Genomic DNA, 115,343 nt, shown 5'->3' with positions numbered 1-115,343 from the left:
GGGGCCGGCGCGCGCCGGGTCGACCTGCCAACGTACGCGTTCGCGCACGAGCGGTACTGGCTGGAGCCGGTCGGCCGGATCGCCGACGTCACCGGCGCCGGCCTCGGCGCGGCCGGGCACCCGCTGCTCGGCGCGGCGGTCTCCGTGGCCGGCGAGGACATGGTGCTGCTCACCGGCCGGCTGTCCCTGGCCACCCACGGCTGGCTCGCCGACCACGCCGTCTCCGGCGTCGTCGTGGTGCCCGGCGCGGCCCTGGTCGAGCTGGTCGTGCGGGCCGGCGACGAGGTCGGCGCGTCCCGGGTGCGGGAGTTGACCGTCGCCACCCCGCTGACCCTGCCCGAGGCCGGCGGCGTCCGCGTGCAGGTGCGCGTCGGCGCGGCCGACGACACCGGCGCCCGTGCGGTGACCGTGCACGCCCAGGCCGAGGAGGACCCGGAGGGCGGCTGGGTCCGGCACGCCGAGGGCGTCCTCGAACCCGCCGCAGACGACGAGCCCGCCCTCGGCGTGTGGCCGCCCGTCGCGGCCACCGAGGTCGACCTCGCCCAGTGGTACGACGCCCTCGCCGGGCGCGGCCTGGCGTACGGGCCCGCGTTCCGGGGGCTGCGTCGGCTGTGGACCGGCGACGGCGAGGTGTACGCCGAGGTCGCCCTGCCCGAGGAGGCCGCCGGGCCCGCCGCCGCGTTCGGCGTGCACCCGGCGTTGCTGGACGCCGCCCTGCACCCCGTGGGGGCGCTGCTCGCCGACACCGACGGCGGCCCCCGGGTGCCGTTCGCGTTCTCCGGCGTGCAGGTGCACGCGTCCGGGGCGACGGCGCTGCGGGTGCGGCTGACCCGCGACGGCTCGGCGGTGCGGCTCGTCGCCACCGACGGCGCGGGCGCCCCCGTGGTGTCGGTGGACGCCCTCGCGTTGCGGGAGATGACGGGCCTGACCGCCCCCGGCGTCGCCGCCCGCTCGCTGTTCGAGGTCGCCTGGCAGGCCGAGGAGGTGCCGCCCGCCGAGGAGCCCACCGGCTGGGCGCTGCTGACCCCCTCCCGCCCGGTGTGGGCCCTCGACCTGCCCGTCTTCGCGGACGTGGCGGCGGTGCTGGCCGCCGCCGGCGAGGCGGGGGAGGGGCTGCCCCGCGCACTCGTGCTCCCGGTCCTCCCCGCGCCCGCCGCCTCTTCCGAAGGCGGCCTGCCCGCCGCCGAACGCTCCGGGTTGCCCGACGTCTCGCCCGCCGGCCTGCCCGACGTCGTGCGGGCCGTCGCGGCCGACATGCTCGGCGTGGTCCAGGCGTGGCTGGCCGCCGACGCGCTGGCCGACACCCGGCTGGTCGTGCTGACCCGGGGCGCGGTGGCCACCCGCGACGACGACCCCGTCACCGACCTCGCCGGGGCCGCCGTGTGGGGCCTGCTGCGCTCGGCGCAGTCCGAGCACCCCGACCGGATCGTCCTCGCCGACCTGGCCGCCGACCTGACCGCCGCCGACCCCGACGCCGCTGGTGTCGACGCCGCCGCCCTGGCGGTGCTCGCCCGGGTGGCCGACGACCCCGCCGCCACCGGCGGGCAGGTGGCGCTGCGCGGCGACACCGTGCTCACCCCGCGCCTCGTGCGCGCCGCCGCCCCGGCCGATGCCCCGGCCGCGCCCGTCCTCGGCGACGGCACCGTCCTGGTCACCGGCGGCACTGGCGCGCTCGGCGCGCTCGTCGCCGAGCACCTCGTCACCGCGTACGGGGCCCGGTCGCTGCTGCTGGTGTCCCGGCAGGGCCCGGCGGCCCCCGGCGCGGACGCGCTGGCGCAGCGGCTCACCGGCCTGGGCGCCCGCGTCGAGGTGGTCGCCGCCGACGTCACCGACCCCGACCGGGTGGCCGCCCTCGTCGCCGGGGTCGGCGGCCGGCTGGCCGGCGTCGTGCACACCGCCGGCGTGCTCGACGACGGCGTGGTCACCGCGATCAGCCCCGAGCGGCTGGCCGGGGTGCTCGCCCCGAAGGCCGCCGCCGCGTGGCACCTGCACGAGGCGACCGCCGGGCGGGACCTCGACCTGTTCGTCGTGTACTCCTCCGTCGCCGGGGTGCTCGGCTCACCCGGCCAGGCCGCGTACGCGGCGGCGAACACGTTCCTGGACGCCCTCGCCGCGTACCGCCGGCAGGCCGGCCTGCCCGCCGCGAGCCTCGCCTGGGGCATGTGGGACACCGCCGGGATGGCCGCGACGGTCGGCGACGCCGACCGGGCGCGCTCGGCCCGCGCCGGCATCTCGCCGATGAGCGCCGACACCGGCCTCGAACTGTTCGACGCGGCCCTCGCCGCCGGCCGGCCCGCCCTCGTGCCGGCCGTGCTCGACGTGCCGGCCATGCGGTCCCGGGTGGTCGCCGGCCGGGTGCCGTCGCTGCTGCGGGTGCTGCTCGGCGCGGTGCCCACCCGCCGGCAGGCCGGCCACGGCAACTGGGCCGACCGGATCGCCGGCCTGGACCCGCAGGATGCCCGCGACCAGGTCGACGCCCTCGTGCGGGGCCTCGTCGCGCAGGTCCTCGGGCACGGTGGCGCGGACGCCGTGCCGGCGGACCGGGCGTTCCGGGAGCTGGGCTTCGACTCGCTGACGGCGGTGGACCTGCGCAACCGGGTCAACGCGGCCACCGGGCTGCGGCTGGCGTCCACGCTGGTGTTCGACTACCCGACCCCGCGCATCCTCGCCGGCCAGGTGTACGCGGAACTCGCCGGCAACCGGGCCGCCACCGTCACCCCGGCCGAGGCGGCCACCGCCACCGGCCTCGACGACCCGATCGCGATCGTCGGCCTGGCCTGCCGCTTCCCCGGCGGCGCGGACAACCCGGACCAGCTGTGGGAGCTGCTGGCCACCGGCGGCGACGGGATCAGCGAGTTCCCCGCCGACCGGGGCTGGGACCTCGACACCCTGTTCGACCCCGACCCGGCCAACAGCGGCACCTCGTACACCCGGCACGGCGGCTTCCTCTACGGGGCGGCGGAGTTCGACCCCGGGTTCTTCGGCATCAGCCCCCGCGAGGCCCTGGCCATGGACCCGCAGCAGCGGCTGTTGCTGGAGACCGCGTGGGAGACGTTCGAGTCCGCCGGGCTCGACCCGCACCGGCTGCGCGGCAGCCGCACCGGCGTGTTCGCCGGCGTCATGTACCACGACTACGCCTCCCGGCTGATGGACCTGCCCGCCGAGGTGGAGGGCTACATCGGCACCGGCACCTCCGGCAGCGTGCTGTCGGGGCGGGTGGCCTACACGTTCGGCCTGGAGGGGCCCGCCGTCACCGTCGACACCGCGTGCTCGTCGTCGCTGGTCGCCCTGCACCTCGCCGCGCAGGCGCTGCGCAGTGGCGAGTGCGACCTGGCCCTCGCGGGCGGCGTCACCGTGATGGCCACCCCGGGGACGTTCGTCGAGTTCTCCCGGCAGCGCGGCCTGTCGGCCGACGGGCGGTGCAAGTCGTTCGCCGCCGCCGCCGACGGCACCGGCTGGGGCGAGGGCGTCGGCATGCTGCTCGTGCAGCGGCTCTCCGATGCGCAGCGCGACGGCCGGCGGGTCTACGCGATCGTGCGCGGCACGGCCGTCAACCAGGACGGCGCGTCCAACGGTCTCACCGCGCCGAACGGGCCGTCGCAGCAGCGCGTCATCCGGCAGGCCCTCGCCAACGCCCGGCTGACCCCGGCCGACGTGGACGCCGTCGAGGCCCACGGCACCGGCACCACCCTCGGCGACCCGATCGAGGCCCAGGCGCTCCTGGCCACCTACGGGCAGGACCGGCCCGCCGACCGGCCGCTGCTGCTCGGGTCGATCAAGTCGAACATCGGGCACACCCAGGCCGCCGCCGGCGTCGCCGGGGTGATCAAGATGGTGCTCGCGCTGCGGCACGGGCTCGTCCCGCCCACCCTGCACGTGGACGAGCCGTCCCCGCACATCGACTGGACCGCTGGGGCCGTCGCCCTGGCCACGCAGGCGACGCCGTGGCCGGCCGTCGACCGGCCCCGCCGCGCCGCCGTCTCCTCCTTCGGCATCAGCGGCACCAACGCCCACGTCGTGCTCGAACAGGCCCCCGAGCCGGCCGTCGCCGCCGAGTCCCGGCCCGGCGCCGCCGCCGACGCCGGCCTCGTGCCGTTCGTGCTCTCCGCCACCGACCGGGCCGCGCTGCGGGAACAGGCCGCCCGGCTGCGCGCCCACCTCGCCGCCCACCCCGAGGTCGAACCGGCCGAGGTCGGCTACGCCCTCGCCACCACCCGGGCGGCGTTCGGCCACCGGGCCGTCGTGCTCGGCCAGGACCAGGCCGAACTGGCCCAGGGCCTCACCGCCCTGGTCGACGGCGAGACCGTCGCGGGCGTCGTCACCGGCACGGCGCTGCGCAACACCGCCCCCGTCTTCGTCTTCTCCGGCCACGGCTCCCAGTGGCCCGGGATGGCCGTCGACCTGCTCGACAGCTCCCCGGTGTTCGCCGCGTCCATCGCCGAGTGCGAGGCCGTCCTCACCCCCTGGGTGGACTGGTCCCTCACCGGCGTGCTGCGCGGGGCCGAGGGCGCCCCGCCGCTGGTCGCCTCCGGCGTCGTGCAGCCCGCACTGTGGGCCGTGATGGTCTCCCTGGCCCGGCTGTGGCGCTCGCTGGGCGTCCGCCCCGGTGGCGTCGTCGGCCACTCCCAGGGCGAGATCGCCGCGGCCTGCGTCGCCGGGGCCCTCACCCTGGAGGACGCCGCCAAGATCGTCGCCCTGCGCAGCCAGGTGCTCGTCGACATCGCCGGCCGAGGCGGCATGGTCTCCGTGGCCCTGCCCGCCGACCGGGCCCGCGACCTGCTCAAGCGGTGGGCCGGGCGGCTCTCCGTCGCCGTGGTCAACGGCCCCGGGTCGGTCGTGGTGGCCGGCGACGTCGACGACCTCGCCGACCTCGTCGCCGCCTGCGCCGCCGACGGCGTGCGCACGCGAGGCATCGACGTCGAGTACGCCTCCCACTCCCCGCAGGTCGAGGCGGTCGCCGGCCGGCTCCTGGCCAGCCTCGACGGGATCACCCCCCGCCCCGCCGAGCTGCCGTTCTATTCCGCGCTCACCGGCGAGCAGACCGACACCACCACGCTCGACGCCGGCTACTGGTACCGCAACCTGCGCGAGACCGTGAACTTCGAGCAGGCCGTACGCAACCTGCTCGCCGACGGCCACCAGGTCTTCCTGGAGGTCGGCCCGCACCCCGTGCTCAGCTTCGGCATGCAGGAGACCATCGACACCGCCGAACACGAGGCGGCCGTGGTCAACACCCTGCGCCGGGGCGACGGCGGCTGGGCCCGGATCCTCACCGCGCTGGCCGAGCTGCACGTGCGCGGCGTCGAGGCCGACTGGAACGCCGTCTGCGGCGTGCGCACCGGTCCGGCCGTGCCGCTGCCCACGTACGCCTTCCACCGGCAGCGCTACTGGCCGGAGGCCCCCGTACGCACCGGACCGGCCGCCGCCGCCGACGACCCCGCCGACCGGCAGTTCTGGGACGCCGTCGAACGTGCCGACGCCGACGCCCTCGCCGCCGCCATGCGCATCGACACCGCCGACGCCCGCGTCCTCGGCGAGGCCCTGCCGCTGCTGTCCTCGTGGCGGCAGCGCCGCCGCGACGAGTCCACCGTGGACGCCTGGCGCTACCGGGTGCAGTGGACGCCGCTCACCGCTGCCGCCGGCGCCACCCTCGGCGGGACCTGGCTGCTCGTCGCGCCCGCCGCGTACGCCGGCCAGCCGATCGTCGGTCAGGTCGTGCAGGCCCTCGGCGAGGCCGGGGCGGACGTGACCCCGCTGGCCGTCGCCGACGCCGACCGGGCGGCCCTGGCCGCGCGCCTCGCCGATGTCGACGCCGCCGCCGTCACCGGCGTGCTGTCCCTGCTCGCCCTCGACGAGACCCCCCACCCGCAGCGGCCCGTCGTCCCCGCCGGCCTCGCCGGCACCCTCGCCCTCGTGCAGGCCCTCGGCGACGCCGGCATCACCGCCCCGCTGTGGTGCGCCACCGGCGGCGCGGTCTCCACCGGCCGCGCCGACCCCCTCGACCACCCCCGGCAGGCCCTCGTCTGGGGCCTCGGCCGGGTCGCCGCCCTGGAACACGCCGACCGGTGGGGCGGCCTCGTCGACCTGCCCGCGAAGCTGGACCGACGCGCCCGGGGCCGGCTCGCCGCCGTCCTGGCCGGCGTCGGCCACGAGGACCAGGTCGCCGTGCGCACCTCCGGCCTGTTCGCCCGCCGGCTCGCCCGCGCCGCCGCCGAACCCGCCCCGCAGCGGCCCGGCTGGCGGCCCGCCGGCACCGCCCTGGTCACCGGCGGCCTCGGCTCCCTCGGCGCGCACGTGGCCCGCTGGCTGGCCCGCGAGGGCGCGGCGCACCTGGTGCTGACCAGCCGGCAGGGCCCGGCGGCGGCCGGCGCGGCCGAGCTGGAGGCCGAGCTGACCGGCCTCGGCGCGCGCGTCACCGTCGCGGCCTGCGACGTGGCCGACGCCGACTCGCTGCGCGCCCTCGTCGACGGGCTCGCCGCCGACGGCGTCACCGTCGACGCCGTGTTCCACGCCGCCGGGGTGGCCCACGCCGGCCCGCTCGCCGGCACCGACGTCGGCGAGCTGGCCGACGGCCTGCACGCCAAGGTCGCCGGGGCGGTCAACCTCGACGAGGTCCTCGGCGGCGACGTGTCCGCGTTCGTGCTCTTCTCCTCCGGCGCGGGCGTGTGGGGCGGCGGCCTCCAGGGCGGCTACGCCGCCGGCAACGCCTTCCTCGACGCCCTCGCCGAGGACCGCCGCCGCCGGGGCCTCGCCGCCACCGCCGTCGCCTGGGGCGCGTGGGACGGCGGCGGCATGTTGGAGACCGACGGCGCCGCCGACCAGATGTTCCGCTCCGGGGTGCGGCCGATGCGCCCCGACCTGGCCGTGGCCGTGCTCGCCCGCGCCCTCGCCGACGACGACACCACCCTCACCGTCGCCGACATCGCCTGGGACCGGTTCCACCAGACGTTCGCGATGACCCGCCCCCGGCCGCTGATCGAGGACATCCCCGAGGTGGCCCGGATCCTCGCCGCCCGCACCCGCGACGACGACGAGCCGGCCGAGGCGTCCCCGCTGCGCGGCCGGCTCGCCGGTCTCGCCGAGCCGGAGCGCCGCCGCACCCTGCTGGAGCTGGTGCGGGTGCACGCCGCCGCCGTGCTCGGGCACGCCTCCGCCGAGGCGATCGGGGCGGACCGGCCGTTCAGGGAGATCGGCTTCGACTCGCTCAGCGCCGTGGAGATGCGCAACCGGCTCGGCGAGGCCGTCGGCCTGCGGCTGCCCGCCACCCTCGTCTTCGACCGGCCCACCCCGACGCTGCTCGCCGGCTGGCTGGCCGACCGCATCCTCGGCGTCACCGAGCAGGCCGCCGCGCCCACCCGGGCCGCCGCCGCCCTCGACGAGCCCATCGCCATCGTCGCGATGAGCTGCCGCTACCCCGGCGGCGTCGCCAGCCCCGAGGACCTGTGGCGGCTCGTCGCCGACGGCCGCGACGCCATCGCCGGGTTCCCCGCCGACCGGGGCTGGGACCTCGACGCCATCTACGACCCCGACCCCGACACCCCCGGCACCTCGTACGTGCGCGAGGGCGGCTTCGTCGCCGACGTCGCCGGGTTCGACGCGGCGCTGTTCGGCATCTCCCCGCGCGAGGCGCTGGTGATGGACCCACAGCAGCGGCTGCTGCTGGAGACCGGCTGGGAGCTGTTCGAACGCGCCGGCATCGCCCCCGCCGACCTGCGGGAGAGCAACACCGGCGTCTTCGTCGGCACCAACGGCCAGGACTACGCCACGCTGCTGATGGCCGCCCGCGCCGAGACCGAGGGCTACCAGGCCACCGGCAACGTGGCGGCCGTCGTCTCCGGGCGGCTCTCCTACACCTTCGGCCTGCAGGGCCCGTCCGTCTCCGTCGACACCGCCTGCTCGTCGTCGCTGGTGGCCCTGCACCTGGCCGTGCAGTCGCTGCGCTCCGGCGAGTGCGACACGGCCGTCGCCGGTGGCGTCACCGTGATGGCCACCCCCGGCCCGTTCCTGGAGTTCGCCCGGCAACGCGGCCTCGCCGCCGACGGCCGGTGCAAGTCGTTCGCGGGGGCCGCCGACGGCACCGGCTGGGGCGAGGGCGCCGGCCTGCTGCTGCTCCAGCGGCTCTCCGACGCCCGCCGTGACGGCCGCCGGGTCCTCGCCGTGGTACGCGGCTCCGCCACCAACTCCGACGGCGCGTCCAACGGGCTCACCGCCCCCAACGGCCCCGCCCAGCAGCGGGTCATCCAGCAGGCCCTGGCCAACGCGCGGCTCACCGCCGCCGACGTGGACGCCGTCGACGGCCACGGCACCGGCACCCGCCTCGGCGACCCGATCGAGGCGCAGGCGCTCCTCGCGACGTACGGGCAGGACCGGCCCGCCGACCGGCCGCTGCTGCTCGGCTCGATCAAGTCGAACATCGGCCACACCCAGGCCGCGGCCGGCGTGTCCGGCGTCATCAAGATGGTCATGGCGCTCCAGCACGACCTGCTGCCGCCCACCCTGCACGTCGACGAGCCCACCCCGCACGTCGACTGGGCGGCTGGCGCGGTCGCGCTGCTCGCCGAGCCCACCCCGTGGCCCGCCGTGGACCGGCCCCGCCGGGCCGCCGTGTCGGCGTTCGGGGTCAGCGGCACCAACGCCCACGTCATCCTCGAACAGGCCCCGCCCGCCGACGACCGGCCGCAGCCGCAGGCCGGCGACGCGGAGCCGCCCGCGCCGCCGCTGCTGCCCTGGGTGGTCTCCGGCGACGACGCCGACGGGCTGGCCGCCCAGGCCGCCCGCCTCGCCGACTGGGCCGAGGCCGAGGCCGACGCCGACGCCGCCAGCGACGCCGCCGTCGCCCGGGTGCTCGCCACCGGCCGCTCCCACCTGCGGCACCGGGCCGTGCTGCTCGCCGCCGACCGCGACGCGTACGTGGCCGGGCTGCGGGCCCTCGCCGCCGGGCAGCACCACCCCACCCTCACCCGGGACGTCGCCGAGCCCGGCGGCACCCTCGCCGTCCTCTTCTCCGGCCAGGGCGCCCAGCACGCCGGCATGGGCCGCGAGCTGTACCGGACGTTCCCCGCCTTCGCCGAGGCCCTCGACGAGGTGTGCCAGCATCTCGACGCGCACCTGCCCCGGCCGCTCAAGGCGGTGCTGTTCGCCGCCGACGGCAGCGCCGAGGCCGACCTGATCCACCAGACCGTGTTCACCCAGGCCGGCCTGTTCGCCGTCGAGGTGGCCCTGCACCGGCTCCTCGCCGGCTGGGGGATCGTGCCGGACCTCGTCGCCGGGCACTCCGTCGGCGAGATCACCGCCGCCCACGTCGCCGGGGTGCTCAGCCTGCCCGACGCCTGCGCGCTCGTCGGCAACCGGGGCCGGCTCATGCAGGCACTCCCGGCCGGCGGCGGGATGCTCGCCGTCGCCGCGCCTGAGGCCGACGTCGCCGCGACCCTGGCCCCGTACGCCGGCCGGGTCGCCGTCGCCGCCGTCAACGGCCCGGCCGCCGTGGTCGTCTCCGGCGCCGCCGACGCCCTCACCGACCTGGCCGACCACTTCGCCGCCCTCGGCGTACGCACCAAGCGGCTCACCGTCAGCCACGCGTTCCACAGCCCGCTGATGGAGCCGATGCTCGCCGAGTTCGCCGCCGTCGCCGCCGGCCTCGACTACGCCCCGCCGACCGTCCCGCTCGTGTCCAACCTGACCGGCCGGGTCGCCGACCCCGAGCAGATCTGCACCCCCGACTACTGGGTACGGCACGTGCGCGACGCCGTCCGGTTCGCCGACACCGTCGAGCACCTGCACACCCTCGGCGTCGCCGCGCTGCTCGAGGTCGGCCCCGACACGGTGCTCACCGCCCTGGCCGCCGACGCGCTGCCCGACGCCGGCCGCACCCTCGTCACCGGCGTCCAGCGGCCCGGCCGGAGCGAGGCCGAGGCGCTGCTCGGCGCGCTGGCCCGGCTGCACTGCCACGGCGTACGGGTCGACTGGGCGGCCCTGCTGCCCGCCGCCGACCCGGTCACCCCGCCCACGTACGCCTTCCGGCACCAGCGGTTCTGGCCCGTCGGCGACGGCGACGTGCTGCGCACCGCCGAGCCGGCCGCCCCCGCCGCCGGCACCGCCGACGAGGCGTTCTGGCAGGCCGTGACCGACGCCGACGGCGACGCCCTCGCCACCCACTTCGGCGTCGACCCGGACCGGCCGCTGCGCGACCAGCTGCCCACCCTCGCCCACTGGCACCGGCAGCGGCAGACCGACGCGCTCGTCGACGGCTGGCGCTACCGCATCACCTGGCCGCAGCGCCGCCTCACCGCCGGCCCCGCCACCGGGGAGTGGCTGCTGGTCGTCCCCGCCGGGGCGCAGACCGGCCCGGCCGCCGGCCAGCACGGCGGCGACACGCCGCCGGCCACCGGCACCGACGCCAGCGCCGACGGGATCGCCGACACCGCCGACCGGATCGGCACGCTGGTCGCCGCGCACGGCGGCACCGTGCGGACCCTCGCCGTCGACCCCGCCACGGCCACCCGCGCCGAACTCGCCGCGCTGCTCGCGGCCGGCACGGCCACCCGTACCGTGTCGCTGCTGGCCCTCGACGAGCGCCCCCACCCCGACCACCCGGCCGTGCCCGCCGGGCTCACCGGCAACCTCGCCCTCGTCCAGGCCGTCACCGACGCCGCCCCCGCCGGGCCGCTGTGGCTGCTCACCCGGCAGGCCGTCAGCACCGGCCCCGGCGACCTGATCGCCCACCCCGCCCAGGCCACCACCTGGGGCCTCGGCCTGGTCACCGCCCTGGAACACCCCGCCCACTGGGGTGGCCTGCTCGACCTGCCCGCCGAGCTGGACCCGGCCGCCGGGGACCACCTGCTGCGGGCGCTGACCAACACCGACGCCGAGGACCAGCTCGCCGTGCGTCCCCTCGGCACCCACCTGCGCCGCCTCGCCCGCGCCGCCCGCGCCGAGCGGCCCGACGCCCCCGCCTGGCAGCCGTCGGACACCGTGCTGATCACCGGCGGCACCGGCGCGATCGGCTCGTACGCCGCCGCCTGGCTGGCCCGGCACGGCGCGCGCCGGCTCATCCTGGTCAGCCGGCGCGGCCCCGACGCGCCCGGCGTCGCCGCCACCCTCGCCGAGCTGGCCGACCTCGGCGCGCACGCCCGCGCCGTGGCCTGCGACCTGGCCGACCGCGACGCCGTCGCCGCCCTCGTCGCCGGCCTGCGCCGCGACGGCGAGACCGTACGCGCCGTCGTGCACGCCGCCGGCGTCGGCCGGCTCAACCCGGTCAGCGTCGTCGGCACCGACGAACTCGCCGACGTCGTCGCCGGCAAGACCGCCGGTGCCCGCCACCTCGACGAGTTCCTCGACCCCGACGACCTGGAGCTGGTCGTCTACTTCTCGTCCATCGCCGCCGCGTGGGGCGTCGGCGACCACGGCGCGTACGCCGCAGGCAACGCCTTCCTCGACGCGTGGGCGCAGTCCCGACCCGCCGGCCGGGCCCGGGTCGTCTCCGTCAACTGGGGACCGTGGGCCGGCGGCGGCATGGTCAGCGACGACCACGCCGTCGCGATGAGCCGGCGCGGCGTGTCCCTGCTCGACCGGGAACCCGCGATGGCCGCCCTGCGCGCCGCGATCACCGGCGACGGCACCGTGCTCACCGTCGCCGACGTCGACTGGGCCCGCTTCGCCCCCGTCTTCGCCTCCGCCCGGCCCCGGCCCCTGATCGCCGACCTGCCCGAGGTGGCGGCCCAGCGCGTCGGCACCGACCCGGCCGCCGACGGCGGCGACGAGGTCCGCACCGGGCTGCGCAAGCGGCTCGCCGACCTCACCACCGCCGAGCAGAACCGGCTGCTGGTCGACCTGATCCGCACCGCCGCCGCCGAGGTCATCGGCCACGACAGCCCGTACGCCCTGGAGGCCGACCGGCCGTTCCGGGACCTCGGCTTCGACTCGCTGACCGCCGTGGAGCTGCGCGGCCGGCTCGCGAAGGAGACCGGCCTCAGCCCGGCCAGCTCGGTGGTGTTCGACTACCCGACCCCGCAGGCGCTCGCCGAGCACCTGCGCGGCGAGCTGGTCAGCGAGGCGTCCGTGCAGGCGCTGCCGACCGTCGAGGAACTCGACGAGCTGGAGGCCGCCCTCGTCCGGCGCGACACCGACGACCTCGGCCGGGTGCGGGTCACCATGCGGCTGCACCGGCTGCTGGAACGCCTCGGCGCCGCCGACCGGGGCGCGGGGGAGCGGCCCGACGAGGCCGCCGAGGTGGCCGACCGGCTGCGCGTCGCCAGCAACCAGGAGCTTTTCGATCTTGTCGACCGGGACCTCGGGCTTTCCTGAGTCACGCGACACGTACCGGTGCCACACGAGGGAGCGAGATCAACCATGGCGGACGAAGAGAGGCTGCGCGAGTACCTCACGCGGGTCATCGCCGAGCTGCACCAGACCCGCCAGCGGCTGCGCGAGGTCACCGCCGAGGAGTCCGAGCCGGTCGCCATCGTCGCGATGAGCTGCCGCTACCCCGGCGGCATCAGCTCACCCGAGGCGCTGTGGGACTTCGTCTCCGCCGGCGGCGACGCCATCGGCGAGTTCCCCACCGACCGGGGCTGGGACCTCGACCGGCTGCACCACCCCGACCCCGACAACCCCGGCACCTCGTACACCGCCGCCGGGGGGTTCCTCTACGACGCCGGGCGCTTCGACGCCGCCCTGTTCGGGATCTCCCCGCGTGAGGCCCTCGCCATGGACCCGCAGCAGCGGCTGCTGCTGGAGGTCACCTGGGAGCTGTTCGAACGCGCCGGCATCGCCCCGCTGTCCCTGCGCGGCAGCCGCACCGGCGCGTTCGTCGGCACCTCCGGCCAGGACTACGCCGCCGTGCTGCACCGCGCCCCCGGCGTCGAGGGCTACGTCCTCACCGGCTCCGCCGCCAGCGTCGTCTCCGGCCGGCTCGCCTACACCTTCGGCCTGGAGGGGCCCACCGTCACCGTCGACACCGCCTGCTCGTCGTCGTCGGTCGCCGTCCACCTCGCCTGCCAGGCCCTGCGCCAGCGCGAGTGCGGCCTCGCCCTCGCCGGCGGCGCGACCGTGCTGGCCACCCCCGGCCCGTTCGTCGAGTTCTCCCGCCAGCGCGGGCTCGCCGCCGACGGCCGGTGCAAGTCGTTCGCCGCCGCCGCCGACGGCACCGGCTGGTCCGAGGGCGTCGGCATGCTCCTGCTCGAACGCCTCAGCGACGCCCGCCGCAACGGCCACCCCGTCCTCGGCATCATCCGCAGCTCCGCCGTCAACTCCGACGGCGCGTCCAACGGGCTCACCGCCCCCAACGGCCCCGCCCAGCAGCGGGTCATCCGGCAGGCCCTGGCCGGCGCGAAGCTCACCCCCGACCTCGTCGACGTCGTCGAGGCCCACGGCACCGGCACCACCCTCGGCGACCCCATCGAGGCCCAGGCCCTGCTCGCCACCTACGGCCAGGACCGGGGCGACGCCGCGCCACTGCTGCTCGGCTCGATCAAGTCCAACCTCGGCCACAGCCAGGCCGCCGCCGGCATCGCCGGCATCATCAAGATGGTCCTGGCGATGCGGCACGGCACCGTGCCCGCCACCCTGCACGTCGACGAGCCCACCCCGCACGTCGACTGGGCCGCCGGCGCGGTCACCCTCGTCACCGAGCCCACCCCGTGGCCCGCCGTGGACCGGCCCCGCCGGGCCGCCGTCTCCTCGTTCGGCATGAGCGGCACCAACACCCACCTCATCCTCGAACAGCCCGAGGCCGCCGACACCGCGACCGCCGCCGACCGCCCCGAGCCGCCCGCGCCCGTGCTGCTCACCGGCCGCACGCGCACCGCGCTGCGCCGCCAGGCCGAGCAGTGGTCCCGGTACGTCGCCGACGCCGCCCCCCACCCCGCCGACGTCGCCTGGTCCTCGGTGACCTCCCGCAGCCCCCTGGAACACCGGGCCGTCGTCCTCGCCGACGACACCGACGGGCTGCTCGCCGCCCTGACCGCCCTCGCCGACGACCGGCACGCCCCCGGCCTCGTCACCGGTGCCGCCGCCGAACGCGGCGCCGTCGCGTTCCTCTACTCCGGGCAGGGCGCGCAGCGCGCCGGCATGGGCCGTGAGCTGGCCGCCGCGTTCCCCGTCTTCGCGCAGGCCCTCGACGAGGTGTGCGCCGCGCTCGACCCGCACCTGCCCCGGCCGCTGCGGGAGGTGCTGTTCGCCGACGCCGGCACGCCCGAGGCCGCGCTGCTCGACCAGACCGTGTTCACCCAGGCCGGCCTGTTCGCCGTCGAGGTGGCCCTGCACCGGCTCCTCGGCTCCTTCGGCATCGCCCCGGACCTCGTCGCGGGCCACTCCATCGGGGAGGTCGTCGCCGCGCACGTCGCCGGGGTGTTGACCCTCGCCGACGCGGCGAAGCTGGTCGCGGCGCGGGGTCGGCTGATGCAGGCGTTGCCGCCCGGTGGGGCGATGCTGGCGGTCGCCGCTGACGAGGCATCCGTCGTCGAGTCGCTGGACGGGGTGACCGGCCCGGTCGGGATCGCCGCCGTCAACGGCCCGACGTCCGTCGTGGTGTCGGGCGCGGCGTCCGCCGTGGACGAGGTGGCCGGGCGGTGGGCCGCGCGCGGGGTGAAGACGCGGCGGCTGAAGGTCAGCCACGCGTTCCACAGCCCGTTGATGGAACCCATGCTGGCCGGGTTCGCGGCCGTCGTCGCCGGCCTCGACCTGCGCGCGCCGGCCCTGCCGATCGTGTCCAACCTGACCGGTGACCTCGCCGACCCGGAGGCGATCCGCAGCACCGACTACTGGGTGCGGCACGTCCGCGAGGCCGTCCGCTTCGCCGACGGCGTACGCACCCTGCGCGCCCACGGCGTCGGCACCTTCGTCGAGGTCGGCCCCGACGCCGTCCTCGCCGCCGCCGCCGAGGAGACCCTCGCCACCGTCACCGCCGCCGCCGACGTGGCCCCCGCCGCCGTCGTGCCCGCCCTGCGCCGCGACCGCCCCGAACGCCGCGCCCTCCTCGCCGCGCTCGCCCACCTGCACGTCGCCGGCACCGGCGTCCGCTGGGCCGACGTCCTCGCCGACCGGCCCGGCCGCCTCGTCGACCTGCCCACCTACCCGTTCGAGCGGCAGCACTACTGGGTGCCCGCCGAGGCCCCCACCGACCCCGCCACCGGCACCGACCCGCTCGACCACCGGTTCTGGGACGCCGTCGAACGCGCCGACCTCGACGCCCTGCGCGACACCCTCCACATCGACGACGCCACCGCCGACTCCCTGCGCGCCCTGCTGCCCGCCCTCGCCGACTGGCGGCGGCAGCGGCAGGAACACGGCCTCCTCGACGGCTGGCGCTACCGCGCCGAATGGCAGGTCACCGCCGAACCCACCCCCGGCCGGCTCGCCGGCACCTGGCTCCTCGCGCTCCCCGCCGGCCACGCCGACGACCCGGCCGTGGCCGCCGTCCGCGCCGCGCTCACCGACGCCGGGGCCGACCCGCTGCCGCTGACCGTCGCCCCCGACGCCGACCGCGCCGCCCTCGCCGCCGCCCTCGGCGACACCCCGCTCGCCGGGGTCGTCTCCCTGCTCGCCTGGGCACCATCGGCCGACGCCGCCACCCTGCCCGGCCTCGCCGCCACCCTCGCCCTCACCCAGGCCCTCGGCGACGCCGGCCACGACGCCCCGCTGTGGCTGGTCACCCGGGGCGCCGTCGCCGCCGCCGCGTACGACCGGCTCGCCGACCCCGCCCAGGCCGCCACCTGGGGCCTCGGCCGGGTCGTCAGCGTCGAGGCCCCGCACCGCTGGGGTGGCCTCGTCGACCTGCCCACCCGACCCGACGCCCGCGCCGCCGGCCGGCTCGCCGCGATCCTCACCGGCACGACCGGCGAGGACCAGCTCGCCGTACGCGGCCCCGGCGTCTTCGCCCGCCGCCTCGTCCGCGCCGCCCTCGGCGACCGCCCCCCGGCCCGCCGCTACACGCCCACCGGCACCGCCCTCATCACCGGCGGCACCGGCGGCCTCGGCGCGCGCGCCGCCCGCTGGCTCGCCGCAGCCGGAGCCGAACACGTCGTCCTCGTCAGCCGGCGCGGCCCCGCCGCCCCCGGCGCCGCCGACCTCGAAGCCGAACTCACCGCCCTCGGCACCCGGGTCACCGTCGCCGCCTGCGACATCGCCGACCGGGCCGCCCTCGCCGACCTGCTGCGCCGCGTCGAAGCCGACGGCCCGCCCGTGCGCACCGTCGTGCACACCGCCGGCGTCGCCCAGACCACCCCCCTCGCCGAGGTCACCGCCGCCGAACTGGCCGAGGTGACCGGCGGCAAGACCACCGGCGCGACCCACCTGCACGACCTGCTCGCCGACCGGGACCTCGACGCCTTCGTCGTCTACTCGTCCATCGCCGCCACCTGGGGCAGCGCCGGCCAGGCAGGCTACGCCGCCGGCAACGCCTACCTCGACGCGCTCGTGCAGCAGCGCCGCGCCGACGGGCACGCCGGCACCGCCGTCGCCTGGGGCCCCTGGGCCGACGGCGGCATGCACGGGGCCGACTCCGACCAGCAGCTGCGCCGCCGGGGCGTACCCGCCATGGACCCCGCCGTCGCCATGGGCGCGCTCGCGCAGGCCCTCGACCACGACGACGTCACCCTCACCGTCGCCGACGTCGACTGGACCCGGTTCGCCCCCGCGTACGCCTCCGCCCGGCGGCGGCCCCTGCTGGAGGGCGTACCCGAGGCGAAGGCCGCCCTCGACGGCGGCGCACCCACCGACGACGGCGACGACGGCCCCGCCGCGACCCTGCGCCGCCGCCTCGCCGGGCTCACCCCGGCCCGCCGCGAGGAGACCCTCGCCGACCTGATCCGCGACCATGCCGCCGACGTGCTCGGCCACGACGGCGGACCCGCCGCCATCGGCGCCACCACCGCGTTCCGGGACCTCGGCTTCGACTCGCTCACCGCCGTGGAACTGCGCAACCGGCTCGCCGCCGCCACCGGGCAGGCCCTGCCCACCACCCTCGTCTTCGACCACCCCAGCCCGATCGTGCTGGCCCGCTTCCTGCTCGCCGGCCTCCTCGGCGACGCCGCCGACCCCGCCCCGGCCGCCGCCGCGCCCACCGTGGACGGCGACGACCCCGTCGCCATCGTCGGCATGGCCTGCCGCTACCCCGGCGGCATCGCCGACCCCGACCAGCTCTGGCGGCTCGTCGCCGACGGCGTCGACGCCATCGGCGACTTCCCCACCAACCGGGGCTGGGACCTCGACCGGCTCTTCGACCCCGACCCCGCCACCCCCGGCACCAGCTACGCCGACCAGGGCGGCTTCCTCCACGACGCCGCCGACTTCGACGCGGCCTTCTTCGGCATCTCGCCCCGTGAGGCCGCGGCGATGGACCCGCAGCAGCGCCTGTTGCTGGAGGCGTCGTGGGAGGCGGTGGAGCGGGCAGGGGTTGACCCGGCGGGGTTGCGGGGTTCGCGAACAGGGGTGTTCGTCGGCACCAACGGCCAGGACTATGGGGCCCTGTTGATGATGTCCGCCGATGCTGCGGAGGGCTTCGCGGGCACCGGCAACGCGGCGAGTGTGGTGTCGGGTCGGGTGGCGTACGCGTTGGGGTTGGAGGGGCCGGCGGTGTCGGTGGACACGGCGTGTTCGTCGTCCCTCGTCGCCCTGCACCTGGCGGTGCAGGCGCTGCGGCGCGGCGAGTGCGACCTGGCGCTGGCCGGCGGCGTCACCGTGATGACCACCCCCGCCACCTTCGCCGAGTTCTCCCGCCAGCGGGCCCTCGCCGCCGACGGCCGGTGCAAGGCGTTCGCCGAGGCGGCGGACGGCACTGGCTGGGGTGAGGGCGTCGGGGTGCTCCTGGTGGAGCGGCTGTCGGACGCTCGGCGTAACGGTCACCGGGTGCTCGCCGTGGTGCGGGGGAGCGCGGTGAACCAGGACGGTGCGTCGAACGGGTTGACGGCGCCGAATGGTCCGTCGCAGCAGCGGGTGATCCGGCAGGCCCTCGCGTCGGCGGGGCTGTCCACGGCCGATGTGGACGTGGTGGAGGCCCACGGGACGGGCACCACGTTGGGTGACCCGATCGAGGCGCAGGCGCTCCTTGCGACCTATGGCCAGGGTCGGGGCGACGCCGCGCCGCTGCTGCTCGGGTCGATCAAGTCGAACATCGGCCACACGCAGGCGGCCGCCGGTGTCGCCGGGATCATCAAGATGGTTCTCGCGATGCGGCACGGGACCGTGCCCGCCACCCTGCACGTGGACGCCCCGTCGGGGCACATCGACTGGACGGCCGGAGCCGTCGAACTGGTCACCGAGGCCACCCCGTGGCCCGGGACGGACCGGCCCCGTCGGGCGGCGGTGTCGTCGTTCGGCATGTCCGGCACCAACGCGCACGTCATCGTCGAGCAGGGCGACGAGCCCGCCGACGCGCAGGCCGGGGCCCGCGCGCCGGGGCTGGTCGACGCCGACGTGACGGTGTGGCCGGTGTCGGCTCGGTCGAAGGCGGCCCTGGCTGGTCAGGCCGGACGGCTGGCCGCGTACGTGCGGGAGCACGGCGTGCTGGACACCGCGGCGGTCGGTTGGTCCCTGGCGACGACGCGGTCGACGTTCGACCAGCGGGCCGCCGTGGTCGGGTCTGGGGTCGAGGAGCTGCTGTCGGGGCTGGACGCCCTGGCTGGTGGCCAGCCGGCGGGCAACGTGGTCAGCGGTGTCGCCTCTGGTCACGGCTCCGGGCCGGTGTTCGTGTTTCCGGGTCAGGGTGCGCAGTCGGCACGCATGGCCGCCGGTCTGGTCGGTCGTGCGCCGGTGTTCGACGCGCGGCTCGCCGAGTGTCAGCGTGCCCTTGCCCCGTTCCTCGACGTGGATCTCGTGTCGGTGTTGACCGGTGGGGACGAGTCGTGGTTGGAGCGGGTGGAGGTGGTGCAGCCGGTCCTGTGGGCGGTGGGCATCGCCTTGTCCGCCGTCTGGGAGCAGGCGGGCGTGTCCCCGCAGGCGGTGGTGGGTCACTCGCAGGGTGAGATCGGTGCGGCGTGTGTCGCCGGGATTCTGTCCCTGGAGGACGCGGCGAAGACGGTCGCCCTGCGGTCGCGGGCTCTTGCGGTGTTGCGGGGGACGGGTGCGATGGCGTCGGTGGACCTGTCCGCTGACGCGGTCACCGAGCGTCTCCCCGCGTTCCCGGGTGTGGGTGTGGCCGCCGTGAACGGCCCGTCGACGGTGGTCGTGTCCGGGCCGCCGCAGCCCGTGGCCGACCTGGTGGACGCGTGTCAGGCCGAGGGGATCCGCGCCCGCCTGATTCCGGTGGACTACGCGTCGCATTCCCCGTCGGTGCAGGACGTGGCGGAACGGCTGCGCGCCGACCTGGCCGACATCACTCCCCGCCCCGGCCACACCCGCCTGGTCTCGACGCTCACCGGTGACTGGGTCGACCCGGCGTCGATGACCGCCGACTACTGGTATGACAACCTGCGGCAGACCGTCCAGTTCGACGCGGCCGTGCGGGTCGCTGTCGCGGCCGGGCACACCACGTTTGTCGAGATCAGTCCGCACCCGGTGCTGACGATGCCGGTGACGGCGATCCTCGACGATGCCGGCGTCACCGGTTACACCCTGGGCAGCCTGCGGCGGGGTGACGACGACCCGATGCGGCTGCTGACCAACCTGGCCACCGCGCACGCGATCGGCCTGCCCGTCGACCTGACGAAGGTCCTCGCCGCGACCGGCATGGTGCCGCTGCCCACCTACGCGTTCGACCGGGGCCGGTACTGGCTGGAGCCACCCGCCCACCAGGTCCGGGACGTCGGGGCCGCCGGCCTCCAGGACGCCGGACACCCCCTGCTCAGCGCCGCGATCCCCGTCGCCGACGACCAGACGGTCGTGCTCACCGGCCGGCTGTCGGTGCGTACCCACCCGTGGCTCGCGGACCACGCCGTCGGCGGGGCGGTGATCGTCCCCGGGACCGGGATCGTCGACATGGTCGTCCGGGCCGGCGACGAGGTCGACGCCGGCCAGGTCGGCGACCTCACCCTGATCAGCCCGCTCGTCGTCCCACCGGCCGGGGCCGTGCAGGTGCAGGTACGCGTCGGCGCGCCCAGCGACACCGGCGAGCGGACCGTCACCGTGCACTCCCGCCCCGAGGGCGACGGCGACGGCGAGTGGACCCGGCACGCCGAGGGCCTGCTGCTGCCGCAGCTCCCCGCCCCGCTGGTCGTGCCGGGGGAGTGGCCGCCCGCCGACGCCGTCGAGGTCGACGCGGACCTCGACGCCTGGTACGCCGACATGGCCGGCGGCGGCCTCGGCTACGGCCCGGCCTTCCGGGGCCTGCGCCGGGTGTGGCGCGGCGTCGACGAGGCGTACGCCGAGGTGGCCCTGCCCGACGCGGTGGCCGCCGACGCGCCCCGCTTCGGCCTGCACCCCGCCCTGTTCGACGCGGCGCTCCAGGCCAGCGGCCTCACCGGGCTGCTCGGCGACGGCAACCGCGACAGTGACGGCAAGCGCGACGGCGACGTGGCCGCCAGCGGCGACACCGCCGGCACGGGCTGGCTGCCGTTCGCGTTCCGCGCCGTCGGCCTGCACGCCCACGGGGCGACCCGGCTGCGGGTGCGGCTGCGCCCCCTCGGCCCCGACACCCTCGCCGTCACGCTCGCCGACACCGCCGGGCAGCCCGTCGCCACCGTCGAGTCGCTGACGTTCCGCCCGGTCGCCGCCGGCCGGGCCGACGAGGCCGCCGCCCTGCGCCGCAACTGCCTGTTCCACCTCGACTGGACCCCACTGGACCAGCCGGCCGACGCCACGGGCGGCACGGACGCCACGGGCGGCACCCGCTGGGCGCTGCTCGGCGACGACCCGGCCGGCCTCGCCGCCGCGCTGGCCGCCGCCGGGCACCCCGTGACCGCCCACGCCGACCTGGCCGCCCTCGCCGCCGAGGTCGAGCGCTGCGGCGACGTACCCGATGTGGTGGTCGCGCAGTGGGGCGGCGCGGACCCGGCGCGGGCCGGCGACGCCGCGCACGACGCGGCCCGGGAGGCTCTCGCGCTCGTGCAGGGCTGGCTCGCCGAACCCGCCCTGGAGCGGTCCCGCCTGGTGCTGCGCACCGCCGGGGCGGTCGGCGCGGCCCCCGGCGAGGCCCCCCGCGACCTGGCGCGCGCCGCCCTGTGGGGGCTGGTCCGCTCGGCGCAGGCGGAGCACCCCGGCCGGTTCACGCTGCTGGACGCCGACGACGACGCCGGCTGCCTCGCGGCCGTCCCGGCGGCCGTCGCCTGCGGCGAGCCGCAGGTCGCCGTGCGCGACGGCGCGCTGCTCGTGCCCCGGCTGGTGCGGGCCCGCGACGCCGGCACGCTGGCCCTGCCCGGCGACGACGTGCCGTGGCGGCTCGACGTCACCGAGAAGGGCACCCTGGAGAACCTGGCCGTGCTGCCCTGCCCCGAGGTCGGCGACGCGCTGCCGGCCGGGCAGGTACGCGTCGCGATGCGCGCCTCCGGCCTCAACTTCCGGGACGTCGTGCTGACCCTCGGCATGGTCCCCGACCAGGAGGTGCTGGGCAACGAGGGCGCGGGCGTGGTGCTCGACGTCGGCCCCGGCGTCACCGGCGTGGCCCCCGGCGACCGGGTGATGGGCCTGTTCTCCGGCTCGTTCGCCAGCGTCGCCGTCACCGACCACCGCCTCGTCACCCGCATCCCCGACGGCTGGTCGTACGCGGAGGCCGCCGCCGTGCCGGTGGTCTTCCTCACCGCCTGGTACGGCCTGGTCGAGCTGGCCCGCCTCGACGCGGGCGAGTCCGTGCTGGTGCACGCGGCGGCCGGCGGCGTCGGCATGGCCGCCGTGCAGATCGCCCGCCACCTCGGCGCGGAGGTCTACGGCACGGCCAGCCCCGGCAAGTGGCCGGCGCTGCGCGCCACCGGCTTCGACGACGCGCACGTCGCCTCCTCCCGCAGCCTCGACTTCGTCGACGCGTTCCGCGACCGCACCGGCGGGCGCGGCGTCGACGTCGTGCTCAACGCGCTCAGCGGCGAGTACGTCGACGCGTCGCTGCGGCTGCTCGCCCCCGGCGGCCGGTTCGTCGAGATGGGCAAGACCGACAAGCGGGACCCGCAGCGGGTCGCCGCCGACCATCCCGGCGTCGGCTACCAGGTGTTCGACCTCATCGAGGCCGGCCAGGACAAGATCGGCGAGATGCTCGCCGAACTGGTGGCGCTGTTCGCCACCGGCGCGCTGCGCCCGCTGCCCCGCCGCGACTGGGACGTCCGCCGCGCCCCGGAGGCGTTCCGCTTCCTCAGCCAGGCCCGGCACGTCGGCAAGCTCGCCCTGAGCATCCCGCAGGTGCCCCGCCTCGACGGCACCGTCCTCGTCTCCGGCGCGACCGGCACCCTCGGCGCGCTGCTCTGCCGGCACCTGGTCACCGCACACGACGCCCGGCAGCTCCTGCTGGTCAGCCGGCGCGGACCCGACGCCGAGGGCGCCGACGCGCTGCTGGCCGACCTCAAGGCGCTCGGCGCGGACGTGTCGATCGTCGCCGCCGACCTGGCCGACCCGGACGCCGTCGCCGACGTGCTGTCCATGGTGGACGCCCGGCACCCGCTGCGGGCCGTCGTGCACGCGGCCGGTGTCCTCGACGACGGGGTGCTGGAGTCGATGACCCCCGACCGGCTCGCCGCCGTGCTGCGGCCGAAGGTCGACGCCGCCTGGAACCTGCACCGCGCCACGACCGGCCACGAGCTGACCGCGTTCGTGCTGTTCTCCGCCGCCGCCGGGGTCTTCGGCGGCCCGGGGCAGGGCAACTACGCCGCCGGCAACGCGTTCCTCGACGCCCTCGCCGAGCACCGGCGGGCCCTCGGCCTGCCGGCGGTCTCCCTGAGCTGGGGCCGGTGGGCGCAGGCCAGCGGCATGACCGGGCACCTCGACGCCGCCGACATCCGCCGCCTCGACCGGGGCGGCATGGCCGCCCTGTCCAACGAGGAGGCCCTCGCCCTGTTCGACGCCGCCTGGCGGTCCGAGCGGGCCGTGCTGATGCCCGCGAAGATCAGCACCGGGGTCGCCGCGCCGGGCGCGCCCGTGCACCCGCTGCTGACCGGGCTGGTCCGCGCCGCCGGCCGCCGGGCCGCCGCCGGTGAGGCCGCCGACGGGCAGGCGTACGCGGCGCGGCTCGCCGGCCTCACCGCCGACAAGCGGGTACGCGCCCTGCGCGACCTGGTGCTGTCGAACGTCGCCGTCGTCCTCGGCCACGGCGACCCGGCCGGCATCGAGCCGACCCGGGCCTTCCGCGAACTCGGCTTCGACTCGCTGACCGCCGTCGAGCTGCGCAACCGGCTCGGCGCGGCCACCGGGCTGCGGCTGCCCGCCACCCTCGTCTTCGACAATCCGACGCCGGCCGCGCTCGCCGCGCACCTCGCCGAGCAGCTCGCCCCGGCGGCGGCGGCTGGTTTCGGGGCGGGGCCCGGCGGGGCCGGTGCCGGCGGGACCGGGGGCGGGGCGCTCGCCGGGGCCAGCCTGGACCTCGACCGCATCGAGGCGGCCCTCGCCGGCCTCGACCCGGCCGACGACGAGTTCCGCCGCATCACCGACCGGCTGCACGGCCTGCTGGACCGGCTGGCCGAGCGGCAGTCCGACGCGGGCGGCGACGACGACCTGGAGTCGGCCACCGCCGAGAACATCTTCGACCTGATCGACCGCGAGCTGGAGACGTCGTGACCAGCCGCAACGACCACGGCATGCCGAGTGAGGTGGGTCCACGGTGAGCAACGAGGACGAGAAGTACGTCGAGTACCTGAAGCGTACGACCTCGGAGCTGCGGCGCACCCGGCGTCGGCTGCGGGAGCTGGAGGCCCGCGACGGCGAACCCATCGCCATCGTCGCGATGAGCTGCCGCTACCCGGGCGGCGTCGCCTCGCCCGAGCAGCTGTGGGACCTCGTCCGCGACGGCGGGGACGGCATCGGCCCGTTCCCCGCCGACCGGGGCTGGGACCTGGACCGGCTGTTCCACCCCGACCCCGACCACCCCGGCACCAGCTACGTCTCCGAGGGCGGCTTCGTCTACGACGCCGCCGACTTCGACGCCGACCTGTTCGGCATCAGCCCCCGCGAGGCCCTCGCGATGGACCCGCAGCAGCGGCTGCTGCTGGAGACCGCGTGGGAGTCGTTCGAGCGGGCCGGCCTGCCCGTGGCCACCATGCGGGGCAGCCGCACCGGCGTGTTCGTCGGCGCGGCCTCGCACGGCTACGACGGGATCATGGCGCAGGCCGAGAACGGCGAGGGGCACCTGCTCACCGGCAACGCCACCAGCGTCATCTCCGGCCGCGTCGCGTACACGCTCGGCCTCGAAGGGCCGGCCGTCACCGTCGACACCGCCTGCTCCTCGTCGCTCGTCGCGATCCACCTCGCCGCCCAGGGGCTGCGCAACGGCGACTGCGAGCTGGCCCTGGCCGGCGGCGTCACCGTCATGCCCACCCCGGCGGTCTTCGTCGGCTTCAGCCGGCAGCGCGGGCTGGCCGCCGACGGCCGGTGCAAGGCGTTCGCCGCCGCCGCCGACGGCACCTCCTGGTCCGAGGGCGTCGGCATGCTGCTGCTCGCCCGGCTCTCCGACGCCCAACGCCACGGCTACCCGATCCTCGCCGTCGTGCAGGGCAGCGCCGTCAACTCCGACGGCGCGTCCAACGGGCTGTCCGCCCCGCACGGCCCCTCCCAGGTGCGCGTCATCCGCCACGCCCTCGCCTCGGCGCGCCTGTCGCCGGTGGACGTGGACGTCGTGGAGGCGCACGGCACCGGCACCCGGCTCGGCGACCCGATCGAGGCGCAGGCGCTGCTCGCCACGTACGGGCAGGGGCGGGACATGCCGCTGCTGCTGGGGTCGGTCAAGTCGAACATCGGCCACACCCAGGCCGCCGCCGGCGTCGCCGGTGTGATCAAGATGGTGCAGGCCATCCGGCACGGCGTCGTGCCGCCCACCCTGCACGTCGACGCGCCGTCGCAGCACATCGACTGGTCCGCCGGGGCCGTGGAACTCGCCACCGAGGCACGGCCGTGGCCGGCCGTGGACCGGCCCCGCCGGGCCGCCGTGTCGTCGTTCGGCGTCTCCGGCACCAACGCGCACACCATCATCGAGCAGGCCCCCTCCGCCGACGCGGCGCCTGAGGACCTCGCCCCCGCGCGGGCGCTGCCCGCCGTGCCGGTGCTGCTGTCCGCCCGCACCGACGCCGCCCTCGCCGCGCAGGCGGGCCGCTGGGCCGCCCGGCTCGACGCCGACCCCGACGCACGCCCCCTCGACGTGGCGTGGTCGTCGGCCACCTCCCGCGCTGCCCTGGACAGCCGCGCGGTGGTCGCGGCGACGGGCCGCGACGATCTCCTCGCCGGGCTGCGCGCCCTCGCCGCCGGCACCCCGGCCGGCAACGTCCTGTCCGGTACGGCCACCTCGCGCGGCCAGCTCGCCGTGCTCTTCTCCGGTCAGGGCGCGCAGCGGGCGGGGATGGGTCGGGAGTTGTACGCGTCGTTCCCGGTGTTCGCGTCGGTGCTGGACGAGGTGTGCGGGCACCTGGACCGGGCGTTGCCGCAGCCGTTGAAGTCGGTGCTGTTCGCTTCGGAGGGCTCCGCTGAGGCGGGGCTGCTGGATTCGACGGTGTTCACGCAGGCGGGGTTGTTCGCGGTCGAGGTGGCCCTGTTCCGTCTGGTGGAGTCGTTCGGTGTGGTGCCGGACTTCGTGGGTGGTCATTCGGTTGGTGAGATCGTGGCCGCGCATGTGGCGGGGGTGTTGTCGCTGGAGCATGCGTGTGCTCTGGTGGTGGCGCGGGGTCGGTTGATGCAGGCGTTGCCGGCCGGTGGTGGGATGTTGGCGGTCAATGCGGCCGAGGCGGACGTGCTGTCCTCGTTGGACGGGTTGTCGGACCGGGTGGGGATCGCCGCGGTCAATGGTCCTGAGTCCGTCGTGGTGTCGGGTGCGGTGGACGCCTTGGACGTGGTGGAGCGGGCGTGGCGGGGTCGGGGGGTGCGGACCCGTCGGTTGGCGGTGAGTCACGCGTTCCACAGTCCGTTGATGGAGCCGATGCTCGCGAAGTTCCGGGCGGTGCTGTCGCGGCTGACCTTCGCCGCGCCCGAGCTGCCCGTCGTGTCGAACGTGACCGGGGCGCTAACCGATCCTGACGAGATCCGTGGCGTCGACTACTGGGTGCGGCATGTCCGCGAGGCGGTGCGGTTCGCCGACGGGGTGGCGGCGTTGCGGGCTGCGGGGGTGGACACGTTCCTGGAGGTCGGCCCGCAGAGTGTGTTGACGGCGTTGACGGCGGAGGCGCTGCCTGAGGCTTCCGTGCTTGCGGTGGCCGCCCAGCGTCGGGATCGGCCGGAGGTCGCCGGTCTGCTGGCCGCCCTGGCGGAGCTGCATGTCAACGGGGTGTCGGTGGGCTGGCGGCCGTGGTTCGCCGACACCGGCGCGTCCCGGGTGGACCTGCCGACGTACGCGTTCCAGCACCAGCGGTACTGGCCCGAGGCCGGCGCGGTCGCCGCCGCGCAGGCCGAACACGCCGCCGGCACCGAGGGCGACTTCTGGGCCGCCGTCGAGCGCGGCGACCTGACCGAGGTGGCGTCCCACCTGGCCGTGCAGGACGATCCCGCCGCGATCGAGGCGCTCGCCCCCGCCGTACCGGTGCTGTCGTCGTGGCGGCGGGCCCGCCAGCGCGACGCCGCGCTGGACGCCTGGACCTACCGCGTCACCTGGAAACCCGTGCCCCCTGCCTTGGCCCCGACCCGGCCCCTGCCGGGCCGCTGGCTCGTCGTCACCCCCATCCTCCCCGCCGATCTTGCAGTCGCGGCCCCCGAAACGGGCGGAACGCGGCTTTTGTCGGGGCCGGAACTGCAAGATCGCGGGGTGGTGGAGGCGCTGCGCCGGGGCGGGGCCCGGGTCGAGGTGCTCGGCGTTCGCGGTGGGGTCGGGCGGGGCGAGCTGGGGGAGGCGCTGCGGCGGCTCGGGGAGCCGGGCAGCGCGGGCGGACAGGGTGCCGGCGCTGAGCACGGGGCTGCGGGGGAGCGGGGAGACGCCGGGGAATCGGGCTGGGAAGCGGGCTGGGCCGGGGTGGTCTGCCTGCTGCCCGAGCGGGACGCGCCGCTGCCGGACGCCCCCGCCGTGCCCGCCGGCACCGCGCTGCTGCTCACCCTCGCCCAGGCGCTCGCCGGCACCGGCCTGCCCGGCCGGCTGTGGTGCCTCACCCGGGGCGCGGTCTCCGTCGGCGGCGGCGAGCGGATCGCCGACCCGTCGGCCGCGGCGGCCTGGGGCCTCGGCCGGGTGATCGCCCTCGAACAGCCCGACCGCTGGGGCGGCCTCGTCGACCTGCCCGGCACCGGCAACGGCGTCGACCTGCCCGTCACCGGCAGCGGCATTGACGACGGCCGGCTCGACCGGGCGGGCGGGGACGCCCTGCTCGCCGTCCTCGCCGACGCCGGCCACGACCAGGTGGCGATCCGCCCGCAGGGCGTCCTCGGGCGGCGGCTCGTGCCCGCCGCGCCGCCGGTGGGGTCGGGTTGGCGTCCGTCGGGGACGGTGCTGGTGACCGGGGGTACGGGTGCGTTGGGTCGGCACACGGCCCGGTGGTTGCTGGCCAACGGGGCGGCCGAGGTGGTGCTCGCGTCCCGGCGTGGCGCGGACGCCCCCGGTGCCGCCGAGTTGATCGAGGAGCTGCGGGGGACCGGGGCGGTGCGGGTCGTCGCCTGCGACGTCACCGACCGGGAGGCGGTCACCGCCCTCGTCGCCGGCCTGCCCGCGCTCACCGCCGTCGTGCACACCGCCGGGATCGTCGCCGACGGCGTCCTCGACGGACTCGACGTCGACCGGATGCAGGCCGTCCTCGCCGGCAAGGTCACCGCCGCCCAAGTGCTGCACGACGCCACCGTCGGCCGGGACCTCGACGCGTTCGTGCTGTTCTCCTCCCTCGCCGGGGTCGTGGGCAGCGCCGGGCAGGGCAACTACGCGGCGGCCAACGCCTACCTCGACGCGTTCGCCGCGTGGCGGCACGCCCAGGGGCTGCCCGCCACCGCCGTCGCCTGGGGCGCCTGGGCCGCCGACGGGATGGCCGCCGCCACCGCCGCGCTCACCGCCCGGCTCACCCGGGGCGGCATCAACCCGCTGCCCGCCGCGGAGGCCGTCAGCGCCCTCGGCCGGGTCGTCAACGCCGCCGGGCCGGCCGTCACCGTGGCCGACGTCGACTGGGGACGCCTCGCCGCGTCCTGGGGGCGGCCGAACCCGCTGATCGCGGCCCTGCCCGGCGTGCCCGCCGTGGCGACCGGCCCCGTCCGGGCCGTCGTCGTCGGCCGGTCCCTGCCGCAGCTCACCGAGCTGGTGCGCACCCAGGCCGCCGTGGTGCTCGGCTACCCGGCCGGCAGGCCGCTGCCCGAGCGCACCTTCCGGGACCTCGGCTTCGACTCGCTCACCGCCGTCGAGCTGCGTAACCGGCTCACGGCCGAGACGGGCATGACCCTGCCCGCCACCCTCGTCTTCGACCACCCCACCGTCGCCGAGCTGGCCGCCCACCTGCACGGGCTGACCAACCGGCTGCCCGGCGACACCCCCGGTGACGTCGTCGCCGCCGGCACCGACACCCACCGCGAGCCCGTCGCCATCGTCAGCATGAGCTGCCGGTTCCCCGGCGGGGTCAGCTCGCCGGAGCAACTGTGGGACCTCCTCGCCGACGGCACCGACGCGATGACCCTGATGCCCGGCGAGCGCGGCTGGAACATCGCCGAGCTGTACCACCCCGACCCCGAACACCTCGGCACCAGCTACGTGCGGGAGGGCGGCTTCGTCGCCGGGGCCGGCGAGTTCGACCCCGCCTTCTTCGGCATCAGCCCCCGCGAGGCCCTCGCCATGGACCCGCAGCAGCGGCTGCTGCTGGAGGCCACCTGGGAGGCGTTCGAGCGGGCCCGGATCGACCCGACCGCGCTGCGCGGTAGCCGCACCGGCGTGTACGTCGGCACCAACGGCCAGGACTACGGCTCGCTGCTGATGGCCGCCGGGGACGTCGACGAGAACTACCTCGCCACCGGCACCTCCGCGAGCGTCATCTCCGGGCGGCTGTCGTACACCTTCGGGCTGCACGGCCCCGCCGTGACCGTCGACACGGCCTGCTCGTCGTCGCTGGTCGCCCTGCACCTCGCCGCGCAGGCCCTGCAGGCGGGGGAGTGCGACCTCGCCCTCGCCGGCGGCGCCACCGTCATGGCCACCCCCGGCATCTTCGTCGGCTTCTCCCGCCAGCGCGGGCTGGCCGCCGACGGCCGGTGCAAGCCGTTCGCCGGGGCCGCCGACGGCACCGGCTGGGGCGAGGGCGTCGGCCTGCTGGTGCTCCAGCGGCTCTCCGACGCCCGCCGCGACGGCAACCCCGTCCTCGCCATCGTGCGGGGCAGCGCCGTCAACCAGGACGGCGCGTCCAACGGGCTGACCGCCCCCAACGGGCCCGCCCAGCAGCGGGTCATCCGGCAGGCCCTGGCCAACGCCGGGCTCACCGCCGACCAGGTCGACGCCGTGGAGGCGCACGGCACCGGCACCACCCTCGGCGACCCGATCGAGGCCCAGGCGCTGCTCGCCACCTACGGCCAGGACCGCCCCGCCGACCGGCCCCTGTGGCTCGGCTCCATCAAGTCGAACGTCGGCCACACCCAGGCCGCGGCCGGCGTCGCCGGGGTGATCAAGATGGTGCTCGCCATGCGGCACGGGGTGCTGCCGCCCACCCTGCACGTCGACGAGCCCACCCCGCACGTCGACTGGTCCGCCGGCCACGTCGCGCTGCTCACCGAGGCCCGCCCGTGGGAGCCCGCCGACGGGGTCCGCCGCGCCGGGGTCTCCTCGTTCGGCATCAGCGGCACCAACGTGCACACCATCCTCGAACAGGCCCCCGAGGAGGAGCCCGCGCCGGCCTCCGCAGAGCAGGCCGCCGCGCCGGCCCGGGAGTTGCCCTGGGTGCTGTCCGGGCGCACCGCCGACGCCCTCGCCGCCCGCGCCCGCGACCTCGCCGACCACCTCGACACCGTCGCCGACGACGCCCTCGCCGACGTCGGCTGGTCCCTCGTGGACACCCGCGCCGCCCACGACCACCGGGCCGTCGTCCTCGCCGCCGACCGCGCCGGCCTGACCGCCGCGCTGGGCGCGCTCGCCGCCGGAGAATCCGCCCCGGACACCGTCACCGGCACCGGTACGCCCGGCGAGGTCGCCTTCGTCTTCCCCGGCCAGGGCTCCCAGTGGGTCGGCATGGCCGCCGAGCTCCTCGACACCGCCGGAGTCTTCGCCGAGACGTTCGCCGCGTGCGCCGAGGCCCTGCGCCCGTACGTCGACTGGTCGCCCGTCGACGTGGTGCGCGGCGCGCCCGACGCGCCGTCCCTGGAACGCGTCGACGTCGTCCAGCCCACCCTGTTCGCCGTCGGCGTCTCCCTCGCCGCCCTCTGGCAGTCGTACGGGGTCCGCCCCGCCGCCGTCGTCGGCCACTCGCAGGGCGAGATCGCCGCCGCGTACGTCGCCGGGGCCCTCAGCCTCGACGACGCGGCGGCCGTGGTCGCCCTGCGCAGCCGGATCATCGCCGGCATCGCCGGGGACGGCGGCATGGTCTCCGTCGCCACCACCGCCGACGAGGCCACCGCCACCATCGCCCGTTGGGACGGCCGCGTCGCGCTCGCCGCCGTCAACGGCCCCACCTCCGTCGTCGTCTCCGGCGACTCCGCCGCCCTCGACGAACTCGTCGCCCACTACGAGGCCCGCGAGACCCGGGTCCGCCGGGTGCCCGTCGACTACGCCTCCCACTCCGCGCACGTCGAGCCGCTGCGCGAGCAGCTGGTCGACCTGCTCGCCGGGCTGACCCCCCGCACCGGCGAGATCCGGTTCTGGTCCACGGTGACGGGCGACTGGCTCGACACCGCCGGCCTCGACGCCGACTACTGGTACCGCAACCTGCGCCAGACCGTCCGCTTCGACGAGGCGGTGCGCAGCCTCGTCGCCGCCGGCTACCAGACGTTCGTCGAGGTGAGCGCCCACCCGGTGCTCACCATGGCCGTGCAGGAGAGCGTCGAGCTGGCCGCCGCCGACCCGGGCGCGGTCACCGTCACCGGCACCCTGCGGCGCAACGAGGGCGACCTCGGCCGGTTCCACCGGGCCGTCGCCGAGGTCTTCACCGGGGGTACGCCCGTCGACTGGCGACCCGCGTACGCCGGGCTGCCCGCGCGCCGCCGCGACCTGCCCACGTACCCGTTCCAGCGGCAGCTCTACTGGCCCCGGCCCGCCGCCACCACCGCCGCCCCGGCCCCCGGCCCCGCCCCCGAGGGTGAGTCCGACGCCCGGTTCTGGGCCGCCGTCGAGAACGGCGACCTGGCCGCGCTCACCGCCGAACTCGCCGCCGCCACCGACGGCGGCACCGTGCCCGAGTCGGCGTTCGCCGACGTGCTGCCCGCCCTCACCGCCTGGCGACGCCGGCACCGCGACCAGGCCACCATCGACTCGTGGCGGTACCGCGACGCGTGGCTGCCCGTCGCTGCGGACGGCGGCGACGAGCCCGCCCTCACCGGCACCTGGTGGCTGGTCACCGGCCCGGACGGCACCGACACCGACGGCAGCGCCGCCGGACAGCAGCGGGCCGGTGCCGCGCTCGCCGCGTTCACCCGCGACGCCCTCGCCCGGCGCGGCGCGACCGTCGTACCCGTGGCCCTGGCCGCCGATCGCACCGACCGCGACGCCCTCGCGGCCCGGCTGCGCGACCTCGCCGCCACCCACCCCGCCGCCGGGATCGTCTCCCTGCTCGCCCCCGACGAGACGCCCACGCCCGCCCACCCCCACGTGCCCGTCGGCTTCGCCGCCACCGTCACCCTCACCCAGGCCCTCGGCGACGCGGGCGTCCGCGCCCCGCTGTGGGCGCTGACCAGCGGCGCGGTCTCCACCGACCCCGCCGACCCGCTGCCGCACCCGGGGCAGCAGCTCGCCTGGGGCTTCGGCCGGGTCGCCGCCCTCGAACACCCAGACCGCTGGGGCGGCCTCGTCGACCTGCCCGCCGACCCGGACGACACCACCGGCCGCCGCCTCGCCCGCATCCTCGCCGGAGCCGACGGCGAGGACCAGGTGGCCCTGCGCCGGGCCGGCGCGTTCGGCCGGCGGCTGCTGCGCGCCCCGCTCGGCGACGCCCCCGCCACCCGGACCTGGCGGCCCTCCGGCACCGCCCTCGTCACCGGCGGCACCGGCGCCCTCGGCGGGCACATGGCCCGCTGGCTCGCCGCCAACGGCGCGTCCCACCTGGTGCTGCTCAGCCGGCGCGGCCGGCAGGCCGACGGCATCGCCGAGCTGGAGGCCGAACTGACCGGGCTCGGCGCGCGCGTCACCGTGGCCGCCTGCGACGCCGCCGACCGCGACGCCCTCGCCGCCGTCATCGCCGACCTGCCCGCCGAACACCCGCTCACCGCCGTGGTGCACACCGCCGCCGTCCTCGACGACTCGGTCATCAGCTCGCTCACCCTCGACCAGGTCGACTACGCCCTCAGTGCCAAGGTCACCGCCGCGCTCAACCTGCACGAGCTGACCCGCGACCACGACCTCGACGCGTTCGTCCTGTTCTCCTCCATGGCCGGCACCGTCGGCAGCTCCGGCGTCGGCAACTACGCCCCCGGCAACGCGTTCCTCAACGCCCTCGCCGAGCACCGCCGCGGCCTCGGCCTGCCCGCCACCTCCATCGGCTGGGGGGCCTGGGGCGGCGGCGGCATGGCCGAGGGCGACTTCGGCCGGATGCTGCACCGCCACGGCGCACCCGAGATGCACCCCCGGCTCGCCGTCGCCGCGCTGCACCAGGCCGTCGAGCACGACGAGACGTACCTGACCATCTCCCACATCGCCTGGGACCGGTTCTACGTCGCGTTCACCGCCACCCGGCCCGGGCCGCTGATCGCCGAGATCCCCGAGGCGCAGCAGCTCGCCGCCAGCAAGGGCCTCGCCGAGGCGAAGGAGACCGACGAGGCCGGCCCCGCCGCCGCGTTCGGCCGGATGAGCGCCGACGAGCGCCGGGCCGCGCTGCTCGACCTGGTGCGCGGACAGGCGGCCACCGTCCTCAAGTACGCCGGCGGCGACGCCGTCGACCCGCACCACGCGTTCCGGGACCTCGGCTTCGACTCGGTGACCGCCGTGGAGCTGCGCAACCGGCTCGCCACCGCCACCGGGCTGCGCCTGCCGGTGACCCTCGTCTTCGACTACCCCACCCCCACCGTCCTCGCCCGGCACCTGCACGAGGAACTCGGCGGCGGGGCCGAAGCGGTCGCGCAGACCGCCTCCGTGTCGCTCACCGACGACGAGCCCGTCGCCATCGTCGCCATGTCCTGCCGGTTCCCCGGCGGTGCCGTCGACCCCGAACGGTTCTGGCAGATGCTGCACGCCGGCCGCGACGCCGTGTCCGACCTGCCCGGCGACCGGGGCTGGGACATCGACCGGCTGTACGACCCCGACCCCTATTCCTCCGGCACCTCCTACGTCCGCAGCGGCGCCTTCCTCTACGAGGCGGCCGACTTCGATGCGGCTTTCTTCGGCATTTCGCCCCGTGAGGCGATGGCGATGGACCCGCAGCAGCGGTTGCTGCTGGAGGCGTCGTGGGAGGCGGTGGAGCGGGCAGGGGTTGATCCGGCGGGGTTGCGGGGTTCGCGAACAGGGGTGTTCGTCGGCACGAATGGCCAGGACTATGGGGCCCTGCTCATGGTGGCCGTGGACGAGGTGGAGGGCTTCGCGGGCACGGGGAATGCCGCGAGCGTGGTGTCGGGTCGGGTGGCGTACGCGTTGGGGTTGGAGGGGCCGGCGGTGTCGGTGGACACGGCGTGTTCGTCGTCGCTGGTGGCGTTGCACCTGGCGGTGCAGGCGCTGCGGCGCGGCGAGTGCGATCTCGCGCTGGCCGGCGGCGTCACCGTGATGGCGACGCCGGGGCTGTTCGTGGAGTTCTCCCGGCAGCGCGGCCTGGCCGCCGACGGCCGCTGCAAGGCGTTCGCGGCCGGCGCGGACGGCACCGGGTGGGGTGAGGGCGTCGGGGTGCTCCTCGTCGAGCGGCTGTCCGACGCGCGGCGTAACGGTCACCGGGTTCTCGCCGTCGTACGCGGCTCCGCCGTGAACCAGGACGGCGCGTCGAACGGGCTCACCGCGCCGAATGGTCCGTCGCAGCAGCGGGTGATCCGGCAGGCCCTCGCCTCGGCGGGATTGTCGACGGCGGACGTGGACGTGGTGGAGGCGCACGGCACCGGCACCACGCTGGGTGACCCGATCGAGGCGCAGGCGCTCCTGGCCACCTACGGGCAGGGCCGCCAGACGCCGCTGCTGCTCGGCTCGGTGAAGTCGAACATCGGCCACACGCAGGCGGCGGCCGGCGTCGCCGGGATCATCAAGATGGTCCTCGCCATGCAGGAGGGCGTCGTCCCGGCGACGCTGCACGTGGACGCGCCGTCGCCGCACATCGACTGGTCTGCGGGCGCGGTGGAGTTGGCGACCGAGGCGACGCCGTGGCCGCAGACGGGTCGTACGCGGCGGTCGGCGGTGTCGTCGTTCGGCATCTCCGGCACCAACGCCCACGTCATCCTCGAACTGCCCGACGACCTGCCCGCCGCCGAGGCCACCGGCACCGACGGCCTCATCGCGGCCGACGGCACGGGCGGTCCGGGCCTGGTCGTCGCCGGGGTGACGGTGTGGCCGGTGTCGGCCCGGTCGAAGGCTGCCCTGGCCGGTCAGGCGGCCCGCCTCGCGCGGCACCTGCGCGAGCACGGCGACGTGGAGCCGGCGGCGGTCGGTTGGTCCCTGGCGACGACGCGGTCGACGTTCGACCAGCGGGCTGCCGTGGTCGGCTCGGGTGTGGAGGAGTTCCTCGCCGGGTTGGACGCGCTTGCGTCCGGTCAGCCGGCGGGCAACGTGGTCGCCGGTGTGGCGTCGGGGCACGGTTCCGGGCCGGTGTTCGTGTTCCCGGGTCAGGGTGCGCAGTCGGCACGCATGGCCGCCGGTCTGGTGGGTCGTGCGCCGGTGTTCGACGCGAAGCTGGCCGAGTGCCAGCGGGCCCTCGCCCCCCACCTCGACGTGGATCTCGTGTCGGTGCTGACCGGCGACGACGAGTCGTGGCTGGAACGGGTGGAGGTGGTGCAGCCGGTCCTGTGGGCGGTGGGCATCGCCCTGGCGGCGGTGTGGGAGCACGCGGGCGTGTCCCCGCAGGCGGTGGTCGGGCACTCCCAGGGTGAGATCGGTGCCGCCTGCGTGGCGGGGATCCTGTCCCTGGAGGACGCGGCGAAGACGGTGGCGCTGCGGTCGCGGGCGCTTGCGGTGTTGCGGGGGACCGGTGCGATGGCGTCGGTGGACCTGTCCGCCGACGCGGTCACCGAGCGTTTCCCCGCGTTCCCGGGTGTGGGTGTGGCGGCGGTGAACGGCCCGTCGACGGTGGTCGTGTCGGGTCCGCCGCAGCCGGTCGCGGAGCTGGTGGATGCGTGTCAGGCGGACGGGATCCGGGCGCGGTTGATTCCGGTGGACTACGCGTCGCATTCGCCGTCGGTGCAGGACGTGGCGGAGCGGCTGCGGGCGGATCTGGCTGACGTCGCCCCGCAGTCGGGTCGGGTCCGGCTCGTGTCGACGCTCACCGGTGACTGGGTGGATCCGGCGTCGATGACCGCCGACTACTGGTATGACAACCTGCGGCAGACCGTCCAGTTCGACGCGGCCGTGCGGGTCGCTGTTGCCGCCGGGCACACCACGTTCGTGGAGATCAGTCCGCATCCGGTGCTGACGATGCCGGTGACGGCGATCCTCGACGATGCCGGCGTCACCGGCCACACCCTGGGCAGCCTGCGGCGGGGTGACGACGACCCGGCCCGGCTGCTGACCAACCTGGCCACCGCGCACGCGATCGGCCTGCCCGTCGACCTGACGAAGGTCCTCGCCGGGGCCGGCGTGGTGCCGCTGCCCACGTACGCGTTCGACCGGGGTCGGTTCTGGCCCACGAAGGCCGAGCTGGCCGGCGCGGACGAGGCCCCGAGCGGCGTCGACTCCGCGTTCTGGGCGGCCGTCGAGCGGGAGGACCTGGCCGCGCTCGCGGAACTCACCGCGCAGGACGCCACCGACTCCCTCGAACGGCTCGGCGCGGCCCTGCCGGTGCTCGCCTCCTGGCGACGGCAGCAACGCGAGCGCTCCACCCTGGACGACCTGCGCTACCGCCCCGTCTGGCAGCCGTACACCGGCACGCCCGTCAGCTTCCTCTCCGGCGACTGGTGGGTCGTCGCCGACGAGCGCCACGCGGGGGAGGGCGAGGCGGCCGTCGCCGAGCTGACCCGCCGGGGCGCCGACGTGCGGCTGGTGCTCCTGCCCGAGGAGCTGACCGACCGGGCCGCCGTCGCCGCCCACCTGGCCGCCGCGACCGGTGACGGCGACGGCGGACGGGTCCCCGCCGACGGGGTGCTGTCGCTGCTCGCCCTCGCCGACGGCGCGGTCGACGACACCCAGCCGGTGCCGCCGTTCCTCGCCCGGTCCCTCGCCCTGGTCCAGGCCCTCGGCGACCTCGACGTGGCCGCACCGCTGTGGTGCGTCACCCGGGGCGCGGCCGGCACCACCCGGGGCGGGACGATGGACCGGCCGGAGCAGTCGCTGCTGTGGGGCCTCGGCCGGGTCGTCGCCCTGGAACACCCCGAGCGGTGGGGCGGCCTAGTCGACGTGCCGGCCACCCTCGACGACCACGGCTGGGACCTGCTCTGCGCCGTCATCGCCGGCCTCGACGGCGAGGACCAGGTCGCGGTCGACGGGGCCACGATCCTCGTCCGCCGCCTCGTTCGGGCCCCCGGCGGGACCCCCGCCGCCGACGAGCCCGACCACCGGGGCACCACCCTCGTCACCGGCGGCACCGGGGCCCTCGGCGCGGAGGTGGCCCGCTGGCTGGCCGCCCGGGGCGCCGAGCACCTGCTGCTGGTCAGCCGCCGGGGCGCCGACGCCCCGGGCGCCGCCGACCTGGTCCGGGAGCTGACCGGGGCGGGCACGCGGGTCACCGTCGCCGCCTGCGACGTCGCCGACCGCGCCGCCCTGGCGAAGCTGCTCACCGAGGTGCCGGCCGACGCGCCGCTGACCGCCGTCGTGCACGCGGCGGGCGTCCTCGACGACGGGGTCCTCGACGGGCTCACCGCCGACCGGATCGCCACCGTGCTGCGGCCCAAGGTGCTCGGCGCGCTGCACCTGCACGAGCTGACCGTCGGCCGGGAGCTGCGCGCGTTCGTGCTGTTCTCCGCCATGGCCGGGCAGCTCGGCGCGGCCGGGCAGGGCAGCTACGCCGCCGCGAACGCGTACCTCGACGCGCTGGCCGAGCAGCGGCACCGGCAGGGCCTGCCGGCCACGTCGATCGCCTGGGGACCGTGGGCGGCCGGCGGGATGGCCGCCGCCGACCCGGCCGTGGAGGAGCGCCGCCGCCGCACCGGCGTCGCCCGCCTCGACACCGCCCCCGCGCTCGCCGTGCTCGCCCACTGCGTGGCCCGGCGCGAGCCGGCGACGCTGGTGGCCGGCATCGACTGGGCCCGGTACGTGCCCGGCTTCGTCGCCGTCCGGCCCAGCCCGCTGCTCGCCGGCATCGCCGAGGCGCAGCAGGCCGCCGCCACGCGGGCCGACGACGCCGGCACGAACGCCGAGTCCCTCGCCGCGCTGCTCGCCGGGCAGACCGACGCCGAGCGGCGCAAGACCCTCCTCGATCTGGTACGCGGCCAGGCCGCCGCCGTGCTCGGGCACGCCTCGATGGACGCCGTCGAACCCGACCGGGCGTTCCGGGAACTCGGCTTCGACTCGCTGACCGCCGTGGAGTTGCGCAACCGGCTCACCGTGGCGACCGGCGTCCGGCTGCCCGCCACGGTCGTCTTCGACTACCCGACCGCCGCCGGCCTCGCCGAGTACGTGCGGGCGGCGATCGTCGACGGCGGGGTGGTCGGCGTCGCGCCGGTCTTCGGGGAGCTGGACCGGCTGGAGGCGGCGCTCACCGGCTCGGCACCGGACCGCAGCGCCCGGATCCGGATCACCGAGCGGCTGCGAGCCCTGCTGGCCTCCCTCAACGCCGACGACGCCCCGGCGGGCGCGGGCGGGGACACCGTCGCCGGGAAGCTCCAGGACGCCACCCCCGACGAGGTCTTCGACTTCATCGACCGGGAGCTGGGGGTGTCCTGACGTGAACGCTGCCGGGGCGACGGACCAACACGGATCGACGGGTCAACACAAGGAGTGGGCGGTCCATGGCTGACGAGGCGAAGCTTCTCGACTACCTCAAGCGGGTCACCGCCGACCTGCACCAGGTGCGGCAGCGCCTGCGCGAGGTGGAGGCCGGCGAGCAGGAACCGATCGCCATCGTCTCCATGAGCTGCCGCTTCCCCGGCGGCGTGCGTACGCCCGAGGACCTGTGGGACGTCGTCGCGTCCGGCCGGGACGTGGTCGGCGACTTCCCGGCCGACCGGGGCTGGGACCTGGGGGCGCTCTACGACGCCGACGGCGAGCAGTCCGGCACCTCGTACACGCGGCAGGGCGGCTTCGTCCACGACCTGGCGGACTTCGACCCGGGCTTCTTCGCGATCTCCCCCCGCGAGGCCCTGGCCATGGACCCGCAGCAGCGGTGGCTGCTGGAGACCTCGTGGGAGGTCTTCGAGCGGGCCGGCATCGACCCGCACTCGCTGCGCGGCAGCCGCACCGGCGTCTTCGCCGGCTCCACCGGCCAGGACTACGGCGGCGTGCTGATGGGTGCCGCGCAGGGCCTGGAGGGGCACCTGATGACCGGCAACGCCGGCAGCGTCGTCTCGGGCCGCATCTCCTACACGTTCGGCCTGGAGGGGCCGGCGGTCACGATCGACACCGCCTGCTCGTCGTCGCTGGTCGCCCTGCACCTCGCCGGGCAGGCGCTGCGGCAGCGGGAGTGCACCCTCGCCGTCGTCGCGGGCGTCACCGCCATGTGCACCCCGGCCGCGTTCGTCGAGTTCTCCCGGCAGCGCGGCCTGGCCGCCGACGGCCGCTGCAAGGCGTTCGCCGCCGCCGCCGACGGGACGGGGTGGTCCGAGGGCGTCGGCGTGCTGCTGCTGGAGCGGCTCTCCGACGCGCAGCGCAACGGCCACCCGATCCTCGCCGTGGTGCGGGGCTCCGCCGTCAACCAGGACGGCGCGTCCAACGGGCTGAGCGCCCCCAACGGGCCATCGCAGCAGCGCGTGATCCAGCAGGCCCTGGCCAACGCCGGCCTCGCCGCCGGCGGCGTCGACGTGGTGGAGGCGCACGGCACCGGCACCCGCCTCGGCGACCCCATCGAGGCGCAGGCGCTGCTCGCCACGTACGGGCAGGACCGGGGCGACGCCGCGCCGCTGCTGCTCGGCTCGATCAAGAGCAACATCGGGCACGCGCAGGCCGCCGCCGGCGTCGCCGGTGTGATCAAGATGGTCCTCGCCATGCAGCACGGCGTGGTGCCGCCCACCCTGCACGTCGACGCCCCCACCCCCCAGGTCGACTGGGACGCGGGCGCCGTCGAGCTGGTCACCGAGGCCACCGAATGGCCGTCCGTCGCGCGGCCCCGCCGGTCGGCGGTGTCGTCGTTCGGGGTGTCCGGCACCAACGCCCACGTCATCGTCGAGCAGGCCCCGACCGCCGAGCCGGCCCCGGCCGACGCCGCGCCGTCGGCCGACCGGCCGGTCGTGCCGGTGGTGGTGTCGGCCCGCGACGCCGCCGCGCTCGCCGCGCAGGCGGGCCGCTGGGCCGAGAGGCTCGACGCCGACGCCGACCTGCGCCCTCTCGACGTCGCCTTCTCGTCGGTCGCCACCCGCTCCACCCTGGACCACCGGGCGGTCGTCGCCGCCGCCGGCCGCGACGACCTCGCCGCCGGGCTGCGGGCCCTCGCCGCCGGGGACCTGTCCGGCGCGGTGGTCGGCCAGGCCGCCGACCGGGGTCCGCTCGCGGTGCTGTTCTCCGGTCAGGGCGCGCAGCGCGCCGGGATGGGCCGGGAGTTGTACGCGGCGTTCCCGGTGTTCGCCGCCGCGCTGGACGAGGTGTGCGCCGGGCTGGATCCGCTGCTGCCGCAGCCGCTGAAGCCGGTGCTGTTCGCCGATGAGGGTTCCGCCGAGGCGGCGTTGCTGGATCAGACCGTGTTCACGCAGGCCGGGTTGTTCGCCGTCGAGGTGGCGCTGTTCCGGCTCGTCGAGTCGTTCGGGGTGGTGCCGGACTTCGTCGGCGGGCACTCCGTCGGTGAGATCACCGCCGCGCACGTGGCCGGGGTGCTGTCCCTAGCCGACGCGTGTCGGCTCGTGGCCGCCCGGGGTCGCCTGATGCAGGCGTTGCCGGCCGGGGGCGGGATGCTCGCGGTCAACGCGGCCGAGGCCGACGTGGCGGAGTCCCTGCACGGTCGGGCCGACATCGGGATCGCCGCCGTCAACGGGCCCACCTCCGTGGTGGTCTCCGGCGCGGTCGAGGCCCTCGACGAGGTCGAGCAGCTCTGGCAGGGCCGGGGCGTACGCACCCGCCGGCTGGCCGTCAGCCACGCGTTCCACAGCCCGCTGATGGAGCCGATGCTGGCCGAGTTCCGGGCCGTCCTCGCCACGCTGACCTTCGCCGCTCCCGTCCTGCCCGTCGTGTCCAACGTGACCGGGGCCCTCGCCGACGGTGACGACCTGCGGACCGCCGACTACTGGGTGCGGCATGTGCGGGAGGCCGTCCGCTACGCCGACGGGATCGCCGCGCTGCGCGCCGCCGGGGCGGGCACCTACCTGGAGATCGGGCCGTCGAGCGTTCTCACCGCGCTGACCGCCGAGATCCTCCCCGACGCCGAGGGCGTGCTCGCCGTCGCCGCCGGACGCAAGGACCGGCCCGAGGCGGACGCCCTGCTCGCCGCCCTCGCCGAACTGCACGTGCACGGGACCACCGTGGACTGGCAGCCGTGGTTCGCCGGCACCGACGCCACCCGCGTCGACCTGCCCACGTACGCGTTCCAGCACCAGCGGTACTGGCCCGAAGCCGGCGCCGGGTGGACCGGTGACGTCACCGCCGTCGGCCTGCGCCCCGCCCAGCACCCCCTGCTCGGCGCGGCCGTCGGCGTCGCCCACGCCGAGGGATTCCTGTTCACCGGGCGGCTCGCCCGGCGCACCCACCCGTGGATCAGCGACCACGTCGTCTTCGACACCGTGCTGCTGCCCGGCACCGGCTTCGTCGAGCTGGCGTTGCAGGCCGGCGCGCACGTCGGCGCGGACCACGTCCGCGAGCTGACCCTGGAAGCGCCGCTGATCCTGCCCGAGACCGGCGGCGTCGACATCCAACTCTGGATCGGCCCCGCCGACGACACCGGCTGCCGGTCCGTCTCCCTGCACTCCGCCGTCGACGGCGAACCGGCCGAGGGCGGCGAGCGCGGCTGGACCCGCAACGCCAGCGGCGTACTCGCCGGCGGCCCGGCCGCCCCCGCCGGCCCGCCCGGCTGGTCCGACCTCACCGCCTGGCCGCCCCCCGGCGCCACCGAGGTCCCCACCGACGACCTTTACGTCAACCTCGCCGCGCAGGGCTACGACTACGGCCCGTCCTTCATCGCGCTGCGCTCCGCCTGGCGGCGCGGCGACGACCTCTTCGCCGAGCTGGCCCTGCCGGAGACCCCGGCCGCCGAGGCCGGCGGGTACGGCCTGCACCCGGCGCTGCTCGACGCCGCCCTGCACACCCTCGGCCTCACCACGCCGGCCGGCGAACCGTCCGGCGCGGACGTCCCGCCCGGCTACGGCCGGCTGCCGTTCTCCTGGAACGACGTCGCCCTGCACGCGGCCGGCGCGGCGGCGGCCCGGGTCCGCGTCTCGCACACCGGCGCCGACAGCGTCTCCCTGCTCCTCGCCGACGTCGACGGCGCGCCGATCATCTCCGTCGGCTCCCTCGTGCTGCGGCCCGTCTCCGCCGACCAGCTCCGCGTCGCCTCCGGCGGCGGCACCGAGTCGCTGTACCGCATCGAGTGGGCCCCGCTCGCCCTGCCCGCCGGACCGTCGGGCGCGGACTGGGCGGTCGTCGGCGACGCCGCCGGCCTGACCGACGCGCTCGCCACCACCGGGACGGCCGTCGCCGCGTACCCCGACCTGGCGGGCCTGGCCGCCGCGCTGGACGCCGGCACGGACGCGCCCGGCGTGCTGGTCGTGCCGTTCCTCGACCCGCCGGCCACCGACGACGTGCCGCGCGCCGTCGCCGGGGTCACCCACCGGGCGCTCGACGTGCTGCAGCGGTTTCTCGCCGACGACCGGTACGCCACCTCCCGGCTCGTCGCGCTCACCCGGGGTGCCGTCGCCACGGCCGCCGACGCCGACCTGACCGACCTGGCCGGCGCAGCCGTCATCGGCCTCGTCCGCTCCGCGCAGTCGGAGAACCCCGACCGGTTCCTGCTGGTCGACGTCGACGACCCGGCCGGCTGCGCCGCCGCCCTCGTCGCCGCCGTCGGCACCGACGAGCCGCAGGTCGTCATCCGGGCCGGCGTCGCCGCCGGGGCCCGGCTCACCCGCGTGCCGGCCCCCGCCGAGCCGCCCGCCGCCCCGTTCGACGGGGACGGGACCGTGCTCGTCACCGGCGCCACCGGCACCCTCGGGCAGCTCATGGCCCGCCACCTCGTCACCGTCCACGGCGTCCGGCACCTGATCCTCACCAGCCGGCGCGGCCCGGCCGCCGCCGGCATCCCCGAACTCTGCGCCGAACTCGCCGAACTCGGCGCGACCGTCACCGCCGCCGCCTGCGACGTCGCCGACCGCGACGCCGTCGCCGAGCTGCTCGCCGCCATCCCCGCCGCGCACCCGCTCACCGCCGTCGTCCACGCCGCCGGGGTACGCGACGACGGCGTCGTCTCCTCCCTCACGCCCGAGCGGATGGACGGCGTGCTGCGGCCCAAGGTCGACGCCGCCTGGCACCTGCACGAGCTGACCGCCGGCCTCGACCTGAAGGCGTTCGTCTCGTACTCGTCACTCGCCGCCACCGCCGGCGGCCCCGGCCAGGGCAACTACGCCGCCGCCAACGCGTTCCTCGACGGCCTCGCCCAGCACCGCAGGGCGCGCGGCCTCGCCGCCCAAACCCTCGCCTGGGGCCTGTGGGCCGACCGCAGCGGCATGACCACCGAACTGGACGACGTCCACCTCAACCGGATCTCCCGCTCCGGCGTCGCCGCCATGGAGGCCGAGGAGGGGCTGGCCCTCTTCGACGCCGCCTGCCGCCGCACCGACGCCGCCCTCGTCCCCGCCCGCCTCGACCTCGCCGCGATGAAGGTGCAGTTCGCCGGGGGCAGCATCCCGCCGCTGTACCGGGCCCTGATCCGCACCCCCGCCCGCGCCGCCGCCGCGACCACCGGCGCGTCCCTGGTCCAGCAGCTCGCCGCGCTCGGCGACGCCGACCGGGTCGCCGCCCTCGTGGAGATCGTCCGGGGGCAGGCCGCCGCCGTGCTCGGCTACCCCGACCCGGCCGCCATCGAGCCGCGCCGGGCGTTCAGCGAGTTCGGCTTCGACTCGCTCACCGCCGTCGAGATGCGCAACCGCCTCAACAACGCGTTCGGGATGCGGCTGCCCGCCACCCTCGTCTTCGACTACCCCACCCCGGCCGACCTCGCCGCCCACCTCGGCACGGAGATCGCCGGCACGCCGGTGCCCGTCCGGCCCGCCACCACCAGCGTGGCGGTCGGCGACGACGAGCCCCTCGCCATCGTCGGCATGGCGTGCCGGCTCCCCGGCGGCGTGTGGTCCCCCGAGGACCTGTGGCGGCTCGTCGCCGACGGCGTCGACGCGGTCACCGACCTGCCCACCGACCGGGGCTGGGACCTCGACAGCCTCTACAGCCCCGACCCCGACGCCAGCGGCACCTTCTACGCCCGCGGCGGCGGCTTCCTGCGCGGCGTCGACCGGTTCGACCCCGGCTTCTTCGGCATCAGCCCCCGCGAGGCCCTCGCCATGGACCCGCAGCAGCGGCTGCTGCTGGAGACCACCTGGGAGACCTTCGAAAGCGCCGGCATCGACCCGGCGACGCTGCGGGGCAGCAGCACCGGCGTGTTCGTCGGCACCAGCGGCCAGGACTACGGCAGCCTGCTCGCGTACTCACCGGAGGCCGCCGAGGGCTACATGCTGACCGGGATGACCAGCAGCGTCATCTCCGGCCGGGTGGCGTACACGTTCGGCCTCGAAGGGCCGGCGGTCTCCCTCGACACGGCCTGCTCGTCGTCGCTGGTCGCCCTGCACTGGGCCGGCCAGGCGCTGCGGGCGGGCGAGTGCGACCTGGCCCTGGCCGGCGGCGTGATGGTCATGGCCACCCCGACCGCCTTCGTCGAGTTCTCCCGCCAGCGCGGGCTGGCCGCCGACGGCCGGTGCAAGTCGTTCGCGGCGTCGGCCGACGGCACCGGCTGGTCCGAGGGCGTCGGCATGCTCCTCGTGCAGCGGCTCTCCGACGCCCGCCGGCAGGGCCGGCACGTCCTCGCCGTGGTACGCGGCACCGCGATCAACTCCGACGGTGCGTCGAACGGTCTGACCGCGCCGAATGGTCCGTCGCAGCAGCGGGTGATCCGGCAGGCGCTGGCGAATGCGCGCCTGTCGACGTCGGATGTGGACGTGGTGGAGGCGCACGGCACGGGCACGACGTTGGGTGACCCGATCGAGGCGCAGGCGCTGCTGGCCACCTATGGGCAGGATCGCCCCGGCGACCGGCCGCTGCTGCTCGGGTCGATCAAGTCGAACATCGGTCATGCGCAGGCGGCGGCGGGTGTGGCGGGTGTGATCAAGGTGGTGCAGGCGATGCGGCACGGGGTCGTGCCTGCGTCGTTGCACGTGGATGAGCCGTCGCCGCACATCGACTGGTCGGCGGGCGCGGTGGACCTGGTCACCGAGGCGCGGCCGTGGCCGGTGGTGGACCGGCCCCGTCGGGCGGCGGTGTCGTCGTTCGGCATCTCCGGCACCAACGCCCACGTCATCGTCGAGCAGGGCGACGAGCCTGTGGCCCCGGCCGTCACCGGCGTCCCCGGGCTGCTGGCCGCCGACGTGACGGTGTGGCCGGTGTCGGCCCGGTCGAAGGCGGCCCTGGCTGGTCAGGCCGAGCGGCTGGCCGCGTACGTGCGGGAGCACGGCGTGCTGGACACCGCTGCGGTCGGTTGGTCCCTGGCGACGACGCGGTCGACGTTCGACCAGCGGGCCGCCGTGGTCGGTTCGGGTGTGGAGGAGTTCCTCGCCGGGTTGGACGCGCTTGCGTCCGGTCAGCCGGCGGGCAATGTGGTCAGCGGTGTGGCATCGGGTCACGGTGCGGGTCCGGTGTTCGTGTTCCCAGGGCAGGGTGCGCAGTCGGCACGCATGGCCGCTGGCCTGGTGGGCCGTACGCCGGTGTTCGACGCGAAGCTCGCCGAGTGTCAGCAGGCCCTCGCCCCCTACCTCGACGTCGACCTCGTCTCCGTGTTGACCGGCGACGACGAGGCGTGGTTGGAGCGGGTCGAGGTGGTGCAGCCGGTCCTGTGGGCCGTGGGCATCGCTCTGGCTGCGGTCTGGGAGCACGCGGGCGTGGTGCCGCAGGCGGTGGTGGGTCACTCGCAGGGTGAGATCGGTGCGGCGTGTGTGGCGGGGATCCTGTCCCTGGAGGATGCGGCGAAGACGGTTGCCCTGCGGTCGCGGGCTCTTGCGGTGTTGCGGGGGACGGGTGCGATGGCGTCGGTGGACCTGTCCGCCGACGCGGTGGCCGAGCGTCTCCCCGCGTTCCCGGGTGTGGGTGTGGCCGCGGTGAACGGGCCGTCGACGGTGGTCGTGTCGGGTCCGCCGCAGCCCGTCGCGGACCTGGTGGACGCCTGCCAGGCCGAGGGCATCCGCGCCCGCCTGATTCCGGTGGACTACGCGTCGCACTCTCCGTCCGTGCAGGACGTCGCGGAACGCCTCCGTGCGGACCTGGCCGACGTGACCCCGCAGTCGGGTCGGGTCCGGCTCGTGTCGACGTTGACGGGTGACTGGGTGGATCCGGCGTCGATGACGGCGGACTACTGGTATGACAACCTGCGGCAGACCGTGCAGTTCGACGCCGCCGTCCGCGTCGCCGTCGCCGCCGGGCACACCACGTTCATCGAGATCTCCCCGCACCCGGTGCTGACGATGCCGGTGACGGCGATCCTCGACGACGCCGGCGTCACCGGCCACACCCTGGGCAGCCTGCGCCGGGGTGACGACGACCCGACGCGACTCCTGACCAACCTCGCCACCGCGCACGCGATCGGCCTGCCCGTCGACCTGACGAAGGTCCTCGCCGAGGCCGGCGTGGTGCCGCTGCCCACGTACGCGTTCGAGCACCAGCGGTTCTGGGTGGAACCGCCCGCGCACCGGGCGCAGGACGTCGCCTCCGCAGGCCTCCAGGACGCCGGACACCCGCTGCTCAGCGCTACCCTCACCTTCCCCGACAGCGAGCGGATGGTGTTCACCGGCCGGCTGTCGGTGCGTACCCACCCGTGGCTCGGGGAGCACCGGGTGATGGACAACATCCTGCTGCCCGGCACCGCGTTCGTGGAGCTGGCGACGTACGCGGGCGAGCAGGCCGGTTGCCCGAGGGTCGACGAGCTGACCCTGCTCGCCCCGCTCGTCCTGCCCGAGCTGGGCTCCCTCCAGGTGCAGCTCACCGTCGCCGAACGCGACGACGACGGCCGCCGGGCCGTGCAGCTGCACTCCCGCCCGTACCGGGACGGCTCCGACGAGATCCTCGCCGACGTGGCCTGGACCTGTCACGCCACCGGCCTGCTCGCCCCGGCCCCGGCCGACCCGCCCGCCTTCGATCTCGGGGTGTGGCCGCCTCCCGGCGCGACCCCCGTCGAGAACGACGACTTCTACTCCGGCATCGAGGCGACCGTCTTCGGGTACGGGCCGGCGTTCCGCGGCCTGCGCGCCGCGTGGACCCGGGGCGACGAGGTCTTCGCCGAGGTGGAGCTGCCCGCCGACCACCACGCCGAGGCGGGCCGGTTCGGGGTGCACCCGGCGCTGCTCGACGGCGCGTTGCAGGCCATGTCGATCGGCGGCTTCCTCGGTCGGATGGGCGACGGCGACGACGCCACCGTGCCCCGGCTGCCGTTCGCCTGGACCGGGGTGTCCCTGCTCGCCGCCGGGGCCACCGCCCTGCGGGTGCGGGTCAGCGCGGCCGGCGAGGTCGGGGTCGCCTTCCAGGTGGCCGACGCCACCGGCGCGCCGGTGCTGCACGCCGAGTCCCTGATCATGCGCCGGGTCTCCGGTGACTCCCTCGGCGCGGCCCGCTCCGGCCGGCACGAGTCGCTGTTCCAGGTGGACTGGCCGGCGCTGCCCGTGCCGACCGGCCCGGTGCCGGCGGCCACCCGCTGGGCGGTGCTCGGCGGCGACGACCTGACCCTCAGCGCCGCCTGCGAGTCGGCGGGCGCGCGGGTGCGCAGCGACGTCGACCTGGACTCGCTCGGCGACCTGCTCGCCGGGGGTGAACCCGCGCCCGAGGCCGTGATCGTCGGGGTCGGTGGCGGCGGGGACGACGACGCGGACCCGGGTCTCGCCGCGCAGGCGCGGGCCACGACGCACCGTACCCTCGCGGCGGTGCGGACCTGGCTCGCCGACGACCGGTTCGCCGGGTCCCGGCTGGTGCTGGTCACCCGCGACGCGGTCGCGGCGGGGGAGCAACCGGCGGTCAACCTGGCCCAGGCCCCGGTGTGGGGCCTGCTGCGCACCGCGCAGCTCGAACACCCGGGCCGGCTGCAACTGGTCGACCTCGACGCCGACCCGGCCAGCGCCGCCGCGCTGGCCCCCGCGATCGGCTCCGGCGAACCGCAGCTCGCGGTGCGGGCCGGCCAGGTGCGTGCGCCGCGCCTCGGCCGGGTCCCGGCCGGGGTGGAGCCGCTGCCCGGCGGCGTCGACCCCGACGGCACCGTGCTGATCACCGGCGGCACCGGCGTGCTGGGCCGGATCCTGGCCCGGCATCTCGCCACCACCCACGGCGTGCGGCACCTGCTGCTGGCCGGGCGGCGGGGCGCGGCGGCCGACGGCATCGGCGACCTGGTCGCCGAGCTGGCCGAGGCCGGTACGCGGGTGACGGTCGTCGCCTGCGACGCGGCCGACCCGGACGCGCTCGCGGCGCTGCTGGCCGGGGTGCCCGCCGCGCACCCGCTCACCGCCGTCGTGCACGCCGCCGGTGTCCTCGACGACGGCGTGCTGGAGTCGTTGACCCCCGAACGCGTCGACGCGGTGGCCGTGCCGAAGATCGACGCGGCGTGGCACCTGCACCGGCTCACCGCCGGCCTGGACCTCGCCGCGTTCGTGCTGTTCTCCTCGGCGGCGGCCACGCTGGGCAGCGCCGGCCAGGCCAACTACGCGGCAGCCAACGCGTTCCTCGACGCGCTCGCCGCGCACCGGCGGGCCCGGGGGCTGCCCGGCATCTCCCTCGCCTGGGGCCTGTGGGAGCAGGCCAGCGGCATGACCGGCCACCTCGGCGACGCCGACGTGCGGCGCATCGCCGAGCAGGGCGCGGCGGGCCTCGCCACCGGGCAGGCCCTGGACCTCTTCGACGCGGCGTGGCGGCTCGACGCGGCGGCGGTCGTGCCGATGCGCCTGGACGTGTCGGCGCTGCGCGCCCAGGCCGAGGCGGGCGCCCTCGCGCCGCTGCTGCGGGCCCTGGTCCGGGCGCCGATGCGGCGCTCGGTCGACGCCGGCGCCCGCACCGGCGGGGTGCCGCTGACCCAGCGGCTCGCCGGCCTGGCCGGGCCCGAACGGCTCAAGGTGGTGCTCGACGTGGTTCGGGCCAACATCGCCGCGGTCCTCGGCCACGCCAGCGCCGACGCCGTCGACCCGGGCCGGCTCTTCACCGACCTGGGCTTCGACTCGCTCACCGCCGTCGACCTGCGTAACCGGCTCAACGCCCTGTCCGGGCTGCGGCTGCCGGCGACGCTGGTGTTCGACTACCCGACGCCGGCCGCGCTCGCCGAGCGGCTGGCCGGCGACATCGCCGCCGACGCGGCCCCGTCCACCCAGCCCATCTTCTCCGGCATCGACACCGTGGAGAGCCTGCTCACCACCATCCCGCTCGACCCGGCGGCCCGGGACCGGTTCACCGCCCGCGTGCGGGACCTGCTCGCCAAGGCGACCGACCTCGCCGCCGGTCCCGTCGCGGAGCAGGACCGGCCCGATCTCGACGCGGCCAGCGACGACGAGATCTTCGACTTCATCAGCAAAGAGTTTGGAATCTCCTGAGATGACCGACTTCCGGATCGAGGCAGGTGCGACCCGATGAGCGACGACAAGCTGCGGTACTTCCTCAAGCGGGTGACCGCCGACCTGCACGACACGAAGCGCAAGCTGCAGACCGTCGAGGCCCGTGACAACGAGCCCCTCGCCATCGTCTCGATGAGCTGCCGCTTCCCCGGCGGCGTCCGGTCACCCGAAGACCTGTGGGAGATCGTCGCCGACGGCCGGGACGCCCTCACCGAGTTCCCGGCCGACCGGGGCTGGGACCTGGAGGCCCTCTACGACCCGGACCCGAACAAGCCGGGCAAGAGCTACACCCGCGTCGGCGGGTTCCTCGACGACGCCGGGGCGTTCGACCCGACCCTGTTCGGCATCTCGCCGCGCGAGGCCCTCGCCATGGACCCGCAGCAGCGGCTGCTGCTGGAGACGTCGTGGGAGGCCGTCGAACGGGCCGGCATCGACCCGCTGTCGCTGCGGGGCAGCTCCACCGGCGTCTTCGTCGGCGTGAGCACCTCCAACTACGGCATGGGCCTGCCGAACGTCCCCGAGGGCGTCGACATGTACCTCGGCACCGGCAACACCACCAGCGTCGCGTCCGGCCGCATCTCGTTCACCCTCGGCCTGAACGGTCCGGCCGTCACCGTCGACACGGCCTGCTCGTCGTCGCTGGTCGCCCTGCACCTCGCCGTGAACGCGCTGCGCCGGGGCGAGTGCGACCTCGCCGTCGCCGGTGGCGTCACCGTCATGGCCACCCCCGGCGTCTTCGTCGTCTTCTCCCGGCAGCGCGGCATGTCCGTCGACGGCCGGTGCAAGGCGTTCGCGGAGGGGGCGGACGGCACCGGCTGGGGCGAGGGCGGCGGCGTGCTCGTCGTCGAGCGGCTCGCCGACGCCGAGCGCAACGGCCACCCCGTCCTTGCCGTGATCCGGGGCAGCGCCCTCAACCAGGACGGCGCGTCCAACGGCCTCACCGCGCCCAACGGCCCCTCCCAGCAGCGGGTCATCCGGGCCGCCCTCGCCAACGCCCGGCTCGGCACCGCCGACGTGGACGTGGTGGAGGCGCACGGCACCGGCACCACCCTCGGCGACCCGATCGAGGCGCAGGCGCTGCTCGCCACGTACGGGCAGGACCGCCCCGCCGACCGGCCGCTCTGGCTGGGCTCGGTGAAGTCCAACATCGGTCACACGCAGAGCGCCGCCGGGGTCGCCGGCCTGGTCAAGATGGTGATGGCGCTGCGCAACGGCGTCATGCCGGAGACGCTGCACATCGACGAGCCGTCGAAGCACGTCGATTGGTCCGCCGGGGCGGTGTCGCTGCTCACGGAGTCCCGGCCGTGGCCCGAGCTGGGCCGTCCCCGGCGCGGCGGCGTCTCCTCGTTCGGCGTCAGCGGCACCAACGCCCACGTGATCCTGGAGGAGTACCGGCCGCAGGCCGCCGCCCCGGACGCCGGGGAGGCCGTCGACACGGAGGCCGTCGAGGCGGAGACTGCCGCCGCCGCGCTCGTCGACTCCGACGTGACGGTGTGGCCCGTGTCCGCCCGGTCGAAGGCGGCCCTCGCCGGCCAGGCCGCCCGGCTCGCCGCCCACGTGCGGCAGCACGGCGACCTCGCCCCGGCGGCGGTCGGCTGGTCTCTGGCCACCACCCGGTCCACGTTCGACCACCGCGCCGCCGTCGTCGGCGCGGACGCCGGGGAGCTGCTGGCCGGGCTCGACGCCCTGGCCGCCGGCCAGCCGGCCGGCAACCTGGTCACCGGCACGGTCACCGGCTCCGGCGCGGGACCCGTCTTCGTGTTCCCCGGCCAGGGCGCGCAGTCGGCGCGGATGGCGGCCGGCCTGGTCGGTCGTGCGCCGGTGTTCGACGCGAAGCTGGCCGAGTGCCAGCGGGCCCTCGCCCCCCACCTCGACGTCGACCTCGTGTCGGTGCTGACCGGCGACGACGAGTCGTGGCTGGAGCGGGTCGAGGTCGTGCAGCCGGTGCTGTGGGCCGTCGGCGTCGCCCTCGCCGCCGTGTGGCGGGCGGCCGGCGTCGTGCCGGACGCGGTGGTCGGCCACTCGCAGGGTGAGATCGGTGCCGCGTGTGTCGCCGGGATCCTGTCCCTGGAGGACGCGGCGAAGACGGTCGCGCTGCGGTCGCGGGCCCTGGCGGTGCTGCGGGGCACCGGCACCATGGCGTCGGTGGACCTGTCCGCCGATGCGGTGGCCGAGCGTCTCCCCGCGTTCCCGGGTGTGGGTGTGGCCGCGGTGAACGGTCCCGCCACGGTGGTCGTGTCGGGTCCGCCGCAGCCCGTCGCGGAGCTGGTGGACGCCTGTCAGGCCGAGGGGATCCGCGCGCGGCTGATTCCGGTGGACTACGCGTCGCACTCCGCCGCCGTGCAGGACGTGGCCGAGCGGCTGCGCGCTGACCTGGCCGACGTGACCCCGCAGCCGGGCCACACCCGCCTGGTGTCGACGCTCACCGGTGACTGGGTCGACTCCGCCACCATGACCGCCGACTACTGGTATGACAACCTGCGGCAGACCGTCCAGTTCGACGCGGCCGTCCGGGTCGCCGTGGCGGCCGGGCACACCACGTTCGTGGAGATCAGCCCGCACCCGGTGCTCACCATGCCGGTCACCGCGATCCTCGACGACGCCGGCGTCACCGGTCACACCCTGGGCAGCCTGCGGCGGGGTGACGACGACCCGACGCGGCTGCTGACCAACCTTGCCACCGCCCACGCCATCGGCCTGCCCGTCGACCTGACGAAGGTCCTCGGCGAGGCCGAGGTGGTGCCGCTGCCCACGTATGCGTTCGACCACCAGCGGTTCTGGCTCGACGGCAGCGGCGGCGTCGACCTGGAGGCGCTGCTCCAGGGCGCGGCCAACCCCGACGACGCCGGCTTCTGGGCCGCCGTGGAACGCGGCGACCTCACCGCCCTCGCCGAGGCCGTCGCCACCGACGACACCCCCGCCTACGAGGCCCTCGACGCGCTCGGCCCCGCCCTGCCGCTGCTCACCTCGTGGCGGCGCAAGCGCCGCCGGCAGTCCGACATCGACAGCTGGCGCTACCAGGACACCTGGAAGCCGCTGACCGGCATCGCCAACCGGGGCATGAGCGGCACGTGGGTCGTGGTCCTGCCCACCGGCGACATCGTCGAGCCCTGGCAGGACGCCTGCGTCGAGGCCATCACGGCGGCCGGCGCGGCCGTCGTCGCCGTGCCCGTCTCCACCACCGACGCCGACCGCGACCTGCTCGGCAAGCTGCTGCGCGAGGCCCTCGTCGCCAGCGGCGGCGGCACCGACGAGCCCGCCGACGTGACCGGCGTGGTGTCGCTGCTCGCCTTCGACGAGCTGGTCCACCCGCTGCACCCGTCCGTGCCCGGCGGCTTCGCCGCCACCGTCGCGCTGTTCCAGGCCCTCGGCGACGTCGGCCTGCGCGCCCCCATGTGGGCCGTCACCTCCGGCGCCGCCTCCGTCGGCCGCGCCGACCTGCTGCGCTCCCCGACGCAGGCCCTCGTCTGGGGCTTCGGCCGGGTCGCCGCCCTGGAACACCCGCAGCGCTGGGGCGGCCTCGTCGACCTGCCCGAGGCCGTCGACGAGCGCTGCGCCGGCCTGCTGGTCGCGGCCCTCACCGCCGCCGGAGACGAGGACCAGATCGCGGTACGCCCCGGCGGCCTCCTCGCCCGCCGGCTCACCCGCGTGCCGCTCGGCGACAGCCAGCCCGCCACCCCGTGGGAGCCCTACGGCACGGCGCTCGTCACCGGCGGCACCGGTGCCCTCGGCGGGCATGCCGCCCGCTGGCTGGCCCGCAGCGGCGTGCAGAACATCGTCGTCGCCAGCCGCCGGGGCATGAGCGCGCCGGGCGCGCAGCAGCTCGTCGACGACCTCACCGCGCTGGGCGCGCAGGCCAGCGTCGTCGAGTGCGACGCCGCCGACCGCGACGCCCTCGCCGCGCTGATCGAGTCGATCCCGGCCGAGTATCCCCTCACCACGGTCGTGCACGCCTCCGCCGTCCTCGACGACGCCATGATCAACGACATCCGGCTGGACCAGATCGAACGGGTCCTCCAGGCCAAGGTCGACGTCGCGTACCACCTGCACGAGCTGACCCTCGACCTGGACCTGTCCGCGTTCGTCATGTTCTCCTCCTTCGCCGGCAGCGTCGCCAGCTCCGGCGTCGGCAACTACGCGCCCAGCAACGCGTTCCTCGACGCCCTCGCCCAGCACCGGCGGGGCCTCGGCCTGCCCGCCACCTCCATCGCCTGGGGCGCGTGGGCCGGCGGCGGCATGGCCGACGGGCCGCTCGGCGAGCTGCTGCACCGCCACGGCGTACCCGAAATGGCCCCCGACGCGGCCATCGCCGCCCTGCACCAGGCCGTCGACCACGGCGAGGCGTTCCTCACCATCGCCGACATCGCCTGGGAGCGGTTCTCCGTCGCCTTCACCGCCACCCGGCCCGGCCCGCTGATCAGCGACCTGCCGGACGTGCGGCGGCTCCAGGCGACCGAGCGGATCGCCACCGTGGAGACCGGCGACGGCCCCGACTCGCTCCAGGAGCGGCTCGCCGGGCTGCCCGCCGCCGACCGGCTCGCCGTGCTCCTCGGCCTCGTCCGCGGCCAGGTCGCCGCCGTGCTCAACTACCCGTCCGCCGAGTCGGTCGACGAGCACCGGGCGTTCCGCGAGCTGGGCTTCGACTCCGTCACCGCCGTCGAGCTGCGCAACCGGCTCGGCTCCGCCACCGGCGTCGCCCTGCCCGTCACCCTCGTCTTCGACTACCCGACGCCGACGACGCTGGCGGAGTACCTCTTCGCCGAGGTCGCCCACGACGACGTGGTCACCCCGACGGTCCTCCTCGACGACCTCGACCGGATCGCCGACAGCCTCGACGTCGTGGCGCGCGACGAGGCCGCCCGGGTGCGGGCCACCGTACGCCTCCAGGCGATGCTCTCCCGCCTCGGGCAGGCCGGCGGCGGAGCCGACATCGGCCGGCACCTCGACGACGCCACCGACGACGAACTGTTCGCGATGGTGGACAAGGACCTCGGCATCTCCTGACCCGCCCCGGCTCACCCCCGTCCCTTGCGAGGAAGCGGCACCCCGATGGCCAATGAAGACAAGCTCCGCGACTACCTCAAGCGGGTCATGGCGGATCTCCACGACACCCGCCGCCGGCTCAGTGAGGCGCAGTCCCAGGAACTGGAGCCGGTCGCGATCGTGGCGATGAGCTGCCGCCTGCCCGGCGGGGTGCGCAACCCCGACGACCTGTGGGAGCTGCTGAGCCAGGGCCGGGACGCCGTCGCCCCGTTCCCCGCCGACCGGGGCTGGGACGTCGAACGGCTCTACCACCCCGACCCCGACCACCCCGGCACCTCGTACGCCCGCGAGGGCGGGTTCATCGACGGGGCCGGAGACTTCGACTCCGCGTTCTTCGGCATCTCGCCCCGCGAGGCGCTGACCATGGACCCGCAGCAGCGGCTGCTGCTGGAGACGTCCTGGGAGGCCGTCGAGGCCGCCGGCATCGACCCCGCCTCGCTGCGCGGCAGCCGCACCGGCGTGTTCGTCGGCACCAACGGGCAGGACTACGGGACCCTGCTGATGATGTCGCCCGACGGCGACGAGGGCCACTCGATGACCGGCGGCGCGGCGGCCGTCGCGTCCGGCCGGGTGTCGTACACCCTCGGCCTCGAAGGGCCGGCCGTCTCCATCGACACGGCCTGCTCGTCGTCGCTGGTCGCGCTGCACCTCGCCGTGCAGGCGCTGCGGGCGGGGGAGTGCGACCTGGCCCTGGCCGGCGGCGTGACCGTCATGGCCACCCCCGGCCTCTACATCGGGTCCAGCCGGCAACGCGCCCTCTCCCCGGACGGGCGGTGCAAGTCGTTCGCCGCCGCCGCCGACGGCGCCGGGTTCTCCGAGGGCGTCGGCTGGCTGCTGGTCGAGCGGCTGTCGGACGCGCGGCGTCACGGCCACCAGGTCCTCGCCGTCGTACGCGGCTCCGCCGTCAACCAGGACGGCGCGTCCAACGGGCTCACCGCCCCGAACGGGCCGGCGCAGCAGCGGGTGATCAGCCAGGCCCTCGCCTCGGCCCGCCTGTCCACCGCCGACGTGGACGTGGTGGAGGCCCACGGCACGGGCACCACCCTGGGTGACCCGATCGAGGCGCAGGCGCTGCTGGCCACGTACGGGCAGGACCGGGGCGACGCCGCGCCGCTGCTGCTCGGCTCGGTCAAGTCCAACATCGGGCACGCCCAGGCGGCGGCCGGCGTGGCCGGCGTGATCAAGATGGTCCTCGCGATGCGGCACGGCGTCGTCCCGGCGACGCTGCACGTGGACGCCCCGTCGCCGCACATCGACTGGTCTGCGGGCGCGGTGGAGCTGGCGACCGAGGCGACGCCGTGGCCGCAGACGGGTCGTGCGCGGCGGTCGGCGGTGTCGTCGTTCGGCATCTCCGGCACCAACGCCCACGTCATCCTCGAACAGCCCGGCGAGCCCGCCGACGCTCCGGCCGGGGCCCCCGCGCCGGGGCTGGTCGACGCCGACGTGACGGTGTGGCCGGTGTCGGCTCGGTCGAAGGCGGCGCTCGCCGGTCAGGCCGCCCGGCTGGCCGCCCACGTGCGGGAGCACGGCGACCTCGCCCCGGCGGCGGTCGGCTGGTCCCTGGCGACGACGCGGTCGACGTTCGACCAGCGGGCGTCGGTCGTCGGGTCGAGCCTGGAGGAGCTGCTGTCCGGACTGGACGCCCTGTCAGCCGGCGTGCCGGCGGGCACCGTGGTGTCCGGTGTGGCCGCGTCCCCCGGCGCGGGTCCGGTGTTCGTGTTCCCGGGTCAGGGTGCGCAGTCGGCGCGGATGGCGGCCGGTCTGGTCGGTCGTACGCCGGTGTTCGACGCGAAGCTGGCCGAGTGTCAGCGGGCTCTCGCCCCGTATCTCGACGTGGATCTCGTGTCCGTGCTGACGGGGGACGACGAGTCGTGGCTGGAGCGGGTCGAGGTCGTGCAGCCGGTCCTGTGGGCGGTGGGCATTGCCTTGGCGGCGGTGTGGGAGCACGCGGGCGTGTCCCCGCAGGCGGTGGTGGGTCACTCGCAGGGTGAGATCGGCGCCGCCTGCGTGGCGGGGATTCTGTCCCTGGACGACGCGGCGAAGACGGTTGCCCTGCGGTCGCGGGCGCTAGCGGTGTTGCGGGGGACGGGTGCGATGGCGTCGGTGGACCTGTCCGCCGATGCGGTCACCGAGCGTCTCGCCGCGTTCCCGGGTGTGGGTGTGGCCGCCGTGAACGGTCCCGCCACGGTGGTCGTGTCCGGGCCGCCGCAGCCCGTCGCGGGCCTGGTGGACGCCTGCCAGGCCGACGGGATCCGCGCGCGGCTGATCCCGGTGGACTACGCGTCGCACTCCGCCGCCGTGCAGGACGTGGCAGAGCGGCTGCGTGCCGACCTGGCCGACGTGACCCCGCAGTCGGGTCGGGTCCGGCTCGTGTCGACGCTGACCGGCGACTGGGTCGACCCCGCCACCATGACGGCGGACTACTGGTATGACAACCTGCGGCAGACCGTCCAGTTCGACGCCGCCGTGCGGGTCGCCGTCGCGGCCGGGCACACCACGTTCGTGGAGATCTCCCCGCATCCGGTGCTGACGATGCCGGTGACGGCGATCCTCGACGACGCCGGGGTCACCGGTTACACCCTGGGCAGCCTGCGGCGGGGCGACGACGACCCGACGCGGCTGCTGACCAATCTGGCCACCGCGCACGCGATCGGCCTGCCCGTCGACCTGACGAAGGTGCTCGGCGAGGCCGAGGTGGTGCCGCTGCCCACGTACGCGTTCGACCACCACCGCTACTGGCCCGCCCCGCCGCTGTTCCTCAGCCAGGGCGACGACACGCCCGACATCGACCGGTGGCGGTACCGGATCACCTGGCCCGCCCTGCCCGACCTGCCGCTGACCTGGCTCGCCGGGACGTGGCTGGTCCCGTTGCCCGCCGGCACGGCCGACGACCCGCTGGTCGCCGGGGTGCTCGGCGCGCTCGGCAACTTCGGCGCGGACGTCGTACCCGTCGAGGTGGACGCCACCGCAGACGCCGCGACCCTCGCCGACGGGCTGCGCGCCGCGCTGCCGGCGGACGGTCCGGCGGCCGTGCTGTCCCTGCTCGGCCTCGACGGGCGGGCGCACCCCGACCACCCGGCCACCACCCTCGGCGTCACCGGGACGGTGGCGCTGGTCCAGGCGCTCGGGACGCTCGGCGTCGAGGCCCCGCTGTGGTGCGCGACCCGGGGGGCCGTCGCCGTCGCCGCCGACGACCAGCCGCCGCACCCCACGGCCGCCGCCGTCTGGGGCCTCGGCCGCGCCGTCGCCCTGGAACACCCCGGCCGCTGGGGCGGCCTGATCGACCTGCCCGACAGCCTCGACGCGCACGCCGGTGCCCTGCTCTGCGCGGCGCTCGGCGACACCGGCGGCGAGGACCAGCTCGCCGTCCGCGACTCCGGGGTGTACGCCCGCCGGCTCACCCGGATCACCGACCCCGAGCCGACCACCCCCGGCGACCCGGCCTCGTCCGAGGCGGCCGGCGGCCCGGACGCGGCAGTCTCCGACGACCCGACCCCGCACGCCACCGACGAGTCGACCGACGGCGGCTGGCGGATGCGCGGCACCGTGCTGATCACCGGCGGCACCGGTGGCCTCGGTGGGCACCTCGCCCGCTGGGCCGCCCGCCACGGCGCGGCGCACCTGCTGCTGGCCAGCCGGCGCGGCCCCGACGCCCCGGGCGCGGCCGAGCTGGAGGCCGAGCTGACCGACCTGGGCGTACGGGTCACCGTCGCCGCCTGCGACGTCACCGACCGCGCCCAGCTCGCCACCCTGCTCGCCGCCGCGCCGGCCGACGCGCCGCTGAGCGCCGTGCTGCACACCGCCGCCGTCCTCGACGACGGCATCGTCGACACGGCCACCCCGCTGCGCCTGCACACCGTCGCCGCGCCCAAGTGCGTCGCCGCCGACCACCTCGACGAGCTGACCCGCGACCTCGACCTCGACGCGTTCGTGCTGTTCTCCTCCGTCGCCGGCACCACCGGCAACGCCGGCCAGGGCGCGTACGGGGCGGCGAACGCCTACCTCGACGCCCTCGCCGAGCGGCGACGCGCGCAGGGCCGGCCCGCCCTGTCCGTGGCGTGGGGGGCGTGGAGCGGGGCCGGCCTGCCCGCCGACAACGAGCGCGCCCAGCAGCGGCTGCGCCGGGGCGGCATGGTCGGCATGGACCCCGACCTGGCCGTCGAGGCCCTCGCCCGCGCGCTGCGCCGGGGCGAGACGACGACGCTGATCGCCGACATCGACTGGGCCCGGTTCGCGCCCGCGTTCACCCTGGTCCGGCCCAGCCCCCTGATCGGCGACCTGCCCGAGGTGGTCGAGGCGGCCCGGCCGGCAGCCGCGCCGGACGCCGAGGAGGAGGCGGACGCGCCGTCGGGTGCGCTCGCCCGCCGGCTCGCCGGGCTGTCCCGGGCCGACCGCGCCGAGGCGCTGCTGGAGCTGGTCCGCCAGTGCGCGGCGACCGCGCTGGGCTACGGCTCGGCCGACGACGTGCCGGCCACCCGCCCGTTCCGGGACCTGGGGCTGGACTCGCTGACCGCCGTGGACATGCGCAACTTCCTGGCCACCGCCACCGACCTGCGGCTGCCCGCCACGCTCGCCTTCGACTACCCGAACCCGACGGCGCTCGCCGCGCACCTGGCGGAGCTGCTCACCGGCGTCGACCCCGAGCCGGCGACCCCCGCGCCGGCCGCCGCGCCCGTGGACGACGAGCCCATCGCGATCGTCGCGATGAGCTGCCGGCTGCCCGGCGGCGCGGACAACCCGGAGCAGCTATGGCAGCTCCTCGCCGCCGGCGGCGACGCGATCGGCGAGTTCCCCACCGACCGGGGCTGGGACCTCGACCGGCTGTTCGACTCCGACCCGGAGAACGAGGGCACCAGCTACGCCCGGGAGGGCGGCTTCGTCACCGGCGTCGCCGACTTCGACCCCGTCTTCTTCGGCATCAGCCCCCGCGAGGCCCTCGCCATGGACCCGCAGCAGCGGCTGCTGCTGGAGGCGTCCTGGGAGGCCATCGAGCGGGCCGGCATCGACCCGCAGGCCCTGCGGGGCACCCCCACCGGCGTGTTCGTCGGCACCAACTACCAGGACTACCGCAACCTCATGTTCAGCGCCGAGGGCGCCGAGGGGCACCTGATGACCGGCAACGCCGGCAGCGTGCTCTCCGGCCGGGTGTCGTACACCCTCGGGTTGGAGGGGCCCGCCGTGTCGGTCGACACGGCCTGCTCGTCGTCGCTGGTCGCCCTGCACTGGGCCTGCCAGGCGCTGCGCCAGGCGGAGTGCTCCATGGCCCTCGTCGGCGGCGTCACCGTCATGTCCACCCCCGGCGTGTTCGTCGGCTTCAGCCGGCAGCGGGGGCTGGCCCCGGACAGCCGGGTCAAGGCGTTCGCGTCGGCCGCCGACGGCACGAGCTGGGGCGAGGGGCTGGGCGTGCTGCTGGTGGAGCGGCTGTCCGACGCCCGCCGCAACGGCCACCCCGTGCTCGCGGTGATCCGGGGCTCCGCCGTCAACCAGGACGGCGCGTCCAACGGGCTGACCGCCCCGAACGGGCCGTCGCAGCAGCGGGTCATCCGGCAGGCCCTCGCCAACGCCCGCCTCACCCCGGCGGACGTGGACGCCGTCGAGGCGCACGGCACCGGCACGAAGCTGGGCGACCCGATCGAGGCGCAGGCGCTGCTCGCCACGTACGGGCGGGAACGCCCCGCCGACCAGCCGCTGTGGCTCGGCTCGATCAAGTCGAACATCGGCCACACCCAGGCCGCCGCCGGGGTCGCCGGCATCATCAAGATGGTCCTCGCGCTGCGCTACGGCTTCCTGCCGGCGACCCTGCACGTCGACGAGCCCACCGACCAGGTGGACTGGAGCGTCGGCGCGGTCGAGCTGCTCACCGAGGGCCGGCCCTGGCCGGTCACCGGCCACCCGCGCCGGGCCGCCGTCTCCTCCTTCGGCATCAGCGGCACCAACGCGCACACCATCCTGGAGCAGGCCCCCGACGAGCCCGCCCCGGTCACGCCGGCCGGCGACCCGGGCCGGCTGCCGGTGGTGCCGGTGCTGCTGTCGGCGCGTACCCCGGCGGCCCTCGCAGCCCAGGCCGGGCCGTGGGCCGACCAGCTCACCGGGCCGGAGGCCCCGCCGATGGTCGACGTCGGCTGGTCGTCGGCGGTGACCCGGGCCGACCTGGACCACCGGGCCGTCGTCCTGGCCGCCGACCGGATCGCCCTGCGCACCGGGCTGCGCGCCCTCGCCACCGGCGACGACTCGCCGCTGCTGGTCACCGGGGCCGTCGCGCCCCGCCCGAAGGTGGCGTACCTGTTCTCCGGGCAGGGCGCGCAGCGGGCCGGGATGGGCCGCGAGCTGGCCGAGGCGTTCCCCGTCTTCGCCGCCGCCCTCGACGAGGTCTGCGCCGCCTGCGACCCGCACCTGCCCGGGCCGCTGCGGCCGGTGCTGTTCGCCGAGCCCGGCACCGCCGACGCGGCGCTGCTCGACCGCACCGAATACACCCAGCCCGCGCTGTTCGCCGTCGAGGTGGCGCTGTTCCGGCTCCTCGCCGCGTGGGGGCTGCGGCCCGACGCGGTCGCCGGGCACTCCATCGGCGAGTTCGCCGCCGCCCACGCCGCCGGGATGCTGTCGCTGGCCGACGCCGCCGCGCTGGTCGCCGCCCGGGGCCGGCTCATGCAGGCCCTGCCCGACGGCGGGGCGATGCTCGCCGTCGCCGCGGCCGAGGCCGACGTGCTCGCCTCGCTCGGCGACCGCGCCGACCGGGTCTCCGTCGCCGCCGTCAACGGCCCCGCCGCCGTGGTGCTCTCCGGGGCCGGCGACGCCGTCGAGGAACTGGCCGCCGAGTGGGCCGCCCGGGGCGTCCGCGTGCGGCGGCTCACCGTCAGCCACGCCTTCCACAGCCCGCTGATGGACCCGGTGCTCGCCGACCTCGCCGCCGTCGCCGGGCGGCTGGACTGGCAGGTACCGACCGTGCCGATGGTCTCCACGGTCACCGGCGCGCCCGTCGGCGCGGACGAGCTGGCCGACCCGGCATACTGGGCGCGGCACGCCCGCGACGCCGTACGCTTCGCCGACGCCGTCGCGGCCCTGCGCGAGCAGGGCACCACCGCGTACGTCGAGATCGGCCCCGACGGGGTGCTCACCGCGCTCACCCAGGCCGTCCTCGCCGAGGGCGCCCCGGCCGGCGGGCGGGCCCCGCTGGTCGCGCCGACCCTGCGCCGGGACCGCCCCGAGCCGGCGGCCCTGCTGCGGGCCGTCGCCGCCCTGCACACCCACGGCGTCAGCCCCGACTGGCCCACCCTGTACGCCGAAACCGGCGCGCAACGCGTCGACCTGCCCACGTACGTGTTCGACCGGCAGCGGTACTGGCCGGAGCCGCCGCCGTGGGCCACCGCCGTCCCCGCCGCTGAGGACGCCGACGACACGGAGGTCGAGCGGCGGTTCTGGGCGGCCGTGGACGCCGAGGACCTCGACTCCCTGGCCCGCGAGCTGGACGTCGACCGCGACCAGCCGTTCGGCGCGGTGCTGCCGGCCCTGTCGGCGTGGCGGCGGCGCCGCCGGGAACGGTCCCTCGTGGACGCCTCCCGCTACCGGGCGGTCTGGGAGCCCCTCGCCGCCACCCCGGAGCCGCAGGAGCCCGGCCACTGGCTGGTGCTGCTGCCCGCCGACCGGGTCGACGACCCCGTCCTCGACTCCTGCACCTGGACCCTCGGCACCGACGTGACCACCGTCGGCGTCGACCTCACCGCCGACCCCGACGAGCTGGGTGGGCAACTCGCCGACGTGCTCGGCGAGGCCCTCGACGCCGCCGAGGGGACCCTGTCGGTGCTGTCCTTCCTCGGCCTGGACGACGCCGGCCACGCCGAGCACCCGGCGCTGCCGCGCGGCCTCGCCGCGACCGTCCAACTGCTCCAGGAACTCGCCGACCGCGACGCGGCGGCCCGGCTGTGGTGCGTCACCCAGGGTGCCGTCGGCACCGGCGCCGGCGACGCGCCGGCCAACCCCCGGCAGGCGACGCTGTGGGGGCTGGGCCGGGTGGCGGCGCTGGAGCAGCCGGCCCGCTGGGGCGGGCTGGTCGACCTGCCCGCCACGATCGACAGCTGGGCCGCGATGCGGCTCGGCAACGTGCTCACCGGCGGCGTCGCCGAGGACCAGCTCGCCGTCCGCGAGTCCGACGTGCTGGTACGCCGCCTCGCCCCGGCCGTCACCACCGGGGAACCGGAGCCGTGGCAGCCCCGGGGCACCGTGCTGATCACCGGCGGCACCGGCGCGCTCGGCGGGCACGTGGCCCGCTGGGTGGCCGCCGCCGGCGCGCAGCGGGTGGTGCTGACCAGCCGCCGCGGCACCGACACCCCCGGCGCGACGGAGCTGCTGGCCGAGCTGACCGCCCTCGGCGTCGACTGCCGGGTCGCCCGGTGCGACGCCGCCGACCGGGCCGGCATGACCGACCTGATCGCCGACCTGCGCCGCGACGGGCCGCCGCTGCGCGCCGTGGTGCACGCCGCCGGGGTCAGCGAGGTGGTGCCGCTGACCGACACGACGCTGGAAGACCTCGCGTACGTCATCGCCCCGAAGCTCGTCGGCGCGGAGCTGCTCGACGAGCTGCTCGACGGCGTCGAGCTGGACGCGTTCGTGCTGTTCTCGTCGATCGCTGCGGTGTGGGGCAGCGGCGGGCAGGGCGCGTACGCCGCCGGCAACGCCCACCTCGACGCGCTCGCCGAGGCCCGCCGCGGCCGGGGCCTGCCCGCCACGTCCGTGGCGTGGGGGCCGTGGACCGAGTCGGGCATGTTCTCCGACGGCGCGCCGGAGCAGCTGCGCCGCCGCGGCCTGCGGGTCATGCCGCCGGGCGTGGCGCTGGCCGGGCTGCGGCACGCCCTCGCCGCCGGGGACACCTGCGTCACCGTCGCCGACGTCGACTGGGCCACCTTCCACCCGCTGTTCACCGCGCTGCGGCCCAGCCCGCTGCTGGCCGACCTGCCGGCCGTGCACGCGCTGACCGCCGCCCCGGCCGCCGCGCCGGACCCGGCCGCGCCCGCCGGCCGGGACCTGCTCGCCGGGCTGCGGTCGCTGCCCGGCCAGGAACGGCGGGCCGCGCTGCTGGAGATGGTGCGGGTCGACGCGGCGAAGGTCCTCGGCCACTCCTCCGCCGACGCGATCGAGACCGACCGGGGCTTCCTCGACCTCGGCTTCGACTCGCTGACCGCCGTGGAGCTGCGCAACCTGCTCACCGCCGCGACCGGTCACGACCTGCCCACCACGGTCGTGTTCGACTACCCGACCCCGGCGGGCCTCGCCGACCACCTGCACGAGGAGCTGTTCGGCGCCGAGGCCGGGCCGGACGCCGACGGGCCGGGTGGCCCCGGCGCAGCCGGCTCCGGCGACGAGGAGCAGGTGCGGCGGGTCCTCGCCGCGATCCCGCTGGACCAGCTGCGCCAGGCCGGACTGCTCGACCAGCTTCTCCAGCTCGCGCACACGGTCACCGGCCCGGCCACGCCGACCGTCCCGGCCGCCCCCGAGGCCCAGATCCGCGAACTCGACGTCGCCGGCCTGGTCCGGATGGCCCTGGAAGGCACCGACTCGTGACCCGGCCCGCCCCAAGGAGCCCCGAATGAGCATCTCGCTGGACGAGGTCGTCAGCGCGCTGCGCGCGTCCCTGCTCGACAACCAGAAGCTGCGCCAGCAGAACCAGCAGCTCGCCGCCACGCTCGGCGAACCGGTGGCGATCATCGGGATGAGCTGCCGGTTCCCCGGCGGGGTCGACTCGCCGGAGCGGCTGTGGGACCTCGTCGCCGCCGGCGGCGACGCCATGGCCCCGTTCCCCGGCGACCGGGGCTGGAACATGGACGCGCTCTACGACGCCGACCCGGCCAGCCGGGGCACCTCGTACGTGCGCGACGGCGGGTTCCTCTACGACGCCGGGGACTTCGACGCCGCGTTCTTCGGCATCAGCCCCCGCGAGGCCCTCGCCATGGACCCGCAGCAGCGGCTGCTGCTGGAGGCCGCGTGGGAGTCGTTCGAGCGGGCCGGGATCGACCCGACGACGCTGCGCGGCGCGCCCACCGGCGTGTACGCGGCCACCAGCAGCCAGGGCGACTACGCGGCCCTGCTGTCCGGGGTCGGCGGCGGCGTCGAGGGCTACCTCGGCACCGGCAGCGCCGCCGCCGTGGCCAGCGGCCGCATCTCCTACGCCCTCGGCCTGGAGGGCCCGGCCGTCACCGTCGACACGGCCTGCTCGTCGTCGCTGGTGGCGCTGCACCTGGCCTGCCAGGCGCTGCGGCTCGGCGAGTGCACCCTCGCCCTGGCCGGCGGGGTGTCGGTGATGGCCACCCCGACGGTCTTCGTCGAGTTCTCCCGCCAGCGCGGCCTGTCCACCGACGGGCGGTGCAAGTCGTTCGCCGCCGCCGCCGACGGCACCGGCTGGTCCGAGGGCGTCGGCATGCTGCTCGTCGAGCGGCTCTCCGACGCCCGCCGCAACGGCCACCGGGTCCTCGCCGTGATCCGGGGCAGCGCCGTCAACCAGGACGGGGCCAGCAGCGGTCTCACCGCCCCCAACGGCCCCTCGCAGCGCCGGGTCATCCGGCAGGCCCTCGCCAACGCCGGCCTCACCGCCGCCGACGTGGACGTCGTCGAGGCGCACGGCACCGGCACCACCCTCGGCGACCCGATCGAGGCGCAGGCGCTGCTCGCCACGTACGGGCAGGGCCGGGGCGATGCCGCGCCGCTGCTGCTCGGCTCGGTGAAGTCGAACATCGGCCACACCCAGGCCGCCGCCGGCGTCGCCGGGGTGATCAAGATGGTGCTCGCGATGCGGCACGGGGTGCTGCCGCCGACCCTGCACGTCGACGAGCCCACCCCGCACGTCGACTGGTCCGCCGGGGCGGTGACCCTGCTGACCGAGACCACCCCGTGGCCGGACACCGGCCGCCCGCGCCGCGCCGGGGTGTCCGCGTTCGGCGTCAGCGGCACCAACGCGCACACCATCGTCGAGCAGGCCGACCCCGCCGACGCCCAGCCCACCCGGCCGGCCGGGACGCCCGCCCCGCCGGTGCCGTGGATCGTCTCCGCCCGCTCCGCCCCGGCCCTCGCCGGGCAGGCCCGCCGCCTGCTCGACCACCTCGCCGCCCACCCCGACCTGGCCCCGGCCGACGTGGCGTACACGCTGGTCACCACCCGGGCCGCCCTGCCGCACCGGGCCGCCGTCACCGGCGACGACGCCGACGCGCTGCGCGCCGGCCTGCGCGCGGTCGCCGAGGACCGGCCCGCCCCCCACGTCGTACGCGGTGTGGCCCGCCCCGCCGGCAAGCTCGCCTTCCTGTTCACCGGGCAGGGCGCGCAGCGCCCCGGCATGGGCGCGCAGCTGCACCGCCGGTTCCCCGTCTTCGCCGCCGCCCTCGACGAGGTGGCCGCCGAACTCGACCGGCACCTGCCCCGCCCGCTGCGCGAGGTCGTCTTCGCCGCGCCGGACACCCCCGAGGCGGCCCTGCTGGACCGCACCGAGTTCACCCAGCCCGCGCTGTTCGCGTACGAGGTGGCCGCGTACCGGCTGGTCACCGCCTTCGGGCTGCGCCCGCAGCAGCTCCTCGGGCACTCCGTCGGCGGGCTGGCCGCCGCGCACGTCGCCGGGGTGCTGTCGCTGGCCGACGCCGCCGCGCTGGTGGCCGCCCGGGGCCGGCTCATGCAGGCCCTGCCCGACGGCGGGGCGATGCTGGCGGTGCGGGCGTCCGAGGCCGAGGTGGCCCCGCTGCTCGACGGCCGGGTCGCCCTGGCCGCCGTGAACGGCCCCGCGTCGGTGGTGCTCTCCGGCGACGCCGACGCGGTGGCGGCGGCCGGCGAACGGCTCGCCGCGCAGGGCCACCGGACCCGCCCGCTGCGGGTCAGCCACGCCTTCCACTCCGCCCGGATGGACGCGATGCTGGCCGACTTCCGGGTGGTCGCCGAGAAGGTCACCTGGCATCCGCCGGCCGTGCCGCTGGTCTCCGACCGCACCGGGGCCCCGCTGAGCGCCGCCGAGGCCACTGACCCCGGCTACTGGGTCGACCACGTCCGGGACACCGTCCGCTTCCACGCCGGCATGACCACCCTCGCCGCCGCCGGGGTCGGCGCCTTCCTGGAGCTGGGCCCCGACGGCGCGCTCACCGCCCTGGGCCGGGAGTGCCTGCCGGACGCCGACGCGGCGGCGTTCGCGCCCATCGGCCGCCGGGACCAGCCGGAGGCGGCCACCCTGCTCGCCGCGCTCGCCGCCGTCGACCTGCGCGGGGCGGGCGTCGACTGGGCCGCGCCCTTCGCCGGCACCGACGCCGTCCGGGTGGACCTGCCCACCTACGCGTTCCACCACGAGCGGTACTGGCCGGAGCCGCCGGCGCTGCACCTCGCGACCCGACCGGAGTCCGACGCCGCCGAGGAGGCTCCGGCCGACGAGCCGGTGGTCGACCCCGCGCGGCTGCTGCGGGACCGGCTCGTCGCCAGCGCGGTCGGCGACCGGCACCGGATCCTGCTCGACCTGGTCCGGGCGCAGGTGGCGACCGTGCTCGGGCACGCCTCGCCCGGGGCGATCGAGGCCGACCGGGACTTCCTGGAGCTGGGCTTCGACTCGCTGACCGCGCTGGAGCTGCGCGACGCGCTGCGCCAGGAGACCGGGGCGGACCTGTCGGCCACCCTGCTGTTCGACCACCCCACCCCGACGGCGCTGGCCCGGCACCTGCTCGGCCAGCTGCTCGGCGCGGCCGGCGACGCGGCGGCCGGCGACGGCACGCCGGAGGGGGCCGGCGGCATCCTCGGCGGGCTGTTCCGCGAGCCCAAGGCCCGCGAGGACGCCGCCGGATACGCCGAGCTGCTGGTCAAGCTCGCCCAGTTCCGCCCCAGCTTCACCGAGCCCGGCCAGCTCAGCCGCCCGGCGGCGATCCTGCGGCTCGCCGAGGGCGGCACCGGCGCGGCCCCGATCGTGTTCTGCTGCACCATGTCGCTGCTCTCCGGCCCGCACGAGTACGCCCGCGTCGCCGCCGGCTTCCGGGGCCACCGCGACGTGTGGGCGCTGCCCAACCCCGGCTTCGCCGTCGGCGAGGAACTCCCCGCCGACCTGGACGCGCTGCTGCGGGTGCACGCCGACACGGTGCTGCGGACGGTCGGCGGCGGCCCGTTCGTCCTCGCCGGACACTCCGGCGGCGCGATGGTCGCCAACGTGCTCGCCCGGGAGCTGGAACGGCAGGGCCGGCCGCCCGCCGCGGTGGTGCTGATGGACACCTACCCGGCCGACAGCGAGGTGCTCGGCGGCTGGACGGGGCAACTGCTCGACGGGATGGTCGAGCGGGACAGCGCGTACACGCCGATGGACGACTACCGCACCACCGCCTGGGCCGGCTACCTGCCGCTGTTCCTCACCTGGCAGCCCGCCCCGCTGGAGTCGGCGACGCTGCTGGTGCGGGCCACCCGGCCGCTGGGGCAGTGGCACGGCGAACCCGACGGGTGGCGGTCGCGGTGGCCGTACCCGCACGAGGCGGTGGACGCCGACGGCGACCACTTCACCATGGTCGGCGAGCGGGGCACCGACCTGGCCGCCACCGTGCAGCGGTGGCTGGCCGACCGGGGCCTGTGACACCGCCCCTGGCCTGCCCCTAGCACCCCCTAACGAAGCGATTGACATCTGTCCCAGCAGGGACCAGGACGGGAGCATGGCGACGTGGACGAGGCAGTGGTGGTCGAGGAGCTGGTCAAGCGCTACCAGCCCAACATGCCGCCGGCGGTGGACGGGCTGAGCTTCTCCGTCGCCGCCGGTGAGGTCTTCGGTCTGCTCGGGCCGAACGGCGCGGGCAAGACCACGACGATCGGGGTGCTGACGACCCGGGTGCGGGCCACCTCGGGGCGGGCGGTCGTGTGCGGGGCGGACGTCGTCCGCTCGCCGGCCGCGGCCCGGCAACTGCTGGCGGTGGTGCCGCAGCGGGTCAACCTGGACCGGGCGCTGACCGTCCGGCAGAACCTGCTGTTCCACTCGGCGTACCACCGGGTGTCCCGGTCGGTGCGCACGAAGCGGGCCGACGAGCTGCTGGAGCAGATGGGCCTGAAGGACTTCGCGAACGCCCGCACGGACTTCCTCTCCGGCGGCCTGGCCCAGCGCACGATGATCGCGCGGGCGCTGATGCACGCGCCGAAGGTGCTCTTCCTCGACGAGCCGTCCGGCGGCCTCGACCCGCAGTCGCGGCTGTTCGTGCACGACCGGATCGCCGAGCTGAAGCAGGCCGGCGTGACCGTCGTGGTGACCACCCACGACATGGACGAGGCGGAGAAGCTCTGCGACCGGGTCGGCATCGTCGACCACGGCAAGCTGCTCACCCTGGACACCCCGGCGGCGCTGACCCGCACCCTGCCGGGCAGCAGCACGCTGACCCTGGTGGTGGCCGCCGGTGCCCCCGCCGAGGACGTGCAGGCGGCGCTGGGCAACGTCGCCGACGTGGAGCGCGTCGAGCGGCTGCGTGCCGGCGGCCCGCCCGGCGGGATGCCGATGTTCCCCGGGATGCCGCCGATGCCGGTGCCGGACGCCCCCGCCGACCCGGACGCCACGCTGTCGTTCCGCCTCTACACCGGCACCGCGCCGGCCAACGCCGTGCCGATGGCGCTGAAGATCCTCACCGACCTGCGCTGCGAGGTCCGCGACCTCAGCATCGGCCAGCCGAGCCTCGAAGACGTCTTCATCCACCTGACCGGAAGGGAACTTCGGTGAGCGTCACCGCACCCGCCACCCCGTCGACCGCCGTGGCGCCGGCCGCGCCGGTGCGCGGGCTGGACCAGCTCGCCACCTTCCGGGCGGTGCTCTGGCGCGACATGTTCGTCACCAGCCGGGAGCTGGGCGCGTTCTTCGCCCAGGTGTTCCTCCAGCCGCTGTTCATGCTGCTGATCTTCGGCAAGGTCCTCACCAGCCTCGGCTACGCCAGCAACGACTTCGCCAACGTGCTGCTGCCCGGCGTCATCGCGCTCAACGCGTTCCTCATCGGCCTGGAGAACACCGCCCTGCCGATGGTGATGGACTTCTCCTTCACCCGCGAGATCGAGGACCGGCTGCTGTCGCCGATGGCGATCCCGCTGGTCGCGTTCGAGAAGATCGTCTTCGGGGCGATCCGGGGCGTCATCGCCGGGGTGGTGCTGATCCCCATCGGCATGCTGATGCTCGGCGTCACGTGGCCGCTGTCGACGCTGCTGCCGGTGCTCGGGGTGCTCACCACCGGGGCGATGGTGGGCGCGGCCATGGGCCTGACGTTCGGCACGCTCGTCCCGCCGCACCGCATCCAGATCATGTTCACGGTGACGATGACCCCGCTGATGTTCACCGGCGCCACCCAGTTCCCGCTGCGGGCCCTGGACCAGCTGCCCTGGTTCCAGGTGATCTGCGCCCTCAACCCGCTCACCTACGTCAGCGAGGCCACCCGGTCGCTGGTCGCCCCGCCCGGGGTGCAGTCGGTGCCGCTGTGGCTGGACCTGATCGTGCTGGCCGGGGTGTTCGTGCTGTTCAGCGCCATCGGCATCCGCGGCTTCATGCGCCGGGCGATGGACTGAGGCGGCCGGCGCGATGACGACTCAGGCGGCCGGCGCGACGACGGCCGACGAGAGCCCGCTGCTGATCGTCACCTCGGGCAGCTCCGGGCTGTTCAACCCGCTGCTCACCCTGGCCGGCGAGCTGAGGCGCCGGGGGGCGCGCCGGGTGTTCTTCGCCTGCACCGACGAGCGGCGGGCCGACGTCGAGGGCCTGCCCGGCGGCGGGGAGCTGACCTTCCTGTCGCTCGGGCCGGCCCGCCTGGCGGTGCGCCCCGAGCACTGGGACGACGAGACCCACCGGCGGATGTCCGCCGGCAGCCGGGTGGAGAACTTTGCGACGTACGTCGACACCTCCGTCGACTACGACTACCTGCACGAGCTGTACGAGCGCTGCCTGGCCCTGGTCGACGAGGTGGCACCGGCGCTGGCCGTGGTCGACTCGTTCGCCTCGTTCGGGATGGACGCGATGACGGTCCGGGGCGTGCCGTTCGTGATCAGCGTGTCGGTGCCGCCGTCGAACTTCCTCCAGGACAGCCTGCCGCCGACGTACCCGATGCCGCTGTCGGGGCTGCCGCTGCACATGAGCCCGAGCCAGCAGGCCGCCAACGGCCGCCACCGCGAGGCGCTGCTGAAGACCCTGATGGAGCCGCAGCGGCTGGCCCGCAACACCGCCGCCGCCCAGCGCCGCAGGGCGGCCGGGATCCCCAACGTGGAGCTGCGGCCCTCGCTGTACGCGCAGGCGGCGCGGGCGCTGCTGGCGTACACGGTCTTCGGGTTGGAATATCCCTTCGCCACCGCGCCGGCGACGCTGCGCACGGTCGGCTCGATGGTGCCCACCGAGATCGTGCCGAGCCCCGACGGCGCGGAGCTGCGCGGCTGGCTCGACGCCCACGAGTCGGTGGTCTACGTCGGGTTCGGCACCATCATGCGCCCGAGCGCCGCCCAGGTGGCCGCGCTCGTTGACGTCGCCGCCCGGCTCGGCCCCGACCACCACGTGCTGTGGAAGCTCCCCGCCGACCGGCAGCGGCACCTGCCGCCGGCCGCCGAGCTGCCGGCGAACCTGCGCGTCGAGTCGTGGCTGCCGTCGCAGGTGGAGGTGCTGGCCCACCCGCACGTGCGGGTCTTCTTCAACCACGCCGCCGCCAACGCGATCCACGAGGCGGCCTGGTTCGGCGTGCCGCAACTCGTGCTGCCGTTCTGGTTCGACTGCCACGACGGCGCGGTCCGGGTCGTCGACGCGGGCGTCGCCCTGGCCGTCGAGCACGACGACACCCTCGACGTCGACGACATCGTGGCGAAGCTGCGCCGGCTGCTGACCGAGCGGACCTTCCGGGACCGGGCGGCGCTGTGGAGCCGCCGGCTGCGCCAGGCCGGCGGGGTCACCGCCGCCGCCGACCTGGTGCTGAGCCACCGCGACGAGGCGGCGGCGTCGCGTCGCGCCGTCGCGCCCGCCGCCGGCTGAGCCCTTTCTCCCGTACGCGAAAAGGGGCGGCGCGGTGGTCACCCACCGCGCCGCCCCTGCGTCGTCGGTCAGGACGCCGCGCCCTGCGGCTCCTCGGCCAGCGGCTCCGCGTAGGCGACGAGCCGGGCCGGCAGGTCGGTGCGCCGCTTGACGTCCAGCTTCCGGTAGACCCGGGTGAGGTGCTGCTCCACGGTGCTGACGGTGATGAACAGCTTGCTGGAGATCTGCCGGTTGGTGTGCCCCTGCGCGGCCAGCGCGGCGACCCGGCGCTCGGCTTCGCTGAGCCCGTCGTCCGGCTCGTGCGCCTCGGCCCCGGCCGGGTACGCCGGCAGCCCGCCGCCCGCGTCGCGCCGGATCAGCCGCTGGGCCAGCACCGACGCCCCGCAGTCCTGGGCCAGCTGGTAGGCCCGGCGCACCAGCAGCCGGGCGCGCGCCGAGTCGCCGGCCCGCTGCAGGCTCTGGCCGGTGTCGCCGAGGGCCCGCACCAGCTCCAGCCGGTCGCCGCAGCCCTGGAGCAGGTTGACCGCCTCGCCGAGCAGCTTGCGCCGGTGGTCCGGGGCGGCGGTGGTGGCGAGCAGCCGCAGCGACCGACCCCGGGTCCGGTCGTCGACGCCGTGCGCGACGCGCAGCTGCTCCTGCAGGAGCTGGGTGGCGTGGGTCTTGTTGCCGACGCTGAGCTGCACCCGGGCCAGCTCCAGCCGCCACGGCACCAGCCCGGCCACGTCGATGCCCCAGCCGCGCATCAGCTCCCCGCAGCGGCGCAGGTCGGCGGTCGCCGCGTGCGGCCGGCCCATGGCCAGGTGGTGCCGGCCCCGGGCGGCCAGGTAGTGCACGCCCAGCGGGGTGCGGAACATGCCGGCCGGGACGGGATGGGCCAGCCACCGGTCGGCCTCGGCGAACCGGCCCGCCTCGGTCGCGCAGGCGATCAGCGTGGCCAGCGGCCCGGCGATGGCCACCCCCCACGCGGGGGCGGGGATGTCCTCCAGCGCCGCGCGGGCGTGGTGCTCCGCGCCCGGCAGGTCGCCCAGCCGCAGCGCGGCCTCGGCGCGGACCGCCCGCACGACGGCCCGCCACACCGGGGCGTGCCGGACCGCCGGCCGGTTGAGCAGGATCTCGGCCCAGGCCACGACCCGGTCGCAGCGGCCCGACCAGAGCAGCGCGAGCAGCGGGGCGGTGAGCAGCCCCAACGCCCCGTCGTCGGTGTGGTGCCGTTGCAGCAGTTGCTCGGCGGTGGCCACGGTGTCGTTGTCGGCGTTCGGCAGCAGCGCCGTGCCGAGCACCGTGACCGCCTGCAACTGGGGGCTGATCGACGTCGGCGCGGTCGCCGCCCGGCTCCACGTGCTGGGCGTCTCCCGCACGGAGGCCAACTGGTCGGGGTGGGAGAGGGAGACCAGCAGCTGCATGGCCCGCAGCCGGCCGGCGTGGCCGGCGGCGGGGCCGGGGTCGTCGTCTCCGGAGAAGCCGCTGACGGCCTCGGTGGCCTCCTCCGCCCGCCCCTGCCAGAGCAGGAACGGCACGGTGGACAGGGCGGCCCCGGTGGACCAGCCGGTGGCCCGCGCGGTCTCCACCAGCTCGGTCAGGTGCCCGTTGACGGCGAGCGGGTTGACCTGCCAGCGGGCGTTGACCAGCATCGCGGTGGCGGCGGTGCGCTGGCGCTCGTCGACGTCGGCGCGGGCGACCAGGCGCAGGCACGCCGCGGCCACGTCGGGCCGGCCCGACGCCAGGGCCTGCGCGGCGGCGTCGGAGAGCACGGGCACCACCCAGGGGGCGTCCGCCCACGCGGCGGCGACCAGGTGCTCGGCCACCGCGCCCGGCTCCGCGCCGTGCTCGTGCAGCACCTCGGCGACCCGCTGGTGCAGGCCGCGGCGCTCCTCGGGGGACATGTCGGTCAGGATGGACCGCAGGATGCGGGGGTGGCGCAGCTGGTCGGAGTCCATCAGCCCGGAGGTGCGCAGCACCCGCACCGCCGGGGCGGCCGACTCGGGCACCACGTCGAGGACGTGGCCGAGCAGCTCGGCCGGGACGGGGCGGTTCAGCACGGCGAGGGCCTGCGCGACGCGCCGTACCCCGGGCTCGTGCCGGTAGAGGCAGCCGAGGACGGCCTGGTCGAAGGGGTCGCCGCCGGTCGGGTCGGCCCCCCGCTCGTCGGCCGCCCCGCCGGGGGCCCGCTCGTCGATGAGGGCGCGGGTGAGCAGCGGGTTGCCGCCGGTCATGCTGAGGCAGCGTTCGGCCGTCTCCCGGGCGGCGGCCCCGCCGTCGGCGTCGACCAGCCGGGCGATCCCGTCGACGGTCAACGGCGGCAGGTTGATCCGCGAGAAGTACGGCTGGCTGAGCAGCTCGGCGCGGAACAGCGGGTGCGGCGGGCGCAGCGTCGACGCCTCGGCGAGCACCACCATGATCCGGGCGTGCCGCAGCCGCCGGGTGACGTAGAGCAGGCAGTGCAGCGACGCCGGGTCGGCGTGGTGCACGTCGTCGACGGCGAGGACCAGCGGCCCGGCGTCGGCGAGGTCGAGCAGGGCCGTGAACAGGCCGTGCAGCAGGGGCGCCCAGACCCGGTCGCCGTCGGCCGCCCCGTCGGCCGCGTCCCCACCGGGCTCCGGCAGGGGCACGGCGAAGGCGGCGTCCCGCATCAGGTTCTCGATCCGGGTGGCCGCCTGCTGCTCCAGCCTTGCACTGTGGAACAGCTGCCCCAGGACTCCGAGGTGGAGCCCGCGTTCCGCCCGCGACCCGGCCGCGCCGAGCACCCGCCCCCCGGCGGCCGCGGCCCACTCGCTGAACGTCTCCAACAGACTCGTCTTGCCGCTGCCCACCGCGCCCGTCACGAGCGCGACGTGTCCGCGTTGGTGCTCCGCGCAGGCGTCGAACGCCCTCCGGAGCCGGTCCAGTTGTTCCTCCCGCTGCACCAGCACCACTCGTGTCAGCCCTTCTCGTACGCGGTGCCGGGCCGGGAACACCGGCGCTGACCGACACCGCCCCCCCAAGCCGGACAGCCGCCCCTCCACCACACCCACCCGTCGCACCGGGTAGGGGTGGAGCGCACCGGGCCGCCATGCCGGGTGGACCTGAACTGTCCCCTGACCGGACCGCGCTCCCCAGCGAGCGATCCGGATGTCCAGGCGAGTTTGGCACCGGGTCGGGTGTGCGACAACGGGCGCGAGACCCCATCGTTTCGCGCGCAAACCTGCGGATCCGGGTGGCCGTTAGGGGTTGCCAGCGACGCCGTAAGGGGGGTCGGTGACGGCCGGGCGGCGGCACGTGTCGACGGGACGTACGGCGGGTGTCGACGCAGCGGGGTGATGGTGTCACACGCTCGGGTCCCGGCGCACCTCCACCAGGGCACGACGGCGGGACGTCCGGCGGTCGGACGTCGGCGTTCGGGTGTTCCGGGTGGTCGGTGGGACGGTGAATGCGGCGGGGTCAGCGCCGGGCGTCGTCGTCGCGGCCGGGGGGCGTGCGGGGCGTGCCCAGGCGTTCGGCCGGCAGCGCGCCGGGCCGGTCCAACCGCAGCCGAACGGCCAACTGCCGGCGCGAGTCGACGTCGAGCTTGCGGTAGATGCGCGTCAGCCGCTGCTCGATCGCGCTGACCGTCAGGAACAGCTTCTCGGCGATCTCCCGGTTGGTGTGGCCCTGCGCGGCCAGGGTGGCCACCCGCGACTCGGTGTCGCTGAGCCCTTCCACCAGCACCGTCACGTCGGGGTCGGCGCCGACCGGTCCGCCCCGGGTGGTGCCGGCGGCCGGCCGCAGCAGCGGCAGGCCGCACTCCTGGGCCAGCGTCCGGGCGGCCCGTGCCGCCTTGCGGGCCTGCCGCAGGTCGCCCGCCTGCTGGTAGGCGTGGCCCAGGTCGGTGAGGCTGTGCGCGAGCTCCATCCGGTCGCCGCACTGGCGCAGCAGCCGCACGGAGCCGCGCAGGTGCGGGATCGGGTCCGGCCCGTCCTGCGCCGCCGCCAGCACCCGCAGCGCGGCGGCCCGGTAGCGCACGTGGCCGGGCCGCAGCCGGCCCAGTTCCTCCCGGACCAGCTTCTCGGCCTGCTGCCGGCGGCCGATCTGCAGCAGGGCCCGGGCCGACTCGGTGCGCCACGGGATGAGCGCCGGCAGGTCCAGCCGCCAGGCCGTCATCAGCTGCCCGCAGAGCTGGAAGTCGGCCAGGGCGCTCTCCGGGCTGCCGGCGGCCAGCGCGTGCAGCCCCCGGGCGTGCAGGTAGTGCAGCCCGAACGGGGTCTCGAAGAGCACCTGGGGCACGGGAACCTGGAGGCAGGCCGCCGCCGCGTCGAGCTCGCCCAGGAACGTCAGGGCCCGCAGCCGGATGGCCAGCGGTATGCCGATCACCACGCCCCAGCCCTTCGGGGAGAGCTGGGTCAGCGCGGTGTCGGCCAGCTTCTGCGCCCGGAGCAGGTCGCCGCGCCGGCCGGCGATCGCGGCGTCGAGGGCGGTCAGCATCGCCGCCGGGGTGGGATGCCGGCTGACGGTGGCGCTGCGGCCCAGCCGGCCGCACCAGTCGCCGGCGAGGTCCAGCCGGTCGGCGTAGATCATGGTGATCAGGGCGCAGATGGCGGTCCACATGTCCCGCTCGTCGTCCAGCCCGATGGTGGACAGCACCCGGTCCGCCTCCTCGACGGCACCGCCGTCGCCCCGCTCCAGCACGGAGGCCAGCATGGTCACGCCCTGGAGCCGCTGCTTCACCTTCGCGACGGTCAGCGGGTCCCGCCGGGCCGCGGCGGGGGCCGTGTGGTCGATCGTCACCCCGGGGTAGAGGGTGGCCATCCAGCCCTTGGTGACCAGCAGTTCGGCGGCGGAGCGCGGGTCGCTGCTGTCGGCGCGCTCGCCCAGGTGCTGGACCAGCTCGACGGCCTTCTCGATCTGGCCGTGCCAGAGCAAATACTGGATCGGCCCGGCGGCCTGCGTGCTGCCCAGGTGCCCGGCCCGGACGGCGCTGGCCACCCCCTGGAGGTGGGGCATCGCGGCCTGCGGGTCGAGGCGCCACTCGGCGCGGGCGAGGGCGGAGCGGGCGCGCGCCCGCAGGCACTCGTCGGCGCAGTCCCGGTTGGCGCGGCGCAGGAACCGCAGGGCCGCGTCCACCTCACCGTCCAGCAGCGCCTGTTCACCGGCGTCGAGCAGGGTCCGGGCCATCCACGGCTCAGCCAGCTCGTCGGTGCGCAGCAGATGCCCGGCGACCAGGACCGGCGACGCGCCGTCCTCGTGCAGCAGGCAGGCGGCCAGCCGGTGCAGCCGGGCGCGTTCCTCGGCGGTGGTCCCGTCGAGCACGGCCCGGCCGACGGCGGCGTGCCGGAGCCCGCCCTCGGTGATCAGGCCGGCGCTGGTGGAGGCGTCGATCGCGAGCAGGGCGGACTCCGCGCGTACGCCGACGAGCTGCGGCAGCAGGGCGCCGTGCAGCGGTTCGCCGGTCACCGCGAGCGCCCGGGCGGCCTTGAGCACCAGGTGCTCGCACCGGTAGAGGCAGCTCAGCACGGCCTCCCGGAACGCCTCGCCCGCCTCCGGGCGGGCCGCGCCGCGCGGCGCGGCGGTCAGGTGGTCGTCGGCGAGCGCCTGCACCAGCAGGGGGTTTCCGCCGCTGATCCGGTGCACCTCCTCGGCGACGCTCCGCGCCGTCGGCACGCCGAGCCGGTCGGCCAGGGCCTGGTAGGTCCCGTCCGGGGTGAGCAGGGGGATCCGGATCCGGTGCAGCCGGGCGGGTTGCAGCAGCTCGGCGTAGACCTCGGGGTGCCACGGCCGGGTGCGGGGCGCCTCGGTCAGCACGATCAGCACGGGCAGGCCGGGAATGCGCCGGGCCACGTAGTCCAGGCAGCGCAGCGACGGCACGTCGGCGTGGTGGACGTCGTCGACCCCGATCACCAGGGGACCCCGGGCGGCCAGCTCCAGCAGGGCGCCGCCGATCGCCGCGATGGTCCGGGCCGCCCCCTCCTGGTCGTCGTCGAGGTCGGGCCAGGTGAGGGCGCCCTGGTCGAGCAGCCGTTCGAGGCGGGCGCGGGCGTCGTCCGGCGGAGCCGCCCGGACGAGTTGGCGGACGACCTCCAGCGGGACGGCGCGTTCGGCCCGGGAGGCGCTCGCCCCGAGGAAGCGGGCGTCGGCGTCGGCGGCCCGCCGGGCGAAGGCCTGCAACAGGGTGGTCTTGCCGGAGCCGACGGGTCCGGTCAGCGCGATCACCGGTCGGGCGTCGGCGGGCGGACCGGCGGGGCTGCCCAGGTCGCCGAGCCGGCGGGCCAGGAGGTCGAGCTGGTGGGACCGTTCGCTCAGCTCCATGGGCGTAGCCTCGGAAGGCGCGCGGGGTCAGCCGTCACGGGGCCCGCCACCTTCCCTGGTCTGCCATCGAGCCTGACGAAATCGGAGACCGGCAATTTTCGACCCATTCCCGTATTGGCGAATATAGACGGCCGTCACGCGTTCGCGGCGGGCCATCGATTAGCTTGACTGGCTGATGTTCCCGGACCAGGGTTCTACCAGCACCTTCGACAATTCTAGGGCCCGTCCGGACGCATCCCCCCGCTATCGACCGCCGTGCATGCTGGGAGTATGGCAGTCCGGCAATTGGGCGGCAAGCCGAAGGTTGTAAAGGATAGGCAAACATCGGTTTGGTGCCTTCGGGCGGCGCTGGGCGCGTCGGCGGAACTGACAGCGGACCGTCGCCGGGTGAATTCACAAAGTGATACGTGAGCGTTTCTCCGGTCGGTTGATGCCGTTTTCGGGGCTTGCCGACAATTGGGTGGAAAGGGCTGTGCGGCCCCGTTGACCCCAAGGGAGCGCTCCCCGTGACGCGGTGCGGAGAGTCGCCGGTCCCGCCGGCGCCGGCCCGCGCCCGGCCTCCGGCGACGGTGGCGCTGCGTGGTATCCGCGCGCTCGGCGCCGCGTCGGCGTCCGGCGGGTCTGCCGCCCCGGCGGCCGGGCCCGTCGCGGCGCGACCCCGGCCGGAGCGGGCCGTTCGTCCTGGGAGTGGGGTGGTGGGTGGGGGTGTCGGCGGCGGGGCGGCCATGTCCGGCGGTGCGGAGCCGGGGCGTTCGACCCCGTCCCGAGGGGCGGGACGATGTCGCTGCGTGACGGCCCGGCGGTGCCGGCGGGCGGCGGCCGGCCCGGCGTGCTGCCGCGCGCGAGCGGCGGGGATCGATGCCTGCGGCATTTCGGCCGGGCGGGCTGCCCGCCGGGGCGGGCTCGGCCGGCGGTGGCTGGCGGGAGCGCGGGAAGGTCGCGTCCCCTTCGATGGCATCGACGCCCGCTTGCCCGATTAGGGCCGCTTCAAAAACAAAAGACGCCTTTGCCGTTAAATGCGGGTTATACGCGATTGGCTGGCGACGGAGTGCGGCCCTTGCAGTGGCTGAAGTCAATCAAGGGCAAATCAGAACGCGTGGTCGGAATCAATGTATCGGAATTCCGTTTCGGGCGGGTTGCGCAATCCGTACGGCCCGCGCCGCGATTCCAATTCCGCCCCGGTTGCGGAGTGCCGACGACGGGCCGCCGGTTCGCGGAACAGCATCGCCCCGCCCAAGGCGACCAGCCCTAGCCCCGGCGGGGGTCCTGCCTGGCCCGCCCGCCCGCCGGTGGCGGCGCGACCCCGCGTCGTGGCGGGCCTCGCGCGCCACGGCTAGGGGTTGTGTCCGGCGATAGCGCAGCCTAATTTCGGGGCACCCGCAGCACGCGGGGATGGCCGGATATGGGGCTACCGCACCCATGACGCGAAGGGTTCTGTGGCCGCGATGTCCCTGCCACTGCCGAGCCTCGTCGGCGCCCTCGACAGAGGTTAGGGCGGATGACACTGCTGCAGGCATTACGCGCCTCCGGCGCGGACCGCCCCGACGCCGTCCGGGTGGCCGGGCGGACGCTCTCCAGCGAAGCCCTGCTCGGCTGCGTGAACGCGGTCGCCGACCGGATCCGGGGCGCCGCCGCGGTCGCCGTCGACGCCACCCCCAGCCTGGAGACCGTCGTCGCCATGGTCGGGGCCGTCCAGGCCGGCGTGCCGCTGGTGCCCCTGCCGCCCCGGGCCGACGCGCGGGAGCGCGGCCGCATCCTGCGGGAGTCCGGCGCGACCGTGCTCCTCGGCCGCGACCCCTCCGACGCCCCCGACCGGGTCGTCGCCGCCGGGCTGGCCACCGTCCCCGTCGACCTGAGCCGACGCTCCTCGGCCCACCAACCCGAGCCGCACCCCGACGCCGACGCGGTGATCCTCTACACCGGCGGCGCGAGCGGGCCACCGAGGGGCGTCCGCGTCTCCCGCCGGGCCATCGCCGCCGACCTGGACCTGCTGGCCGACGCGTGGCGGTGGAACGGCGAGGACGTCCTCGTCCAGGGCGCCCCGCTGTTCCGGGCGTACGGCCTGGTGGTGGGCCTGCTCGGCGCGCTGCGCACGGGCAGCCGCTTCGTCCACCTCGACCGGGACGCGGCCGCCGGCCCGGTCGGCACCATGTACCTGGCCGTCCCCGGCCAGTGGGCGCGCATCTCGCGGGACCACCCCTGGGCCCGGTCGCTGTCCGGGGCCCGGATCCTGGTCTCCGCCGACGCCCCGCTGGCCCCCGCCGTGACCGAACGGCTCCGCCTGCTCACCTCCCACTCCCTCATCCAGGGTTACGGCACCACCGAGACCCTGATCGCGGTGACCGGGCGGGTCGACGCGCCCTGCGCCGCCGGCACCGCCGGGACGCCCCTGCCCGGCGTGCAGACCCGGATCCTCGACCGCGACGACCGGCCGGTGCCGGCCGACGGCGAGTCCGTCGGGGAGCTGAGCATCCGGGGCCCCACGCTGTCCAGCGGCTACGTCGACGGGCGCGGGCGGTGCGCCGACGCCGCCGGCTGGCACGCCACCGGCGACCTCGCCACCGTGGCGGCCGACGGCTCGCACCGGATCATCGGGCGGCGACGGACCGACGTGGTGCACGGCCGCACCCGCCGGGTCCACGCCGGGCAGGTCGAGGAGGTGCTCCTCAGCTATCCCGGGGTCCGCGACGCCGCCGTGGTCGGCACCCCGCACGCCGGGCAGGGCGAGCAGGTCACCGCGTACGTCGTCGCCGCCGAGGGGCTCACCGCCCAGGTGCTCATCGACCACGTGGGCCGCCACCTGTCGGCCGGCCAGCGGCCCCGCCGGGTGCACTTCGTCGACGAACTGCCCCGCAGCGCGCAGGGCCGGATCAGGAAGTCGCTGCTCATCGCGGCCGGCTGACCGCCAACCGGTCGACCGGGTCGGCGTCGCCGAGCAGCACCCGCCGCACCGGCAGACCGTGCCGAACCCGCCGCGCGACGGGGCCGCACCGGCCGCTCGACCCCACGCGCAGCGGGGGAGGCGGCAGCCTCAGCCCTCCACCCAGCCGTGCCGCCGCGCCAGCGCCAGCATCCGGGCGCGCACCGCCACGATCTGCGCCCCGGTCAGGTCCGGCACGGAGATCAGCAGCGCCTCGGTGGTCTCCGTGACGAAGGACCGCTCGGACAGCACGTCACAGAGCCCCTCCTCGTCCTCGAGCCCGCCCTGGCCCGACTCGTGGCCGCGCCCCGTCGACGGTGCGACCGTCCGGACCGGGGCGGTGCGCTCGCCCGCCACGGCGGGCCCGAGCACGCGTACGGTCAGCGCCTTCGGGCCGCGCTCGTTCTCCACCGCCTCGTACTCCACCGGGACGCCCGGCCCCAGCGCCCACTTGTCGCCGTCGACCGTGTTGGCGTGCACGAACACGTCGTCCCCGCCGCCGTCCGGAGCGATGAAGCCGTAACCCCGCACCTCGTCGAACCGGACCACCCTGCCAGTCAGCATCGCCACCCGCATTCCTCAGACCAAGACCACTACACACCCCCGACCGACCAGGCCGGGGCACCCCTCAGGGTGACATCCGCCCCCGCCGCCCTCCACCCGTACCCACCCCTATCGGCGCGTCGCGCCCGATCGAGGGACGGCGCGGGCCGCCGGGGCGGCCTAGCATCGGCGGCTGTGATCGAGCAGATCCTCCCTGCGGCCGCGGTGGTGGCCGAAGCGTTCACCGACCCCGCCGGCCTGACCCTGTTCCCCGAGGAGGAGCGGCTCGTCGCCAACGCCGTCGACAAACGCCGCCGGGAGTTCACCACCGTGCGGCACTGCGCCCGCCGCGCGCTCCGCGAGCTGGGCATCGCCGAGACGCCGATCGTCTCCGGCGCGCGCGGCGCCCCCGTCTGGCCCGCCGGGGTGGTCGGCAGCATGACGCACTGCGAGGGCTACCGGGCGGCCGTCCTCGGCCGCGCCACCGCGCTGGCCACCCTCGGCGTCGACGCCGAGCCGCACGCGCCGCTGCCCGAGGGGGTGCTCGACGCGATCGCGCTGCCGGCCGAGCGGACCCGCACCGCCTCGCTGGCCGCCGCCCACCCCACGGTCTGCTGGGACCGCCTGCTGTTCAGCGCCAAGGAGTCGGTCTACAAGGCGTGGTTCCCGCTGACGGGCCGGTGGCTGGACTTCGCCGAGGCGGACATCGTCGTCGACGCCGGCGGGACGTTCGTCGCGCACCTGCTGGTGCCCGGCCCGGTCCTCGGCGGCGCCCCGGTGACCGCCTTCCGCGGCCGGTTCCTGGTCGAGCGGGGCCTGGTGCTCACCGCCATCGGCATCCCGGCGGTCACCGGCTGACCGCGCCGGGCCGGCGTCCACCCCCGGCGCGGCCCGGCGTCCGCCCCCGGCTCAGTCCGCCGCCAGCCTGGTCTTCTGCACCTTGCCGAGGGCGTTGCGGGGCAGCGCCTCGACCAGCCGCACCTCGCGGGGCCGCTTGTGCGCCGACAGTTGGCGGGCCACGAAGTCGATCAGCTCCGGGCCGTCCACCCCGTCGCCCACCACGTACGCGGTGACCTGCTGGCCGAGGTCCGGGTGCGGGGTGCCGACCACGGCGGCCTCCCGGACCCCCGGGTGGGCCAGCAGGGCGTCCTCCACCTCGCCGGCCCCGATCCGGTACCCGCCGCTCTTGATCAGATCCGTGGCGGCGCGGCCGACGATCCGGTGCCACCCGTCCGGGCCGATCGTGGCGACGTCGCCGGTGCGGAACCAGCCGTCCGGGGTGCGGGTGGCCGCGTCGGCGTCCGGCCGGCCGAGGTAGCCGTCGAAGAGGGTCGGGCCGGCGACCTGGAGCTCGCCCATCGCCTCCCCGTCGGCGGGCAGCGCCGCGCCGTGCTCGTCGACCAGCCGGGTCCGCACCCCGGGCAGCGGGACGCCGACCGTCCCCGGCCGGCGCGGCCCGTCCGCCCGCGCGCTCACCGTGATCAGGGTCTCCGTCATCCCGTACCGCTCGACGACCTCGTGGCCGGTGAGGGCGGCCAGGTCCGCGAAGACCGCCGCAGGCAGGGCCGCGCTGCCCGAGACGAGCAGCCGCGCCGGGCGCAGCGCCCGCGCCGACTCCGGGTCCGCCGCGATCCGGGACCACACCGTGGGTACGCCGAAGTAGACCGTGCCGCCGGCCGCCGCGTACCGCTCGGGGCGCGGCCGGCCCACGTGGTGCAGCCGGCTGCCCAGCCGCAGCGGCCCCAGCACCCCCAGCACGAGGCCGTGCACGTGGAACAGTGGCAGCCCGTGCACCAGCAGGTCCTCGGGCGTCCACGCCCAGGCGTCGGCGAGCCCGTCGAGGCAGGCGGCGACCGCCCCCCGGCCGATCACCGCGCCCTTCGGCGCCCCGGTCGTGCCGCTGGTGTAGAGGATCAGCGCGGTGGCGGCCGGGTCCGGCTCGGGGTGGACGGTGTCCGACCGCCGCGCCAGGTCGACCGGGATCACCGGCGGGCCCCCGTCGCCGGCCGGAGCGGTGCCGCCCGCCGGGGCCAGCAGCGCCGTCGCGCCGGAGTCGCGCAGGATGTGCTCCCGCTCCATCGGCCCCGCGTCCGGCGGCACCGGCACGACCGCCGCGCCGGCCAGCAGCGCCCCGACCACCCCGACCACCGTCTCCAGGGTGGGCGTCGCCTCGACGGCGACCCGGTCCACGCCGCCCAGGTCGTCGGCGACCGCCGTGGCGAGCCGGCGCAGCTCCACCCAGGACACGGCCCGGTCGTCGACCCGGACCGCGTCCGGTCGGTCGTCGGCGGACTCGGACAGCCAGCTCAGCAGCGGCATGTGGACGCACCTCTCCACCGGTAGGGTTCGCGGGGACGCCGGCCGGTCGGGTCGTCGCGGTCGACCCGGCCCGGCGGGTCCCGGCGACCCGACGCTAGTCGGGGTGCCCGGAGCGGGCCACCCCTACGGGCCGGCGTCGGCGTGTCGTGCGCGTGGGCGGGGAGGTGACGCCGGTGGCCGGTGTGGCGGTGCGCCGGTCCGGGGTGCCCGGGGGAGTCCGGGCGGTCGTCCTGGACCTCGACGGTGTGCTGGTCGACAGCCTCGCCGTGGCCCGGGAGGCGTTCGCCCTCGCGTACGCCGAGGTGGTCGGCGGCGGCGTCGCACCCGTCGACGAATACTGCCGCCACCCGGGCCGCTACCTGCCCGACGTGCTGCGGCTGATGGGCCTCCCGGCGGCCATGGCCGACCCCTTCGTGCGGGAGAGCAACCGGCTGGCCCACCTGGTCACGCCGGTGCCCGGGGCGGCCGACCTGCTCGGCGTGCTGCGCGGGCGGGGGATCGGGCTGGCCGTGGCGACCGGCCGCAGCGGGGTGCGCGCCCGCGACCTGCTGGGCCGGCTGGACCTGCTGCGCCTGGTCGACCACGTGGTGGGCTCCGACGAGGTGGCCCGCCCGAAGCCGGCCCCGGACATCGTGCGCCGGGCGCTGGAGCTGCTCGACGTCGCGCCCGCCGACGCGCTGATGGTCGGCGACGCGCCCAGCGACCTGGCCAGCGCCCGTGCCGCCGGGGTCCTCGCGGTCGCGGCGCTGTGGGGGGAGTCCGACCCGGCGACCCTGCTCGCCGCCGGCCCGGACGTCGTCCTGGCCGGGCTGGGGGAGCTGCTGCCGCTCTGCGACCCGTGCCCAGCCCCCGGCGCCACGCCGCCCGGCGACCGACCCGTGGCCGGCGGCGACGGGCCTGCGGCCCCCGGCCGGGGACCGGCCGGGGTGGACGGACACGCCGGGTGACCGCCCCGCACCCCTGCCGGCCGGTCCCGATCCCGGTCGGCACCCCGGTTCGTCAGCCGATGAGTTGATTCGTGCCTCGGTTGGCCGGATGATATCCGGCGTCGACCGCCCGTGCGCCGGTCGTCGTCCGACCGTGGCCACGACGCACCCGCAGCACCACATACCCCAGCACCGCACTCCCATCCCCAGCACCGCGACACCACCCAGCACCCAGACGCCGCGATTCCCCCGAGGGCCCGCCCTCGCCGGCGGCAGTCCGCACCTGACGGAGGACCACGCCCATGCCGGTCATCGAGGTCGAGCACCTGCACAAGCGGTACGGCGACAAGATCGCCGTCGACGACGTCTCCTTCACCGTCGACCAGGGCGAGATCTTCGGCGTGCTCGGCCCCAACGGGGCGGGCAAGACCACCACGGTCGAGTGCGTGCAGGGGCTGCGCCGCGCCGACGGCGGCACCGTCCGCGTCCTCGGGCTCGACCCGGTCCGCGACCGCACCGAGGTGCGGCAGCGCGTCGGCGCCCAGTTGCAGGAGAGCCAGCTGCCCGACAAGCTGCGCGTGCGTGAGGCGCTGGACCTCTACCGGTCCTTCTACCGCAACCGGGCCGACATCGACGAGCTGCTCGACGACCTCGGCCTGGCCGCGCAGCGCGACACCGCCTTCCACAAGCTGTCCGGCGGGCAGAAGCAGCGGCTCTCCGTGGCCCTCGCCCTGGTCGGCCGCCCCGAGATCGCGATCCTCGACGAGCTGACCACCGGGCTGGACCCGCAGGGCCGGCGGGACACCTGGGACCTGGTCGAGCGCATCCGCGACCGGGGGGTGACGGTCGTGCTGGTCACCCACTTCATGGAGGAGGCCGAGCGGCTCTGCGACCGGCTGGCCATCATCGACACCGGCCGGGTCGTGGCCATCGACACCCCGTCCGGCCTGCTCTCCCGGGTCGGCACCGAGCACCGGGTGCACTTCCGGCCGCTCGACCCGGTGGACGACGCGCTGCTCGCCGCGCTGCCCGAGGTGACCGGGGTGCGCCGCTCCGGCGACGAGGTCACCGTCACCGGCCCGGAACAGGTCCTGCAGACGGTGCTGTCGGCCCTGGCCGAGCAGAAGGTCCGCTACGCCGGCCTGCGCGTCGAGCAGCCCACCCTGGACGACGCCTTCGTCTCGCTGACCGGCCGCGCCGCCCGGGCCACCACCCCGCCGTCGACCGACGAGAGGTCCTCGTGAACGCCCTGTCCAAGCTGATCGCCGTCGAGGCGAAGCTGTTCCTGCGCGAGCCGGTGTCGCTGTTCTTCGTCTTCGCCCTGCCGCTCGGCCTCATGCTGGTCTTCGGGCTGCCGCAGCGCGGCGCCTCCGGCGCGGACGCCGGGCAGCACGGCGAGCTGACCTTCCTGCCGGCCCTCGCGCTGGCCCTCACCATCGGCATGCTCGCGCTGTTCACCCTGCCGATGGCGCTGGGCATCTACCGGGAGCGGCGGGTGCTGCGCCGCCTGGCCACCACCCCGGTCAACCCGGCCCTGCTGCTCGTGGCACAGGTGGTGGTCAACCTGGTGATGGGCGTGGCCGGCGCGGTGGTCACCGCGATCGGCGTACGGTTCCTGCTGGACCAGCCGGCCCCGGCCAACGTGCCCGCCTTCGTGCTGGCGTTCCTGCTCGGCGTGGCCTGCCTCTTCGCCGTCGGCCTGCTCATCGCCGCGCTCGCCCCGTCGGCGCGGGCGGCCCAGTCCATCGGGCCGGCGCTGTTCTTCCCGCTGCTCTTCCTCGCCGGCGCCTGGCTGCCGCGCGACCAGATGCCGACCGTGCTGGCCCGCATCGGCGACTACTCGCCGCTCGGGGCCACCGTGGACACCCTCGCGGCGGCCTGGGCCGGCGACAGTCCGGCGTGGCCGCAGCTGCTCGCCCTGGCCGTCACCGCCGTCGCCGGCAGCGTCCTGGCCACCCGCTTCTTCCGCTGGGAGTGAAAGGAAGGGCCCCCTCTTAACGTCTCCGGTAGAGAAGGGTTCCCTTCTCACCGGCGGCCCACGCCGGCACCGGCGCGCTGGGGGGTCGCTAAGGGGTGCCCGCCGAGTGTGACCTGGATTACGTTCGTGGCGGAGCGACGAACGACGGAGGTCGTGCGATGACAGTTTCCGAATCCGCCCCCACCGCCCGGACGGCGAACCCCATCGTCAACGACGACGACCGGATCGCCTGGACGGTGCCGGCCATGACCATCAGCAGCGAGGCCGCCGGCATCATCGACGTCGTGCTGGAGGGCGGGCCCGCCAACCTGCCGACCGAGCTGCGCAGCCACCGGGTCTCCCCGGTGGAACACAAGATCAAGGTACGTCACTACGGGGGCTACGAGCACTTCGAGCGGGACTCCGGCGGCGGCGAGGCGCCGGTCGTCTTCCGCTGGACCGGCCGGACCCGGATCGCCGAGTAGGCCAGGCAGCGGCCCGGCGGTCGGCGCGGTCCCCGGCGGACCGCGTCGACCGCCGCGCCGACACACCGGCGGGGCGGACCGCGCCGACCACCGGCGGGTCAGGGCCGGTCGGGGGAGAGCCGGTGGGTCAGCGCCGTGTGCCGGCGACCCGTGCCGGCCGTACGCACCGCGATGGCCAGCGCCTTGCGCGAACCGGCCAGCACGACCAGCTTCCGGGCCCGGGTGACGGCGGTGTAGAGCAGGTTGCGCTGCAACATCGTGTACGCGCCCATGGTCACCGGCACCACCACCGCCGGATACTCGCTGCCCTGCGACCGGTGCACCGTGATGGCGTACGCGTGCTGCAGCTCGTCGAGCTCGTGGAACTCGTACCCGATGTCCTCGTCCTCGTCGGTGCGCACGGTCAGGGTCTGCTCGTCGGGGTCCAGGGCCGTGACCACGCCGACGGTGCCGTTGAACACCCCGGCCGCGCCCTTGTCGTAGTTGTTGCGGACCTGGATGACCTTGTCGCCGACCCGGAAGACCCGCCCGCCGTGCCGCCGCTCCGGCGCGTCCTCGCGGTGCGGGGCGATCGCCTGCTGGAGCAGGGTGTTCAGGTTGCCGGCGCCGGCCGGCCCGCGCAGCATCGGAGTGAGCACCTGCACGTCGCGGGCGCGCAGCCCGAACCGGCGCGGGATCCGCCGGGTCACGATGTCGACCACCTGCTCGGCGGTGACCTCCGGTTCGTCGCTGGGGAAGAGGAAGAAGTCGGGGTGCTCGCCGAACACCGGGGCCTGGCCGGCGTTGATCCGGTGCGCGTTGACCACCACGCCCGACTCCTGCGCCTGCCGGAAGATGCGGGTCAGCCGGACCCGGGGCACCGTCTCGGCGGCGAGCACGTCGCGCAGCACCTCGCCCGCGCCGACCGAGGGCAACTGGTCGACGTCGCCGACCAGCAGCAGGTGCGCGCCGGGCGGCACCGCCTTGACCAGCTTGTTGGCGAGGATCAGGTCCAGCATGGACGCCTCGTCGACCACCATCAGGTCGGCGTCGACCGGGTTGTCCCGGTCGAAGGTGGCGTCCCCGCCGGGGCGTAGCTGCAGCAGCCGGTGCACGGTGGTCGCCGGGTGGCCGGTCAGCTCGGTGAGCCGCTTCGCCGCGCGGCCGGTCGGCGCGGCCAGCACGATCTTCGCCTTCTTCGCCGCGGCCAGCTCGATGATCGACCGGACGGTGAACGACTTGCCGCAGCCGGGGCCGCCGGTCAGCACGGCGACCTTCGAGGTCAGCGCCAGCCGTACGGCCTGCTCCTGCTCGGGGGCCAGCTCCGCCCCGGTGCGGGCCTTCAGCCAGGCCAGCGCCCGGCCCCAGTCCACGTCCGCGAAGGCCGGCATCCGGTCCAGCCGGTCGGTCAGCAGCCGGACCAGGCTCGCCGCGAGGGCCGACTCGGCCCGGTGGAACGGCACCAGGTAGACGGCCGGGATGACCGCCCTCTCGTTGGTCGGGTTCGGCACCGCCTCGCCGACCACGCCGTCCTCGGTCGCCACGAGGTCGGCCAGGCAGGCGGCGACCAGGTCCGCCGGGACCTCCAGGATCGTCGCGGCGTCGGCGACCAGGTTCGGCTCGGGCAGGTAGCAGTGCCCGCCGTCGGCGGCCTCGGAGAGGGTGTACCGGATGCCGGCGCGCACCCGCTGCGGGCTGTCGTGCGGGATGCCCACCGCCTTGGCGATGCTGTCGGCGGTGCGGAACCCGATGCCCCACACGTCGGCGGCGAGCCGGTACGGGTCGTCGCGCACGACGGCGATGGACTCGTCGCCGTACTGCTTGAAGATGCGCACGGCGTGCGAGGTGGAGACGCCGACGCCCTGGAGGAAGACCATGACCTCCTTGATGGCCTTCTGCTCCTGCCAGGCCGCGCCGATCGCGGCGGTGCGCTTGCGGCCGAGGCCGTGCACCTCGACCAGCCGGCCCGGCTCCTCCTCGATGATCCGCAGCGTGTCCACGCCGAAGGCGGCCACGATGCGGGCCGCCATCTTCGGACCGATGCCCTTGATCAGGCCCGACCCCAGGTAGCGCTCGATGCCCTGCACGGTCGCCGGCAGGACGGTGGTGCACTGGTGCACCTCGAACTGCCGCCCGTACTTCGGGTGCGAGCCCCACCGGCCGACCAGCCGCAGCCGCTCGCCGGGCTGCGCGCCGGGCAGCGTGCCGACGACGGTGAGCAGGTCGTCGCCGGAGCGGTCGGTGGCGACGCGGGCGATGGTGTACCCGGTCTCCTCGTTGACGTACGTGACGCGTTCCAGCACCGCCTCGAGCACGGCGCCGCGCGCGGGGGCGCCGGGGCCGGCCGTGGGTGCGGCTGCGCGGGCGGCGACCGGGGTGGCGGTCGGCGCGGGTGGGGTGGCGGACATCGTGACGATGATGGCAGAACGCCCGCCGTGCCCCGCCCCGCCGGGCCGGGTTGCGGTCCGGTCCGGCGGTTCGGGGCCCGGGGCCGGCCACGCGGCGGCCCGGTGCTTCGGGTCAGCGACGCGGCGGCCCGGTTCCCGGGGTCAGCGGCGCGTGGTGGCGACCAGCCCGCCGTTGCGGCGGCGGTGCCGCCAGTACAGGTCCCGGCGGGCCCCCTTCGGGAAGCCGGGCTGCCACGGCTTGATCGGCCCGGCCGGGTGGATGACCGCCGAGTCGGAGAGCTTCCCGCCGAACTCGGGCTCCAGCCGCCAGGCCATCAGGTCGTTCCACTGCCGGGGCAGCCGCAGCCAGTTGCCGTACACGGCGTAGTTGAGGGCGTCCTGGTCCGGGTACCGCGACTCGTGGGCGTGCCGGGCGAGGTACGCCAGCGATTTCTCGGTCACCTCGCACTCCTTCCACCGGGCCACGTCGATGAGCAGCACCCCGGAGTTGAAGTAGAGGGCGTACGGGTCCAGGTCGCGGTATTCGGCCAGGCCGGGGATGCCGCCCATGTCGAGCAGCCGCCGGTTGAACGGGTCCCGGACCGCGCCCAGCGGGGCGCCGCCCATGTCCACGTCGAACAGCGGGGCGAGGCTGTTCGTGCACATCGTGTCGCAGTCCAGGTAGAGCACCCGCCGCACCTCGTCGGGAAGCGCGGCGGGGACCAGCAGGCGCAGGTACATCGCCGGGGACAGGTACGCCATCACCGGGTCGCTGCCCTTCGGCAGGTTCACCACGGAGGTGTCCACCCGCAGGTACTCCACTGTGGCGTCCGGCCCGGCCGCCCGGGTCAGGGCGGCGCGCGCCGAGGGGCTGACGTCGTCGGCCGCGATGAGCCAGTAGCGGACCGCCTGGCCCGGGTTCGATTCGGCGACGGACGCCATGACGACCGCCGCGTGGGCCGCGTACGCGGCGTCGAAGGTCAATGTGAGTTCCACGTGCTCTCCTCCGCACAGGCTGAGCGTAAACTCCGTGAAATGTAAGTAGCGAATTGCGATTTAGGCAAGGAAACTACACATTAGATAACCCGTAATTTGGGTTTCGTGCGAGGTGGGATCATTCGACCCCAGAATCGACCCCTGAATCATCCTTAAGTGCTGGACTTGGTCGGCCGCGCACGGTCCGTGAGGATTCCTCGCATAGCCCGGCGTCGTTGCGCCACGGGTCAGGGCAGCGGCCGGCAGATGCCCCGGGCGTGGTCGGTGACCGCCGCGCCGACCACCGTCGCCTCCAGCGGCAGCACCTCCAGGCAGCGCCGCACCGCGGCGGCCATCAGGGCGTTGGGCACGCGCATCGACAGCGTGCAGTGCGGCACCCAGCGCCCCGGTCGGTAGTGCTCGGCCAACCCGACCCCGGCGGCGGCGAGCCGGTCGTGCACGAGCGCCTGGTGGGCCAGCAGGTCGGCCGTGGGCGACGGCCCCAGCCAGAGCACCCGGCCGACGAACTGCCCGGCGTGCTGGAACGACAGCCGCAGCGGCACCGCCACCGTCGTCCCGGCCAGGGCGTCGGCCACCTGGTCCGGGTCCAGTCGCGGGGCCACCGCGAGCGACACGTGCGGCCGGTGCCGCTGCTCCAGCAGGCTGCGCATGCTCTGCACGCCCTCGGACTCCAACGCGTCCCACAGCACCCGGATCCGCCGGGTGGCGTCGGTGTCGAGATACAGCTCCAGCGCGGCGACCACCCGCCCACCCTAGGGCGGGGCCGCGCCGTTGCCGCGAGCAGATTTGGTCGCCCGCCCGTGCGGTACTGGCGAGGAGACCGCAGGCCCCGGCCGAGGAGGAACGCGTGGAGATCAGCGACGTACTGACCGAGACCTACGGCCGACTGCCCGCGCTGGTCCGCGCCGCGGTCGACGGCCTGTCCCCGGAGCAGCTGCGGCGCGCGCCCGCGCCCGGCGCGAACCCGGTGGGCTGGCTGGTGTGGCACCTGACCCGGGTGCAGGACCACCACGTCGCCGACCTGCTCGACACCGAGCAGCTCTGGGTCACCGGCGACTGGGCGGCCCGGTTCGGGCTGTCCGCCGACCCGGACGACACCGGCTACGCGCACACCCCGGACCAGGTCGCCGCCGTCGCGCCGGAGGGTCCCCGGGTCCTCGTCGACTACCACGACGCGGTCGCGGAACGGACCCGGGGATTCCTGGCCGGGCTGCGGCCGGCGGACCTGGACCGGGTGGTCGACGAGGCGTGGGACCCGCCGGTGACCCTCGGGGTCCGGCTGGTCAGCGTCGCCGAGGACGACCTCCAGCACGTCGGCCAGGCCGCCTACGTGCGCGGGCTGCTGCTCACGGGACGATGACCGCGCGGCCCTCCACCGAGCCGTCCTGCAGCCTCCGGTAGGCGTCGACCGCCCGGTCCAGCGGGAACGTGGTGATCTTCGGGCGGACCAGGCCCCGGGCGCCCAGGTCGAGCACCTCGATCAGCTCCGGCCGGCTGCCCCAGTAGGTGGTCTGGATGCTCACCTCGTACGGCACGGCGAAGAACGACACCGGCAGCGTGCCGCCGGCGATGCCGACGATGGTGAGGTCCCCGAGCGTACGGGCGGCCGCCGCGCCGAGCCGCAGCGTGGCGTCGGCGCCGACGAAGTCGAGGACGACGTCCGCGCCCCGCCCGCCGGGGGTGGCTGCACGGATCTCCTGCGCGGTTTCCTCGCCGGAACGCAGCGTCAGGTCGGCCCCGTACTCCTCGGCCAGCTTGAGCGCCTCGGGGCGGGTGTCCACGGCGATGACCCGGGCCGCCGTCGTGGCCTTGAGGATCTGCACCCCGACGTGGCCGAGGCCGCCGACGCCGATCACCACCGCGGTGCTGCCGGGCGCGAGCTTGTGCCACGACCGGCGGATCGCGTGGTACGGGGTGAGGCCCGCGTCGGTCAGCGGCGCGGCCTGCACCGGGTCGAGCCCCTCGGGCAGCGGCACGATGTGCCGGGCGTCGGGAACCAGCTCGTACTCGGCCATGCCGCCGTCCAGGCCGAGGCCGCCGCCCCCGCCGGGCACCGGCGCGGCGGCGGGGTTCTCGCAGTACGGGTCGACGCCCACCCGGCAGCGGTCGCAGGTGCCGCAGCCCCACGGGCCGTAGACGGCCACGGGCTGGCCGACCTCCAGGCCGGTCACCCCCGCACCGAGGTCGTGCACCCAGCCGGCGTTCTCGTGGCCGAGGGTGAACGGCGGGTTCCAGGGCACCGCCCCGGCGTCGAAATCGTGCATCAGGTGCAGATCGGAGTGGCAGGCCCCCGCCCCGCCGATCCGCACCACCACCTGGCCGGGGCCGGCGGTGGGCTCGGCCACCTCGACCAGCTCGGGTTCGGACTTCCAGCCCGGCAACCGCAGCGCGCGCATGGCTCTCTCCTGTTCCGTCGCTCGGCTCTTGCTGCCGGCGTGCCCGTTCGGCGTCCGGACAAACGGTCGCCGCCGCGCCCGGCCCGGACGGCCCCGCCCGGGATTCACCCGGACCGGGTGAGCCGGGGTCACCCGCCGGGCGGGGATGCTCCGGAAACGACCTGTGTCGTCCGGGAGGGGAGGGCTGATGACCGCGTCCGCCGCGGACTACCTGGCCTGCTGGGTCGGGGGTCGCCACGAGGACCTGCCGGAGAACGTCCGCGGCACGGTGCGCCTCGACATCCGCGACGACGGCAGCACCGACCACTGGTTCCTCACGATCGGTGACCAGCAGGTCGGGGTGAGCCGGTCGGCGGAGGAGGCGGACCTCGTCGTCGCGGGGGACCGGGAGGTGTTCGACCGGCTCGTCGCCGAGGGCACCCACATCGGCGCGGCGCTGGTCCGCAACGACGTCACCGCCCAGGGGGACCTGCGGCTGCTGATGCTGCTGCGCCGGCTGTTCCCCGGCCCGCCCGACGCCCGTCACCCCCGGGAGGTGGCGGTCAGGGCGGTCGCCACGCACCGTACGTCGGAGTCGCACGGGGGTGAGCGGCAGTGAAGCAGGAACTGGTCAACGTGCTGACCGGCAACTCCTTCGCGGTCAGTGACGCGCAGGGCGACATGACGCCCGATCCGCTCGCGCCCATCGGCCTCTTCTCGTTCGACACCCGGTTCCTGTCCCGCTGGGTGCTCACCATCGACGGCAAGCGGCTGAAGGCCCTGTCCCGCGACGAGATGACGTACTTCGAGACGAGGTTCGTGCTGGTTCCCGGCGCGGCGAGCCACTATGTCGACGCCGACGTCTCGGTGATCCGGCACCGGTCGATCGACGACAGCTTCAACGAGCGGCTCGTCGTGCTCAACCACTCGGCCGAACCGGCGGACTACACGGTGCGGATGGAGATCGCCTCGGACTTCGCCGACACCGCCGAGATCAAGAAGCCGAGGGAGCGGCGGATCGTCGCCGTCCCGATGCCGGCCGAGGGGCAGCTCCGGCTGTTCTACCAGCGGGAGCGGTTCGCCCGCGAGACCGTCGTGTCGTCCACCGCCCCGGTGGAGGTGGACCCCGGCGGGATGACCTTCCGGATCCGGGTCCCCCCGAACGGCTCGTGGACGACCGACCTGCACATCGGCATGATCATGCGGGGGGCGGGGGCCCGGGACCTGCGGTCCAGCCTGGAGGCCCACCGCGAGCAGATCCGCCGGGACATGCGGGAGGACCTGCGCCGTTGGCACGAGCGCGCCCCGAAGCTGGTCGCCGAGCACGACGGGCTCCGCGCGGCGTACGAGGGGAGCCTCGACGACCTCGCCGCGCTGCGGTACACGCCGTTGTCGATCCGGGGCAAGCTGCCGGTGGGCGGCCTGCCGTGGGCGATGGCGCTGTACGGCCGGGACGCCATGATCACCTGCCTGGAGACGCTGCCGTTCACCCCGGAGCTGGCCCCGCCCACCCTGCGGCTGCTCGCCCTCGGCCAGGGCGGCCGGCTCGACGACCACCGCGAGGAGGAACCCGGCAAGATCGTTGCCGAGTACCGCTACGGCGAGAACGCGGTCTTCGGCGAGTCACCCACCTACCTGCACTACAGCGCGGCCGACACCACCCCGCTGTTCGTGATCCTGCTCGACGAGTACGAGCGCTGGTCCGGCGACGCCGATCTGGTCCGCGAGCTGCGCCACCCCGCCCGGATGGCACTGGACTGGATCGACGAGTACGGCGACATCCTCGGCGACGGCTACGTGCGCTACCAGCGGCGCAACACCCGCACCGGGCTGGAGAACCAGTGCTGGAAGAACTCGCCGGGCGCGATCGTCGACGCCGAGGGACGCGCGCCGGCGCTGCCCCGCGCCGTCTGCGAGGTGCAGGGGTACGCGTACGACGCGAAGCGGCGCGGCGCGCGCCTGGCCCGCGAGTTCTGGGACGACCCCGCGTACGCCGACCGGCTGGAACGGGAGGCGGCGGAGCTGAAGGCGCGGTTCAACCGGGACTTCTGGCTGCCCCACCGGGACTACTACGCGCTGGCCCTGGGGCCCGACGGCGAGCCGGTCGACGCGCTCGCCTCCAACATGGGGCACCTGCTGTGGAGCGGCATCGTCGACGAGAAGCGCGCCGAGGCGGTGGCCCAGCACCTCCTCGGGCCACGGCTCTTCTCCGGCTGGGGGGTGCGGACCCTGGCCGACGGGCAGCGGGCCTACAACCCGGTCGGCGCGCACCTCGGCTCCGTGTGGCCGTCGGACAACGCGATCATCGCGGCCGGGCTGCGCCGGTACGGCTGCGACGAGGCGGCGGCCCAGATCGCGGCCGGCATCTTCGACGTCGTGCAGATGCTGGGCAACCCGGTGCCGGAGGTGATCGCCGGCTACCACCGCGACCTCACCCGCTTCCCGGTCCAGCTCCCGCACGCCGGCCGGCCCCAGTCGTGGTCGTCGGGCGCGCTGCTGATGCTGCTCGGCACCGTCCTCGGGCTGTCGCCCTGCGGCGAGAACCTGCTGGTCAACCCGGCACTGCCGAAGGGCGCCGGGCGGATTGAGCTGCTCGACATCCCGGGCCGCTGGGGGCACGCCGACGCGTACGGCCGGGACCGCGCGCCGGGAGACCGGGGCCCCCGCCCCCGCCTCCGCTGAGCCGCGCCGCGCCGCGCTGCGTTGTGCCGCGCCGTGACGCGGGCCGGCTGCCCGCGTCGACCACTCTCGGTGATATCCCCGAGTTGGCTGCGACGCTGCCGGCCGCCTGACCCTCCGTCACGCCGCTCCGGCCCGCCTAACAACCTCACGCTCCCTTTGCTCTGCACCCATATCCGCGACACCTGCAACAAGCTGCTTGAATTAAGGTGAATGGATGTTTGAGGGTTTGCTCCATCTTTGCGCTGTGTGCCCGATGCGTATGTGTGTGCAGAGCAAAGGGGTTGGCTGCAATGGTGGGCTTGCCTGGCTGACGCGTCGCTCTAAGTAACGGGTGAATGGTGGGTGCCGGGCGCGGAGGCAGCACGGCCGGCCGTGCCAGCGATCACCTGGGAAGCAGCTGTCGGGGCCCTGGCCTCGCCCCGGCCCGCCCCCGCCCCTGGCCCAGCTGCGGTCAGCGGGCGGTAGGCAAGGACGCGGACGGGTCGGCCGGGGCCGGTCGGCCTGCCGGTGCCGACGGGGCTCCCGGTGCCGACGGGATCGCCGGCCCCGACGGGGTCACCGGGACCGACGGGGCTGTCGGCAGCGACGGGTTCCCCGGCGACGCCGGGACCCCCGGCGGTGGCCCCACCGGCAGCGAGGGGGTGGCCGGGGACCGGCCGGGCCGCCCGTCCGGCCCGCTGTCGCCGCCCGACCGGCCCGTCGGGGTGGGCGTGGGCGTGGGCATCGGGGTCGGCGTCGGGGCGGCCGGGCCGGACGACGCCGCGAGCGCCTCGGCGCACCAGTTCAGCACGCGGTCCCGGCCGCCGGCGGCGGAGACCAGGTCCGCGTAGCGCGGCTCGGCCAGGGCGCGGTCCGCCGTGGCCTCGGCGCGCAGCCGGTGGCAGAGCACGACCAGTGGGGCCGGCGGGACCCGGGGGTCGCGGATCCCCCCGGGCGAGCCGGCCGTCCGCCCCGCCGACCCGCTCGGCGCGGCCTGCCCGCTCGCCGACGCCCCTGCCGGCTCGCCCGCTCCACCCAGCGGCTGGGGCAGCGCGCCGTGGGCGGCGGCGAGCGCGACTCCGCCGGTCGCGGCGATGGCCAGGGCCGCGAGCGCGGCCTTCGCGCTCAACAGGCCGGCGAGGAGCGAGGGCCGGGCGCGGGCTGCGGTGACCGGCGCGGTCGCACCGGCGCGGGCCAGGCGGTAGGCGTGCAGGGCCGCGCCCTCGCCGCGTAGCTCGTCGGGGCGGGGGGCGGCGCGGACCGCCGCCAGGAGCCGGACCAGCGGCTCCAGGCCGCCCCGGGGGCTGCCGACGGCGCCGGCGACGGGGCCGCCGACGGAGCCGGCCAGCAGGCGCTCGACGGTCTCCTGGTCCATCCGGTGTGCGTTCATCTCGTGTCCCTCAGCGCCATCGGGCGCGCGGGTGTCACATCGCCACCGGAACGGACCAGCTCAGCCCATCGTCTTCGCGCCGTCGATGGCCTCACGGAGGATGTCGGCGTGCCCGGCGTGCTGGGACGTCTCGGCGATCACGTGCAGCAGCACCCGGCGCACCGACCAGCTCGCCCCGGGCTCGAACCAGGGGGCGGCGGGCAACGGGTGGGCGGCGTCCAGGTCGAGCGTGGCGACCAGCTCGTCGGTCGCCGAGGCCACCCGGGCGTAGCGGTCGAGCAGGGTGGCCAGGCTGTCGTCGCCCATCCGGAAGCCGTCGGCCCAGTCATCCTGGCCGGCCTGCATCGCCTCGGCGCCGTGCACGGCGAACCGCAGCCACGTCTGCTCGATGAGGGCGACGTGCTTGATCAGGCCGCCGAGGCAGAGCTCGCTGACGGTGCTGCGCAGCGCGGCCTGCTCGTCGGTGAGGCCGTCCACGGTCCTGCGCAGGAACGCGCGCTGCTGGCGCAGCGCCTGCAAGAGGTCGGCCCGCTCGCCGGTGCGGAGCTGCTCGGGACTGGTCATGCCACCGTCCTTCCTGGTCACGTCCCGACCAACCTATGCAGACCCACCGACACTTCCGCCGCGCCCGGCCCTGCCGCCGCTCCGGTTGCCGATCCGCCCGGGGCGCGGTCCACTGATCCACATGGGTGAGATCAGGGTGGGCACGTCCTCGTGGGCCGACCAGCTGCTGCTGCGCTCCGGGTGGTATCCGCGCGCCGTCAACACCCCCGCCGGCCGCCTCGGCTTCTATGCCGAACGGTTCGGGCTGGTCGAGGTGGACACCTCGTACTACGCGGTGCCCGTGCCGGAGACCACCACCGGGTGGGTGGCCGCCACCCCGCCCGGCTTCACCTTCGACGTCAAGGCGTTCAGCCTCTTCACCGGCCACCCGACGCCGGTCTCGGTGCTGCCCCGGGACCTGCGCCCGGCCGGCGGCCCGTCGCGCGTGCGCCGCCGGGACCTGCCCGCCGGGGCGTACGACGAGCTGTGGAGCCGGTTCCGCGCGGCGCTGGAGCCGATCGCGGCGGCCGACCGGCTCGGCGCGGTGCTGTTGCAGTTTCCACCGTGGCTGGCGCGCAGCGCCGCCGCCGAGCGGCGCATCGTCGAGACCGCCGCGCGGCTGCGCCCCTGGCGGGTGAGCGTCGAGCTGCGGCACGGCTCCTGGTTCGCCGACGAGGCCACCGCGCTGCGCACGTTGACCCTCCTGCGCGAGCACGACCTCTCCTTCGTCTGCGTGGACATGCCGCAGGGGTTCGCCTCGTCGGTGCCGCCGATCCTGGTCGCCACCGCGAACCCGGCCGTGGTCCGGTTCCACGGCCACAGCGCGGCGTGGGAGAGCGGCGACAAGCAGGACAAGTTCCGGTACGCCTACGGCGAGCGGGAGCTGCGCACCTGGGCGGAGCTGCTGACCGGGCTGGCCGACGGCGTCGACGAGCTGCACGTGTTGTTCAACAACTGCTGCGGCGACCAGGCCCAGCGCGATGCCGCCCGGCTGGCCGAACTCCTCGGCCGGGCGGCCCTCGCGCCCACCGGGGTCAGCCGCGGCGGCTGATCCCCTCCGGGTGCATGCCGGTCGTCTCCGCCAGGGCGCCGCCCCTGCCCTGCCCGTGGCTGGGCGGGGCAGGGGCGGCGCGCGGCGGACGGTCAGCGGCCGGACATGGCCATCTGGCGCTTGGCCGCGCCCATCGCGGCCACCTTGCCGATGGTCTTCGGCGCGCTCGCCAGCCCGCCGACCCGGCCGATCATCCCCCGGAACACCTGGCCGGGCTTCTGCTGCTCGCTCATGTAGGCGGTGACCACCACCAGCGCGCCGGTGAGCGCGGGAATGGTCCACTGGAGCAGCCGCATCTGCCGCTGGTAGGAGGCCACGTCGGCCGGCGTCTGCGGGTTCGGTTCGGTGATCCCCTCGACCGAGGGGCCGCCGGCCCGTTGCAGCCGCATGCCGAGCAGCCGGCTGTAGCCGGTGACCGCCAGCGCGCCGACCGTGAGGGCCGTCTTCACGGCGCTCATCCGGCCCACCCCGGACTGGGCGAGCATGCGGGGGCTCTCGGTCGCCAGTTCGCCGACCGCGCCGGCCAGGTGGGCCCCGATCGCCGCCGCGTTGACCGGCGTCCACCGGGACCATCCGGCGGCGGCCACCGGGAGCCGCTGGGTCGAGTCGTCGATCTGTGCCGCCGCGCCGTTGACGCCGAGCGCCCCCATCAGCGAGCCGCCGAACCAGGCGGCGAGGCCGAGGTCGTGCATCGAGCGCAGGGCGGTGTGTCGTTCGGACATCTGATCCCCTTCCACCGTACGGGCGCAGCGGCATACCCGCCGATCGCGGGAGTACGCCCCGGGACGGGAAGCGGGATGTCAGGCCCCGGGCAGGTCGGCCGCCCACGCCGCCACCCGGGCGGCGACCGGCCCGCTGGCGCGTACCCAGGTGAAGTGGTCCAGCGGGGCGCCCGCCCGCGCCGCCGTGAGGCGCTCGCGCACGACGGTGGCCGCGGCGAGCTTGCCGCAGAGGTGGTCCACCGTGCCGTGCGGGGTGTACTGGTCGTCGTCGACGCTCACCGCGAGGACCGGTACGTCCAGCGTGCGCAGCGCCGCCTCGACGTCCACGCCGTCCAGGGCGGGGAAGCGGCCGGTGCGCGCGGTGTGCGCCCAGTCCCGGATCACCCCGCGCGCCTGCCGGCCGCCGAACCCCCAGCCCGGCCAGACGCCGAGCAGCCGGGCGGTGGCGGCGATCCCCTGGGTGTACGGCAGGACCCCGAACCGGCGTGGGCCGGGATAGTTGCGCCAGTAGGGGACGCCGACGGCGACCAGGGCCAGCCCGTCCACCGCGCCGGTGCCGTGCAGGGCCAGGTGCAGCAGGGCGGCCTGGCCGCCGAGGGAATGCCCGAGCAGGATCGTGGGCCGGCCGTCCAGCCGGGGCTTCAGCGCGGCCAGCACCGCGCCCACGTCGGCGGCCAGCTCGGCGTAGCCGTACCGGCAGGCGCGGCTCGGCGCGGGCGTGCTCTCCCCGCTCCCGCGCAGGTCGGCGACGACCACGGCGAGGCCGGCGGCCCGCAGGTGCGCGGCGAAGGGGCGGTAGTAGCGGGCGCGCACCCCCATGGCGGGCCAGATCACCACGACCGGGGCGCCGGGGGCCCCGTCGGGCTCGGGGTAGACCTGCACCCCGAGCCGGGCCCCATCGACGTCGACGTACTCCTGCGTGTACTCCCCGGGCGCGCTCACCGGCCCAGCCTACGGCCGTAAGCTACCGGCGGGTAGCCAGGGTGGGTGGTGCGGACCCGTCAGGCCATCGCCGGCGCCGGCCGGGCGGCGGCGCCCACCGACGCGTACACGGCGCCGAGCTGTTCGGCGCAGCGCCGCCAGGAGTACCGGCTGCGGATCCGGTCCAGCGCCGCCGTCGCGTACGCGAAGCGGCGCACGTTGTCGGCGAGCAGCCGGCGGATCGCCACGCCCAGCGCGCGCGGGTCGCGCGGCGGCACCAGGTCGCCGGTGAGCCCGTCGACGACGGTGTCGGCGATGCCGCCCACGTCGGTGCCGATCACCGGCACCCCGCAGGCCATGCCCTCCAGCGGGGTCACCCCGAACGGCTCGTGCCAGCTGGCGGCGACCAGCACGTCCGCCGAGCGGTACCAGGCGGCCAGCTCCGCGCGGGGGACCGCACCGACCAGCCGGACCCGGTCGGCCACCCCGCACGACTCGGCGAGCGCGGTCAGCCGGCGGGCGAAGCCGTCAGCGGGCAGCAGCCCCGCCGGCGGGCCGCCGACGATCACGCACTCGGCGTCCGGCACGGCCGGCATCGCCCGGACGACCTCCTGGAGGCCCATGCGCTCCGCCAGCCGCCCTACGGTGAGCACGCGCGGGCGGGCCGGGTCGCGCGGGGCGACCGGGCCGTCCGGGCGGAAGATCCGCTCGTTGACCCCGGCCGGGACCAGCGCCATCCGGGACCGGGGAACGCCGAGGCGGACCAGCTCGCCGACCTCCTCCTGGGACTGCACGACCACCCGGTCCACCGCCCGGCCGAGGGCGCGCTCGTAGCCGAGCCGCCCCGGTGGGCCGGCGTGCCGGGGGTCCCGCTGCCGCCGGGCCGCCGCCGCGCCCAACGCGTGGTACGTCAGCACCACCGGAACCCCGGCGCGACGTCCCGCGTGCACGGTGGCCAGCCCGCTCGTCCAGAAGTGGGCGTGCGCGACGTCGGGCAGCCAGCCGCCGTCGCGCCACTGGCCGGCCAGCCACCGGCCGAACTCGCCCAGGTGCGGCAGCAGCTCGTCCGAGGGCAGCCGGCGGGCCGGGCCCGCCGGCACGTGCCACACCTGGTAGCCGTCGCCGGTGGGCACCGCGTCGGGCAGGGCGGGGGAGTCGCGGCGGGTGTAGACGCGCACGTCGTGGCCCTGGCCGACCAGCTCGGCGGCCAGCTCCGCCACGTGGGCGTGCTGCCCGCCGGCGCCCTCCCCGCCGGTGGCCCTGTCTCCGGCGCCCTGCCCTCCGGCGCCCTGCTCCCCGAGCACGGCGAGCGGGCTGGCGTGCTCCGAGATCATCGCGATGCGCATGGCAGAGTCCCTACCCTCGCCCCCGCCGCCTAACCGGCGCACCGCCGACTTCTCGCGATGCCGGTCCCGGCCGCAGCGTCAGTCCGCGTCGCGGAGCATGCCGGGGCCGAACACCTCGTAGGCGATCCGGTCACGCGGGAAGCCCCGGCGCAGCAGGCCGCCCCGGACCTGGTTCATGAACGGCAGCGGCCCGCACAGGTGCACGTGGGCGTCGGCGGCGAGCGGGATCAGCTCCGGGTCGACCCGCCCCGGGGTGACCCGCACGGGCAGCTCGGTGAGGGAGCCGTCGGCCCCGTCCGGGTCCTCGTACCAGAGCGCGGTCCGCAGGTTGGGCAGGGCGTGGTGCAGCCGGGGCAGCTCGTCGCGCAGCGCGTGCGCGGTGCCGGCCCGGTCGGCGTGCACCAGGGTCACCGGCCGCTGCGGCGCCGTGACCGCCAGGTGCTCCAGCGCGGACATCGCCGGGGTGAGCCCGATGCCGGCGCTGACCAGCACCAGCGGCCCGTCCCCGGCCACCGCGCTGACCTCACCGAACGGTGGGCTCAGCCGCAGCGTGTCACCCACGGCGACCCGGTCGTGCAGGAAGGTGGAGACCATCCCGTCGGGCGCGCCGGCCACGCCGCGTACCCGCTTGACGGTGATCCGCCAGCGCGCCGCCCCCGGGCGGCCGGAGAGGCTGTACTGCCGGATCTGCTGACCCCGGTCTCCGTCGAGGTCGACCGCGACGGAGACGTACTGGCCGGGGACGAAGCCGGGCACGTCGCCGCCGTCGGCCGGCGCCAGGCCGAAGGAGACCACGTCCGCGGTCTCCCGGGTCCGTTCGACCACCCGCCACGCCCGCCAGACCGACCCGCCCTCGGCGACCCCCGCGCCCTGGTAGAGCCGCGCCTCCCGGGCCACCAGCTCGCAGGCCAGCAGCCAGTACGTCTCGTCCCACGCCGCGACGACCTCCGGGGTGACCGCGTCCCCGAGCACCTCGCCGACGGCGGCGAGCAGGTGCCGCCCCACGATGGTGTACTGGGCCGGCGTGATGCCGAGCGAGGCGTGCTTGTGCGCGATCCGGTCCAGGATCGGCCCCCACGGCACGTCGCTGAGGCCGACCAGGTGCTCCGCGTACGCGACGACGGCGGCGGCCAGCGCGGCCTGCTGCGCCCCGGTGGCCTGGTTGCCCCGGTTGAACAGGTCCAGCAGCTCCGGATGGGCGGCGAACATCCGCTGGTAGAACCGGCCGGTGATCGCCGCGCCGTGCGCCTGCACCGCGGGCAGGGTCGCCCGTACCACTGCTGCCGAAGATTCCGTGAGCACGCTTCCTCCTGCGGTTGGGCCGGCTTCGTCCCGCCGGGCTCCCGATGTGCCCAATAAACAGGAATCAGAGATTCCTCTTCAGGGTCGAAGGTCCCGGGTCGGGGGTCGTCCGGATCACAGCGGGCACCGGCCTTCCGGCCCGTGCCGCAGGACGGATCCGCTGGCTAGGGTCGGTGCGTGAAGCTCAACCGGTCCACCGACATGGCGCTGCGCATCGCCATGCTGGCCGCCGTCGCCCCGGCGCGCACGACGGTGGACGAGCTCGCCGAGCGGCTCGCGCTGCCCCGCAGCCACGTCGCCAAGGTCGTCCAGCGCTTGCAACGCCTCGGGGTGCTGGTGACCATCCGGGGCCGCTCGGGTGGGGTGGCCATCGCCGAGGCGGCCGGTCAGCTCACCGTGGGCGCCGTCGTCCGCGCCTTCGAGGGCGACGACGAGGTGGTCTCCTGCGAGCAGCCGGCCTGCCCGCTGGCGGTGGACTGCCGGCTGCGCGGGCAGTTGCGCCGCGCGCAGGCCGCGTTCCTCGCCGTACTCGACGAGACGCGGCTGGCCGACCTGGTCGACGGACCGGCGGGCCCGCTGCTGCTCACCCTCGGCCCCCGGCCGACCCCGCCGGCCGCCGTGCCGCTCTGAGCGACCCGCCCGCGACCCGGGCTAGGCTCGAACGAGCGAGAGGGGGATGCGATGTCCGGGGTCTCCCGTCCGATCTTCGCCCGGCGCTACGGGCGGGCCACCGACGTGCTGGACCGGCTCGGGGTCGGCGCGCACCGCAGCCGGCTCGCGGCCGGCCTGCGCGGCCGGGTGGTCGAGGTGGGCGCCGGCAACGGCCGGGCCTTCGCGCACTACCCGCCGACGGTCGCCGCCGTGCTCGCCGTCGAGCCGGAACCCCTGCTGCGCCGGGCCGCGCGGGACGCCGCCACCGCCGCGCCGGTGCCGGTCACCGTGGCGGCCGGGGTGGCCGAGGCGCTGCCCGTCGCCGACGGCCACGCCGACGCCGTCGTGTTCTCCCTGGTGCTCTGCTCGGTGCCGGACCAGGCCGCCGCGCTGCGCGAGGCCCACCGGGTGCTGCGCCCCGGTGGGCAGCTGCGCTTCTTCGAGCACGTACGCGCCGAGCGGCCCGGCGCCCTGCGCTGGGCGCAGCGCCTCGTCGACGCCACCTGCTGGCCGCTGGTCTGCGGCGGCTGCCACACGGGGCGGGACACCGTCGCCGCGATCGAGGCGGCCGGCTTCACGCTGACCGACCTGCATCGGTTCCGCTTCCCCGACACCCCGATCCCGCTGCCGCCCTCTCCGCACGTCCTCGGCACCGCCCGCCGTGGTTAGCGACGGTTAGGAAGGGCCCCCTGTACAACAGAATGCGTTAACAAGGGGCCCTTCCTTGCGCCTCAGCTGACGGTGATCGTGCCGTCGGCCGCGCGGACGCAGGCGACGGCCCGGTTGGCGGCGACGGCCGCGCCGGCCAGGCAGCGCCCCAGCGCCTTGTGCCCGGCCACGTTCGGGTGCCACGACTCCTGGCAGGTCTGGAAGTACGAGACGCAGGTGTTGGCGATCCGCTGAATGTCGATCTTGTCCTTGCCCGAGAGGCTGGTCACGAAGCTGCCGCTCGGGCCGTCCATCAGCCGGATCGGCGTGGCGAGCGCCCCCGACGGGCTGGTCGGCTGCTCGCACAGCCGGGCGCCGTCGAACGCCCGCTGCACGTTCAGGTAGACCAGGTCGTCGGCCGGGAACTCGGTGGCCAGGCTGTCGCGCACCGAACGGACCATCGTGCCCAGGCCGGTGGAGAAGCGGTGCCCCGGCGCGAGGCTCGCGCGGTGGATCGGGCAGCCGGCCGCGTACCGCTCCGCGCCCAGGTCACGGAACTTGTCCCGGTCGTCTTCCCGGCCGTCCTCCTCCCAGTAGTTCGAGGCCAGGTCGAACGGCAGCGGGTTGGTGTAGTCCTGGAACACGACCCGGTGCTGGCCGTCGGCGTCGACCTGGTCGAGGGTGGCCAGCAGCTGCCGTACGGCGGCCGTGGTCTCCGCCGTGGCCGCGCTGAACTGCGCCGAGGTGGCCAGGTCGGCGTCGCTGCACGGCTCCTGCGGCACCGGCCCGCCCAGGTACGCCCAGAACTCCCACCAGCCCGTCCACGCGTCGGCGATGAACCGGTTGGCGCACTTCTCCGCCACGCTGCCGAAGGTGAACGAGCTGTTGTTCGAGCCGAGGCCGACCAGCACCAGGTCGATGTCGTGGGTCTGGGCGACCGCGCGGAGCTGGTCGAGCTGCGAGGCCACCGAGCGGCCCTTGGCCCGGTTGACCGAGGCCCCGGCGATGTCGTACGGCTGGCCGCCCGAGCAGGCCAGGTTGAACCGGTCGGTGATGCCCGGCAGGTCGGCCTGGAACAGCGACGCGTTGGGCGAGCGGTGGCAGAAGTACGCGTTGCTGTTCGGCGCGTCCCAGCCGGGGAAGCCCTGGCTGACGCCGTTGACGTCCACGACCGGGGAGTACGACCCGGCCCCCTCGCCGCTGATGAAGCTGTCGCCGAGCGCCACGGCCGCGGTGGGGAGGCCGGCCGCCGCCGGGGCGACTGGCGCGACGGCGGTCGACAGCGCCGCCGCCGCGACGGTCAGCACCGCCGCGAGCGCGGTACGACGGAACACGGACATGCGCGTCCTCCATCCATCCATGGAAATATGAAAGTTTCTACGAGACGGTGATCACATCACGGGCGCGTGACGGGCGTCAACGACCGGTGACCGGATCAGGGGTTCGCCGGCCGAGGGCCGGCGGGCGGCCGGCGTACCGTCGGGGAGCGGGATGAACCGCGGACCCGGCGGCGTTGACCCCGGGTGTCGGGGAGTCCGCGGGCCCGCCGCCGGACGGCCCGCACCGCAGGCGGCGCGGCCCGAGGTGCGGGGTGCCGGCGTCCTGTCCCACCTGCCCGTTAGGCTCGCTGCGGCGCGCCGCGCGAGGTGATCGAGCCGGTGAGCGGCACCACCACCGCCGAGACCTGGGAGTACGACCAGTTGACCGCACAGCCTGAGACGCTCTACGGGGCCGACGACCTGACGCACCTCGAGGGGCTGGACGCCGTCCGCAAGCGCCCCGGCATGTACATCGGCTCGACCGACAGCCGTGGCGTGGGTCACCTCGTCAACGAGATCCTCGACAACTCCACCGACGAGGGTGTCGCCGGTCACGCCACGCGCGTCGAGGTGATCCTGCACGCCGACGGCTCGGTGCAGGTCGACGACGACGGCCGGGGCATCCCCACCGACGTGCACGCCAAGTCCGGCATCTCCGGCGTCGAGCTGGTGCTCACCCGGCTGCACGCCGGCGGCAAGTTCGGCGGCTCCGGCTACAAGACCTCCGGCGGCCTGCACGGCGTCGGCGCGTCCGCCGTCAACGCCCTCTCCCGGCGCTTCGACGTCACCGTGCGGCGGGGCGGCAAGGTGCACGCCATGTCGTTCCGGCACGGCGTGCCCGGCGTCTTCGCCGGCCCCGGCCCCGACGCCGCCTTCACCCCCGGCCCCGGCCTCCAGGTCCTCGGCGCGATGAAGCGCGGCCAGCGCACCGGCACCTCGATCCGCTACTGGCACGACGCCCGCTACTTCGAGACCGGTGCCACGCTCGACGTCGAGGCCGTCCGGCTCAAGGTGCGCAACACCGCGTTCCTGGTCCCCGGCGTGAGCTACCTGCTGCGCGACGAGACCGGCGAGGAGCCGGTCGAGGAGACCTTCCACTTCCCCAACGGCCTCACCGACATGGTCGAGTTCCTCGCCCCGGCCGGCGACCGGCCGGTCTCCGGCACGCTGCTGGTCGCCGGCGAGGGCACCTACCGGGAGAACGCCGCCGACGCCAACGGTGTCATGCAGTCCAACGTGCAGCGCCGGGCCGAGGTCGAGATCGCGTTCCGCTGGGGCACCGGCTACGACCGCACCGTCGAGTGCTTCACCAACACCATCCGCAACGCCCACGGCGGCACCCACCGCAAGGGCTTCGAGCGGGCCCTGGCCCGCACCCTCGCCGAGGCGGCCCGCTCCGCCCGGGGCCTGCTGCGGCCCAAGGAGGACGCGCCCACCCTGGACGACGTCCTGGAGGGCATGACGGCCGTGGTGCACGTGCGCATCCCCGAGCCCCAGTTCACCTCGCAGACCAAGGACGAGCTGTCCACCGCCGGCATCACGAAGGTGCTCCAGGGCCTGGTGGAGGCGCACGTCAAGGCGTGGCTGGAGGACCGCCGCACCAAGGCCGAGGCCCGCACGGTGCTCCAGAAGATCGTCGACGCGGCCCGGGTCCGGCTCACCCAGAAGCAGCAGAAGGACGCGGCCCGCCGCAAGACCGCCCTGGAGGGCGCGTCGATGCCGCCGAAGCTGGTCGACTGCCGCGCGGCAGGCATCGATAGAAGTGAATTATTTATCGTGGAGGGCGACAGCGCCTTGGGGACAGGGCGACTTGCCCGATCTGCCGAATATCAGGCGCTTCTGCCGATCCGCGGCAAGATCCTCAACGTGCAGAAGGCCAACCTCCAGCAGGTGCTGGACAACGCCGAGTGCGCCGCGATCGTCCAGGTGCTCGGCGCCGGCTCCGGCCGCACCTTCGACCTGTCGTCCATGCGGTACGGCCGGGTGCTGATCATGGCCGACGCAGACGTGGACGGTGCGCACATCCGCACCCTGCTGATCACCCTGTTCGCCCGGTACATGCGCCCGCTGATCGAGGCCGGCCGGCTCTACGCCGCGATGCCGCCCCTGCACAAGATCACCACCAAGGGGCGCAACCCGCAGACGATCTACACGTACACCCAGGCGGAGATGGAGGCGACGGTCCGCAAGCTGGAGAAGGCCGGCAAGCAGATCGTCACCCCGATCCCCCGGTTCAAGGGCCTCGGCGAGATGGACGCCGACGAGCTGTGGGACACCACGATGAACCCGGCGACCCGGGCGGTGCGCCGGATCACCCTCGACGACGTCGACGCCGCCGAGCGGATCCTGGAGCTGCTGATGGGGGAGAAGGTCGAGCCACGCCGCAACTGGCTGATCGAGTCCGCCGACCGGGTCGACCGGGACGCGATCGACGCATGACGACCATCCGCCCCTGCCCCGCCCCGGCCCGCCGGGCAGACTGCCGCCCGACCGTGGCCCGCCGAGGAGAGAGCTGAACCATGGCACGCCGTAAGAACACCGGTCCCCGGGCGGACCTGGCCGCCTTCGACCAGGCCGGCGCGCGGGTCTTCGACAACCCGCTGGTCACCGAGGTCTCCGACTCCTACCTGGAGTACGCGTTCTCGGTCATCCACTCCCGCGCCCTGCCCGACGCGCGCGACGGCCTCAAGCCGGTGCACCGGCGCATCCTCTACTCGATGCACGAGGCGGGGCACCGCCCCGACCGGGCGCACGTGAAGTCGGCCCGGGTGGTCGGCGACGTGATGGGCCGCTACCACCCGCACGGCGACACCGCGATCTACGACGCGATGGTCCGGCTCGCCCAGGACTTCTCGCTCAACGTCCCGCTCATCGACGGGCATGGAAACTTCGGGAGCCCGGACGACGGCCCGGCCGCGGCGCGCTACACCGAAGCGCGGATGTCGCACGAGGCGATGCTGCTGGTCGGCGAGCTGGGCGAGGACACGGTCGACGTCGAGCCCAACTACGACGGCTCGCTCACGCAGCCGACGGTGCTGCCGGCGGCGTTCCCCAACCTGCTGGTCAACGGCGCGTCCGGGATCGCGGTCGGGATGGCGACCAACATGATCCCGCACAACCTGGCCGAGGTCGTCTCCGCCGCCCGGTGGCTGATCAACCACCCGGACGCCGACCTGGACAAGCTGATGGAGTTCGTCCCCGGCCCCGACCTGCCCACCGGCGGGGTGCTGCTCGGCCTCGACGAGGTGCGCCGGGCGTACGAGACGGGGCGCGGTGTGGTGCGGATGCGCGGGCGGGTGGAGATCGGCCCGCTGGAGGGCAGCCGGGGCCGGCAGGCGATCACCGTGGTCGAGCTGCCGTACGGCGTGGGCGCGGAGAAGGTCATCGCCGCGATCACCAACGAGGTCAACAAGACCAAGCGGCTCACGGGCATCGCCGACGTCAAGGACCTCACCGACCGCGAGAACGGCACCCGCCTGGTCGTCGAGTGCAAGGTGGGGGTCAACCCGCAGGCGTTGCTGGCCGACCTCTACCGGCTGACCCCGCTGGAGCAGTCGTTCGGCGTCAACAACCTGGTCCTGGTCGACGGGCAGCCGCAGACGTTGGGGCTGAAGGCGCTGCTGGAGGTCTTCCTGCGGCACCGCTACGACGTGGTGACCCGGCGCAGCGCCTACCGGCGGCGTAAGCGGGAGGAGCGGCTGCACCTGGTCGACGGCCTGCTGATCGCCCTGCTCGACATCGACAAGGTGGTCCGGCTGATCCGGGGCAGCGACGACGCGCAGGCCGCCAAGGACGGCCTGATGCGTCAGTTCAAGCTCTCGGACATCCAGGCCAGTTACATTCTGGACACCCCGCTGCGCCGGTTGACGAAGTTCGACCGGATCGAGCTGGAGGCCGAGCAGGAGCAGTTGCGCAAGGAGATCGCGCAGCTCTCCACGATCCTCGACGACGAGAAGGTGCTGCGGAAGGTCGTCTCCGACGAGCTGGCCACCGTGGTGAAGAAGTTCGGCACCGAGCGGCGCACCACCCTGGTCGACGGGGACCTGAAGGAGGTGCTGGCCGCGTCCGCGCCGGCGGGTCCCCTGGAGGTGGCCGACGACCCGTGCCAGGTGATCCTCTCGGCCACCGGGCTGGTCGCCCGCACCGCGGCCGAGTCGGAGGAGGCGTCCGAGGGGCGTCGGCGCAGCGGTCGGGTCAAACACGACGCCGTACGCGCGCTGGTGCACTCCACGGCCCGGGGGCGGGTGCTGCTGGTGACCAGCGCCGGCCGGGCGTTCAAGATCGACGTTCTGCCGCTGCCGGTGCTGCCGGAGCAGGCCGGCACGGTGTCGCTGCGCGGCGGCATGTCCGCCGCCGAGCTGGTGCCGCTGGAGCCGGGGGAGTCGGTGGTGGGGCTGGCGCCGTTGGGCGCGACCGGGGAGGGCTCGCCGGGGCTGGCGCTGGGCACGCGGCAGGGCGTGGTGAAGGTGTGCGCCCCGGACTGGCCGGTGCGCTCCGACGAGTTCGAGGTGATCGGGCTGCGCGAGGGCGACGAGGTGGTCGGGGCGACCTGGCTGGCCGACGGGGCGGAGACGCTGGCGTTCGTCTCCTCCGAGGCGTCGCTGCTGCGCTTCCCGGCGTCGGCGGTGCGTCCGCAGGGGACGAAGGGCGGCGGCATGGCCGGCATCAACCTGCCGGCGGGGGCGCGGGTGGTCTTCTTCGGCGCGGTCCGGGAGGACGATCCGGCCCACGGCGAGCCGATGGTGGTGACGTCCACCGGGGCGACGGTGAAGGTGACGCCGTTCGGGGCGTACCCGGCGAAGGGGCGGGCGACCGGCGGGGTGCGCGCGCAGCGGTTCCTCAAGGGCGAGACGGATCTGGTGGTGGCGTGGGTCGGCTCCCGGCCGGTCGGCGCGACGGCGACCGGCGACCCCGTGGAGCTGCCCCCGGCGGACCCGCGCCGCGACGGCAGCGGCTTCGCCGTGATGCTGGGCCCCACGGTGGTCGGTCACCAGATCGAACGCGACTGAGCCGTCCGCGCCCCCGCCCCGGTCAGCGTGCCGGGGTGGGGGCGCGCAGGCGGGCGACGAGGCGCATGCCGTGGTAGGTGGCCAGGGCGGCGGCGGTGCCGAGGGCGATGCCGTTGAACGAGAGGTCGCCGGTGGTCAGGGTGTAGTTGGCCGCGCCGACGATCAGGGCGACGGCGGCGGTCATCAGGTTGACCGGGTCGTGGAAGTCGACCCGGTTCTCGATCCAGATCCGGGCGCCGAGGACGGCGATGAGGCCGTACAGGGCGGTGGTCGCGCCGCCGAGCACCCCGGCCGGCACGGTGAGGATCAGCGCGCCGAACTTGGGGCTGAGCCCGAGGAGCACGGCGGCCAGCCCGGCCACCCAGTACGCGGCGGTGGAATAGACGCGGGTCGCCGCCATCACGCCGATGTTCTCCGCGTAGGTGGTGGTGCCGGAGCCGCCGCCTGCGCCGGCGAGCATGGTGGCCAGGCCGTCGCCGAGGAACGCCCGGCCCATGTCCCGGTCGAGGTTGCGGCCGGTCATCGCGGCGACGGCCTTGACGTGCCCGGCGTTCTCGGCGATCAGCACGAGGATCACGGGGATCACCAGCACGGTCGCGCGCAGGCTGAAGCTGGGCGCGTGGAACTCGGGCAGGCCGACCCACGCCGCCTCGCGCAGCCCGTCGACGACCTTCGGGTCGAGGCCGCCGAGGGCGGCGGCGAACAGCCAGCCGGCGACGACGCCGAGCAGGATGGACAGCCGGGCCGCGAAGCCCCGGAACGCGACGGTGGCGAGCAGGATCGCGACCAGGGTGACCACGGCGATCAGCGGCTGGGCCTTGACGCCGGTGCCGCTGCCGCCGCCGTCCCAGGCGACGGGGGCGAGGTTGAGCCCGATCAGCGCCACGATGGCGCCGGTGACCACGGGTGGCATCAGCGCGTCGATCCAGCGCGTCCCGGCGAGCTGGACGACGAGGCCGACGGCGGCCAGGGCGGCGCCGGCCACGACGATGCCGCCGAGCGCGGGGCCGATGTCGCCGCCGGCTTTCGCGGCCAGCACGGGGGCGATGAACGCGAACGACGACCCGAGGTACGACGGCAGCCGGTTGCCGGTGATCAGCAGGAAGAGCAGGGTGCCGACGCCGGAGAAGAACAGCGTGGTGGCCGGCGGGAAGCCGGTGATCAGCGGCACGGTGAAGGTGGCGCCGAACATGGCCACGACGTGCTGCACGCCGATGCCGAGGGTGCGCGGCCAGGAGAGCCGTTCGCCGGGGTGGACGACGTCGCCGGGGGTGACGGAGCGTCCGTCGCCGTGCAGGGACCAGGGGGACCAGCGGGAGCGCGGTTCGGTGGGGGTCTCGGTCATCGCGGTGCCCTTTCGCGTCGACGGCGGTGCGGGGCGGAGACCCTGGAAGTCGTTTCTAGCAGAGGAGCCGGGCTCGGCGCTCAGGCGACCCCGGCGGGGCGGAACTGGACGCTGACCCGGGGGCCGACCGGGCGCGCGGTCTTCGGGATCGCGTGCTCCCAGGTGCGTTGGCAGGAACCGCCCATCACCACGAGGTCGCCGTGGCCGAGGGGGAAGCGCAGGCCGGGGCCGCCGCCGCGCGGGCGCAGCAGCAGCGGCCGGGGCGCGCCGAACGAGACGATGGCGACCATGGTGTCGGTGTGCGCGGAGCGGCCCAGGGTGTCGCCGTGCCAGGCGACGCTGTCGCGCCCGTCGCGGTAGAGGCACATGCCGGCGGTGACGAACGGCTCGCCCAGCTCGGGGGCGTAGTGGGCGGTCAGCGCCGCCCGCGCCCGGGTGAGCACCGGGTGGGGCAGCTCCCGGTGGCCGGAATACCAGCAGAGCAGCCGGGGGACGTCGACCCGCGCGTCGTACATCGTGCGGCGCTCGGCCCGCCAGGGCACGTCGGCGAGCAGCACGTCGAGGACCGCGTCGGAGCCGCGCACCCAGCCGGGCAGGTGGTCGACCCAGGCGCCCCGGGTCAGCGGGTGCCGGCGCAGCCCGGCGAGCGGGCCCGGCGACGGCCCGTCGGCGGCGAGGTCGAGCATCGACGGCTGGTAGGCGGCACCGGACATGCCCCGCAGCCTACCTGGCCTTTCGTACGTGTGTGCGAGCGTGGTCCGGTCCGTCACCCGCCGGTCACCTGCCGCACACGTGGACGTCGCCGCCCGTCGCCGGGCCGGGCCTAGCGTGACCGGGTGCAGAGCCAGTCCGCCACCGTCGTCGCGCCGGCCGGTCCGCCGCAGCCGCCGCCGGGCCACCCGGCCCGCCACGCCCGCCGGCTGGTCGGCTGGCTCGCCGCCGCGTGGGTCGGGCCCCTGCTGGCGTACGCGGCGGGGCTGGCCGGGCTGCTGCCGCTGGTGCTGCTCGGCCTGACGGCCGGGCTGCTGCGCGGCGGCCGGACCCTGCTGGACCGGCTGGTGCTGGCCGGCGCGCTGCTGGCCGGCGCGACGTGCGCCGCCGGGCTGCTCTTCTCGGCCTGGCCGTGGGGGCTGCACCCGGTGCCGGTGGCGGGGACCGCGTTGACGGGCCTGCTGGGGATCGCGGCGGCCACCGGTCGCCGGCCGAGGCTGCCCCGCCCGGTCGCCGCCGACCTGCCGCCGGTGGGGGCGGCGCTGCTGGCCGCCGTCGCCATGGCGTGGCCGTACCTGCGCGCCGGTGACCTCGCCGGCCGCCTCGCGTACGCGATGACGGGCGAGGACAACAGCCGGCACCTGGCCACGGTGGAGGGCATCCGGGCCGTCGGCGGGTACCTGTTCACCGACCCGCAGGCGGCGGCGCGGATCGCCCCGGAGGGCATGGTCTGGTATCCGCAGGGCTTCCACCTCACCGCCGCGCTGCTGGACACGTTCCTGCGGTCCTCGACGGCCCCCGCCGGGCCGGCCGACGCCCTCGACCACTACCTCGGCTGGTCGGTCGGGGCGTGGGGGCTGCTGGTGCTCGCCGTGACGTGGGCGGCGTGCCGGCTCGCCGGCCCGCAGCTCGACCCGCCCCGCACGCTGGCCCTGACCGGCGCGGTCACGGCCGCCTGCCTCGGCTCCGAGCTGGCCCGCTTCGTCGTCTACGGCTACCCGGGCGAGAGCCTCGGGCTGGCGGCGACGGTGCTGCTGGTGGCGGTGACCTGCCGTCCGGTGGCCCGCACCGGCACCCAGGTGGCCGTGGTCGGCGCGCTGTGCGTGACGGTCGGCTTCGCGTACCTGATGTTCCTGCCGGTGGTCGCGGCGCTGGTGGCGGCGTGGCTGGTCCGTGACCGTCGGCGGCTGCGTCGCCGGCCGCGGCTGTTGGCGGTGGTGGCGCTGGTGGCGGCGGTGCTGACGCCGCTGCCGGCCGTCGCGGGCCTGCTGCGCACCGACCAGGTCGACAACGTGGCCACCGGCGGCGGCGTGTTCCCCCGCTACGACGCGTTCCTGGCCCTCGCGGGCCTGGTCGGCGCGGGCCTGGTCGCCGGCCGGCGGCTGCCGGTGTGGCGGCGCTACGCGGGCGCGCTCGCCGCGGCGGGCGTGTTCGCGGCCGGGTTCCTGCTCTACTTCCGGGCGCTGGGCACCGACCCGCGCTACTACTACGGCAAGACGCTGCACCTGCTGCTGGCGGTGCTGCTCGTCGGCGCGGGCGCGCTGACCCTGCTGCTGCCGGCACCGGGGCGGACCGTGCCCGGCACCCGGGCCGGCGGCGGAGCGGGCCGGCGGGCCGAAGGACAGCGGGCCGGCGCGCGGTGGGCGGTGGCGGTCGCGGTGGTGCTGGCCTGCGTCGGGGCGGCCGGGTTGCCGCGCGGCACCGGGCTCTTCGCCCAGCCGTTCGGCGACCGGGTCACCACCTGGGCGGCGGCCTGGTGGTCGGGGTCGCTGGCCCGCCCGGGCCCGGCCGCGCTGACGGTCCGCGCGCTGGCCCGGCCGCCGGCCGCGCCGGGCACCGTGACGGTGGTGGTGAGTGACCGCCGCCGCGAGGGCTACCTGGTCACCCTGTTCGTCTCCACCCTCCAGGGCACCGCCGGCGCGTCGGGGCCGGCGGTGTACCGGCTGCCGCTGGCCGAGCCGGCCCGCAGCGCCGCCGTGGTGGCGGCGGTGCCGGGGCCGATCCGCTTCCTGGCCGCCGACGCGGCGGCGGCCAGGATCGTCGAGGACCTGCTCGCCGCCCGGCCCGAGCTGCGCGCCCGGGTCAGCCTCGAGCGGCTGCCCTGAGCTGGAGCGGCTGCCCGGCAGGCGGCGGCGCGGGGCGGTCCCCTAGCCGCGGGTGGGCGTGCCGACGAGGGCGAGCACCGCGTCGGCGACCCGGGCCCGGCCGCGCCCGTCGACCGTGGCCCAGGCGCGGGCGGCCAGGGCGGCCCGGCGCTCGGGGGAGTCGAGCAGGGCGCGCAGCGTCCGCGCGGCCCCGGCGCGGGCCGTCCGGCCGGGCAGCCCGGCGGCGGCCAGCGCGGGCAGCTCGCCGAGGCCGGCCACGAGCCCCGCGTCCACCACCCGGCCGTACGACTCGCGCTGGTTGTCCACCACGCACACCAGCGCGGCCGGCGCGCCGAGGCAGCACAGCTCCCAGGTGGACGTGCCGGCGGCACTGACCACCAGGTCGGCGGCGGTGACCAGGGCGGGCAGGTCGTCGGTCGGCGGCACGGGCCGCACGGCCTGCCCCCGGCCGGGGGCCAGCGCCGCCAGTTCCGCCTCGACGTCGGCGCGGCCGACGACCACGGTCAGGTCCATCGGGTGCCCGGTGGCCAGCAGCACCCGGGCCAGCACGGGGGCGGCCCCGAACGCGTCGGTGCCGCCGAAGAAGGCGAGCACCCGGGGCCGGGCCGCCGGCGTCGCGGGGCGGGGCGCCGCCGGCCGGGCGGCCACCACCGCGTCGCGCAGCAGCGGGTACGCCGTCCCGGCGAGCAGCCGGCCGGGCAGCGGCCCGTGCGCCGCGCCCAGGTTCTGGTCCAGGTAGACGTCGGCGTCCTGCCCCCGGGTGTCGCCGTCGACGACGGCGAGGGTCACCACCCCCGCCGCGCGCAGCGCCCCCGCCCCGGCCGGGTCCAGCTCGTACGAGTCGAGCACCACCACGTCGAGGCCGTGCCGGCGGGCCGTCGCCACGAGGTCGGCGGGGCGCTGCGGCCCGGGGTGCAGCGGGATGCCCCGGGCGGCGAGCTGCCGGCCCGCCCAGCCGACCCCCTCGACGGTGCCGAAGAACTCGACGCGGTGGCCCCGGGCGAGGAACTCCTCGGCCAGGGCGAGGCAGCGCACCAGGTGCCCCACCCCCCGGGTGGGCCCGGCGTCGCAGCGGACCCCGACGCGTACGGTGCTCAGGACTCCTCCAGCCGCTTCTGCCGCACCGAGGCGTTCAGGGCGCGCAGGGCCGGCTGGCCCGCCAGCCAGTCGGCGAGCTTCGCCAGCGGGACGCTGACGTCGCCGAAATGGTCGGTCACCGCCCGCACCAGCGCCCAGTCCTGCTCGGTGTCGAGGGTGAGCCGCAGGGCCGACCGGTCGGGGGTGAGCGTCACCCCGAGCACCCGGAACAGCTCCGGATGGGTGTACGCGTACGAGGTTACGTGCACCCGGTGGTGGTCGGTGGCGATGCGGTG

The 115,343-nt window shown here is 76.0% G+C and carries 44 protein-coding genes (2 of these 44 running past the window's edge); 25 read left to right on the top strand and 19 right to left on the bottom strand.

The genetic code is table 11. The features are described from left to right. The 10 genes from LPA42_RS04760 to LPA42_RS04715 all read left to right on the top strand — a co-directional run. Window positions 1-12,303 carry the 3' portion of a type I polyketide synthase gene (locus LPA42_RS04760; RefSeq protein WP_077940469.1) on the top strand. It extends 2,676 nt beyond the left edge of the window, so only the last 12,303 of its 14,979 coding nucleotides appear in the window; its start codon lies off the left edge, out of view; the stop codon is at window positions 12,301-12,303. A gap of 45 nt (window positions 12,304-12,348) precedes the next feature. Beyond that, entirely contained in the window at window positions 12,349-23,625 is an 11,277-nt protein-coding gene (locus tag LPA42_RS04755; protein WP_228986345.1) for a type I polyketide synthase, read from the top strand. 43 nt (window positions 23,626-23,668) lie between these two features. Then, window positions 23,669-38,074 carry a type I polyketide synthase gene (locus LPA42_RS04750; protein WP_228986344.1) on the top strand — a complete coding sequence of 4,802 codons (14,406 nt, stop codon included), beginning with the start codon at window positions 23,669-23,671 and terminating at the stop codon, window positions 38,072-38,074. Window positions 38,075-38,139: 65 nt separating this feature from the next. Continuing rightward, window positions 38,140-49,080, top strand: a complete 10,941-nt coding sequence (locus tag LPA42_RS04745; RefSeq protein WP_228986343.1) for a type I polyketide synthase — start codon at window positions 38,140-38,142, stop codon at window positions 49,078-49,080. A 36-nt stretch (window positions 49,081-49,116) separates the two neighbouring features. Continuing rightward, entirely contained in the window at window positions 49,117-54,105 is a 4,989-nt protein-coding gene (locus tag LPA42_RS04740; RefSeq protein WP_077940467.1) for a type I polyketide synthase, read from the top strand. A 45-nt stretch (window positions 54,106-54,150) separates the two neighbouring features. Beyond that, window positions 54,151-63,699 carry a type I polyketide synthase gene (locus LPA42_RS04735; RefSeq protein ID WP_077940466.1) on the top strand — a complete coding sequence of 3,183 codons (9,549 nt, stop codon included), beginning with the start codon at window positions 54,151-54,153 and terminating at the stop codon, window positions 63,697-63,699. Between the two features lie 25 nt (window positions 63,700-63,724). Continuing rightward, the gene (locus LPA42_RS04730) at window positions 63,725-67,708 is read left to right on the top strand and encodes a type I polyketide synthase (RefSeq protein ID WP_228986342.1); all 3,984 of its coding nucleotides are present in this window, start codon (window positions 63,725-63,727) and stop codon (window positions 67,706-67,708) included. Between the two features lie 84 nt (window positions 67,709-67,792). After that, on the top strand, window positions 67,793-68,830 hold the full coding sequence (locus LPA42_RS04725; RefSeq protein ID WP_043962724.1) for an ABC transporter ATP-binding protein: 1,038 nt from the start codon (window positions 67,793-67,795) through the stop codon (window positions 68,828-68,830). Further along, window positions 68,827-69,660 (top strand): ABC transporter permease, encoded by an 834-nt coding sequence (locus LPA42_RS04720; protein WP_077937030.1) that lies wholly within the window; start codon window positions 68,827-68,829, stop codon window positions 69,658-69,660. The genes LPA42_RS04725 and LPA42_RS04720 overlap by 4 nt, the downstream gene beginning before the upstream one ends. Before the next feature lie 13 nt (window positions 69,661-69,673). Beyond that, entirely contained in the window at window positions 69,674-71,101 is a 1,428-nt protein-coding gene (locus tag LPA42_RS04715; RefSeq protein WP_077937031.1) for a glycosyltransferase, read from the top strand. 68 nt (window positions 71,102-71,169) lie between these two features. Here LPA42_RS04715 and LPA42_RS04710 read toward each other — a convergent pair whose 3' ends face one another. Next, on the bottom strand, window positions 71,170-74,013 hold the full coding sequence (locus tag LPA42_RS04710; protein WP_228986341.1) for an AAA family ATPase: 2,844 nt from the start codon (window positions 74,011-74,013) through the stop codon (window positions 71,170-71,172). 505 nt (window positions 74,014-74,518) lie between these two features. Continuing rightward, window positions 74,519-77,359 carry an AAA family ATPase gene (locus LPA42_RS04705; protein ID WP_077937032.1) on the bottom strand — a complete coding sequence of 947 codons (2,841 nt, stop codon included), beginning with the start codon at window positions 77,357-77,359 and terminating at the stop codon, window positions 74,519-74,521. A 1,498-nt stretch (window positions 77,360-78,857) separates the two neighbouring features. Here LPA42_RS04705 and LPA42_RS04700 point away from each other — a divergent pair. Further along, window positions 78,858-80,261, top strand: coding sequence for an AMP-binding protein (locus tag LPA42_RS04700; protein ID WP_077937034.1), 1,404 nt, complete (start codon window positions 78,858-78,860; stop codon window positions 80,259-80,261). Between the two features lie 129 nt (window positions 80,262-80,390). On the opposite strand, the gene LPA42_RS04695 is transcribed toward LPA42_RS04700, so the two are convergent. After that, window positions 80,391-80,843 carry a cold-shock protein gene (locus LPA42_RS04695; RefSeq protein WP_043964304.1) on the bottom strand — a complete coding sequence of 151 codons (453 nt, stop codon included), beginning with the start codon at window positions 80,841-80,843 and terminating at the stop codon, window positions 80,391-80,393. A 174-nt stretch (window positions 80,844-81,017) separates the two neighbouring features. Here LPA42_RS04695 and LPA42_RS04690 point away from each other — a divergent pair, with 174 nt between their 5' ends. Then, window positions 81,018-81,680 (top strand): 4'-phosphopantetheinyl transferase, encoded by a 663-nt coding sequence (locus tag LPA42_RS04690; protein ID WP_077937035.1) that lies wholly within the window; start codon window positions 81,018-81,020, stop codon window positions 81,678-81,680. A 51-nt stretch (window positions 81,681-81,731) separates the two neighbouring features. Here LPA42_RS04690 and LPA42_RS04685 read toward each other — a convergent pair whose 3' ends face one another. Beyond that, window positions 81,732-83,141 carry an acyl-CoA synthetase gene (locus LPA42_RS04685; protein ID WP_077937036.1) on the bottom strand — a complete coding sequence of 470 codons (1,410 nt, stop codon included), beginning with the start codon at window positions 83,139-83,141 and terminating at the stop codon, window positions 81,732-81,734. Window positions 83,142-83,314: 173 nt separating this feature from the next. Here LPA42_RS04685 and LPA42_RS04680 point away from each other — a divergent pair, with 173 nt between their 5' ends. The 4 genes from LPA42_RS04680 to LPA42_RS04665 all read left to right on the top strand — a co-directional run bounded on the left by LPA42_RS04680 (window position 83,315) and on the right by LPA42_RS04665 (window position 86,509). Continuing rightward, window positions 83,315-84,088, top strand: coding sequence for an HAD-IA family hydrolase (locus LPA42_RS04680; protein WP_228986340.1), 774 nt, complete (start codon window positions 83,315-83,317; stop codon window positions 84,086-84,088). Between the two features lie 281 nt (window positions 84,089-84,369). Continuing rightward, on the top strand, window positions 84,370-85,311 hold the full coding sequence (locus LPA42_RS04675; protein WP_077937037.1) for an ABC transporter ATP-binding protein: 942 nt from the start codon (window positions 84,370-84,372) through the stop codon (window positions 85,309-85,311). Further along, window positions 85,308-86,045 (top strand): ABC transporter permease, encoded by a 738-nt coding sequence (locus LPA42_RS04670; RefSeq protein ID WP_077937038.1) that lies wholly within the window; start codon window positions 85,308-85,310, stop codon window positions 86,043-86,045. The genes LPA42_RS04675 and LPA42_RS04670 overlap by 4 nt, the downstream gene beginning before the upstream one ends. Window positions 86,046-86,203: 158 nt before the next feature. Then, window positions 86,204-86,509, top strand: a complete 306-nt coding sequence (locus LPA42_RS04665; RefSeq protein WP_228986339.1) for a DUF5988 family protein — start codon at window positions 86,204-86,206, stop codon at window positions 86,507-86,509. A 98-nt stretch (window positions 86,510-86,607) separates the two neighbouring features. Here LPA42_RS04665 and LPA42_RS04660 read toward each other — a convergent pair whose 3' ends face one another. The 3 genes from LPA42_RS04660 to LPA42_RS04650 form a co-directional block, all read right to left on the bottom strand. Then, window positions 86,608-88,896, bottom strand: a complete 2,289-nt coding sequence (locus LPA42_RS04660; RefSeq protein ID WP_077937039.1) for an ATP-dependent RecD-like DNA helicase — start codon at window positions 88,894-88,896, stop codon at window positions 86,608-86,610. 141 nt (window positions 88,897-89,037) lie between these two features. Continuing rightward, the gene (locus LPA42_RS04655) at window positions 89,038-89,871 is read right to left on the bottom strand and encodes a glycosyltransferase family 8 protein (RefSeq protein WP_158229401.1); all 834 of its coding nucleotides are present in this window, start codon (window positions 89,869-89,871) and stop codon (window positions 89,038-89,040) included. Between the two features lie 227 nt (window positions 89,872-90,098). Continuing rightward, complete coding sequence (locus LPA42_RS04650) at window positions 90,099-90,614, bottom strand: 2'-5' RNA ligase family protein (RefSeq protein ID WP_077937041.1); 516 nt, start codon at window positions 90,612-90,614, stop codon at window positions 90,099-90,101. Window positions 90,615-90,718: 104 nt separating this feature from the next. Here LPA42_RS04650 and LPA42_RS04645 point away from each other — a divergent pair, with 104 nt between their 5' ends. Beyond that, a complete protein-coding gene (locus LPA42_RS04645) occupies window positions 90,719-91,231 on the top strand; it encodes a DUF664 domain-containing protein (protein ID WP_077937042.1) in 513 nt (170 codons plus the stop codon). Here LPA42_RS04645 and LPA42_RS04640 read toward each other — a convergent pair. Beyond that, complete coding sequence (locus tag LPA42_RS04640; protein ID WP_077937043.1) at window positions 91,218-92,267, bottom strand: NAD(P)-dependent alcohol dehydrogenase; 1,050 nt, start codon at window positions 92,265-92,267, stop codon at window positions 91,218-91,220. The two genes, LPA42_RS04645 and LPA42_RS04640, sit on opposite strands and share 14 nt — an antisense overlap. 187 nt (window positions 92,268-92,454) lie before the next feature. On the opposite strand from LPA42_RS04640, the gene LPA42_RS04635 reads away from it, so the two are divergent. Continuing rightward, window positions 92,455-92,865 carry an SCP2 sterol-binding domain-containing protein gene (locus LPA42_RS04635; protein ID WP_077937044.1) on the top strand — a complete coding sequence of 137 codons (411 nt, stop codon included), beginning with the start codon at window positions 92,455-92,457 and terminating at the stop codon, window positions 92,863-92,865. Beyond that, window positions 92,862-94,928 (top strand): glycogen debranching N-terminal domain-containing protein, encoded by a 2,067-nt coding sequence (locus tag LPA42_RS04630; protein ID WP_077937045.1) that lies wholly within the window; start codon window positions 92,862-92,864, stop codon window positions 94,926-94,928. Before LPA42_RS04635 ends, LPA42_RS04630 begins: the two co-directional genes overlap by 4 nt. A gap of 451 nt (window positions 94,929-95,379) precedes the next feature. On the opposite strand, the gene LPA42_RS04625 is transcribed toward LPA42_RS04630, so the two are convergent. Together LPA42_RS04625 and LPA42_RS04620 are read right to left on the bottom strand one after the other, a co-directional pair. Then, entirely contained in the window at window positions 95,380-96,297 is a 918-nt protein-coding gene (locus LPA42_RS04625; RefSeq protein ID WP_144082602.1) for a hypothetical protein, read from the bottom strand. A gap of 60 nt (window positions 96,298-96,357) precedes the next feature. Continuing rightward, the gene (locus LPA42_RS04620; protein ID WP_077937047.1) at window positions 96,358-96,861 is read right to left on the bottom strand and encodes a DinB family protein; all 504 of its coding nucleotides are present in this window, start codon (window positions 96,859-96,861) and stop codon (window positions 96,358-96,360) included. Between the two features lie 121 nt (window positions 96,862-96,982). Between LPA42_RS04620 and LPA42_RS04615 the strand changes: the two genes are divergently transcribed. Then, window positions 96,983-97,891: a DUF72 domain-containing protein gene (locus LPA42_RS04615; protein WP_077937048.1), complete on the top strand. Its 909-nt coding sequence runs from the start codon at window positions 96,983-96,985 to the stop codon at window positions 97,889-97,891. Window positions 97,892-97,983: 92 nt separating this feature from the next. Here LPA42_RS04615 and LPA42_RS04610 read toward each other — a convergent pair whose 3' ends face one another. From LPA42_RS04610 to LPA42_RS04595, 4 genes are all read right to left on the bottom strand, one after another. After that, a complete protein-coding gene (locus LPA42_RS04610) occupies window positions 97,984-98,613 on the bottom strand; it encodes a hypothetical protein (RefSeq protein WP_077937049.1) in 630 nt (209 codons plus the stop codon). Window positions 98,614-98,691: 78 nt separating this feature from the next. Continuing rightward, window positions 98,692-99,555 (bottom strand): alpha/beta fold hydrolase, encoded by an 864-nt coding sequence (locus tag LPA42_RS04605; RefSeq protein WP_077937050.1) that lies wholly within the window; start codon window positions 99,553-99,555, stop codon window positions 98,692-98,694. A 59-nt stretch (window positions 99,556-99,614) separates the two neighbouring features. Beyond that, window positions 99,615-100,880 carry a glycosyltransferase gene (locus tag LPA42_RS04600; protein ID WP_077937051.1) on the bottom strand — a complete coding sequence of 422 codons (1,266 nt, stop codon included), beginning with the start codon at window positions 100,878-100,880 and terminating at the stop codon, window positions 99,615-99,617. A gap of 78 nt (window positions 100,881-100,958) precedes the next feature. Then, the gene (locus tag LPA42_RS04595) at window positions 100,959-102,182 is read right to left on the bottom strand and encodes a globin domain-containing protein (RefSeq protein WP_228986338.1); all 1,224 of its coding nucleotides are present in this window, start codon (window positions 102,180-102,182) and stop codon (window positions 100,959-100,961) included. A 177-nt stretch (window positions 102,183-102,359) separates the two neighbouring features. Here LPA42_RS04595 and LPA42_RS04590 point away from each other — a divergent pair, with 177 nt between their 5' ends. Together LPA42_RS04590 and LPA42_RS04585 are read left to right on the top strand one after the other, a co-directional pair. Next, window positions 102,360-102,812 (top strand): Rrf2 family transcriptional regulator, encoded by a 453-nt coding sequence (locus LPA42_RS04590; protein WP_077937053.1) that lies wholly within the window; start codon window positions 102,360-102,362, stop codon window positions 102,810-102,812. A 51-nt stretch (window positions 102,813-102,863) separates the two neighbouring features. After that, window positions 102,864-103,502 carry a class I SAM-dependent methyltransferase gene (locus LPA42_RS04585; protein WP_077937054.1) on the top strand — a complete coding sequence of 213 codons (639 nt, stop codon included), beginning with the start codon at window positions 102,864-102,866 and terminating at the stop codon, window positions 103,500-103,502. 62 nt (window positions 103,503-103,564) lie between these two features. On the opposite strand, the gene LPA42_RS04580 is transcribed toward LPA42_RS04585, so the two are convergent. Further along, window positions 103,565-104,821, bottom strand: coding sequence for a hypothetical protein (locus tag LPA42_RS04580; RefSeq protein ID WP_077937055.1), 1,257 nt, complete (start codon window positions 104,819-104,821; stop codon window positions 103,565-103,567). 318 nt (window positions 104,822-105,139) lie between these two features. Here LPA42_RS04580 and LPA42_RS04575 point away from each other — a divergent pair, with 318 nt between their 5' ends. Then, window positions 105,140-107,239: a type IIA DNA topoisomerase subunit B gene (locus LPA42_RS04575; RefSeq protein WP_198956506.1), complete on the top strand. Its 2,100-nt coding sequence runs from the start codon at window positions 105,140-105,142 to the stop codon at window positions 107,237-107,239. A gap of 80 nt (window positions 107,240-107,319) precedes the next feature. Then, on the top strand, window positions 107,320-109,809 hold the full coding sequence (locus tag LPA42_RS04570; protein ID WP_077937056.1) for a DNA topoisomerase (ATP-hydrolyzing) subunit A: 2,490 nt from the start codon (window positions 107,320-107,322) through the stop codon (window positions 109,807-109,809). A 22-nt stretch (window positions 109,810-109,831) separates the two neighbouring features. On the opposite strand, the gene LPA42_RS04565 is transcribed toward LPA42_RS04570, so the two are convergent. Together LPA42_RS04565 and LPA42_RS04560 are read right to left on the bottom strand one after the other, a co-directional pair. Then, a complete protein-coding gene (locus LPA42_RS04565; protein WP_077937057.1) occupies window positions 109,832-111,154 on the bottom strand; it encodes a uracil-xanthine permease family protein in 1,323 nt (440 codons plus the stop codon). A gap of 80 nt (window positions 111,155-111,234) precedes the next feature. Beyond that, window positions 111,235-111,867, bottom strand: a complete 633-nt coding sequence (locus LPA42_RS04560) for an alpha-ketoglutarate-dependent dioxygenase AlkB (RefSeq protein WP_077937058.1) — start codon at window positions 111,865-111,867, stop codon at window positions 111,235-111,237. Between the two features lie 123 nt (window positions 111,868-111,990). On the opposite strand from LPA42_RS04560, the gene LPA42_RS04555 reads away from it, so the two are divergent. Beyond that, a complete protein-coding gene (locus LPA42_RS04555) occupies window positions 111,991-113,970 on the top strand; it encodes a hypothetical protein (protein ID WP_077937059.1) in 1,980 nt (659 codons plus the stop codon). 42 nt (window positions 113,971-114,012) lie between these two features. On the opposite strand, the gene LPA42_RS04550 is transcribed toward LPA42_RS04555, so the two are convergent. Together LPA42_RS04550 and LPA42_RS04545 are read right to left on the bottom strand one after the other, a co-directional pair. Further along, complete coding sequence (locus tag LPA42_RS04550) at window positions 114,013-115,068, bottom strand: PseG/SpsG family protein (protein ID WP_077937073.1); 1,056 nt, start codon at window positions 115,066-115,068, stop codon at window positions 114,013-114,015. After that, window positions 115,065-115,343 carry the 3' end of an NTP transferase domain-containing protein gene (locus LPA42_RS04545; RefSeq protein WP_077937060.1) on the bottom strand. 453 nt of this gene lie beyond the right edge of the window, so 279 of the gene's 732 nt are visible here — the last part of the coding sequence; its start codon lies off the right edge, out of view; the stop codon is at window positions 115,065-115,067. The genes LPA42_RS04550 and LPA42_RS04545 overlap by 4 nt, the downstream gene beginning before the upstream one ends.

This window comes from Micromonospora sp. DH13 (assembly GCF_020873825.1).
Taxonomy (GTDB): domain Bacteria; phylum Actinomycetota; class Actinomycetes; order Mycobacteriales; family Micromonosporaceae; genus Micromonospora; species Micromonospora haikouensis.
The sequence above is the reverse complement of the archived record's forward strand: the minus strand, read 5'-3'. Positions and strand labels throughout refer to the sequence as shown.

What these genes read in the sequence shown, in the direction of transcription:
- LPA42_RS04700 (WP_077937034.1), top strand. Translation starts at nt 78,858, where the DNA reads ATGACACTGCTGCAGGCATTACGCGCCTCCGGCGCGGACCGCCCCGAC.
- LPA42_RS04660 (WP_077937039.1), bottom strand. Translation starts at nt 88,896, where the DNA reads ATGTCCGCCACCCCACCCGCGCCGACCGCCACCCCGGTCGCCGCCCGC.
- LPA42_RS04620 (WP_077937047.1), bottom strand. Translation starts at nt 96,861, where the DNA reads ATGACCAGTCCCGAGCAGCTCCGCACCGGCGAGCGGGCCGACCTCTTG.
- LPA42_RS04665 (WP_228986339.1), top strand. Translation starts at nt 86,204, where the DNA reads ATGACAGTTTCCGAATCCGCCCCCACCGCCCGGACGGCGAACCCCATC.
- LPA42_RS04745 (WP_228986343.1), top strand. Translation starts at nt 38,140, where the DNA reads ATGGCTGACGAGGCGAAGCTTCTCGACTACCTCAAGCGGGTCACCGCC.
- LPA42_RS04580 (WP_077937055.1), bottom strand. Translation starts at nt 104,821, where the DNA reads ATGTCCGTGTTCCGTCGTACCGCGCTCGCGGCGGTGCTGACCGTCGCG.
- LPA42_RS04715 (WP_077937031.1), top strand. Translation starts at nt 69,674, where the DNA reads ATGACGACTCAGGCGGCCGGCGCGACGACGGCCGACGAGAGCCCGCTG.
- LPA42_RS04585 (WP_077937054.1), top strand. Translation starts at nt 102,864, where the DNA reads ATGTCCGGGGTCTCCCGTCCGATCTTCGCCCGGCGCTACGGGCGGGCC.
- LPA42_RS04635 (WP_077937044.1), top strand. Translation starts at nt 92,455, where the DNA reads ATGACCGCGTCCGCCGCGGACTACCTGGCCTGCTGGGTCGGGGGTCGC.
- LPA42_RS04740 (WP_077940467.1), top strand. Translation starts at nt 49,117, where the DNA reads ATGAGCGACGACAAGCTGCGGTACTTCCTCAAGCGGGTGACCGCCGAC.
- LPA42_RS04570 (WP_077937056.1), top strand. Translation starts at nt 107,320, where the DNA reads ATGGCACGCCGTAAGAACACCGGTCCCCGGGCGGACCTGGCCGCCTTC.
- LPA42_RS04600 (WP_077937051.1), bottom strand. Translation starts at nt 100,880, where the DNA reads ATGCGCATCGCGATGATCTCGGAGCACGCCAGCCCGCTCGCCGTGCTC.
- LPA42_RS04565 (WP_077937057.1), bottom strand. Translation starts at nt 111,154, where the DNA reads ATGACCGAGACCCCCACCGAACCGCGCTCCCGCTGGTCCCCCTGGTCC.
- LPA42_RS04705 (WP_077937032.1), bottom strand. Translation starts at nt 77,359, where the DNA reads ATGGAGCTGAGCGAACGGTCCCACCAGCTCGACCTCCTGGCCCGCCGG.
- LPA42_RS04625 (WP_144082602.1), bottom strand. Translation starts at nt 96,297, where the DNA reads ATGAACGCACACCGGATGGACCAGGAGACCGTCGAGCGCCTGCTGGCC.
- LPA42_RS04730 (WP_228986342.1), top strand. Translation starts at nt 63,725, where the DNA reads ATGAGCATCTCGCTGGACGAGGTCGTCAGCGCGCTGCGCGCGTCCCTG.
- LPA42_RS04640 (WP_077937043.1), bottom strand. Translation starts at nt 92,267, where the DNA reads ATGCGCGCGCTGCGGTTGCCGGGCTGGAAGTCCGAACCCGAGCTGGTC.
- LPA42_RS04755 (WP_228986345.1), top strand. Translation starts at nt 12,349, where the DNA reads ATGGCGGACGAAGAGAGGCTGCGCGAGTACCTCACGCGGGTCATCGCC.
- LPA42_RS04695 (WP_043964304.1), bottom strand. Translation starts at nt 80,843, where the DNA reads ATGCTGACTGGCAGGGTGGTCCGGTTCGACGAGGTGCGGGGTTACGGC.
- LPA42_RS04685 (WP_077937036.1), bottom strand. Translation starts at nt 83,141, where the DNA reads ATGCCGCTGCTGAGCTGGCTGTCCGAGTCCGCCGACGACCGACCGGAC.
- LPA42_RS04610 (WP_077937049.1), bottom strand. Translation starts at nt 98,613, where the DNA reads ATGTCCGAACGACACACCGCCCTGCGCTCGATGCACGACCTCGGCCTC.
- LPA42_RS04735 (WP_077940466.1), top strand. Translation starts at nt 54,151, where the DNA reads ATGGCCAATGAAGACAAGCTCCGCGACTACCTCAAGCGGGTCATGGCG.
- LPA42_RS04675 (WP_077937037.1), top strand. Translation starts at nt 84,370, where the DNA reads ATGCCGGTCATCGAGGTCGAGCACCTGCACAAGCGGTACGGCGACAAG.
- LPA42_RS04560 (WP_077937058.1), bottom strand. Translation starts at nt 111,867, where the DNA reads ATGTCCGGTGCCGCCTACCAGCCGTCGATGCTCGACCTCGCCGCCGAC.
- LPA42_RS04615 (WP_077937048.1), top strand. Translation starts at nt 96,983, where the DNA reads ATGGGTGAGATCAGGGTGGGCACGTCCTCGTGGGCCGACCAGCTGCTG.